92 protein-coding genes and 1 pseudogene (2 of these 93 running past the window's edge) are annotated in these 113,730 nt (G+C 73.1%); 40 read left to right on the top strand and 53 right to left on the bottom strand.

What is annotated here, in order from left to right:
- The 3 genes from efeU to efeO form a co-directional block, all read right to left on the bottom strand.
- On the bottom strand, positions 1-527 hold the 5' portion of the coding sequence (gene efeU / locus ACFYNS_RS06840; RefSeq protein ID WP_360293590.1) for an iron uptake transporter permease EfeU. Its footprint begins 310 nt before the window's first position; only the first 527 of its 837 coding nucleotides appear in the window; its start codon is at positions 525-527; its stop codon lies beyond the left edge, outside the window.
- Positions 528-588: 61 nt separating this feature from the next.
- The gene (gene efeB, locus ACFYNS_RS06835) at positions 589-1,977 is read right to left on the bottom strand and encodes an iron uptake transporter deferrochelatase/peroxidase subunit (protein ID WP_388601269.1); all 1,389 of its coding nucleotides are present in this window, start codon (positions 1,975-1,977) and stop codon (positions 589-591) included.
- A 66-nt stretch (positions 1,978-2,043) separates the two neighbouring features.
- A complete protein-coding gene (gene efeO, locus ACFYNS_RS06830; RefSeq protein ID WP_388601267.1) occupies positions 2,044-3,207 on the bottom strand; it encodes an iron uptake system protein EfeO in 1,164 nt (387 codons plus the stop codon).
- Between the two features lie 344 nt (positions 3,208-3,551).
- On the opposite strand from efeO, the gene ACFYNS_RS06825 reads away from it, so the two are divergent.
- On the top strand, positions 3,552-4,385 hold the full coding sequence (locus ACFYNS_RS06825; protein WP_360293581.1) for an SAM-dependent methyltransferase: 834 nt from the start codon (positions 3,552-3,554) through the stop codon (positions 4,383-4,385).
- A gap of 87 nt (positions 4,386-4,472) precedes the next feature.
- Here the strand turns inward: ACFYNS_RS06825 and ACFYNS_RS06820 are convergent, their stop codons facing one another.
- On the bottom strand, positions 4,473-4,829 hold the full coding sequence (locus ACFYNS_RS06820; RefSeq protein ID WP_019353960.1) for a hypothetical protein: 357 nt from the start codon (positions 4,827-4,829) through the stop codon (positions 4,473-4,475).
- 736 nt (positions 4,830-5,565) lie between these two features.
- On the opposite strand from ACFYNS_RS06820, the gene ACFYNS_RS06815 reads away from it, so the two are divergent.
- The 8 genes from ACFYNS_RS06815 (at position 5,566) to ACFYNS_RS06780 (ending at position 13,140) form a co-directional block, all read left to right on the top strand.
- The gene (locus ACFYNS_RS06815; RefSeq protein ID WP_388601440.1) at positions 5,566-6,456 is read left to right on the top strand and encodes a Rieske 2Fe-2S domain-containing protein; all 891 of its coding nucleotides are present in this window, start codon (positions 5,566-5,568) and stop codon (positions 6,454-6,456) included.
- A 224-nt stretch (positions 6,457-6,680) separates the two neighbouring features.
- Complete coding sequence (locus tag ACFYNS_RS06810) at positions 6,681-8,312, top strand: hypothetical protein (RefSeq protein ID WP_388601264.1); 1,632 nt, start codon at positions 6,681-6,683, stop codon at positions 8,310-8,312.
- A 148-nt stretch (positions 8,313-8,460) separates the two neighbouring features.
- Positions 8,461-9,546, top strand: coding sequence for a hydrogenase expression protein HypE (locus tag ACFYNS_RS06805; protein WP_388601262.1), 1,086 nt, complete (start codon positions 8,461-8,463; stop codon positions 9,544-9,546).
- 63 nt (positions 9,547-9,609) lie between these two features.
- Positions 9,610-11,424, top strand: coding sequence for a nickel-dependent hydrogenase large subunit (locus tag ACFYNS_RS06800; RefSeq protein WP_360293569.1), 1,815 nt, complete (start codon positions 9,610-9,612; stop codon positions 11,422-11,424).
- The gene (locus ACFYNS_RS06795; RefSeq protein WP_360293566.1) at positions 11,417-11,962 is read left to right on the top strand and encodes a NifU family protein; all 546 of its coding nucleotides are present in this window, start codon (positions 11,417-11,419) and stop codon (positions 11,960-11,962) included. The genes ACFYNS_RS06800 and ACFYNS_RS06795 overlap by 8 nt, the downstream gene beginning before the upstream one ends.
- Positions 11,959-12,567, top strand: coding sequence for a DUF5947 family protein (locus ACFYNS_RS06790; RefSeq protein WP_360293563.1), 609 nt, complete (start codon positions 11,959-11,961; stop codon positions 12,565-12,567). Before ACFYNS_RS06795 ends, ACFYNS_RS06790 begins: the two co-directional genes overlap by 4 nt.
- A gap of 134 nt (positions 12,568-12,701) precedes the next feature.
- A complete protein-coding gene (locus tag ACFYNS_RS06785) occupies positions 12,702-12,908 on the top strand; it encodes a hypothetical protein (RefSeq protein WP_360293560.1) in 207 nt (68 codons plus the stop codon).
- A gap of 10 nt (positions 12,909-12,918) precedes the next feature.
- Positions 12,919-13,140, top strand: coding sequence for a hypothetical protein (locus ACFYNS_RS06780; protein ID WP_360293558.1), 222 nt, complete (start codon positions 12,919-12,921; stop codon positions 13,138-13,140).
- 396 nt (positions 13,141-13,536) lie between these two features.
- Here ACFYNS_RS06780 and ACFYNS_RS06775 read toward each other — a convergent pair whose 3' ends face one another.
- Together ACFYNS_RS06775 and ACFYNS_RS06770 are read right to left on the bottom strand one after the other, a co-directional pair.
- Positions 13,537-14,235 carry a metal-dependent transcriptional regulator gene (locus tag ACFYNS_RS06775; protein WP_360299006.1) on the bottom strand — a complete coding sequence of 233 codons (699 nt, stop codon included), beginning with the start codon at positions 14,233-14,235 and terminating at the stop codon, positions 13,537-13,539.
- An 8-nt stretch (positions 14,236-14,243) separates the two neighbouring features.
- Entirely contained in the window at positions 14,244-14,777 is a 534-nt protein-coding gene (locus ACFYNS_RS06770) for a YbhB/YbcL family Raf kinase inhibitor-like protein (RefSeq protein ID WP_360299004.1), read from the bottom strand.
- A gap of 154 nt (positions 14,778-14,931) precedes the next feature.
- Here ACFYNS_RS06770 and ACFYNS_RS06765 point away from each other — a divergent pair, with 154 nt between their 5' ends.
- The 3 genes from ACFYNS_RS06765 to ACFYNS_RS06755 all read left to right on the top strand — a co-directional run bounded on the left by ACFYNS_RS06765 (position 14,932) and on the right by ACFYNS_RS06755 (position 17,427).
- Positions 14,932-15,624, top strand: coding sequence for a GntR family transcriptional regulator (locus ACFYNS_RS06765; protein WP_388601257.1), 693 nt, complete (start codon positions 14,932-14,934; stop codon positions 15,622-15,624).
- Positions 15,625-15,745: 121 nt separating this feature from the next.
- Positions 15,746-16,429 (top strand): HEAT repeat domain-containing protein, encoded by a 684-nt coding sequence (locus ACFYNS_RS06760; protein ID WP_388601255.1) that lies wholly within the window; start codon positions 15,746-15,748, stop codon positions 16,427-16,429.
- Positions 16,423-17,427: a MerR family transcriptional regulator gene (locus ACFYNS_RS06755; RefSeq protein ID WP_388601252.1), complete on the top strand. Its 1,005-nt coding sequence runs from the start codon at positions 16,423-16,425 to the stop codon at positions 17,425-17,427. The genes ACFYNS_RS06760 and ACFYNS_RS06755 overlap by 7 nt, the downstream gene beginning before the upstream one ends.
- A gap of 24 nt (positions 17,428-17,451) precedes the next feature.
- Here ACFYNS_RS06755 and ACFYNS_RS06750 read toward each other — a convergent pair whose 3' ends face one another.
- Entirely contained in the window at positions 17,452-18,585 is a 1,134-nt protein-coding gene (locus ACFYNS_RS06750) for a YihY/virulence factor BrkB family protein (RefSeq protein ID WP_360298993.1), read from the bottom strand.
- A gap of 457 nt (positions 18,586-19,042) precedes the next feature.
- A complete protein-coding gene (locus ACFYNS_RS06745) occupies positions 19,043-19,480 on the bottom strand; it encodes an SPW repeat protein (RefSeq protein ID WP_360298990.1) in 438 nt (145 codons plus the stop codon).
- Between the two features lie 1,250 nt (positions 19,481-20,730).
- Between ACFYNS_RS06745 and ACFYNS_RS06740 the strand changes: the two genes are divergently transcribed.
- Complete coding sequence (locus ACFYNS_RS06740) at positions 20,731-20,997, top strand: WXG100 family type VII secretion target (RefSeq protein ID WP_019354028.1); 267 nt, start codon at positions 20,731-20,733, stop codon at positions 20,995-20,997.
- Between the two features lie 223 nt (positions 20,998-21,220).
- Here the strand turns inward: ACFYNS_RS06740 and ACFYNS_RS06735 are convergent, their stop codons facing one another.
- Positions 21,221-25,651 (bottom strand): FtsK/SpoIIIE domain-containing protein, encoded by a 4,431-nt coding sequence (locus ACFYNS_RS06735; protein ID WP_388601248.1) that lies wholly within the window; start codon positions 25,649-25,651, stop codon positions 21,221-21,223.
- 305 nt (positions 25,652-25,956) lie between these two features.
- On the opposite strand from ACFYNS_RS06735, the gene ACFYNS_RS06730 reads away from it, so the two are divergent.
- Together ACFYNS_RS06730 and ACFYNS_RS06725 are read left to right on the top strand one after the other, a co-directional pair.
- Positions 25,957-26,265, top strand: coding sequence for a hypothetical protein (locus ACFYNS_RS06730; RefSeq protein WP_360298984.1), 309 nt, complete (start codon positions 25,957-25,959; stop codon positions 26,263-26,265).
- Between the two features lie 139 nt (positions 26,266-26,404).
- On the top strand, positions 26,405-28,336 hold the full coding sequence (locus tag ACFYNS_RS06725; protein WP_388601245.1) for a hypothetical protein: 1,932 nt from the start codon (positions 26,405-26,407) through the stop codon (positions 28,334-28,336).
- 88 nt (positions 28,337-28,424) lie between these two features.
- Here ACFYNS_RS06725 and ACFYNS_RS06720 read toward each other — a convergent pair whose 3' ends face one another.
- Genes ACFYNS_RS06720 through ACFYNS_RS06700 form a run of 5 tightly spaced genes read right to left on the bottom strand, consistent with a single transcriptional unit; the run spans position 28,425 to position 37,039 of the window.
- Positions 28,425-29,981, bottom strand: a complete 1,557-nt coding sequence (locus ACFYNS_RS06720; protein WP_388601242.1) for a serine/threonine-protein kinase — start codon at positions 29,979-29,981, stop codon at positions 28,425-28,427.
- A complete protein-coding gene (locus ACFYNS_RS06715) occupies positions 29,978-32,524 on the bottom strand; it encodes a DUF3488 and transglutaminase-like domain-containing protein (RefSeq protein ID WP_388601239.1) in 2,547 nt (848 codons plus the stop codon). Before ACFYNS_RS06715 ends, ACFYNS_RS06720 begins: the two co-directional genes overlap by 4 nt.
- Positions 32,521-33,696: a DUF58 domain-containing protein gene (locus ACFYNS_RS06710; protein WP_360290520.1), complete on the bottom strand. Its 1,176-nt coding sequence runs from the start codon at positions 33,694-33,696 to the stop codon at positions 32,521-32,523. The genes ACFYNS_RS06715 and ACFYNS_RS06710 overlap by 4 nt, the downstream gene beginning before the upstream one ends.
- The gene (locus ACFYNS_RS06705; protein ID WP_388601236.1) at positions 33,696-34,709 is read right to left on the bottom strand and encodes an AAA family ATPase; all 1,014 of its coding nucleotides are present in this window, start codon (positions 34,707-34,709) and stop codon (positions 33,696-33,698) included. Before ACFYNS_RS06705 ends, ACFYNS_RS06710 begins: the two co-directional genes overlap by 1 nt.
- Positions 34,700-37,039 (bottom strand): hypothetical protein, encoded by a 2,340-nt coding sequence (locus ACFYNS_RS06700; RefSeq protein WP_388601233.1) that lies wholly within the window; start codon positions 37,037-37,039, stop codon positions 34,700-34,702. The genes ACFYNS_RS06705 and ACFYNS_RS06700 overlap by 10 nt, the downstream gene beginning before the upstream one ends.
- Positions 37,040-37,311: 272 nt before the next feature.
- Between ACFYNS_RS06700 and ACFYNS_RS06695 the strand changes: the two genes are divergently transcribed.
- From ACFYNS_RS06695 to ACFYNS_RS06685, 3 genes are read left to right on the top strand one after another with little or no spacing between them, the layout of a single operon-like run.
- Positions 37,312-37,878 (top strand): GNAT family N-acetyltransferase, encoded by a 567-nt coding sequence (locus tag ACFYNS_RS06695; RefSeq protein ID WP_360290526.1) that lies wholly within the window; start codon positions 37,312-37,314, stop codon positions 37,876-37,878.
- Positions 37,875-38,597 (top strand): ABC transporter ATP-binding protein, encoded by a 723-nt coding sequence (locus tag ACFYNS_RS06690; RefSeq protein WP_360290528.1) that lies wholly within the window; start codon positions 37,875-37,877, stop codon positions 38,595-38,597. Before ACFYNS_RS06695 ends, ACFYNS_RS06690 begins: the two co-directional genes overlap by 4 nt.
- On the top strand, positions 38,594-40,315 hold the full coding sequence (locus ACFYNS_RS06685) for a hypothetical protein (protein WP_388601230.1): 1,722 nt from the start codon (positions 38,594-38,596) through the stop codon (positions 40,313-40,315). The genes ACFYNS_RS06690 and ACFYNS_RS06685 overlap by 4 nt, the downstream gene beginning before the upstream one ends.
- Before the next feature lie 9 nt (positions 40,316-40,324).
- Here ACFYNS_RS06685 and ACFYNS_RS06680 read toward each other — a convergent pair whose 3' ends face one another.
- From ACFYNS_RS06680 to ACFYNS_RS06670, 3 genes are all read right to left on the bottom strand, one after another.
- A complete protein-coding gene (locus ACFYNS_RS06680) occupies positions 40,325-41,173 on the bottom strand; it encodes a metallophosphoesterase (RefSeq protein ID WP_360290532.1) in 849 nt (282 codons plus the stop codon).
- A 147-nt stretch (positions 41,174-41,320) separates the two neighbouring features.
- The gene (locus tag ACFYNS_RS06675) at positions 41,321-42,565 is read right to left on the bottom strand and encodes a PP2C family protein-serine/threonine phosphatase (protein ID WP_388601227.1); all 1,245 of its coding nucleotides are present in this window, start codon (positions 42,563-42,565) and stop codon (positions 41,321-41,323) included.
- A 107-nt stretch (positions 42,566-42,672) separates the two neighbouring features.
- On the bottom strand, positions 42,673-43,173 hold the full coding sequence (locus ACFYNS_RS06670) for an STAS domain-containing protein (RefSeq protein ID WP_360290536.1): 501 nt from the start codon (positions 43,171-43,173) through the stop codon (positions 42,673-42,675).
- 521 nt (positions 43,174-43,694) lie between these two features.
- Between ACFYNS_RS06670 and ACFYNS_RS06665 the strand changes: the two genes are divergently transcribed.
- Entirely contained in the window at positions 43,695-44,117 is a 423-nt protein-coding gene (locus ACFYNS_RS06665) for an ATP-binding protein (RefSeq protein ID WP_360290538.1), read from the top strand.
- An 880-nt stretch (positions 44,118-44,997) separates the two neighbouring features.
- Complete coding sequence (locus ACFYNS_RS06660; RefSeq protein ID WP_360290540.1) at positions 44,998-46,164, top strand: polyprenyl synthetase family protein; 1,167 nt, start codon at positions 44,998-45,000, stop codon at positions 46,162-46,164.
- On the opposite strand, the gene ACFYNS_RS06655 is transcribed toward ACFYNS_RS06660, so the two are convergent.
- Positions 46,151-47,080: a hypothetical protein gene (locus ACFYNS_RS06655; protein ID WP_388601223.1), complete on the bottom strand. Its 930-nt coding sequence runs from the start codon at positions 47,078-47,080 to the stop codon at positions 46,151-46,153. The two genes, ACFYNS_RS06660 and ACFYNS_RS06655, sit on opposite strands and share 14 nt — an antisense overlap.
- Before the next feature lie 227 nt (positions 47,081-47,307).
- Here ACFYNS_RS06655 and ACFYNS_RS06650 point away from each other — a divergent pair, with 227 nt between their 5' ends.
- A complete protein-coding gene (locus ACFYNS_RS06650; protein WP_360290544.1) occupies positions 47,308-48,633 on the top strand; it encodes a CapA family protein in 1,326 nt (441 codons plus the stop codon).
- A 111-nt stretch (positions 48,634-48,744) separates the two neighbouring features.
- Here ACFYNS_RS06650 and ACFYNS_RS06645 read toward each other — a convergent pair whose 3' ends face one another.
- From ACFYNS_RS06645 to ACFYNS_RS06610, 8 genes are all read right to left on the bottom strand, one after another.
- On the bottom strand, positions 48,745-49,935 hold the full coding sequence (locus tag ACFYNS_RS06645) for a S8 family serine peptidase (RefSeq protein WP_388601219.1): 1,191 nt from the start codon (positions 49,933-49,935) through the stop codon (positions 48,745-48,747).
- Positions 49,932-50,720, bottom strand: coding sequence for a hypothetical protein (locus ACFYNS_RS06640; RefSeq protein WP_360290548.1), 789 nt, complete (start codon positions 50,718-50,720; stop codon positions 49,932-49,934). Before ACFYNS_RS06640 ends, ACFYNS_RS06645 begins: the two co-directional genes overlap by 4 nt.
- A 510-nt stretch (positions 50,721-51,230) precedes the next feature.
- On the bottom strand, positions 51,231-52,652 hold the full coding sequence (locus tag ACFYNS_RS06635) for an APC family permease (protein WP_388601217.1): 1,422 nt from the start codon (positions 52,650-52,652) through the stop codon (positions 51,231-51,233).
- Positions 52,653-53,206: 554 nt separating this feature from the next.
- Positions 53,207-54,202, bottom strand: coding sequence for a methylmalonyl Co-A mutase-associated GTPase MeaB (gene meaB, locus ACFYNS_RS06630; RefSeq protein WP_388601214.1), 996 nt, complete (start codon positions 54,200-54,202; stop codon positions 53,207-53,209).
- A 4-nt stretch (positions 54,203-54,206) separates the two neighbouring features.
- Positions 54,207-56,498, bottom strand: a complete 2,292-nt coding sequence (gene scpA, locus ACFYNS_RS06625) for a methylmalonyl-CoA mutase (protein WP_388601212.1) — start codon at positions 56,496-56,498, stop codon at positions 54,207-54,209.
- Entirely contained in the window at positions 56,495-58,378 is a 1,884-nt protein-coding gene (locus ACFYNS_RS06620) for a methylmalonyl-CoA mutase family protein (RefSeq protein ID WP_388601210.1), read from the bottom strand. Before ACFYNS_RS06620 ends, scpA begins: the two co-directional genes overlap by 4 nt.
- Positions 58,379-58,500: 122 nt before the next feature.
- Positions 58,501-59,223, bottom strand: a complete 723-nt coding sequence (locus ACFYNS_RS06615; RefSeq protein WP_388601208.1) for an endonuclease V — start codon at positions 59,221-59,223, stop codon at positions 58,501-58,503.
- A 58-nt stretch (positions 59,224-59,281) separates the two neighbouring features.
- Positions 59,282-59,839, bottom strand: a complete 558-nt coding sequence (locus ACFYNS_RS06610; RefSeq protein ID WP_388601206.1) for a hypothetical protein — start codon at positions 59,837-59,839, stop codon at positions 59,282-59,284.
- 294 nt (positions 59,840-60,133) lie between these two features.
- Here ACFYNS_RS06610 and ACFYNS_RS06605 point away from each other — a divergent pair, with 294 nt between their 5' ends.
- The 3 genes from ACFYNS_RS06605 to paaK all read left to right on the top strand — a co-directional run bounded on the left by ACFYNS_RS06605 (position 60,134) and on the right by paaK (position 63,226).
- Positions 60,134-60,961 carry a MerR family transcriptional regulator gene (locus tag ACFYNS_RS06605; protein WP_360290562.1) on the top strand — a complete coding sequence of 276 codons (828 nt, stop codon included), beginning with the start codon at positions 60,134-60,136 and terminating at the stop codon, positions 60,959-60,961.
- 563 nt (positions 60,962-61,524) lie between these two features.
- Complete coding sequence (gene paaI / locus ACFYNS_RS06600) at positions 61,525-61,899, top strand: hydroxyphenylacetyl-CoA thioesterase PaaI (RefSeq protein WP_360290594.1); 375 nt, start codon at positions 61,525-61,527, stop codon at positions 61,897-61,899.
- 13 nt (positions 61,900-61,912) lie between these two features.
- Positions 61,913-63,226, top strand: coding sequence for a phenylacetate--CoA ligase PaaK (gene paaK / locus ACFYNS_RS06595; protein WP_388601204.1), 1,314 nt, complete (start codon positions 61,913-61,915; stop codon positions 63,224-63,226).
- Positions 63,227-63,338: 112 nt separating this feature from the next.
- Here the strand turns inward: paaK and ACFYNS_RS06590 are convergent, their stop codons facing one another.
- The gene (locus tag ACFYNS_RS06590) at positions 63,339-64,529 is read right to left on the bottom strand and encodes an alcohol dehydrogenase catalytic domain-containing protein (protein WP_360290566.1); all 1,191 of its coding nucleotides are present in this window, start codon (positions 64,527-64,529) and stop codon (positions 63,339-63,341) included.
- 259 nt (positions 64,530-64,788) lie between these two features.
- On the opposite strand from ACFYNS_RS06590, the gene ACFYNS_RS06585 reads away from it, so the two are divergent.
- Positions 64,789-65,010, top strand: coding sequence for a hypothetical protein (locus tag ACFYNS_RS06585; protein WP_360290596.1), 222 nt, complete (start codon positions 64,789-64,791; stop codon positions 65,008-65,010).
- Positions 65,011-65,108: 98 nt separating this feature from the next.
- Positions 65,109-65,516: a RidA family protein gene (locus ACFYNS_RS06580; protein WP_360290568.1), complete on the top strand. Its 408-nt coding sequence runs from the start codon at positions 65,109-65,111 to the stop codon at positions 65,514-65,516.
- Positions 65,517-65,583: 67 nt separating this feature from the next.
- Here ACFYNS_RS06580 and ACFYNS_RS06575 read toward each other — a convergent pair whose 3' ends face one another.
- Together ACFYNS_RS06575 and ACFYNS_RS06570 are read right to left on the bottom strand one after the other, a co-directional pair.
- Positions 65,584-66,840: a DUF1266 domain-containing protein gene (locus tag ACFYNS_RS06575; protein WP_388601202.1), complete on the bottom strand. Its 1,257-nt coding sequence runs from the start codon at positions 66,838-66,840 to the stop codon at positions 65,584-65,586.
- A 163-nt stretch (positions 66,841-67,003) separates the two neighbouring features.
- A complete protein-coding gene (locus ACFYNS_RS06570; protein WP_388601200.1) occupies positions 67,004-68,362 on the bottom strand; it encodes an NAD(P)/FAD-dependent oxidoreductase in 1,359 nt (452 codons plus the stop codon).
- A 102-nt stretch (positions 68,363-68,464) separates the two neighbouring features.
- Here ACFYNS_RS06570 and ACFYNS_RS06565 point away from each other — a divergent pair, with 102 nt between their 5' ends.
- Complete coding sequence (locus ACFYNS_RS06565; protein WP_360290574.1) at positions 68,465-69,118, top strand: TetR/AcrR family transcriptional regulator; 654 nt, start codon at positions 68,465-68,467, stop codon at positions 69,116-69,118.
- An 87-nt stretch (positions 69,119-69,205) separates the two neighbouring features.
- On the top strand, positions 69,206-69,745 hold the full coding sequence (locus tag ACFYNS_RS06560; protein ID WP_019357890.1) for a TerD family protein: 540 nt from the start codon (positions 69,206-69,208) through the stop codon (positions 69,743-69,745).
- Positions 69,746-69,819: 74 nt separating this feature from the next.
- Here ACFYNS_RS06560 and ACFYNS_RS06555 read toward each other — a convergent pair whose 3' ends face one another.
- The gene (locus ACFYNS_RS06555) at positions 69,820-71,796 is read right to left on the bottom strand and encodes an OmpL47-type beta-barrel domain-containing protein (protein ID WP_360290576.1); all 1,977 of its coding nucleotides are present in this window, start codon (positions 71,794-71,796) and stop codon (positions 69,820-69,822) included.
- A complete protein-coding gene (locus ACFYNS_RS06550) occupies positions 71,793-74,282 on the bottom strand; it encodes a ThuA domain-containing protein (protein WP_388601197.1) in 2,490 nt (829 codons plus the stop codon). The genes ACFYNS_RS06555 and ACFYNS_RS06550 overlap by 4 nt, the downstream gene beginning before the upstream one ends.
- Positions 74,283-74,491: 209 nt before the next feature.
- Between ACFYNS_RS06550 and ACFYNS_RS06545 the strand changes: the two genes are divergently transcribed.
- The gene (locus ACFYNS_RS06545; protein WP_360290580.1) at positions 74,492-75,484 is read left to right on the top strand and encodes a multicopper oxidase domain-containing protein; all 993 of its coding nucleotides are present in this window, start codon (positions 74,492-74,494) and stop codon (positions 75,482-75,484) included.
- A gap of 180 nt (positions 75,485-75,664) precedes the next feature.
- Entirely contained in the window at positions 75,665-75,868 is a 204-nt protein-coding gene (locus ACFYNS_RS06540) for a cold-shock protein (protein WP_019357886.1), read from the top strand.
- A 150-nt stretch (positions 75,869-76,018) separates the two neighbouring features.
- On the opposite strand, the gene ACFYNS_RS06535 is transcribed toward ACFYNS_RS06540, so the two are convergent.
- Positions 76,019-77,704 (bottom strand): L-lactate permease, encoded by a 1,686-nt coding sequence (locus tag ACFYNS_RS06535; RefSeq protein ID WP_388601195.1) that lies wholly within the window; start codon positions 77,702-77,704, stop codon positions 76,019-76,021.
- Between the two features lie 121 nt (positions 77,705-77,825).
- On the opposite strand from ACFYNS_RS06535, the gene ACFYNS_RS06530 reads away from it, so the two are divergent.
- Positions 77,826-78,278, top strand: a complete 453-nt coding sequence (locus ACFYNS_RS06530; RefSeq protein WP_388601193.1) for a YchJ family protein — start codon at positions 77,826-77,828, stop codon at positions 78,276-78,278.
- A 95-nt stretch (positions 78,279-78,373) separates the two neighbouring features.
- Here ACFYNS_RS06530 and ACFYNS_RS06525 read toward each other — a convergent pair whose 3' ends face one another.
- The 4 genes from ACFYNS_RS06525 to ACFYNS_RS06510 are packed head-to-tail and all read right to left on the bottom strand — an operon-like array spanning position 78,374 to position 81,531.
- On the bottom strand, positions 78,374-78,796 hold the full coding sequence (locus ACFYNS_RS06525) for a VOC family protein (RefSeq protein ID WP_360290586.1): 423 nt from the start codon (positions 78,794-78,796) through the stop codon (positions 78,374-78,376).
- Positions 78,797-78,814: 18 nt separating this feature from the next.
- Positions 78,815-80,092, bottom strand: a complete 1,278-nt coding sequence (locus ACFYNS_RS06520; RefSeq protein WP_388601190.1) for a saccharopine dehydrogenase family protein — start codon at positions 80,090-80,092, stop codon at positions 78,815-78,817.
- 54 nt (positions 80,093-80,146) lie between these two features.
- Entirely contained in the window at positions 80,147-81,049 is a 903-nt protein-coding gene (locus ACFYNS_RS06515) for a DNA-formamidopyrimidine glycosylase family protein (RefSeq protein WP_360290590.1), read from the bottom strand.
- Positions 81,050-81,105: 56 nt separating this feature from the next.
- The gene (locus tag ACFYNS_RS06510; RefSeq protein WP_276476986.1) at positions 81,106-81,531 is read right to left on the bottom strand and encodes an OsmC family peroxiredoxin; all 426 of its coding nucleotides are present in this window, start codon (positions 81,529-81,531) and stop codon (positions 81,106-81,108) included.
- A 281-nt stretch (positions 81,532-81,812) separates the two neighbouring features.
- On the opposite strand from ACFYNS_RS06510, the gene ACFYNS_RS06505 reads away from it, so the two are divergent.
- Together ACFYNS_RS06505 and ACFYNS_RS06500 are read left to right on the top strand one after the other, a co-directional pair.
- On the top strand, positions 81,813-82,382 hold the full coding sequence (locus tag ACFYNS_RS06505) for a glycoside hydrolase family 25 protein (RefSeq protein WP_388601188.1): 570 nt from the start codon (positions 81,813-81,815) through the stop codon (positions 82,380-82,382).
- 70 nt (positions 82,383-82,452) lie between these two features.
- Positions 82,453-83,079, top strand: a complete 627-nt coding sequence (locus tag ACFYNS_RS06500; protein WP_388601186.1) for a hypothetical protein — start codon at positions 82,453-82,455, stop codon at positions 83,077-83,079.
- 113 nt (positions 83,080-83,192) lie between these two features.
- Here ACFYNS_RS06500 and ACFYNS_RS06495 read toward each other — a convergent pair whose 3' ends face one another.
- Positions 83,193-84,896, bottom strand: coding sequence for a CoA transferase (locus ACFYNS_RS06495; protein WP_388601184.1), 1,704 nt, complete (start codon positions 84,894-84,896; stop codon positions 83,193-83,195).
- Between the two features lie 152 nt (positions 84,897-85,048).
- Between ACFYNS_RS06495 and ACFYNS_RS06490 the strand changes: the two are divergent.
- A pseudogene (locus ACFYNS_RS06490) lies at positions 85,049-85,369 on the top strand (oxidoreductase); the annotation flags it as partial.
- 362 nt (positions 85,370-85,731) lie between these two features.
- On the opposite strand, the gene ACFYNS_RS06485 reads toward ACFYNS_RS06490, so the two are convergent.
- The 5 genes from ACFYNS_RS06485 to ACFYNS_RS06465 all read right to left on the bottom strand — a co-directional run bounded on the left by ACFYNS_RS06485 (position 85,732) and on the right by ACFYNS_RS06465 (position 91,233).
- The gene (locus ACFYNS_RS06485) at positions 85,732-87,408 is read right to left on the bottom strand and encodes an acyl-CoA synthetase (RefSeq protein ID WP_388601182.1); all 1,677 of its coding nucleotides are present in this window, start codon (positions 87,406-87,408) and stop codon (positions 85,732-85,734) included.
- Between the two features lie 204 nt (positions 87,409-87,612).
- Positions 87,613-88,416 (bottom strand): DeoR/GlpR family DNA-binding transcription regulator, encoded by an 804-nt coding sequence (locus ACFYNS_RS06480; protein ID WP_360301348.1) that lies wholly within the window; start codon positions 88,414-88,416, stop codon positions 87,613-87,615.
- Positions 88,403-89,275 (bottom strand): class II fructose-bisphosphate aldolase, encoded by an 873-nt coding sequence (locus tag ACFYNS_RS06475; RefSeq protein WP_388601179.1) that lies wholly within the window; start codon positions 89,273-89,275, stop codon positions 88,403-88,405. Before ACFYNS_RS06475 ends, ACFYNS_RS06480 begins: the two co-directional genes overlap by 14 nt.
- Before the next feature lie 225 nt (positions 89,276-89,500).
- The gene (locus ACFYNS_RS06470) at positions 89,501-90,394 is read right to left on the bottom strand and encodes an SIS domain-containing protein (RefSeq protein ID WP_388601177.1); all 894 of its coding nucleotides are present in this window, start codon (positions 90,392-90,394) and stop codon (positions 89,501-89,503) included.
- 281 nt (positions 90,395-90,675) lie between these two features.
- Complete coding sequence (locus ACFYNS_RS06465; protein ID WP_360301357.1) at positions 90,676-91,233, bottom strand: DUF1203 domain-containing protein; 558 nt, start codon at positions 91,231-91,233, stop codon at positions 90,676-90,678.
- A 291-nt stretch (positions 91,234-91,524) separates the two neighbouring features.
- On the opposite strand from ACFYNS_RS06465, the gene ACFYNS_RS06460 reads away from it, so the two are divergent.
- From ACFYNS_RS06460 to ACFYNS_RS06445, 4 genes are all read left to right on the top strand, one after another.
- Positions 91,525-92,694: a CaiB/BaiF CoA transferase family protein gene (locus ACFYNS_RS06460; RefSeq protein WP_388601174.1), complete on the top strand. Its 1,170-nt coding sequence runs from the start codon at positions 91,525-91,527 to the stop codon at positions 92,692-92,694.
- Positions 92,695-92,705: 11 nt separating this feature from the next.
- Positions 92,706-93,848: an acyl-CoA dehydrogenase family protein gene (locus tag ACFYNS_RS06455; RefSeq protein ID WP_388601436.1), complete on the top strand. Its 1,143-nt coding sequence runs from the start codon at positions 92,706-92,708 to the stop codon at positions 93,846-93,848.
- Positions 93,849-93,917: 69 nt separating this feature from the next.
- Positions 93,918-95,132 (top strand): acetyl-CoA C-acetyltransferase, encoded by a 1,215-nt coding sequence (locus tag ACFYNS_RS06450; protein ID WP_388601172.1) that lies wholly within the window; start codon positions 93,918-93,920, stop codon positions 95,130-95,132.
- 82 nt (positions 95,133-95,214) lie between these two features.
- Positions 95,215-97,395 carry a 3-hydroxyacyl-CoA dehydrogenase NAD-binding domain-containing protein gene (locus ACFYNS_RS06445; RefSeq protein ID WP_388601171.1) on the top strand — a complete coding sequence of 727 codons (2,181 nt, stop codon included), beginning with the start codon at positions 95,215-95,217 and terminating at the stop codon, positions 97,393-97,395.
- Between the two features lie 88 nt (positions 97,396-97,483).
- Here ACFYNS_RS06445 and ACFYNS_RS06440 read toward each other — a convergent pair whose 3' ends face one another.
- Positions 97,484-98,263: a MerR family transcriptional regulator gene (locus tag ACFYNS_RS06440; protein WP_360297430.1), complete on the bottom strand. Its 780-nt coding sequence runs from the start codon at positions 98,261-98,263 to the stop codon at positions 97,484-97,486.
- Positions 98,264-98,517: 254 nt separating this feature from the next.
- Between ACFYNS_RS06440 and ACFYNS_RS06435 the strand changes: the two genes are divergently transcribed.
- Positions 98,518-100,335 carry an AMP-dependent synthetase/ligase gene (locus ACFYNS_RS06435; RefSeq protein ID WP_388601169.1) on the top strand — a complete coding sequence of 606 codons (1,818 nt, stop codon included), beginning with the start codon at positions 98,518-98,520 and terminating at the stop codon, positions 100,333-100,335.
- A 350-nt stretch (positions 100,336-100,685) separates the two neighbouring features.
- Here the strand turns inward: ACFYNS_RS06435 and ACFYNS_RS06430 are convergent, their stop codons facing one another.
- The 6 genes from ACFYNS_RS06430 to ACFYNS_RS06405 are packed head-to-tail and all read right to left on the bottom strand — an operon-like array spanning position 100,686 to position 106,364.
- On the bottom strand, positions 100,686-101,960 hold the full coding sequence (locus tag ACFYNS_RS06430; RefSeq protein WP_360297424.1) for a cytochrome P450: 1,275 nt from the start codon (positions 101,958-101,960) through the stop codon (positions 100,686-100,688).
- Positions 101,957-103,249: a cytochrome P450 gene (locus ACFYNS_RS06425; protein ID WP_388601166.1), complete on the bottom strand. Its 1,293-nt coding sequence runs from the start codon at positions 103,247-103,249 to the stop codon at positions 101,957-101,959. Before ACFYNS_RS06425 ends, ACFYNS_RS06430 begins: the two co-directional genes overlap by 4 nt.
- Complete coding sequence (locus ACFYNS_RS06420) at positions 103,246-103,887, bottom strand: ATP/GTP-binding protein (RefSeq protein ID WP_360297421.1); 642 nt, start codon at positions 103,885-103,887, stop codon at positions 103,246-103,248. Before ACFYNS_RS06420 ends, ACFYNS_RS06425 begins: the two co-directional genes overlap by 4 nt.
- Positions 103,868-104,230 carry a DUF742 domain-containing protein gene (locus ACFYNS_RS06415; RefSeq protein WP_360297418.1) on the bottom strand — a complete coding sequence of 121 codons (363 nt, stop codon included), beginning with the start codon at positions 104,228-104,230 and terminating at the stop codon, positions 103,868-103,870. Before ACFYNS_RS06415 ends, ACFYNS_RS06420 begins: the two co-directional genes overlap by 20 nt.
- On the bottom strand, positions 104,227-104,658 hold the full coding sequence (locus ACFYNS_RS06410; RefSeq protein WP_360297415.1) for a roadblock/LC7 domain-containing protein: 432 nt from the start codon (positions 104,656-104,658) through the stop codon (positions 104,227-104,229). Before ACFYNS_RS06410 ends, ACFYNS_RS06415 begins: the two co-directional genes overlap by 4 nt.
- On the bottom strand, positions 104,655-106,364 hold the full coding sequence (locus tag ACFYNS_RS06405) for an ATP-binding protein (protein ID WP_388601163.1): 1,710 nt from the start codon (positions 106,362-106,364) through the stop codon (positions 104,655-104,657). The genes ACFYNS_RS06410 and ACFYNS_RS06405 overlap by 4 nt, the downstream gene beginning before the upstream one ends.
- Positions 106,365-106,598: 234 nt before the next feature.
- On the opposite strand from ACFYNS_RS06405, the gene ACFYNS_RS06400 reads away from it, so the two are divergent.
- On the top strand, positions 106,599-107,477 hold the full coding sequence (locus ACFYNS_RS06400) for an oxygenase MpaB family protein (RefSeq protein WP_360297410.1): 879 nt from the start codon (positions 106,599-106,601) through the stop codon (positions 107,475-107,477).
- A 156-nt stretch (positions 107,478-107,633) separates the two neighbouring features.
- On the opposite strand, the gene ACFYNS_RS06395 is transcribed toward ACFYNS_RS06400, so the two are convergent.
- The 4 genes from ACFYNS_RS06395 to ACFYNS_RS06380 all read right to left on the bottom strand — a co-directional run.
- Positions 107,634-109,112, bottom strand: a complete 1,479-nt coding sequence (locus tag ACFYNS_RS06395; RefSeq protein ID WP_360297407.1) for a M1 family metallopeptidase — start codon at positions 109,110-109,112, stop codon at positions 107,634-107,636.
- A 146-nt stretch (positions 109,113-109,258) separates the two neighbouring features.
- A complete protein-coding gene (locus ACFYNS_RS06390) occupies positions 109,259-110,221 on the bottom strand; it encodes an FAD-dependent oxidoreductase (RefSeq protein ID WP_360297404.1) in 963 nt (320 codons plus the stop codon).
- A 32-nt stretch (positions 110,222-110,253) separates the two neighbouring features.
- On the bottom strand, positions 110,254-112,311 hold the full coding sequence (locus ACFYNS_RS06385) for a glycogen debranching N-terminal domain-containing protein (RefSeq protein ID WP_388601160.1): 2,058 nt from the start codon (positions 112,309-112,311) through the stop codon (positions 110,254-110,256).
- A gap of 4 nt (positions 112,312-112,315) precedes the next feature.
- Positions 112,316-113,730: the 3' portion of a hypothetical protein gene (locus ACFYNS_RS06380; protein WP_388601157.1), read on the bottom strand. The gene runs 106 nt beyond the window's last position; only the last 1,415 of its 1,521 coding nucleotides appear in the window; the start codon falls outside the window, past its right edge; the stop codon is at positions 112,316-112,318.

The raw sequence follows: 113,730 nt of genomic DNA, 5'->3' as shown, positions 1-113,730 counted from the left end.
AGGTTGATCCGCAGGGCGCCGCGGTAGAAGAGCCAGCCGAGGACGACGGCGGTGGCGAGGCCGAGCAGGACACCGGCCAGGGGCGTCGCGCTGCCCTCGCCGCTGGCCCGGACCGATGCCCAGACGAACAGGGCCGTCTCCAGCCCCTCGCGGCCCACCGCCAGCAGCGCGGTGGCGACCAGCGCCCCGGTGCCCATCTGGAGGGCCGCGTCCAGCTTGCCGTGCAGCTCGCTCTTGAGGTGCCGGGCGGTGCGGCGCATCCAGAAGACCATCCAGGTCACCAGCCCGACGGCCAGGATGGACAGCGAGCCGCCGAGGGCTTCCTGGGCCTCGAACGTCAGCTCCTGGGAGCCGAACTCCAGAGCGGCGCCGAAGCCGAGGGAGATCGCGCAGGCCGCCGCGATACCCAGCCAGACCGGCCGCAGCGCGTCCCGCCGCCCGGTCTTGACCAGGTAGGCCACGAGAATGCAGACGACCAGGCTGGCCTCCAGGCCCTCCCGCAGGCCGATCAGATAGTTACCGAGCATGCCGGACCTTCCTCCACCTTCGCTGACACCGCCGCCGACCGGATCGCCTGTTCAGAACAGCTCACGAGAACAGCTCGCGTCCCCACCAGTCGTCCTTGCCGCGGACGCCCGGTGGGACGGCGAAGAGGGCCGAGCCGACGTGCTGGATGTACTCGTTGAGCGCGTCGTGCCGCGCCAGGCTGCGCTGGATCGGGATGAAGCCGCGGCGCACGTCCCGCTGGTAGGCAAGGAAGAACAGCCCCGCGTCCAGCCGCCCGAGTCCGTCCGTGCCGTCGGTGAAGGAGTAGCCGCGGCGCAGGATGCGGGCCCCGTTGTGCGCGTCGGGGTGTGCGAGGCGGACGTGCGAGGTGGGCAGCATCGCCTTGAGGAACGGCTCGTCGTGCTCCTTTGCCTTGCCGACTGGCGCGCCCTCGCGCTTGTCCCGGCCGAAGATCTCCTCCTGCTCCTTGAGCGAGGTGCGGTCCCAGGTCTCGATGTGCATCCGGATCCGCCGGGCCACCAGGTAGGAGCCGCCGGCCAGCCACGCCGGGCCGTCCTTCTCCGCCACCCAGACGTGCTCGTCCAGCGCCTTCTCGTCGCTGCCCGAGACGTTCCGGGTGCCGTCCTTGAAGCCGAACATGTTGCGCGGGGTCTGCGCGTCCGGCGTGGTGGAGGAGGTCTTGCCGAACCCGAGCTGCGACCAGCGGATGGCGGCCTTGCCGAAGGCGATACGGGCCAGGTTGCGGATCGCGTGCACCGCCACCTGCGGGTCGTCCGCACACGCCTGGACACACAGGTCGCCGCCGCTGCGCGCTTTCTCCAGCTTGTCGCCGGGGAAGGCGGGCAGCTCGACGAGCGCCTCGGGGCGCTGTTCCGCCAGCCCGAACCGGTCCTTGTCGAAGAGGGAGGGGCCGAAGCCGACGGTCAGGGTCAGCCGGGAGGGCTTGAGTCCCGACGCCTCGCCCGTGTCGTCCGGCGGCGACTCGGGAACCGGACCGAACGCGCCGTCACCGACCGCGTGGCCCGCCGTCATCCGGGCGGCTGCCGTCGTCCAGTCCTTGAGGAGCTGGATCAGCTCGTCCCGGTCCTCGGTCGTCACGTCGAAGGCGGCGAAGTGCAGCCGGTCGGGCACGGCGGTGGAGATCCCGGCCTGGTGGGTGCCGTGGAAGGGCACCGCCTGCCCGGCAGAGGCGGGATCGGCGTCTGCCTCGTCGTTGTGCAGCGCGGTGGCCGTTCCGCCGGCTGCCACGGCGCCCAGGGCCAGCCCGGCGCCGCCCCAGCCCAGCAGCGCGCGCCGCCCGACGGAGGACCGGGTGCGGTCGGCTTCGGCACGCGCGTCGTCCTGCGGGCGCGCCTCCGGGTCCGGCCCGGCGGCCGGTTCCGCCTCCTGCCGGGCGGCCGGCTCCGGAACGTCCCGGCTGTCCGCCTCCGGGAACCGCCCGGTGCTGTTGCTGTCTTCTTCCGCTGTCACGGTCGCGCTCCTCGTGCTTCCACCGTCCGGTTGCCGCCGGCGGGCCGGTGGCCCGGTTGCTCGTGGTTACTCGACGACGGCAGCGGCCAGCTTCGAGAGCGGCTCCGCCAGCGCGTTCACGCCGTCCGAGAGCTTCTTGCGCTCGTCCTTGCCGACCTTGTCGTACGAGGTGAACGCGTACTCGTCCGCGTCCTTGCCGTCGTCCTCGCGGTACTTGTCCAGCAGCTCGTCGAGTGCAGCGAACTGCGTGTCCAACTCCTTGACCAGGGCGGCGTCGTTCTTCTTCGCGACCGGCTCGAGCAGCTCGTAGGACTTGTGGGCGCCCTCCACGTTGGCCTTGAAGTCGACCAGGTCGGTGTGGCTGTAGCGCTCCTCCTCACCGGTGACCTTGCCGGTGGCGACCTCGTCGAGGAGCTCCTTGGCGCCGTTGGCCATGGAGGTGGGGGTGATCTCGGCCTTGCCGACCTTCTTCTGCCAGCTGGTGAGGTCCTTGGCGAGCTGGTCGGCCAGCTTCTTGTCGGTCGCGGTGATCTTCTCGTTCTTCCACAGCGACTTCTCCAGGCGGTGCCAGCCCGTCCAGTCCTTCTCCGGGTCCTGCCCGTCCTCCAGGCCGTCCTCGCGCAGGTCGACCTTGGGGTCGAGGGTGCCGAAGGACTCCGCCACCGGCTCGGTACGTTCCCAGCCGATGCGGGAGGGCGCGTAGAGCTTCTTCGCCTTCTCCAGTTCGCCGGCCTTGACGGCTTCCGCGAACTTCTCGGCCTTGGGCAGCGTCAGCTCCGCCTGCTCCAGGACGTAGTCCCGGTAGGCGGAGACGGCCGCGTCGAGCTTCGGGTCGCGCTTGGCGGACTTGCCGCCGCCGGTCGCCTCGACCTTCTGCCGGATGCCGTTGCCCTTCATGCCGGGCTTGCACGCGATCTCGTAGTCGCCCGCCTTGACCTCGGCGGTGATCTTGGCCTTCGTGCCCGCGCCGATGTTCTCCCGCTCGGTGACGATCCGGCCGTCCGGGTACAGGACGTAGACCTCGGTGACCTTGGAGCCCTTGTTCTCCACCGCGAGCTGGACATGCCCGGCGGGGAAGGTCTTGCGGGAGACCTCGCAGGAGTCGTCGGTGGCGGTCACCTCGATGGCGCCCTCGCCACCGGTGTCCGCCTTCTCGGCGCACCCGCTGACGGCGGCGACGGATATCGCGGCCAGGGCAGCACTGACGGCACAGAGACGGACGGGACGCATACGGACTCCAGCGGGGACGAGTGGTGCGAGCGGGCCTCCAAGGTGAGGCGGGCCTAACTTAGCCGGACCTTACCCCAGGGTCCAGCGAGCGAAGCCTCCGGTGACCGGGCTCACTGTCCCGGCCGCGCGCCCCCGTCCCCGGTCTCGCCCCGTCCCGGGTGCGGCTCGCGGAGCCGGCCGGGTCCGCCGAGGTCGGTCGGAAGGCTCCGGCGGTCTTCCGTGATCACCTCGTCATGGAGGCTCTCTGGATTTCAAACCCCGTCTGTACGACAGTAGTTGTCCGATCGGGCCGCACGTCAGCAGGCCGACGTCCGCCACCACACCCTGTCCTGGAGCCGCCGCCCATGAGCCACCAGATGCCCGAGACGACCGGAGCCAAGGCCCATTCGGCCCGGATGTACGACTATTTTCTCGGGGGCAAGACCAACTACGGTCCGGACCGGGAGGCCGCGGCGCAGTCGGTGGCCGCGTTCCCGAACGCTCTGACGGCGGCCCGCGAGAACCGCGAGTTCATGCACCGTGCCGTCCGATACCTGGCGCGCGAACAGGGCATCCGGCAGTTCCTGGACATCGGCACCGGCATCCCCAGCGCCCCCAACCTGCACCAGGTCGCCCAGCAGGAGGCCCCGGGATGCCGCGTCGTCTACGCCGACAACGACCCCATCGTCCTCACCTACGCCCGCGCCCTGATGAACGGCACACCCGAGGGTGCCACGGACTACATCGAAGCCGACGCGCGTGACCCCAAGCGCATCCTCGACCACGCGAACGCCACGCTGGACTTCGACCAGCCGGTCGCCCTCTCGCTCGTCGCGCTGCTCCACTTCATCGCCGACGAGGACGACCCGCACGGGATCGTCCGCACGCTCGTGGACAGGCTCGCTCCCGGCAGCGCCCTGATCCTCTCGCACGGCACCGACGAACTCGACATCACCCTCCGCAAGGTGTTGGAGATCTACCGGACGCAGGGCATCACCCTGCGGTTCCGGGACAAGGAAGCGGTACGCGAGTTCTTCTCCGCGAACGACTTCTCGCTCGTCGAGCCGGGCATCGTCGCCACCTGCGACTGGCACCCGGAGCTGGTCGACAGACTGGACGGCATCCGCCGCCCGGTGGGGTCGATCAGCCCCGAGGAGGTCGGCTGCTGGGCGGCTGTGGGGCTCAAGCCGACGGAGTAGGGGCGGGGCCGCGCGGGCGCCGTCCGCTGCGGCCACCGGAGCCGTACCCGCATGTCCGGGAGCGGGCATCCGCTCCCGGACCGGGCCTCACAGCAGGTCGACGACGCTCGGCGGCGCGAACAGATGGCGGGCGCGGTGCTCCAGCACGAAGCGGTGCGGCAGATGGACCATCTCCGGAGAGGTGCACTTGGCGCACTCCGGGTACGAGGCGGGGATGTCGTCCGTGTGCTCGGTCGCCAGATGTTCCGCCAGGCGGATCTGGCTGGTGAGGACGGTGTCGAACGGGTCGCAGTCGAATGTCGGCCCGTACTCCTCGCGCGCCGCGTTGGTCACGTCGAGGGCGTGCTTCATCGCCTTGTACAGCTCGGTGCACTTCTCGCACCCCCACATCCACACGGGAGGGAGCGGCCAGGCATCAGCGGGGTCGGCGTCCCTGTGGTCCATGCCGTTCACAGTAGCGAGGGGGGATGGAGCCGTCAGCGAGACGGCCGAATTGGTGCGCGATGCTTCCGGGTGGGACGGACGCGCAGCGGTACGCAGGTGGCCGCCGGGGTGAACCGGTCCGTCCCGCACGTCAGTTGAGCCCTCCCTCCGGGAAGCCGGTACGGGCCGCTGCCGCACGGCTCCCTCCCGGGGCCGGGGGAGCCGCTGCCGGGCGCCGGTCCTGGGCACGCGGCGGGGTTCGGGATCGCGAATGCCCGCACCCGCCCGCCCGCCCGTGCCGCCGGTCGTCCGCGCCTGGTACCGGCGGAGTCCGCCCTCCGCGGCCGCCCCTCCGTCCGCGACTGAGCCGCTCCGCCGCTCGCCCGCGTCGCCCCGTCCGGGCGGCTTGCGTTCCGTCATGGCGCATCCCGCTCGCCCGCGTCGCCCCGGCTGCCGCACAGGCCCGCCGTGCCGTGTCCGCGCTGCGTGCCGAGCCGCCATGGGCGCCGTCGGGTGCCGCCGGTACCCGGACCCCGGCCGCGCCGCCGGTGACGGTCACCGGCCGTACTGTCGGGCTCTGGCCACGCCGACCGCCATCCGCTCGGCCGTCCAGCGGCACGGGGGCGACCGGACGGTGCCGGACCGGCGGCCGACCGGGTGGTGCACGGCGCGGACTGTTTTGCGCGCAGGCGGGGGCGGCAACCGGAGCGGTATGTCGTCCGAGGTGTTCAGCAAGGGAACCCGACAGCGCCCCCGCCTGCTCCGTGCGGTCGAGAACGGGCCGGGGCGGCTGCCTCTCGCCGCGCCGCTCGACGCGCTGGGCAGGCTCCGCGTCCTCGATCCGGCGGTCGGCCCGCTCCGGGCTGCCGTCCGGAAGCTGCCGCTGAGCAGCCGGGCGCGGGATGTACTGCACGGCCGGTGGTTGGGACATCCGCTGCACCCGGCGCTGGTGCAGCTTCCGATGGGCGCGTGGATGTCGGCCGGACTGCTGGACCTGCTGCCCGGCACCCGCCGCGCTGCCCGGGTGCTGGTCGGCGTCGGGGTGCTCACCGCGCTCCCGGCCGCGGCCACGGGCGCCGCCGACTGGGCCCGGTTGCATCAGCCGCAGCTCCGCACCGGTCTGGTGCACGGGCTGGCCACCAGCGCGGCCCTGGGTCTGTACACGGCCTCGCTCGTGGCACGGCTGCGCGGCCGGGAGTGCAAGGGGCGGCTGCTGGGCTTCGGCGGGCTGACCGCTGCCGGTGCCGGTGCCATGATCGGCGGCCACCTGGCCTACCGGCAGGCGGCGGGAGCCAACAAGGCCGAACCGGTGCCCTACCTGGTGGGGCCGGGCTGGCACCGGGTGGGGAAGGTGGACGCCTTCCCCGTCGGACAGTCGGCGAGTGCCTCGCTGGGCGAGGTCGAGCTGCTGGTACACCGCGAGCACTCCGGTGCGGTGCGGGTGCTGGCGAACCGGTGCAGCCACGAGTCCGGACCGCTGTCGGAGGGAACGGTGGCCGACGGGTGTGTGACCTGCCCCTGGCACGGCAGCACCTTCCGGCTCTCCGACGGCTGGAACGTCGGCGGCCCGGCCACCGCGCCCCAGCCCGGTTTCGAGACGCGGGTGGGGGACGACGGGGTGCTGGAAGTCCGCCTCCGACAGCCGTGATTCCCCTCCCTGTACCTCGGAAGGCCCACCCCCGTGCGGGTGACACGACGGACGAGGCGGCGCCGCCCGCCCGTGCCTGCGTGGCCGTACCTCGGTGGCCGTCCGGGCGCCTCGCACGCCACACCGGGAGCAGCAAAATGCGCCAAGCAGAATAAATGGTGCAAATATAGACGTCGGTGTGGGCAAGGGCGCCGTGGGGCGCCGGTGGACCGGGAGGCGCGAGGGTGGACGATCCGGCGCAGACGACGTGCGGTACTCCTACGCCGCCCGCAGACGCTGACACAGCCGCGGAAACCGGCACCGGCACGCCCGCGGACGCCTGTCTGCCCGTTCCCCCGGACATCGGCCGGAACGCCTCCGGCGGGGGCCGCTCAGCGGGCCCCGGCGCGGGCTGCGGCAAAAGCTCGGGGGACGGCTCCGGTGACGGCTTCGCGCAGGTACGCGCCGTCGCGGACGCCATCTGCTACGAGGGATACCTGCTCTATCCGTACCGCCGCAGCTCCCCGAAGAACCGGGTGCGCTGGCAGTTCGGCGTCCTCGCCCCGCGTGCCTGGGCCGAGGTGCACAGCAGCGGACAGCCAGGCGTCTCCGGAGCCGCCGAGTCCTGGTACCAGCAGACCCACTGCCTCTGCGACGCGGCGCCGGACGCCGTCCTCCGCGTCCGGGTGCGCTACCTCCAGGCCCAGTACAAGAGCGTGCAGCGACGCACCGGCGCGGACGGCGCCTGGGAGCCGGTCGAAGCCCTGGACGTGGACGGCGAACTGCACCTCTCCTTCGAGGAGGCGGTACCGCGCGAGGCCGACATCGAAGTGCCCGTCGCCGACCTGCTGGCCGGTCAGCGCTCCTACCCGGTCGGCGCCCCCGGTGGCACGGACACGGCCCGGCTCGCCACCCGCACCGGTCCGGCGGCCCGCACCGAACGCCGCCGCCTTCCGGTACGGGCCCGCACCACCCTGCGGGCCGAACGGCCCGGCGGACCGGCCGGACCGCTGCGGCTGACCGTCCGCACCGAGAACACCGACGGCACCGTCCCCGCCTCGGCACCGCGCGAGGAGGCGCTGCGCAGCGCGCTGCTCGCCACCCACACGCTGCTCGGCGGCGACGGCCTGGAGTTCCACTCCCTGATCGACCCGTCCGCCCGGGCCCGGCCCCACGTAGCCGACTGCCGCAACGAGTTCACCTTCCCGGTGCTCGCCGGGGACGAGCGCGCGCGGTCGGTGATGTTCTCCTCGCCGATCCTGCTCGACGACCACCCCCGGATCGCCCCGGAGAGCCCCGGCGACCTGCACGACGCCGCGGAGATCGACGAGATCCTCTCGCTGCGCACCTTCTTGCTGACCGACGAGGAGAAACGGGAGGCGCGGGCCACCGACCCGCGCGCCGCCGCCATCCTCGACCAGGTCGAGAACATGCCCGAAGAGGTCCTCGCGGGGCTGCACGGCGCCATCCGCTCGCTGGAGCCCGCCGCACCCGGCCCCGCCGCGGTGCCTCCCGGGCCGGTGGCCTGGTGGCAGGAGGGCGGGGACGAGGGAGTGTCGCCGACCACGGACAGCGTCCTGGTCGACGGCGTGCCGGTACGGAGCGGGAACCGGGTCCGGCTGCGCCCGCGCCGCCGGGGCGCCGACGCGCACGACATGTTCCTGGCGGACCGCACCGCACACGTCGCGGCCGTCTTCCACGACGTGGACGGCAGCGTCCACCTCGCCGTCACGCTGGACGACGATCCGGCCGCGGAACTGCACGACTGGTACGGCCGCTACCACTACTTCCGTCCGGACGAGGTGCGGCCGCTGAGCGAGAGCCATCAGGAGGCGCGGCCGCCGACCGGGTCGCCGCCCGGGGCAGAGGCCGGATGAACCCCGTCCACGTGCCCGAGCACGACCACGCGGGCGCTGACCGGCGCTCCGGCGGCCACCGCGCCGCCGGGCCCGCACGTCCCGGGCCGCCGCCGGCGGCCACCGTCCACGACCGTATGCGGGACCGGTTGCAAGGGAGGCCGAGGAGATGACCACAGCGAGCGGCACCAGGCACACGAGCGAGGACCCCGCCGACGGGCGCGGCGGCATCGACGAGATCGACATCCTGTGGATCTCGGAGGGCATGAGCTGCGACGGCGACACGGTGTCGATGACGGCGGCGGACCAGCCCGCCATCGAGGACGTCGTCCAGGGCCTCATCCCCGGGCTCCCCAAGATCAACCTCTACAACAAGGTGCTCTCGCCCACCCTCGGCGGCGAGGAGTTCCTCGCTCCCTTCCGGGCCGCGGCGCGCGGCGCGTCGCAGAACCCGTTCATCCTCGTCATCGAGGGGTCGATCCCCAACCAGAACATCATCGAGGGCGACGGCTACTGGACCTCGTTCGGCAACGACGAGGACACCGGCGAGCCACTCACCCTCAACTGGTGGCTCGACCACCTCACCCCGCACGCCTGGGCCGTGATGGCGGTCGGCACCTGCGCCACCTACGGCGGCATCCACGCGATGGCGGGCAACCCCACCGGCTCCATGGGACTGGCCGACTACCTCGGCTGGGACTACACCTCGCAGGCCGGGCTGCCGATCGTGAACCTGCCGGGCTGCCCCATCCAGCCGGAGAACTTCATGGAGACCCTGACCTGGGTGCTCTACCACGCGGCCGGCGCCGCACCGCCGCCTCCGCTGGACGACAAGCTGCGGCCCCAGTGGCTGTTCGGCAAGACCGTGCACGAGGGCTGCGACCGGGCCGCATACTACGAACAGGGCGACTTCGCCAAGGACTACAACTCGCCCAAGTGCCAGGTCAAGGTGGGCTGCTGGGGCCCGGTGGTGAACTGCAACGTCCCCAAGCGCGGCTGGATGGCGGGGATCGGCGGCTGCCCGAACGTGGGCGGTATCTGCATCGGCTGCACCATGCCGGGCTTCCCGGACGCCTTCATGCCGTTCATGGACGAACCCACCGGCGGCAGCCTCTCCGCGACCCTGATCCGGCCCTACGGCGCGTTCATCCGGCGGATGCGCGGCATCACCAACTTCGCCGTGAACCAGGAGCCCAAGTGGCGCCACAACGAACCGGCGCTGACCAGTGGGTACGACCCGCACTGGCGCGCCTGACCCCCTGCACGGCAGCAGACAGACCGCGACGGGCCCCGGCCCGGTGACCAGGTAAGGACTGATATGACGGCAACCGCTGACCGGGCCGCTGCGGGGCGCAAGACCCCGCAGGTCGTGGACATGTCCTGGGACCCGATCACCCGGATCATCGGCAACCTCGGCATCTACACGAAGGTCGACTTCGCCAACCGCGAGGTGACCGAGTGCCGCAGCACCTCGTCGCTGTTCCGGGGCTACTCGGTGTTCATGCGGGGCAAGGACCCGCGGGATGCCGGATTCATCACCAGCCGCATCTGCGGAATCTGCGGCGACAACCACACCACCTGCTCCAACTACGCACAGCAGATGGCCTACGGCGTCAAACCCCCGCCGCTGGCCGAGCACATCACCAACCTCGGCGAGGCCGCGGAATACCTCTTCGACCACACCCTCTTCCAGGACAACCTGGTCTTCGTGGACTTCTGCGAGGCCATGGTCAAGGCCACCAACCCCGGTGTGCTGGCCAAGGCCGAGCGGACCGAGGCGCCCCACGCCCACGTCCACGGCTACCGCACCATCGCCGACCTCATGCGCGCCTTCAACCCCTTCGAAGGCGCCGTGTACAAGGAGGCGCTGCAGGTCAGCCGGATCACCCGGGAGATGTTCTGCCTCATGGAGGGGCGCCATGTGCACCCCTCCACGCTGTATCCGGGCGGGGTGGGGACGATGCCCTCGCCCACCACCTTCACCGATTACCTCTCCCGCCTGATGCGCACCCTCGACTTCGTCAAGAAGTCCGTCAGCATGAACGACGACGTCTTCGACTTCTTCTACGAGGCGCTGCCCGGCTACGAGGAGGTCGGCCGGCGCCGGATCATGCTCGGCTGCTGGGGCGCCTGGCAGGACCACCAGGCATGCGACTATCGCTACGAGAACATGAACGCCTGGGGCAAGAAGATGTTCGTCACCCCCGGCATCATCGTCGACGGGGAACTGGTCACCAACAACCTCGTCGACATCAACCTGGGCATGCGGATCCTGCTCGGCAGCTCGTACTACGAGGACTGGGTCAACGAGGAACCGTTCGTCACCCGCGACCCGCTCGGCAACCCCGTCGACATGCGCCACCCGTGGAACCAGACGACCGTCCCCGCGCCGCAGAAGCGGGACTTCGAGGGCAACTACAGCTGGGTGATGAGCCCCCGCTGGTACGACAGCGCCAGCGGGCAGCATCTGCCGCTGGACACCGGCGGCGGTCCGCTGGCAAGGCTCTGGTCCACGGCACTCAACGGGCTGGTGGAGACGCCGTACATCAAGGCGACCGGGCGCAGCGTGCGCATCTCGCTGCCCAAGAGCGAGAAGCTGCCCGAGATGACCTTCGAGTGGGAGATCCCGAAGTGGTCCAACACCCTTGAGCGCGACCGGGCCCGCCCCTACTTCGTCGCCTACTCGGCGGCCATGGCGCTGCAGTTCGCGGAGCAGGCGCTGGACCTGGTGCGGGCCGGCGACACCAAGATCTTCAACGACTACGAGCTGCCGGAGGAGGGGATCGGCTGCGGATTCCACGAGGCGGTGCGCGGCGTCCTCTCCCACCACCTGGTGATCAAGGACAAGAAGATCGCCAACTACCACCCCTATCCGCCCACCCCCTGGAACGCCAGCCCCCGGGACATCTACGGCAACCCCGGCCCCTACGAGGACGCGGTGCAGGGCCAGCCGATCTTCGAGGAGAACGGCCCGGACGACTTCAAGGGCATCGACATCATGCGCACCGTCCGCAGCTTCGACCCCTGCCTGCCCTGCGGCGTCCACATGTACCTCGGCAAGGGTAAGGAACTCCAGCAGACGCACTCGCCGATGTTCGGCGCGGGCAACGGGACCGGAGCCGGCCATGGCTGACACCCTCCGGCTGACCGACGAAGACGTCGAACAGCGGTTGGCGCACCTGGACGAACTCCTCGAACGCGTGGAGACGGTCGCCGGGCCGGCCGCCGACGCCGCCCTCGCCGCCGTGCGCGGACTCACCGAGATCTACGGCGAGGCGCTGGCCCGGGTCCGCGACCTCGCCGATCCCGAACTGGTCGAACGGCTGACGGGCGACCCGCTCCTCGGCCACCTCCTGGTGCTGCACGGGCTCCACCCCGACCCCGTCGAACAGCGCGTCGCCGCCGCCGTCGAGCACGCCGCGAAAGCACTGCGCCAGCGCGGTACCACCCTCGAACTGGTGGGCATCGACGAGGGCGTCGCCGCCGTCCGGCTCACCACCAAGGGGTGCGGCGGCTCCGCGTCCGGCGTCGAGGAAGCCGTACGCGACGCGCTGCTGGCCGCCGCGCCCGAACTCCTGGACGTCCGTCGGGTACCGGACGAACCGGCATCCGCATTCGTACCGCTGGAGACCCTGCTGCCCGCCGCCGCACCCGCCGCGGGGACGGCATGACCTCCGGAGCGCTCGCCCGTGTCATCCGCGACGCGCCGGACCCGGCCACCGGGCCGGCCGTCCGGCCGGACGCGGAGCGCTGCGACCTGTGCGGCGCCCCCGCCCCCGGCGACCACCGGCACCTGCTGGACACCGACGCGGAGCAGGTGCTGTGCGCCTGCCGGCCCTGCTCGGTGCTCTTCGTCCGGGAAGCCGCCAGCGAGGGGCACTACCGGCTGATCCCGCACCGGCGCACCCGGCTGGAGCCGGTACCGACCGCGCAGCTCGGCGTCCCGGTCGGCCTGGCCTTCTTCGTCCCCCGCGCGGACGGGAGCGTACGCGCGCACTACCCCAGTCCCGCGGGGGCGACCCAGTGGGAACTCGATCCCGAGGCGTGGCGCGGGGCCGTCGCAAGCTGCCCCGCGCTGGAAGATCTGGCCGTCGACGTGGAGGCGCTGCTCGTCAACACCGTCCAGGGCCGGGAGCAGCACTGGATCGTCCCGATCGACGACTGCTTCCGGATGGTGGCAGTCGTCCGGCGGGAGTGGCGGGGCCTGAGCGGCGGCAGCCGGGTGTGGCCCGAGATCGACCGGTTCTTCGCCGAGCTGACCGAACAGCGGGGGTGACCGGTCGACACCCCGAGCGCCCGGCCCGCGCACAGCGGCGCCGGGACCGGACAGACGGGCCGGACGACCCCGGGACCAACAACCCGGGACCGGACCGTCCGGGACCGGACACCACGGAAGGCAAGGAGGACGCCATGGGCCGTATCCGCGTCGGACAACCGCACGTCGAACCCGACACCCCCACCCACGTCCGGGGCATCCGCCAGGGCAACGAAGGCCCCGGCGACCGGCAGCCGGGTCACCACGAGGACGGCACCGCGGACGCGAGGCGGTCCACCGGCATCCAGGGGAAGAAGCACAACGCCATCATGAAGATCATGCCCAACATCTCGCCCGGCTGAGGAGCGGCACATGCAGCGACGTCCCACGTCCCAGACATCACGGTGCGCCTCCGCGCGCGGCCGGCGGTCCCGCTCGGGCCCGTGCGCGGCCAAGCGGGTACTGCTCGGCCAGGCCGCGGTCCTCGGAGCCGTCGTCCTGGTGATGCTGGTCCGCGAGTTCCCGGGCCTGGTGCGCGAAGTCCGGATCTGGCGCATGATCGGCTTCACCTCCGGAGCCCGGCCGCCGCAGTGAACGGGCCGCCGCGGTGGCCCGCTCCGCGGACCGGGCCCCGAGCCGCGCGGCGGTGCTGTGCCCGGTGGCGCCGGTGTGCCCTGGCCGCCGGCCGCCGGGCCCGGCGCCGCCGCGGGCAACAGGACCGCGAGTCCGGAGCGCACCGGCCGAGCGGCAGGACCTGCGCCGGTTGCCGACCCCGCCCGGGCGCCGTCTTCCCGAACCGCGCGGCTCTGCCCGGCCGAGGTGTCACGCTCTGCGGGCATGCCTGAGTCTCCAGCGTGCTCCCCCGGCAGGGGGAGGCGGATCGGTCCAGTGGTCGACGCCAGGCCGGCACCGCCGATGCGACATTCGGAACATGACCACCGATCCACGGATGACGAACACATCCTGGCGCACCTGGGGGCCCGGGCCCCGTCACGGCTCGGGCCTGGTCACGAAGATGTACTTGGCCCTCGATGCCGGGATCCGGGTGGTGGCCCGGCTGCTGCCGACGCTGACACCGTCGGGCGACGCCGTCACACTCACCACCGCTCCGGGCCGGATCCCCGCGTGCCGCAGGGTGTACATCAGCCCGGAGTCGTTCTGCACCGACTCCCCGATGCGGCGCAGGGTCGTGCGCACGCCGCCCCGCTCGGGCCGCAGGTCGCCCAGGCTGACGAGGGTGCCGTCGAGGAACGGTTCCGCCGCGCTCTCCGCGCCGAGTTCGGACAGGCCGGGGATCGGGTTGCCGTACGGCGAGTGCGTCGGATGCCGGAGGAGACCGAGCAGGCGGCGTTCGACGGCCTCGCTCATCACGTGCTCCCAACGGCACGCCTCGGCGTGGATCTGCTCCCACTCCAGGTCGATCATGTCGAAGAGCAGGCACTCCGTGAGCCGGTGCTTGCGCATGACACGCGTGGCCAGTGCGCGGCCCTCGGCGGTCAGTTCGAGGTGCCGGTCGTCGGCGAGGCGCAGCAGGCCGTCCCGCTCCATCCGGGCGACCGTCTGGCTGACCGTCGGGCCGCTGTGCTCCAGACGCTCGGCGATGCGGGCGCGGAGCGGGACGACTCCTTCCTCCTGGAGCTCCAGAACGGTGCGCAGATACATCTCGGTGGTGTCGATGAGGTGGGACACGCGGTGCGTCAGGCGGGTGTCTCGGCGGTGACGGTCAGCACCGCGCGGCCGAGGACGTGGCCGGCCATGGTGAAGCCGAGGACGGCGGGGGTGGCGTCGGCCGGGACGCCGATGGAGGCGACGTCGAGGGCGTGCACCACGATCACGTAGCGGTGCGGGCCGTGCCCGGCCGGCGGCGCGGCGCCCACGAAGCGGGCCGTGCGCATGTCGTTGGGCAGTTGGAAGGCGCCCTCGGGCAGGCCCGCGCCGCTGTCGCCGCCGGCGCCTTCGGGCAACTCGGTGACGGTGGCGGGGATGTCCGCGACCGCCCAGTGCCAGAACCCGGACCCGGTGGGGGCGTCGGGGTCGTAGACGGTGACGGCGTAGCTCCTGGTCTCCTCCGGGGCGCCGCTCCAGGAGAGCTGCGGGGAGATGTCCTTGCCGCCGGGGAGGGCGGAGGCATGTTGCTCGGCGGGCCAGGCGCCGCCGTCGGTGACGGTCGTGCTGACCACGGTGAAGGAAGGGGCCTCGGGGAGGCCGGCGAAGGGGTCGTTGGTGTTCATCGTGGTGTTCCTTCCAGCGGTGTCGGAGCTGTGGTGGCACACGCTCGGGTCTTGCGGGGTTACCGGAACCCGCCGTCGGCGGCTTCACGGCCAATCGCATAATCGACAGTATCAGAGATAATCGATTATTGACTGGGTCGCCTACACTGAGGCCATGACTGCCACGCCTGACACCCCGGATCCGTCGGGGAAGCGGATGCTTTCCGAGCAGGTCTACGCCCACCTGCGCGACGCGATCATGCGCGGCGACCATGCCCCCGGCGACGCCCTCAAGCCGCAGGACCTCGCCAAGGCACAGGGCGTCAGCCTGGTCGTCGTACGGGAGGCACTCGTGCGCATGGTGGGCGAGGGCCTGGCGGACCGGCTGCCCAACCGGGGCTTCGCCGTCCCGGCCTTCTCCGACCGGCGCTGGCAGGAGATCGTCGAGGCGCGCCAGGCCGTCGAGCCCGTCATGCTCCGGATGTCCGTCGAGCGCGGCGACCTCGACTGGGAGGTCCGCCTACGCGCCGCCCATCACCGCCTGGCCCGTACCCCCGAGTACATTCCCGACGAGGGCGCGCACTACAGCAGCGCGTGGGCCGAAGCGCATCGCGTCTTCCACCGCACCCTGCTGGAAGGCTGCGGCAACCCCGTGCTCCTGGAGACGTTCGACCGGATGTGGACCGCGAGCGAGCTGGCCCGCCGGTGGTCGGCACACCGCCGACCCGACCGGGACGGCCCCCTGGAGCACCGCCAACTGGAAGAAGCCGCTCTCACCCGGGACGGCGACACCGCGGCCGCACTCCTCGTCCAGCACCTCGCCCGGACCGCGAACGCACTGGTCGACCCCGCACCCTCGACTCCGTGAGGGCAGCCGGCCCCGCGTCCGTGACGGCAGCCCGCCCCCGAGCTGCACCGGCCGAGCCGCCGATCCCGATTGCCCTTGACACGGTGACAAGGTCTTCACTGCTTCCCGAGGAGGTGGTCCGATGACCACGGTGGGACAGGACAGGGACGCGGTACGAGTGCTCCGGGGACTGGAGGACAGGCGTTCGTCGGTACGACTGCGCACCGCGCTGGCAGCCGGAACGGCACCCGACCCGAGCTTCGTCGACAAGCTTCTCGAACGCTGCGCGATCGAGCCCGAGTTCTTCGTCCGCGACATGCTGACCTGGGCGCTCACCCGCCACCCGGCAGCCCTGACCCTCCCCGGGCTGCTCCGGGAAGTCCGCTCGGAGCATGCCCGGGCACGCAGTCAGGCACTGCACACCCTGTCCAAGATCGGAGACCGGCAGGCGTGGCCCGCGATCACACCGGCACTGCTGTCCGACGCCGACGACGAGGTGGCGCGAAGCGCCTGGCGGGCCGCGGTCGTACTCGCGCCGGAAGGCGACGAGTCCGCCCTGGCCGCGACACTGGTGACGCAGCTCGGGCGCGGTGAGCGGGAGACGCAGCTGAGTCTCAGCCAGGCACTGGTCGCGCTGGGCGAAGTGAGCGCGCCGGCCCTGGAGGAGGCGATGAGGGCGGACGACCCGGGCGTGCGCGCGCACGCGCTCGCCACCCAGCGGCTGCTGGACGATCCCGACGCCGGATTCGGGCCCGCGATCGAGGAGGCCAAGCGCATCGTGGCCCTCGCCGGGGCCCCTGTCGAGGGACGAGGAGGACCGTGCTGATCGGTGAGGTGGCCGACCGGTCCGGAGTGAGCGCCCGCATGCTGCGGCACTACGAATCGCTCGGCCTCGTCCGGCCGTCGGGCCGCACGGGCTCCGGCTACCGGGAGTACTCGGCGCAGGACGTCCGGCGGATCTTCCACATCGAGAGCCTGCGGTCACTGGGCCTTTCGCTGCGGGAGATCGGGCGCGCGCTCGACGACCCGGGGTTCACGCCCTCGGCCCTCGTCACCGACCTCATCAGCCGGACACGCGACCGCATCGCGGCCGAGACCGAACTGCTCACGCGGCTCCGCCGGATCGACGCCGCGGACCCCACCGGCTGGGAGGACGTCCTCCGGGTCGTCGCCCTCCTCCGAGCGCTGGGATCCCAGCACGCCGACGACCGCCAGCGCGCGGCCCTCTCCTCGGCCCGCGGGCTGCCCGTGCCGGTGGAAGCCCTGGTCGAGGCCGTGTTGCACGAGACGGACCCGAATGTCGCCGGCGCCCTTCGCTGGGCGCTGGCGCACTCGGGCAGCGGAGACCCGGAGCTGCTGGCCGACGGTCTCCGCGCACCGGTGGCCGGAGTGCGCAAGCGTGCCGTCCAGGCCCTCGCCGAGCTGCCCGGTGGCGCGGCGAACGCGCACCTGCGGGACGCTCTCGCGGACCCCGACCCCGGAGTCCGCAGCCACGCGGCCCTGGCGCTTGGACCACGCGGGGCGGCCGAAGCGGTGCCCACACTCGTCGACATGATCGTGGCGGGAACGAACGACACCGATGCAGCCGACGTACTGAGCGAGCTGGCGAGCGACACCGCCACGGCCGACCGGATCGCGGCCGGGCTCGTCGACCGCCTCACCCACGAGACGATCGAAGCGGACGCTCGGGGACGCCTGACCCAAGCCCTGGCGGGCATTCCGGGGGCGACGGCATCCCGCGCCCTCGAGGAGCTGTCCCACGACGAGGACCGGGCGGTGGCGCTGACCGCCGGGTATCTTCTGCACCTCCGCGAGGCACGCTGAGGGCCAGCCGTATCGGGACAGCCTTCAGCGGTCCGGCGGGTCCGGGGGCTCGTTCCCTGCCGGGCCCTCCGGGGGCCGGTGCCGCTGTGCCGGGTCCGCGTCCGGCGAGGGTGCCTCGGCCGGGTCCGCGCCCCACGGGTCGTCCGGAGAGCCCGCTGCCGGGCGGGGGCCCGGCGGCGGCCGCTGGTGGAACTCGACGGTGACGGTCTCGAAGCCCTTGAAGGTCTCCGTCGTCGCGTAGGAGGTGTACGCGCGGCGGTCGGCCCAGTTCAGCCACACCCGGTCGGTGAACGGGGTCAGCAGACTCCGGGGCCACAGTCGGTGGGCCCGCACCACACTCACCTCGGTCGCCACCACGAAGATCAACGCACCCAGGTAGATCCAGCCGAGCAGACCGAGCACGATGCCGAACATCCCGTAGGTCGCGCTCGCGCCGCGCAGCACATTGGTCGCGTAGTACCCGCCGGCCCACTGCAGCACCTGCCATGCGCAGGCGGCGCCGAGCGACTCCGCCCACAGCCTGCGCAGCGCCACCCGATGGTGGGTGAGGAAGCTGTAGGTGGCCAGCAGCAGCCCGGCGTTCACGGCCACCGCCACCAGCGTGATCGTCGCGCGGAGCCCGGTGCCCAGGTCGGTCCCGAACGCCTTGGACTCCGAGGCCGCCAGCGACAGCAGCAGTGTCACGGACAGCCCGCAGACCACCGTCGTCAGGAAGAGCATCCCCTTCAGCCGCGACCGGAAGGGGTCGTGCCGCTGGTAGCGCGGGACCGCCCAGATCTTGTTGAGGCTGTACTGCGCGGCCTGCGCCGCACCCAGGCTCCCGTACAGGCTGCCGAGGATGCCGATGGCGAGAGCGATGCCGTTGCTGCGGAAGGCGTGGATCCGCCCTCTGAGCTGCTCCCCGAGCACCGGGAACTCCCCGAGCACCGAGTTCAGCAGTTGCCGCTGGAGCTCCGGGTTGTCCTCCAGGAAGAAGCCGAGCCCGGAGACGAACAGCAGCAGCACAGGAAAGATCGACAGGAAGGTGTAGTACGTGAGGAGCGCGACGAGATAGAGGGCCTGGTCGTCGAAGACCTTGTAGACGACGGCCAGCGGCAGACCGGCCCAGCGGTGCCGCTGCTGGAAGGCGTCGATCCGCTGCGCCGTGCCCATGCCCATGGCCCGTCGGACGCCTCCTCGACCTGCCCGTCTGCCCGTGCGCCCGACCGATGCCTCGCGGTCGTCGCCCGCACGGGGAACCAGGTGCGGGGGTTCGTGCTGCCGGGGGCGGGAACCCCCGCCCGGCGCCGGTACCGTCCGCTCTCGCCCTCCCAGCCAATCTCAGCCCGTACCGGTGCGCACTCCCCGGAGAGCCATCCGGCGGGTCGCGCGCGGGACGGACCGGTGAGTGCGCGATCGTCCGGCGCGGGAGTGCCGGGCGGGTTCGGCGGGCGACGGGGGATTCGGAGGACCGGAGGCCGGTGCGCGGCGGGTGGCCGGGATCATCGCGCCGTGCGGGCCCGGAACCACGAGACGGGCGGCGCAGCCTCGCTGGGGCCGCTCCGCCCGTTCCGGACGCGCATCAGATACTGCGCGTCGTGTCTGATTCTGCTGTCCGCGGGTCAGCCGGCGGGCTTCACGTCTTCCGCTTGCCCATGAGGGCCAACCCCATGACCGCGAATCCGCAGAGTGCTGCCACACCTCCCGCGACCACATTGTTGACCACGATCTGCGCCGTGTCCGGAGCGCCGTTGATCACCCACTGCGAGATGATCACCCAGGCTCCGAGCAGCGGCGCGGTCCAGCCCAGCAGATGCGTCCGCTCGTAGGCGGACCCGAATCCGAAGGCCAGCACCGCGAACGCCAGCCCCACGATGAGGTTGCTCGCCGCGAGGGTCGTCGTCCCGTTGAAGCCGACCACCCACGGTGAGATCGCGATGTAGAGGCCGGAGAGAAAGGCCAGCCCTTCGACGATCTGCGCGGTCGGAGTGGATCCGGCCTTCTCGTACCGGGCCCGCATCTCCACGAGGTCAGGGTGGTGCTCGATGGTGCTGCCGGTAGTAGGCACTGCCATGGGTCCTCCTCCTTCCTTGGAGTGCCTTCGTGGTGAACGGCCAAACCGTCCACCACTCCTCTTGAGTGACCAGCAAACGGGGTAAATCACCCCATCCCATGTGATTTATATCATATTCTGGCTCATCGGTCACCCCTGGCTACTCTGTGTGGCCGGAGGGTCACGTTGACGTAGGGTTGCTCCTTCTCCGTCATGCATAGGGGAGGGCATGGAACGGCTGTGCCAGGACGATCCACGGCGGCCGGGGCCGTGCGCACTCGTCGGCCGACTGGACCGTGCGGGGAGCGAAGTCCGCCCCACCTCCCACCGCTTCTTCGGCCGCACCGCCGACGGTGCCCTGGAACGCGTCCCCGGACCGCCCCGCACTGCCGCTGCCGACGGTTGTCGAGACCTGCGGACCGTTGCCGCTCCGTACCGTGGACGCCCTCGGCGCCGCACTCGGAGAAGCGCTCGCCCGCCTGCACGCCGCCGGGCGGGCCCATGCGGGGGTCACGGCCGATGCGGTGCTGCTGACCGGAGAGGGGCCGCGCCTCGGTGGCTACGGCGCGGCCCGGATCTCCGCTCCGGACGACCAACCCCGCAGCGCCCACCCCTTTCCCGCTCCGGAACAGGTCGCGGGCGGGCGACCCCGCCCGCTGGGGGACACGTACGCGCTGGCGGCCGTCCTCCGCTACGCGGCGACGGGACGATTGAGCGCGATCGGGACGGCGCCGGAACCGGACACCTCCCATCTGGCCGGGCTGGCCGCCCTCCTCCACGCCTGCCTGGCGGACGACCCGACCGACCGACCGTCGGCGGCGGAGTTCCTCCGGCGGCTGTCGCACTGCGGCACGGGTGCGAGCGTCGAGGCGGAGGGCCGCTCTCCGCGGATGGCCGAACCGGCGAGGCCCGGAGAGCCTGGCAGGCCGCCTCAGCGGGAAACCGCGTCTTCCTGCTGCAGGGCGGTACCTTGGCGGCCATGCCGGTGTTCTGACCTTGGCGGGTTTGGCGGGTTTGGCGGCTGCTTCAGCCCGCGGCCCTGCGGACGGGGTCCGCTCCCTGGATTGCCGACGGGCGACTGAGCAACCACCGGCAGACACGGCTCAGTTGCGGTGGCTTCCGGGCCGCGGTGGGTCACGGCCAGCGGTGCGACACGGCCGTTGAGGGGCTGTGACACGAACCGGACCGTTACGGCGGGTGATTGCGCTACCGTGCTTCGAGACGTGCCGAAGTCGGACCACGTCGAAGCCGGAAGACGGGGAGGGTTCCAGATGGGAATGAACGGTGCCGACCTTGAGCGGCTGCGGGAGCTCGCGGGGAAGTTCGACGGCGACGCGACCCAGCTCCAGGGGCTGATCACCAGGCTGCAGTCGGCCTGCAACGACAGCGGCAGCTACTGGACCGGCGGCAAGGCGCAGCAGTTCCGCGGTGAGTGGGAGAGTCTGAAGCCGACGTTCGACAAGTTCGTGGAGACCCTGCGGGAAGCTGGGCGCGCCGCGCGGACCAACGCGGACAACATCGACCACGCCACCAACTGACCCACGGCGGGGCACCCGGCCCCGCGCAGCTGTTCGCGCACCGGCGGGCCGCAGCCGACCTGGCTGCGGCCCGCCATGCGTGTGCGGGCCGCCGGAGCCGGCCGCGGGTGTCCGCGCGCCTCGGCCGGGCACCGAGCAACACCCTTACCGGGGCACCGGACCTGCCCGCGAACACCTGATCGGCCCGGGGCGCCGACCAGGTTCGGGGCCCGCCCCGTCGACGTCATTCGTCCACAACCGCCTGGACGGCCGTCAGCTCGCCGCTGCACACCAGCAGTCCGCGCCCCAGCACCCCGGACGCGGCAGCACGGGGCAGCCGGACGGAGAACAGCTCGCCCTCCGCGTTGTTCTGCGGCGAGAGCAGCAGGCCGCTGCGCGCCCGCCGGGCCTCCTTGACGAAACCCCGGTACTGCGAGGTCAGCGCCTCCGTGGTGCCGGCGGCGATCAGGCCGTGTCCGCCGTCGACTCCGCTGCGCACCACTCCCTCCAGCACGGAGTCCAGCGGGGTGTCGTGGACGAGCTCGGCGTCGTCCACGACCACCGCGTACCGGCCGCCGTCGGCCGCGGCACGCTCCAGCAGCTCCTGGAGCGGCACCGCGTCCGCCATCTCCTGGACCACGCCCAGTACCCCCGGCTCGTCGGCCAGTTCGCGCAGCGGTGAGCGCTTGGGGGTGACGAGGACGAGCGGCAGATTGGAGCGCAGCAGCGAGCGTGCCGCCGCGCACACGGACGTCGAGCGGCCCGATTTCGGCGGCCCCGCGATGACGAACCCCGGACCCTCCTGGGCGAGGTCCACACCCGTCGGGGCCAGCTCGTCGCCGCCCACCCCCACCAGCATCCACAGCGGGGACGGCGGAGTGAACGCGGGATCCAGCGCCCAGGCCGCGGTGGCGGTGGCCCGGCCCGGGAGCGCGTCCACCCGCATGGGGCGCAGTCCGCGCGGCGGATCGCCGTGCTCGGCCGTGGCCCGCTCGGCGATCCGCCGGACGGCCGCCACCTGGGCCCGGCCCGACGGATCGCGGTCCAGCAGGGCGAGCTGGCTCTCCCGCACCCCGTCGTCACCGGGACGCAGGCAGCGGCCCGGCGGCAGCTGGGAGGGCACGTCCCGGGGCGTCATTCCGGCCGTGGAGTAGTCGTTGGGGTCGGCCAGCCGCAGCACGAGCCGGTCGCCGAACGCGGCGGAGACCGGGCCGGACAGTCCGCCGCGGCCCGCGGACATCACGACCCGCAGACCCACCGAAGGGCCCTCGCGGAACAGTTGGGTCATCCCGTCGACGAGCTTGCCGTAGTCGTAGGACTCGAAGGACGCGGTGTAGCTCTCCCAGTCGTCCAGCAGCAGCACCAGCCACGGCAGCCGCTCCTCGGGGGAGGCGGCGGACGCGCGCTGTTCCGCGACGTTGGCGGCACCCGCCCGGGCCAGGATCTGCTGGCGGCGGACGAGCTCCGCCTGGAGCCTGGCCAGCAGCCGGGTGAGCCGGTCGGTCTGGTCCCGGGTGACGACGGCGCCGCAGTGCGGGAGTACGGAGAGCGGGACCAGGGTGTTGGAGCCGCAGTCCACGCCGTACAGGTGGACCTCGGCGGGGGAGGCGCTGTCGGCCAGTGCGCCGGCGATCGTCCGCAGGGCTGTCGAACGCCCCGAGCGCGGCCCGCCGACCAGCAGCAGATGGTCGCCGTCGACCAGGTCCAGTGCCAGCGCTTCGCGGGCCTGCCGGGCCGGTACATCGGTGACGCCGAACACGACGGGTGCGATGTCGCCGCGGCGCCCGAGCACCGGACGGGGCGACTCGGCCACCGTCACCAGGTCGGCGAGCGGCTCCAGCCAGGGCCGGTACGGCTCCGGGCAGTCCAGCGTCGCGGCACTTGCGCGTACCGCCTCGACCAGCAGCGCCAGATCGGTGAGCGGGTCGTCCTCGGAGCGGCCCGGCGCCTCCGGGCGGGCGGGTGCGGGCAGGCCCAGATCCGCCCACCCCACCCGCACCGCCCACGGCTCGGTGGTGCGCTCGGCGGCCGTCTGCGGCCGGCGCCCGCCGACCCGGCCCGACTGGAACGGCAGCAGCTCGGAGGCTCCCAGCCGCACCAGCGCCCGCCCCGGGGTGTTCTTGGAGAGGGTGGCGGAGTCGGGCGAGTCGATGACGTCCTGGCTCTCGGAGCTGTCCGTCACCCGCAGCGCGATCCGCAGATTGGTGTTGGCGCGGATCTCGGGCGAGACCACGCCGCCGGGCCGCTGGGTGGCGAGGATGAGGTGGATGCCCAGGGAGCGGCCGCGCTGGGCGATGTTGACCAGTCCGGTGACGAAGTCCGGCAGCTCCCGGGCCATCGAGGCGAACTCGTCGACGACGATCAGCAACCGGGGCAGCGGGGCCAGCGAAGGGTCCCGGCGGGCGGCCCTCTCGTACGCCTCGATGTCCTTGGCACCCACCGGGTCCAGGATCCGCTCGCGGCGGCTCACCTCCGCGTCGAGCGAGACCAGCGCCCGCTTGACCAGATGGGAGTCGAGGTCGGTGACCATGCCGACGGTGTGCGGCAGTTGCTCGCAGCCTTTGAAAGCGGCGCCGCCCTTGTAGTCGACCAGGACGAAGTTCATCGCGTCCGGCCGGTTGGCCACCGCCAGCGAGGCCACCAGCGTCTGCAGCAGCTCCGACTTGCCGGACCCGGTGGTGCCCGCGACCAGCCCGTGCGGACCGTCGCGCACCAGGTCGATGGTGAACGGGCCGTCGAAGGAGGCGCCCACCACGGCGGCGGTCGAGCGGCCACCCGCCGCCCAGCGCGCCGAGATCGCCGCGGCGGACGGCGGCTCCAGATCGAGCAGATCCAGCAGTCGGCAGGCGTCCGGCAGCGCGCCGCTGTCCTTCTCGCTGACGTCGCGGACCGGCGCCACGGCGCGGGCCACGGACTCGCACCAGGCGGGTGGCACGCAGTCCGGCCGCACCGACTGCACCGGGCTCCCGCCGAACTGCGACACCTGCAGCAGCCCGAAGTGGTCCTCCTCCACCAGCGCCCGGCACTCCTCGGGCAGCAGCCCGCGGTCCGCGTCCAGGCAGACCAGATGGATGCCGAAGCGGGGGCCCTCACGGAGCAGCTGCGTCAGTCCGGGCAGCGCACGCAGCCGGCGGGAGCCGTCCAGGACGACCAGCACGGACGGGCCTCGCCACTGCTCGTCAGTATCCGGCCGCCGCTCGCCGGCCGCCTCCTGACGTGCGCCGAGCAGCGCCAGCAGTTCGCTGATCCGGCGGGCCACGCTCTCCGTCTCGGTGCCCAGGAGCGCCACCGCACCATGGCCCTCGCGGCCCCGGGCGTGCGGCAGCCACCGCACCCACTCCCAGCTCTCCCGGCCCGACGGGTCGGTCAGCACACAGACGGTGAGGTCCGCCGGGCTGTGCAGCACCGAGGCCTGGGCCACCAGCCAGCGACCGAGTGCGCGAGGCAGTTCGCCGCGGCCCGCGACACCGAGGATGCCGTGGGTCCGCAGCGGCACCGAGACCGGCACCTCGGCCAGCATCCGCGGCTCCGTACGCCGGTGCTCCTGCTGGTTGGGGTCGCTGACCTCCACCTCCGAGGGCAGTGTGCCGGTGCCGATCCGGAGCACGCCGTAGTCGTCGTCCTCCAGCCGCCGCTCCCACAGCCGCTGGCCGGGGCCGGTGGCCACGACGTACAGCTCCGCCGGGTCGGGGCAGGCCAGCCGCCGCGCCGCCGTCTCCTCGGCCATCGCCCGGCGCGCCTGGTATTCGATGGAGACCTTGTGCTGCTCGTACTCGCGGCGTTTGCGCCGGTGCGACCGGCGGCCGTGCCGCCGGTCGTAGAAGTGGTTGGCGACCAGGGTGACCGGCGTCAGAACCGCCATGATCAGGTAGATGGCGCTGCCCAGCAGGACCACCATCGCCACGGCGGCCAGCAGTGGCGCCAGCGCCACCGCCCACGGCAGCGGCCGCGACTCCGACTGCTTGGGCCTGGACGGCAGCTGGAACTGGGTCCTGCGCGCCGACGGCCTGATCCGCGGCGGGCGGTTGAAGTCGAGCCCTGTGCCGTCCTGCGAGGGGGTGAGCGCGGCGTCCGGGAAGGCGGGCTCACGCAGCTCGAACAGGGAGTGCCCGGCCGCGACGACGCCGCGCCGCCGCCAGGTCCCGCTCTCCTGGAGCCTGCTGCCGTCCATGGTGACGCTGCTGCCGAAAGCCGGTGCGACGGTCACCGAGCCGTCGAGGGCCACATCGATCTCGAAGGCGGTGCTGGGCAGTGTGCTGTCGGCCGGCCGCACCCATGCCTCGGGGCCGCTGCCGACGACAGCCACGCCCGGTCCCAGCCGGTACACGCGGCCCGCGTCCGGCCCGCCCACGACCCGGATCTCCACGGTGCCCTGGGCCTCCGGGCCGGGGCAGGCGTCGGGTGCTCCCACCGAGACCGTGGTGCCGTCCCGGACGGGGGAGCCGGCCACCGGGTCGGTGGGATCGAGAGGGCAGCCGTTGACATACAGGACGGGCGCACCGCTGTCCGTGCCCCTGCCTGTGCCCCCGTCCGGGGGGTCACCCGGTGCGACGGCGCCCAGTCGCCGGCCGACCTCCTGCGCGAGGGCCCCGACCGGGGCGTCGGGCTCGACGTCCACCAGCAGATCCGCCCGCCGCCCGCCCGCGGCGTCGGCGGCGGTAAGCCGCAATTCCATTGGAGCTCCCCCGTGGTCGGCCGGTGCCCGCTCCGCGGACCGGTGCGCGTTCGTCCACGTCCCAGACTCGTCGGCCCCTGCACCGGTGCGCTCTGCGCTGCGTAGCAATCATGCAACAGGGCGCCGGGGCCGGACAGCTCGTTCTGCGCCCGCATCACCAATCCCTGCACCAGGGTGTTCCGCGCTGCGTAGCAAGCCGGCAACAGCGCCCCTGAGCCTGCCCGTTCGTCCTAGGATCGAAGGTGCCGCACCCGGCCCCTCGGTCCGGGGCGGCGCCATCGGGAACGCGGCAGAACGGGGGCACGATGGGCGGGCACGACGACGAGGAACTGGTGGACAGCCCGCTGCACGCGGACCTGGTGCGACTGCGGCAGAGCGTGGCCGGACAGCAGAACCACATCGCCGCCACCCTGGACCGGGCGGCGTCCGACATGGGAGGCGGCGGAGTCTGGGAGGGACCGGTGGCCAAGACGTTCGCCTCCGAGATCGAGGGCCGCAAGGGCGAGGTGCACCGGCTGGCCCAGGAGATCGTCGACGCGGTGGACGCGGTGCTCAGCCGCACCCCGGAGCAGGTGCCGCTCAGTCAGGCGCAGCTCTACCGCAGGGCTGTGTGAACCGGCCCGTCGAGCGGGTCGTACGAGTCCTACGAGGGCGAGGGGGAGTCGGGGGATGAATGCCACGCCGCCGCCGGGAGGCGGAACGGGGCCCGGATCGGGAACGTTCAGCGGAATCGACCCGGGCCGGCTGAAGGGGATGATCGATGCGTTGGGCAGGGGCGCCCACGTGCTCAAGAGCGCCGACGGCTGGAGCCGGCAGTTCAGCAGCTTCGGCGCCGACACCACCGGCCTGAGCCGGCTGGTGGCCATCGGGAACTGGGCGGACCAGCAGCTGCCCTCCCTCAAGCGCCGCTTCGATCTGGCCGTTGCCATCGAACAGAACCATCCGGACGCCGGCCGGAAGCTGGTGCGGGTTCCGGACGACTTCCTCTCGCTCGAGGCGGCCCAGCGCAAGGGCAAGGAACTCGCCGACCGGATGAACCGGGTCAACCGGGTGGACGGTTCGGGCGCGGAGGAGATCCACCGGATCGCCGGCGAGCTGGCGCGCTTCCAGGACGACCCCGAGGTACTGGCCGCGTTCTACGCGCAACTGGGGCCCAACCGGCTCTCCACACTGCCGATGTTCCTCTACCAGTCGGGGAGCGGGACCGGGCAGGAGGACCTGAGGACCTTCAGCCGCGGCCTGGGCACAGCCAGCAGCGCCGCGTTCCTCGCCGCACCCGGCTTCGACAAGGTCACGCAGATGATGCTGCGCCCCTCGGAGAACCCCTCGGACGCCTGGGGCCGGCTGGCACTGATGCAGCACGGGCACTTTCCCACGGAGTACATCAGGAAGGCGGCGAAGAACCTCGCGCTGGACGGCTTCGTCAAGGACCCGGACGGCACCGACTGGCGCGGCACCTCGCTTCCGCAGGCAGCGGCACTGGGGCTCTCCGAGGACAATCTGGCGCTTGCCCTGAATCTGCTGGGCAAGGACGGTACGGCGGCCCGGGACGTGCTGCGCGGCATGCATCAGGGCGACCTCAAGAAGACCTACGACCTCCTGCTCGGCTACGCCAGGTCCCGCGGCTCGGGCGACGCCGTCGCCGCCGGGCTGGGCCGGGCCATGGAGGCGGGCTCCGGAGTCGGGACCGAGGAGCCGGGCCGGCACAGCCTGGCGGCCTCCCAGTTCGCCTTCCACGCCATGACATACATGGCGGGCCAGGGCAAGGACGGCACGCCGTGGTCCATGAAGGTTTCCATGGCGAATCTGGGGGCTTCCTACATCCACGAACTGACGACGGGAGCGCGCGACGACGACGCGCCCTATCGGCAGTCCGGCATGGCCCGGCCTGCCAACTGGACCGATCTGCCGGGCCTGAACCCCGCCTTCTATCTGAGCCCGCAGGACACGGACAAGTTCCTGACGACCTTCGCCGAGAGTCAGCCGGCGACGGACGCCTTCGATCGTGCTGCCGGGGAGTTCAGCGAGCAGGCCCTCCGAGGTGCCGCCAAGACCGACGCGGCGGCGGTGCGGGACGGCCAGGAAGATCCCCAGCAGATGTCCCGGATGGCCGGGGCGTTGGGCAAGCTGGCACGGGCGGAGTACCGGGCACAGGTCGCCGCCGGCAAGGACATGGACAAGCAGGCGGCGGCGGTCCGCGGCGTGCTGAAGGATGTGGCCACCGTCGGGCTGGGCGAGGTCCCGTTCGCCTCGAAGGCGGGGGAGTACCTCTGGAAGGGGGCCCAGTTCGCCATCGGCAAGCTGGGGCTGGATCCCTGGGCGCAGGGCGACAACCCGAACGAGAAGCGGGTCACCCAGGAGTACCAGAACTTCGATCGCATGCAGCGGTTCCGGATGACGAAGTACCTCTACGAGTCGGGCTACCCGGTGCAGCCGCCACCGCCGAAGGAAGTCGTCAACAGCGACGGCAGCCTCAAGTCGTTCGATCAACTGCGCCAGGAGGCACAGCAGGAGGGCGGCAAGGACCCCGGCGCGGCGTTCCAGCGGAAGTTGCAGATACTGACCGACTGGACGGACTCCACCGCGGGCCAGGACGGCGACAGGTTCGACCACAAGGTCGACGACGCGGCCGAGGCAGCCGGTGGCACCACCGGCGGTGCCACCCCACCGGTCGCCCCCAACTGAGCGCCTCCCGTTCCCCGGCCTCCTCGCCTTCCCCGGCCGCCTCCCGTTCCCCGGCCGCCTCCCGTTCCCCGGCCGCCTCGCCTGGCAGTCAGCCGGCCGGGGCGGCCGACTCTCCCCGGTCGCAGACCGACTCGGCCGAGGCCAGCCCCACGCTGCCGTCCGCGGTCTGCACCAGCGAGGTGACGACATAGCAGGAGCCGGGCTTCACGGGCGGGGAGGAGAAGACGACGCTCGGCTCGTCCGCATCGGTGTTCTTCACCTTCACCGTCTCCCCGTCGGCGGACTGGGCCGTGATGGCGTAGCCGTACACCGGCTGCGGCTTCTTCGGCTTGCTCCACACGACCTGGACCTGCCGCCCGACCCGGGTCACCTTCACCTCCTGGGCCTGAAAGTCCGGCACCTGGCCCTTGGGCAGCGGGTGCGCCGACTTGTCGGCCTTCTCCGGCGGCTCCGTCGCGCCGGCCGACCCGGCCTCGTCCGCGGCCCGTACCAGGAACAGGGCCAGCCCGGCCCCTCCCACCAGCACCATGGCGCCGCACGCTGCGAGCACCCGGTTGCGGGTCCTGCGGCGGCGCGCGACGGCCTCCGGCGCATCGGGATCGTCGTCCGTCTCCGGCGGCGGCTGGGTCAGCAGGTCGTCGGCCGGGTCCCAGCCCGGCAGCGGAACCTCCGGCTCGGCCTCCGGTTGCAGATCCGGCACCCGCGCGGCGCACGAGGGGGGCAGCAGCGTCCGCAGGACGTGGTGCACCTCCGTCAGCGGCGGCCGCTCCTCCGCATGCGGGGCCGTCATCCGGTGCAGCAGCGCGCACAGCGGCTCGGGCACGTCGCCGCGCGGCAGCCGGGGCACTCCGCCCGCCAGCACCGCCTCGTACACGGCCGAGCCGCCCCGGCGCACCGCCTCGGCGCGCGCGGGCTCACCCGCCAGCAGCGCGTACAGCGTCGCGCCCAGCGCGTACACGTCGGCGGCGGGACCGGGAGCCTCCCAGCCGAACAACTCCCGTGCCGCGTACGCCGGATCGAAGACGGCCCCGGCCGACGGTGCCGCCCGCTGCAGCACCCGCCCGAGGCCGTGCCCGGCCAGCAGCGGGGCGCCCTCGGCGTCGAAGAGGATGCTCGCCGGGCGCACGTCCAGGTGCAGTACGCCGCGGCGGTGCGCGGAGTGCAGCGCGAGGGCCAGCCGCACGCCGATCACCAGCACGTCCTCCACCGGGAACGGGCCGGCGGCGAGCCGTCTTTGGGCCGAGCCGCCCGGGCAGAACTCCTCCACCACGTAGAGCTGTTCTGCGGTGGTCGCTCCGGCGTCGGCGACCGCGACCGCGCACGGGTGCCGGGCCGCGGCCCCCGCGGCCAGCAGCTCTGAGTGCGCGGCCAGCCGGCGCCGCGGGTCAGCGACGCGCGGCGTCAGTACCCGGACGGCGACCTCCCGGCCGCTGGAGGTCTCCCGGCACAGTACGGCGGTGCTGGGCGCGCCCGTCGCGAGGAGGCGCTGGGGCTGGTAGCCGTCGGGCAGGGCGGGCACTTCGGCGGGAGCGCCGGCGGCGGGTGCACCTGTGCCGGGCGCGGCGCCCTGCGGGGCGGCAGCCGCGGCGGGGTGCGCGGGTGTGCCGAGAGTCTTGGCGCTGTCCCGGCTCGGGGTGGCGTTCACTGGCGCGCTCCTGATCTGCTGTGACGTAGCAGCGTGCTGGGCCGCAGTGCCCGTTTGACCCGCTCCCGGCGCGGTACCGTCCGCGCCACGACTCTCTCGATCGCGTCGCAGTGCCGCCAGGCGGTCTCCGCGGCCGCCTCGTCGGGTGCCCGGCCCCCGTAGCCCACCTCGTTCACCAGCCGGGCCAGCGTCGGCAGTTGCTCGCTGCCGCTGTCGCCGATCCGCGCGACACCGAAGGCCGCCACCTCGGTCGCGGTGTGCGCCGCGGTCGCCGGCAGCCCGACCTCGGTGAGCCGGTCGACGATCTGCTGCCACGCGCCCAGCACCCGCTGCCCGGGGTCACGGGCACGGCGGCGCCGACGGCGCACCCGGTAGGGGGCCCAGGCCGCACCGCCGCAGTACGCCAGGAGCAGCAGCACGACCGCCGCCGAGGCGTACACCCACACGGGCAGCCCGCCACCCCCGGCCGGTGCGGCCCTGTCCTGCTGCTTGCCGTCGTCCTGCCGGTCGGGCGCCGCGGAGGGGGGCGGTTGCTGCGTGATGGCCCGGTCGGTCTTCTCGCGCTCCTCGGGCTGCCCGGCCGGCGGGACGGACGAACCGTCCTTCGACGTCTGCCCCGGAGTCGGATAGAACGGCACCCAGCCGACGCCCTCGAACCGCACCTCCGGCCACGCCAGCGCGTCCCGCCCGGTGATCTGCGCCGTGCCGTTCCCGTCCCCGCTCCGGGCCCCGGCGCCGTCCGCGCGGAAGCCGACCGCGACCCGCGTCGGCAGACCCAGCGTCCGCGCCAGCACCGCGAACGACGCCGCGAACTGCTCCGAGGTGCCCTGCTTGCCGGTCGTGAGGAAGAACTCCAGGTTGCGGTAGGCGTGCCCGGGAAGCGACGCGGGGTCGTAGCGGTAGTTCTCGCGCAGCCAACCGGCGAGCCGATGCGCCTGCTGGTACGGGTAGCTGCTGCCTGCCGTGGCTTCGGCCGCCAGCTCGGTGAACGTCTCGACCGCCTCGATCGGCTTGCCTGCCGCGTCGGTGCGGGGCAGCGAGGTGACGGCCGCGTGTGCCGTGCCGTCCGGCACTGCCGCGTACTGGAGCCGCTTGGCGTCGAAGACCGGCACCTGCGAGACGGCGGTGTACGACAGACCGCGGTTGACCCGGACACCCGCACCGCCGCCCTCACCCAGTGCGAGCACGCCGCTGGCCGGGTCGACCGCGAGCTGCCGCTCAGTGTCGTCGGAGCGGTCCGAGCCTTGCCCCGCGGTCTCGGGGACATCGCCCCTGCCCCTGTGGGTGATCTTCACCGAGGCGGGGCGGTCGGCCGCGGGCAGCCAGATGCCGGGCAGGTTCTGGAGGGTCACCTGCTGCTCGACCCGCTCCCGGCCGCCCGGGTCGGTGCCCGGCTGCGGGGGCACCCGGCCGCCGGAGCGGGTCAGCTCGGCACCGGAGGTCCACTTCACGCCGTCGTAGCGGTCCAGCACGGCGAGCCGCCAGTTGTGGCTCCCCGCCGTGGTCCGGGCTCTGAACAGCCGCGTGTCCGGGTGCTGGAGCCAGGCGCCGACCTGGTCGAGCGGGCTGGTGGCCTGCGGGTGCACCGTCGGCGGGCGCACTTGGTGGCGCAGGTCGTACGGGTCGCGCGAGGAGAGCCCGGGCAGCCGCGGGCCGAGCAGTGCCGCGGCCAGCGCCAGCGCCGCGACGACCGGCAGACCGGTGCTCAGGGCGCGGACCGTACCGCGCCGGGCGGCCTGCGACCGCAGCAGCACCAGCAGTCCGGCGCCGGCTACCAGGCCCGCCGCGGTCGGCGTGTTCGAGCCCGGCCCGGAGACGCCCAGCACCAGCGGGACGCCGAACGCGAGCACCGGCGGCAGCGCGGGCAGCAGCGGGGAGCGGGTCCGCAGCGCCAGCTCCGTGGCGGCGAACGAGGCCGACCAGACCACCGCGTGCGGCAGTACGAGGAATCCGGGGCCTGTCGGTGCGGGCAGGATCGTGGTGAGGATCGTGTGGGGTGCGTCCAGCAGTGCGGCCCAGATCTCGCCCACGGCGCCGCCCGAGGCGAGCCCGCCCGCCGCGTCCCGGAACAGCGTCACGCGCACCGTCACCAGCCACACCACGGCCCCCAGCACCAGCGAGGGCCACAGCGGTGCCGACCGCCCCCTCCGGGCCTGGGCCAGGAACAGCCCCGCCGAGACCGCCATCGGCACCGGCACGGCGACCAGCAGCACGGGCAACAGCGGCCCCACCGGGAACACCCGGTGAAAGCCCAGGCCCGCAGCGGCCAGCAGCCCGGCGACCGGCAGCAGGGACCACAGGCGGCGGCGCAGGGAGATCCGGTGCGGCGCCGGTCGAGCCGACCTCACCCCTCCGCCGCCGGACCCGGCGCCGTACCCGCCACCGCCCGTTCCGCCTTCGGACGCGGAGGCCACGGGGTCCGGCACCGTCGCGCCCGGAGCCGCCGGACGCGGCGGCGCCCAGGACGGGCCGTCGTGCCCGGCGGGTCCCGTCGGCCGCACGCCCGGCAGCGCGGCGGCACGCGGGGAGGAGGCCGGGCTCATCGCACGGCCTCCCTGCGCCAGGCGGCCAACAGGGAGTCCAGCGCCGTCACCCGAAGCTGCGGAACATCGCTGCCGAGGGCGGACGGCTCGTACGGAGCGTCCTCCGCCCCACCGCCGGTCCGCAGCACCACCGTACGGTCGAACCGGCGCCGTACCCGTTCCAGGGCGCTCAGCCCGGTGGCATCGCCCGTACCGGTGATGACGGTGAGCGAGCCGCGGCGGCGTGACTGCTCCAGACCGTCGAAGGCGCCCGCTGCCGAGGCGCGTTCGGAGCGGCGCACCAGCGCGAGCCGGTCCAGCAGCGCTTCCGCGTCGTTGCCGCCCGCACCGTCCGTGCGCAGCACCGTCCCGGTCTCGCTCAGCACCTCGACGGGGAAGTGGGAGCGGGCCGCGGCGAAGGCCACCGAGGCGGCGCAGTCCACGGCCAGTTCGAAGTCGTCCTCGGTGCGGTAGGCAGCCGCACGGGTGTCCAGGACGAGAGTGGTGTGCGGCAGCGAGACGTCCACCAGCTGCTTGACCATCAGCGTCCCGGTGCGGGCCGTGGACCGCCAGTGCACCCGCCGCAGATCGTCGCCGAGCACGTACTCGCGCAACGCGTGGAAGGTCAGCGACCCCTCGTCCGCGGTGTCCGAGGTCGGACCCTCGACATGGTGCGCCGTGCCCGAAGGCAGCACGGGCAGCAGACACACCCGGGGCCGGACCAGCAGGGTGTCCGTACCGCCCTCGGCGGAACCGAACACCCGCACCCGGCGGGCGAGCCCGAGCGGGTCCGTACGCTCCAGCCGCAGCGGGCCCAGCGCGATCCGCCCGCGCCGCTCGGTGGGCAGCGCGTACCGCACGGTGTGCTCCGCGCCCGCCGCGAGCGGCGGAACCCGCAGGACGAGCGGCAGCTCGCCGCACCGGTCGACGACCTCCAGTCCGCGCCGGATACGGCGCCCGGTACTGGAGAGGGTGACCGATCCGTCCGCGCGGTCCCCGCGCGCCACCTTCCGCGGAGTGACCCGGCGGTCTGCCGCCAGCCGCGGCGAGCGCCCCGTCCACGCCAGCGCCGCGGCCACCGCGAGCAGACAGCCGAGCCCCAGGACCGCGGCTTCCGGGTAGCCGAACCCGTATCCGGCCCCCACGAGCCCCGCACCGCCGACCAGCGCTCCCCAACCCGTCGGCGACAGCATCAGCCCGCTGCCCCCGACTGCGGTACCGGAACCGTGGCCAGCGCCTCGGCGATCACGTCGGCGCCGCTCCGGCCGCTCAACTCCGCCTCCGGCGTGAGGATCAGCCGGTGCGCCAGCACCGGCCGCGCCAGCGCCTTGACGTCCTCGGGCAGCGCGTAGGTGCGCCCCTGCGAGGCGGCCCGCACCCGCACGGCGCGCAGCAGCGCCACCGACCCGCGCGGGCTGGCGCCCAGCCGCACCTCGGGCAGCTCACGGGTGGCCGCGACGACCCGTACCAGGTAGTCGTACAGCCGCGGCGCCACCTGGATCCGCCGGGCGAGCTGGACGAACTCGGCGATGTGCCGACTCGTTGCGATGGTGGGCAACTGCTCGACCCCCGACTGCGTGGCCGCGCCGGACAGCACCGCGACCTCCGAGGCGTGGTCCGGGTAGCCCAGCGTCACCTGCATCAGGAACCGGTCGAGCTGCGCCTCCGGCAGCGGATAGGTGCCGCCCATGTCCACCGGGTTCTGGGTGGCGATCACCATGAACGGGCGCGGCACCGCGTGGGTGCTGCCGTCCGCGGTGACCTGCCGCTCCTCCATCACCTCCAGCAGCGCCGACTGCGTCTTGGGAGAGGCCCGGTTGATCTCGTCGCCGAGTACGATGTTCGCGAAGACCGGGCCCGGCAGGAACTCGAACGCACCGGTGTTCTGCCGGTAGACGGTCACGCCCGTGATGTCCGAGGGCAGCAGGTCGGGCGTGAACTGCACCCGGTGCCAGTCGGCGTCCAGCGAGGCGGCAAGACACCGCGCCAGCGTCGTCTTGCCGGTCCCGGGCACGTCCTCGATCAGCAGATGCCCCTCCGAGAACAGGCACACCAGTGCCAGTTCGACGGTCTGCCGCTTGCCCTTGACGACCCGTTCGATGTTGTCGCCGAGCGCGTGGAAGCACTGGGCGAGCAGCGCGACGGACTCCTGGGAGGCCGCGGAATCGGGTCCGGTAGCGAGTGTTTGATGATGTTCTAGTCGCACGACCAGACCTCCGGCGAGAACTTGCCCTCTTTGTGCTTGGTGGTGCCGACCCACAGGTCGCTGATGTAGGCAGTCCCGCCCTTCCATTCGATGCGGTCCCAGACGTCGCTCTTCCACTTGTAGGTGTCGTGCGTCTCCATGGTGCCGTGGGTCTGGCAGATCACCTTCAGTTCGGGTGTCTGACCGGCCGGAATGCTTCCCCGGCGGGTACCGCTGCTGGTGCTGGGCTCGCTGCGGACACCGACGTCGTCCCCGTCGTCGACGTTGTTGGCGACGGGGATGGTCTTCGTGTTCGACAGGTTCACCTGGTGGGCCACGCTGCCGCCGGAGCCGGCCGCGTTCTTGGCGGTGACCGTGAGGGTGTAGGTCCTGAAGTTCGTCAGGTTCCGCAGCCGGGCAGCGGTGTTGCGCCTGCTCCCGTCGGTGTCGGCACCTCCGCCGGTCACGGTGTAGGTGGTGCCCTCACCCGCGTTGGCGGGTGCCCGCCACGTCAGATCGATGCCCTTGCCGCCCTGCGGGAACGCCTCGGTGACCTGCTGCGGTCGGCCGGGCGCGACACAGGGGCGGGCGGGACCGGAGCGGCCCGACTCGGCGGTCCGCCCGCCCGCGAACTCGGCCACCACGGTGAAGCGGTACTGCTTGTCGCAGGAGCCGCCCCGCACCTCGAAGGTGAACGGCCCGCTCGGGCCGACCTTCCCGGGCACGACCCGCGCACCGGCGGGTGCGCCCTTGAGCCGGTATCCGGTCGGCTTCGTCCCGGAGGACGGTGCGAAGGAGACGCGGATGCTGCCGGCGCCCGACTCCGCCTGCGGGACGCCGGGCGGCCGGGGTTCCGCGGGCTCGTCCTCGGCGTCGTCCGAGGGCGGGGACTTCTTCCCCGGGGTCGGACCACCACCGCGCTCGCGGCCCGCCGGCTTCCGCGCGGGCGGGTCGGTGTCCGCCTGCGTGTCGTCCCGGCCCGGCCGCGACGGTGTCTCCGGCAGCGGGTCCCGCGCCGGATCGCGGCCACCCCCGTCGCCGGTGCGGTCCTTCTCCCGGGGAGTGCGCCCCGAGGGCGCCCTGCTGTCGTACTTGTGCACCCGGTTGACGTGTCCGGAGGAGTTGATGACCACGGCGGTCGCGTTGTCCGCGTCGTTCACCCACAGCAGCCCGTCGCGGACGAACAGGCTCAGCTTCCCGGGCTTGCCGGTGACCTTGACCGGCTCGGTGATCGCTGCTGCCTCGGTGTCGTACACCTTCAGCGTCCCGTTGCTCCGGTCGGGCACGTACACCTTCGAGCCGAGTACCTGCGGCGTGCCGTACTGATGGTCCGAGGAGCCCAGGGACGCGGTCAGCAGCGAACCCGTACGGGTGTTGACGAGCGCCATCCGGCCCGACTTGCGGGCCAGCACCGGCACTACGTCACCGGCGGTCGCCGAGGGGACCAGCACCGAACCGGACGGCTCCTCGGCGACGCTGCCCGGCAGCTTGAACCGCATACCGCGCCCGGTCCGTTCGAGCAGCGTGACCGTCCCGTCTTTGGTGTCGGTCACCACGGGGCGGCCGTCGGCGAGGGTCATCAGCAGCGTGGCGGCCTTGCCGCTCCTGCCCGCCACCTTGATCGCGGGCGCCTTCCTGCCGTGCGGGAACGGTACGACCTCTCCCTTGCCGGGCACCGGCACCCACAGGGTGCCCTTCGGATCGGCCACCGCCTTGCCCAGCGGGCCCTTGCCCAGATCGACCGGGGCGCCGACCGGTGTGGTGCGCACCGGGTCGATGCGCTGCACCCGCGCCTCGACCGGGTCCACCAGATACGCGTACCGGCCGCCGGAGACCAGTTGCAGCCCCGCGCCGTAGCGCGCGGACTGCTCGACGGTGAGCTGCGAGGGGTCGATGCGGACGAGCTTGCCGGTCTTCTCGTCCAGCACCAGCACCGTCTTGCCGTCCTGCGAGATCGAGACCGGGTGGTCGCCCATGCCGGGCAGCTTCACCTTGCCGTCCACGTCTCCGGTGAGGCCGTTGGCGTGCGCAGCCTCGCCCGTGCGTGAACTGGTCAGCCAGGCACCGATGTCGGCCAGGTCGGGCACCGCTCCGGCCGAGCCCGAACCGACCACGACGGATGTGCCGACCAGTGCGCCCACCGAGCACAGCGCGATGTAGCCGGTCGTCCGGCGGCGGTCGGGGCGCACGGCCGCCCACGCGGCGGCCGCCAGCCCCCGGCACCGCCTGCGGAGCGCGGCGAGTCCACCGGTTCCGCGCGGCTCGCCGGTCCGCTCCGCCTCGTCGGTCAGCCGACGCGGACGAAGCCCCGGCCCACGGTCCTCTTCGGAGCTCCCCCGAGCATCCGGCATCGCATCCTCCCCCCGTCACCCCCACCCACTCCGAGTGGTGTGCCGCACTGTGCAGGTTAACCAACCGACGGGGCACGCGGTCAGCATCCGGCAGCGGGCTGTGACAGGAGTATGACCTCTCCGCCACGTAACCATCGCCTCCCGGTCGTCACCCTCTTTGTGCGGCAGTGCCGTCCGGGCAGGAGGCTGCCGCAACGGCCCGCGGGTGCCGGGCCCTCAGAACGGTCGGCCGAACGGAACTGTCGACGAGGCGGTTTGAGAGCATGACCGCCATGGGGCTGACAGAACACGCTTTCACCGTGCACGAAGGTGCCACAGGACCCGTCCTGGAGACCGAGCGGCTGCTGCTGCGCCCGCTGACGACGGACCATCTGGACTTCTTCGTCGAGCTGCACAGCGACCCCGAAGTCACCCGGTTCGTCCCGGCGTTCACCCGCGAACAGGCCCGCGAACGGCTCGCCGGGATCCAGCGGCAGTGGTCCGAGCGCGGCCACGGGCTGTGCGCGGTGGAATCGAAGGAGACCGGCGCGCTCCTCGGCCGCTGCGGCCTCAACCACTGGGAGGTCTTCGACGAGGTGGAGGCCGGGTGGACGTTCCGGCGGTCCTGCTGGGGGCGCGGATTCGCCACCGAGGCAGCCCGGGCCGTGGTGGAGTGGGGGCTGGAGACGCTGGACGTCCCCTACCTCACCGCCATGATCGCGCACGGCAACACCGCTTCGCGGGAGGTCGCCCGGCGGCTGGGCTTCACGCCCGGACGCGAGGACACCTTCCTGGGCCACCGCGTCACCGTCCATCTGCGGCACCGTTCCGGCGGCCTGCCCGGCCACCCGGCCGGATGACAGCGGGGCCCGCGGCGGACGCGCCGCTGCTGCGACTGACGGGAGTCAGCCGCAGCTACGGCGCGCGACAAGCCCTGCACCCGCTCGACCTGGAGGTGCGTGCGGGAACCTGCACCGCCCTGTTCGGCCACAACGGATCGGGCAAGTCCACCCTGCTGCGCCTCGCCTGCGGGCGGGACCGGCCGACCACCGGGACCGCCCTGTTCGACGGCGCACCGGTCGACGAGGACGACCCGCAGGTACGCGCCCGGGTGGCCGTCACGGGAGACACCGTCGCCTGCTATCCGGACCTGACCGTCCGCGACCACCTGGAACTGGTCGCCGTGGCACACGGAGTCGCCGACCCCCGTCCGTGGATCGACCAGGTGCTGGCCGACCGGCGGCTCACCGACCACGCCGACCAGCTCCCCTCCGCGCTCTCCTCCGGCCAGACCCAGGCACTGCACCTGGCCGCCGCGCTCGTCCGCCCGCGGGACCTGCTCGTCCTGGACGAGCCCGAGCAGCGCCTGGACCCGGCGTCCCGCACCCGCCTGGGGGCGCTGCTGCGCGGTGAGACCGACGACGGCGTCGCGGTGCTGCTCGCCACCCACCAGGCCGAACTCGTCCACGCCGTCGCCGATCACGTGGTCGTCCTCGAGGACGGCAGGGTCGTCGCCGAGGGCGGCCCCGAGGTGCTGGACGGGACGGGTGCGGAGCGCTCCCGCGGCGGCACCCTATGAGCACCTTCGCCCCGCGCGACCGGGCGGAGCCGGCCGGCGGGGGCGGCGACGGCTCCACCGGGGCTGAGTGGACAGCCGCCGACGACCGGACGTCGGAAACCCTGGGTCTGCTGCGCAGCAAGCGCCGGGCCCATCGCAACCGGCGCAACCGCGACCTGGCCGTCACCGGCTACGCCGTGCTGCTGATGGCCGTCGGGTACGGCGGCACCCTGGGGTACCGCCTGGTTCGGCGACTGGGACGGCTCGCCGCGCAGGACGCCACCGCCGAGGCGGTGCGCAGCGCCCTGCCCGCCGTGCTGGTGCTGGCCGCGTGCGCCCTCGCGCTGCTCGCCGTACGGGACGCGCTGTGGCGCGGCCCGGTGCTGGTGCCCCGCTGCGACCTGGACTGGCTGCTGGCCCAACCGGTGCGCCGCAGCCGGGTGCTGCTGCCCGCGTTCCGGCTCTCCGTGACCCTGATGGCCGCCGGGGGAGCGCTGTGCGCGATCGGCGGCGCCGTGCTGCTGCGGCTGAGCGGACTCGCCGAACTCGGGCCCGCGCTGGCGCTGTGCCTGCCCGGCGGGGTCTGCCTGCCGTTGCTTGCCTGCGCGCTCGCCCTCCGGGTGGAGCGCGACGACGGCGCGGCCCGCCGGGCTCGGGCGCTGACCCCGTACGCCGTGCTGCTGCTGCTCCTGCTCGTCCTGCAGGCCGCGTGCGCGGCGCGGGGCAGCCGGTCGGCCCTCCTGGAGACGGTCGAGCTGTGGTCCGGCCCCTGGGGCTGGGCCGCGCAACCGGTCCTGCACGCGGCGGGCGTGCGCGCCGCGGGGTGGCCCTGGGCGCTCGCGCTGCTGGCCGCCGGTACGGCCGTGGCCCTCGGCCACGCCCTCCGGTCGGTCGGCGCGCTCCCCACCCGGCGGCTGCGGGCGCGCGCCGCCACCGCGGCGACCGTCGCCTCGGTGCTGTGGTCGGCCGAACTGCGGGCGGCCAAGCTCGCCGTCGATGCAGCCCTCGCGGACGGCGCCTCCGGAAACCTGCGGCGGCTGCCCCTGCCACGCTCAGCCCGGTTCGCCGTCGTGCGGCGGGATGCGATGTCCCTGCTGCGCGCTCCCGGGCGGGTGGTGAGTGCCGCGCTGTGGACCGCGGCGGCGTCGGGTGCCGCGGGGCTCGCAGTGTCGTCGGCCGGCGCCGGGCGGGTCACCGCGCTCGCGGTGGCGCTGGCGCTCGGCTGGTTCGCGGTGGGACGGCTCGCGGAGACCGCGCGGCTGGAGGCGGACGACACCCGGCGCTCCTCCTGGTCGCCGTTCCGCCTCAGCAGCCTGATGCTGCAGCACGCGATCGTGCCTGCCGTGGTCGGCGCGGTGCTCGCCCTCGCGGCGGCGGTCCCGTTCGCACTGCGGGGCGGCGGATGGGCGCTGCTGCTGATGCCGCTGTGCGCCCCGCCGTTCGCCGCCGCCGCGGTGCTGTCCGCGGTGCGTGGTCCGGTGCGGACGGAACTGCTCTCCCTGGGGCTGGTGACGCCCGCGGGGGACGCCAGCGTCTTCGTCTTCCTCTTCTGGTACGCGACACCGTTCCTGGCGGCGGTCGCCCCGCTGGCCGCCGGACTCGCATCGAGCGGCGTCCTCGAACCGGGGGCGCAGGCGCTGGACTCGGTGCGTCCGGCGGCGACCGCGGTCGGGCTCAGCTGCGTCCTGCTGTTCGCCGCTGCGCGGGGTGCCGGGAAGCTGCGCCGCCCGGCGCCCTGAGCCGGTCGCTCACCCCTCCTCGGGCACGGGCAGGATCTGCCGCAGCAGCCCGCGCGGATGCCCGCGGCGGCGCCACTCCCGGGGATAGCCGATGGAGACCTCCTCGAAGCGGACTCCGTCGTGCCGGGTGGTCCGGGGGATGTGGAGGTGGCCGTAGACGGCGGCGGCCACGTTGTAGCGCGTGTGCCAGTCGGCGGTCAGCTCCGTGCCGCACCACTGCGCGAACTCCGGATACCACATCACGTCCGTCGGCTCCCGCACCAGCGGCCAGTGGCTGACCAGGATCAGCGGAGTGCCGGGGTCGAGGGCGTCCAGCCGCTTCTCCGTCGCGGCCACCCGGTCCCGGCACCAGTCGTCGACGGCCGGATACGGGTCCGGGTGCAGCAGGTACTCGTCCGTGCAGACGACGCCGGAGGCGTGCGCTGCGGCCAGCGACTCCTCCTTGGTGTGCGTCCCCGGGGCCCGGAAGGTGTAGTCGTACAACTGGAAGACCGGCGCGACCACCACCTCGCCCTCCGGACCGGCCCAGCGGGGGTAGGGGTCCTCGGGCGTCAGCACGCCCACCGCACGGCACATCTCGACCAGTTGCGCGTACCGTTCGGCACCCCTGGACTGCACGGGATCGCCGTGCGGAGTCCACAGCTCGTGGTTGCCCGGCGTCCACACCACGCGCGCGAACCGGCCGGCGAGCAGCCGCAGCGCCCACTCCACCTCGTCGAACCGCTCGGCCACGTCTCCGGCGACGATCAGCCAGTCCTCGTCGGTGTGCGGGCGCAGCGACTCGGTGACGGGCTTGTTGGCCGCCATCCCCACGTGCAGATCGCTGACTGCCAGCAGCCGGCCCCGGCCGGATGTCATGCGGCTCCCCTCCGTGTCCCCCTGGGCGCAGCGCCGCGCGCTGCCACCGCTCCGTCCGCACCGACCATAACCTCCGCCGCCGACGAGCGCTGCGAACGGGACGGCAACGGGCGGCGGACGACGGCCCGTCGGCGGGACTGCGCAGCCTCACCCCTCCGGGGGATCCTCGCGTGGGTCCGGACGGGCGGTGGCGGCACCGGGGCGGACCGCCCGGGCGCGGTCGGCCGGGGAGATCCGGCGCAGGGTGAGGACGGCGAGGTCGTCCTGCTGATAGGGGTGGGAGAACGCGCGCACGTCGTCGCGCAGCGCGCGGGCCAGCTCCCGGCCGGGCGCGCCGTCGGCGGCTCCCGCGGGCTCCACCAGGGCGGCGAGCCGCTCGGCCAGCGGATAGAAGGCACCGTGCCCGTCCCGGGCCTCGGACAGCCCGTCGGTGTACAGCAGCATGGTCGAGTCCGGCGGGAAGCAGACGCCCGCCGCGGAGCGCTCCTCGCGCACCAGCGACGCCAGCCCCAGCGGTACGCCCGTCGCACCGAGCCGCACGGTGTCGGGCGGCAGTGAGTCCCGGACCAGGAACGGTGACAGATGGCCGCAGTTGACCACCTGCGCCGTACCCCGGTCCAGCGGGTCGACCGAGACGACCAGGGCCGTGACGAACCGCTCGGGCTCACCCGAGTGGCGTGCGTAGGCGTTGTGCCGGACCACGGAGGTCTCCAGGGCACCGACCAGGCCGGTCAGCGTCGGCTCGCGGTGCGCGGCCTCCCGGAATCCGCCCAGCACGGCGAACGCCACGCCCACCGCCGAGAGCCCCTTGCCCTGCACGTCGCCGATCAGCACCCGGGTGCCGTAGGGCGTGTCGGCCACATCGTAGATGTCGCCGCCGAACAGCTTGTCCTCCTGCAGCGGCTCGAAGATCCCGTCCACCCGCACCTGGGACGTGAGTTCCGGCAGCGGGTGCAGGATGTGCTGCTGGATGACGGCGGCGGTCGAGCGCAGCCGCAGCAGCTCGGTGTCCCGCGCGATCCGCCAGCGCGCCCCGAAGACCGCCAGCACGGCGAACAGCAGGGTGAGCGCGAGCGTGATGGCGTCGTCCAGGTGGTAGCCCGGATCGCGGGCCACCGAGATGGCTCCCCCCGCCGTTGCCCAGACGGCGGCGGCCTGGGTCTGCCGTACGGTGCCCACGCTCGCCACGATGGCGGGGAGGAAGATCAACAGGCCGACCAGGCGCGTCTCGGATCCGGCCAGGTAGCTGAGCACGAAGATCAGCAGGGTGAGACCGAGGACCCAGGCCAGGAAGGCCGGGATGGAGAGCGCTTTGGGCTGCGGGTGCTCCAGGGCGCGCTGCGCCCGATCGGGGGACTGCTGCGGCCGCGCTCCGGTCTGCTGCTGCTCCATGGCCCGTTCCTAGGGTGCGATGTTGCGAGGGTCTGCTGTGCGACCCTCCATCCTCACCCGCGTACCGCCCGCTGTCCGTCGCGACACCGCGCGGGAGGCACTCGGGGTCAGGAGTCCCTGCCCTCGGGGTCCCGCGGGAAGTGCGGGTTGTGGTCCTTCTGCCAGGAGGTCTCCAGCGGCTCCGGACTGTGCAGCGGAATCTCCGGCCCCACGCCGCCGGTGGGAGGCCAGTCCGGGCGCTGGTCGGCGGGGAGGGAGCGGAGGGCCTCGCTGACGCTGGAGAACACCGGCAGCATCTCGGTGCTTCCGGTGAGCGCGAGCACCGCGGCGAGCCGCCGCCCCACGCAGGCCAGCAGCAGGCTGCCCTCCCGGCGATGCAGCAGCCAGCGCAGCGCGAGCAGGCAGTTGAGCCCCCGCGAGTCGCAGAAGACCAGCGCGGTGACGTCCAGCACCAGATGGCGGTAGCCGCTGGTGACCACGGCACCGATGCGGTCCAGATAGAACTCCTCGGACCCCCGGTCCAGTTCGCCGCTGAAGCGGAGCACCGCGCACTCGTCCCTGACGGTCAGCGGCGTGATGGCCAGACGGTCGTTCTCCCGCGACCTCATCGGCCTCCGTCCCCCGGCACGGAGCCGGTGCTCTGCGCGTCCGCCCTGGCGCGGATCCGCGGCCTCCGAGTATTCCAAAGCCGGTGCCCTGCGAGGCCGCCTGTGCCTCTCACCCGCCAGTGCCTCTTCTGCACCAGTGATCGTACGTGTTGCCACCGGGCGCGAGAGTCGCTTCGTGCGGGAGCGGCGGCCGTTTCCCCTGGTAACCCGCGGCGAGTTCCCCTGGTGACCCGTGGCGGGAGCGGTCGGCTCCGGCGGAGTTCTCGCCGATGAAAAGATCACCGACGGTCTCCCGTAATGGTCTGACCTTTCCTCGTCCGCGCTCTTCGCGCCGGATGATGCATGAAGACGAAGGCCCCGGGTAACTGACCCTGCAGCCGTTCGAGCGTTCACACGGGAGACCGTTCGGCGGCGGCGGGTATTCACGCAGAGCGCGGTACCCCGTTGGCAGAGGAAAGACCCCCACATTCGCGGGTCGGGCTGCTTTCGGCGGCAACACCCCGCGGAGACGGGAGACAGGCATGGAACAGGTAGCGGCCCTCCGGGACGAAGAGGGTGTGACAGCGGACACAGCGCGGACGCGGTATTTGCGCAGCAGTTTCCAGGCGCGCGGGATCACGCGCAATTTCCTGGCCACGGTCTCGCCCCCGCCCTCGTCCGACGCCGCGGAGACCGTCCTGCTGGTCGTGTCCGAGCTGGTGACCAACGCACTCCGGCACGGTCGGGGGGTCCGGGACTTCCGGCTGAGCGCCGGGCACGGCTCCGTCACGGTCGAAGTCGCCGATTCCAGTCCGGTGCTCCCCCGGGACCGCAGTCCGCAGGATTTCACCGAGGCGGAAGGCGGCGGTTTCGGCTGGCCCATCGTCTGCCGCCTGGCCCGCGACCTCACCATTCGACTGCACCCCGACACCGGAAAGATCATCTGTGCGGATATCCCCCTGTAGCGGTACGCCGAACGCTGCGGCAGACGGCGAACTCCGCGAGAGGAAAGGCGCGTTGCCGCCTCGACGGTGAGGAGGAATGGACGGTCCGCCGGGCCGGTCCGGATCCGGGAAATCGAGCGGTCCGGAAGCCGCATTGAACCGCGAATGCGGGGCCGTATCCCTGTCGCGGTGACGCCGAACGGAACATTCCGCGCATCGGATACCTCCCCGCGCCCGGGCTGTCGTGGGCGCGCCCCGGCGCATCCCGCTCGGTCCCCGGACTCGCACCCGGGGCGACGGTGCGGCGCGCACGCCGGAAGGCGGGACGGTTCGCGCGCCTGGGACCCGGGCGCCCGGTGCCGGAGCCGAGACCGCGTCCAGGAGCCCGCGGAGGCCCGCACGGCCGAGCCCCACACCGCCGAAGCCCCGGCCGCCTGTGCCGGTACCCGGCCGCCTGTGCCGGTACCCGCTGAACGGCCAGTACCGCCGCCGGCCCGTACCGCTCGGCTGCCTGCTCCGGCGGCACGTCTCCACCGGGCCCGCACCGCGGGGGGCCCGCGTGCCTCGGGCCTGCTCCGCCGAGGGGCGCGTCGCCGCGCCCCTCGGATTCCGCGCGCCCCCTTCCCCCGGGCGGTGCGCACGCGTGCCGGGCGCACCGGGTGCGCGCCTCCCCGCCCGTCGCGCGCACCGGCCCCGCTCCGTCCTGCCGTCCTGTGTCGTCTCGTGCCTCCCCCTGTCGCGCCCTGCCGCCCCTTGCGCCCCCGCGTGCTTCCCGCCGGGGCTGTCGAGTGGGAGTCACCGGAGCGGAGGGTGGGAAAGCCGATTACTGAGAGCGCACCATTCCTAAACGCTTCGCGCTGCATGGCGCGCCTGGGCCGGAGAAAGGAGAAGCCGCTCCGGTATGACGACTCACGACCTCTCTGACGTCCCCGCCGCCGCACCCTCCCTGCTGGCGTACGCGCACGAGCGGACCGAACCCGTACTCAGGGAGGCCGTCGCAGCCCTCCAACCCGAGCTGCGGCGGGTCTGCGGCTACCACTTCGGCTGGACCAGGCCGGACGGCAGTCCCACCTACGGCGTCACCCCGGGCCCGTATCCGCACGCGGCGCTCGCCCTGCACGCGGCGGCCGCGGGCGAGCCGGAACGGAACGGCGGAGCTCCGGAGACCTCCACGGCCGCGGCGCTGCCGGGGGCCGCGGCCGTGGAACTGGTCCACAACTGGGCCGTGCTGCACGACGACGTCATGGACGGGGAAGCGCTGCGGCGCGGCCGCTCAGCCGTGTGGGCCGTCTACGGCACCGGTTGGGCAGTACTGGCCGGGGACGCGCTGCTGGGCGCCGCCACCCGCTGTCTGCTGGCGTCCGGGGAGCCGGACGGCACACGCGCTGCCGAAGGGGCGCAGCTGTCCGCGGCCCGGGACGCGGCCGCTGAGGCGGAGATACTGGAGGACGACGAGGCGGTGGGGGAGGAGCGGGCCGCCGTACTGCGGTTGCTGTCCCGGACGACGTCCCGGCTGATCAGCGGCCGCTCGGCCGAACTGGCGCTGCGCCGCCGGGCCCCGGAGGGGATCAGCGTGGCCGAGTACGCGGCGGTCGCGGCGGCCCGCACCAGCTCGCTGCTGGAGTGCGCTCTGGCGGCGGGGGCACTGCTGGGCGGCGCGGAGGAGCGGGTCGTCGAGGCGTTGACCCGGGCCGGCCACCATCTGGGGGTGGCCGCACAGGCGGAGCGCGACATCGAGGACCTGTGGTCGGGTACCGCGCTGAGCGGCAGGCCGGTCATGAGCGGCTTACGCGAGGGCGGTCCGAGCCTTCCACTGATCACCGCGCTGCGTGCGGTCAACCCGGCCGCCCGCACCCTCGCCCGGTCGCTGGGCGGCGGCCCGGCCTGCCCGCCGCCCCCGGACGAGCTGGCCGACCTCATCGAGACCGCGGGTGGACGTGCCGCCGCGCACGAGATCTCCGCCTGGCAACTGGCCGAGGCGTACGCGCAGTTGGACAAGGCGTCGCTGCCTGCCGCCTCGCACACGGCGCTTCGTGCGCTCTTCCGGCGCACCGTCACCCGCGGCTGATCCGGGCCGCCATCCTGCCCAGCACGACGAAGGCCGCGGCCGCGACCGACAGGTAGAGAGGAACGAGCAGCGGAGCGGCCGCCGCCTGGTCCACGGCCGACCAGCCGGCGTCCCGGCTGTCGCCCTGCAACGCGACGCGGTTGACGGTGAGGACGGTCAGATGGGTGCCGATCGCGGTGCACAGCGGCGCGTCGGGCAGCGCTCTCCGGGCGGCGACCAGGGTGAGGCCGAAGACGGTCAGCAGGATCAGGTGGTCCGCCGGGGGCCGGCCCTCCGGGACGATCCCCACGGGTGCTCCCTCGGCGCCGAGCAGCCGTGCGGTGGTCGCCTGCACTGCGGTTGAGGCGCCGGGCACCAGCAGGAAGACCGCCGTCGTACCGAGTGCGCTGAGTGGTCCGCTGAAGGAGCCGCGCAGCGAGGTCCAGGTGTATCCCCGCAGCGTCGTCTCCTCGGGGAGCGCTTCGAGGAGCAGGGCGACCGCGGTGTTGGTGACGAGGAACCGGGCCAGGGTGCCCGGGTCCGGGGTGGACCAGCGCAGCAGACCCGCGGCGGTGCCCAGGCCGAATACGAGGCAGGCGGCGGTGCCGGGCACGGCGATTCCGACCAGCAGCGCCCGCAGGCTCGCCGCCGGCCCGCCGAAGCCGAGCCGTGCGACCCGGTGGCCGTCGTGGCGTACCGCGGCCCGTACCAGGGTCAGCGCCACCAGGCTCACCAGCACGGCGGGTATCAGCCGGGCCGCCGTCGAGGACGGGGCGAGCCCGAGGGCGCGGGCGAGCGAGGGCCCGGCGCCGGTGCCGATTCCCAGTGCCAGGGCCATGACCGCGCCCCCGGACAGGGCCCGGGGCACCGCCTGATGTCGCGCGCCCTGCGGCGCCTGTTCGCCGGTGTCCTGCCGTGCGGGGCGCAGGTAGGTCACGGAAGGCTCCTGTGGGCGACGGAGAGCGTCTGACCTGTGCATTGTCGATGGCGGCCAGGGCGGTGCGCCTCGTCGGCGATGAGGATCACCGACTACATCGAACGAGTGACCGGGTGGATCTTGTGGGCCGTTCGGCGGTAGGAGCGGTGTCGCTGCACAGGAGAGGGGACGAGTGAATAAGTCAGTTAATAGGACTTATATGACTTTCTCGTCCTGGAGGAGAGCTCATGTCCGCTGCCCACCCCGCTCCCGACCGCACTCCTCAACGCCCCCGGATTCGCGCCGCGACCCGCCGTCTCCGGCCACGCGCCGCGACCCGCCGTCTCCGGCCACGCGCCGCTCCCCGACGCCCCCGGACGCGTGGTGCCCTCCACCGGACCACGGCGGCGCTCGCCCTCGCAGCCCTCCTCGGCGGCGCGGCAGGGTGCGGGCAGACCGGAGGGGGCTCCGGACGGGACGAGGGACCGGCCGGTCACGACAGCGGAGAGCAGGCGGAGCAGGCGCGCGGCGGACGGGCCCGAGGCGGCTTCTCGCTGTTCGCCACCGGGGACCTGCTCGTCCACGACTCGCTCATCCGGCAGGCGCGTGCGGACGCGGGCGGCTCGGGGTACGACTTCGGCCGTATGCTCGCGGCCGCGAAACCCCTGGCCGACAGGGCCGACCTGGCGATCTGCCACATGGAGACCGTCTACGGCCCCGACGGCGGCCCCTTCACCGGCTATCCGCTCTTCCAGACGCCGCCGCAGCTCGCCCGCTCCGTCAAGGACGCGGGCTACGACTCCTGTTCGACCGGCTCCAATCACACCCTGGACGACAGCGCGGACGGGGTGAATCGCACCCTCGACGCCATGGACGGTGTCGGTCTCCGGCATGCGGGGTCGGCGCGGTCGGCCGGGGAACGCCATCGCCCCACCATGCTGCGGGCGGGCGGTGCGAAGGTGGCGCAGCTCTCCTACACGTACGGCACCAACGGCATCTCCCTGCCGGAGAACAAGCCGTGGCTCGTCAACCTCATCGACCCCGAGCGCATCGTCCGGGACGCCCGCGCAGCACGCCGCGCGGGCGCCGACGTGGTGGTGGCCAGCATGCACTGGGGCACCGAGTGGCAGCAGGAACCCGACGGCCTCCAGCGCTCCCTGGCCAGGAAGCTGACGGCCGCCCGCTCCGGCGGACGGCGGGACATCGACCTGATCCTGGGCACCCACGCGCACGTCCCCCAGGCGTACGAGAAGGTCAACGGGACGTGGGTCGTCTACGGCATGGGCGACCAGATCGCCGGCAAGATGAACGACCCGCGCGGCAGTATGGGCACGGCAGCGCGCTTCCGCTTCGTGCCGCCCGAGGACGACCGGGGCGCGGCCGCCTGGACCGTGGAGAAGGCCGAGTTCACCCCGTTCATGATGAAGACCTCGCCCCGCCACACCCTCGTCAACCTCGCTTCGAAGGCCAGCCGGAGTGCGGGCGACCCGGCGCAGGACGAGGCGTACGCGTCCATCCGCGAGGCGGTCTTCAGCCGGGGCGCCGAGAAGGACGGGCTGCGCATGGCCCCCTGACGGCGCGGCACGGCTCCGGGACGACGCGGCCCTGCCGGTGGGGGCGGGCGCGTGGACCGAGGGCGGGGGCGGGCGCCGGACGGCCCCGCGCCCCACCCACGGTTCGGGCGGCTACCGGCCGGGGAAGCCCCCGGGTCCTGCCGGTCCTGCCGGTCCTGCCGGGCCCGCCGCGGCAGTACGGCGCCGGCCTGTCCGGCTGATCACCACGGCACCGATGACCATCAGGAGGCCGACGCCCGCCACCGAGGAGCCGATGGCCAGCGGCGCCGTCTCCATGGGCGGGTGCTGGGTGGGCTTCACGCCGTTCGGCGGGGTCAGGAACTTCTTGCCCTTGTACCCGGTGGCGGCCGCGCCGTCGGCGGGCGGATCGGACGCGGCGCGTACGGCCGCGGCCGCGTCGATCACCCCGTGGCCCACCCTCGGGTCGTAGCCGCCCGGCGGGTGGTGCGCCGTGTCGGTGAGGATGGCCCGGACCTGGGAGGGCTTGAGCTCGTGGTCCTTGCCGAGCATCAGCGCCACCACACCGGAGGTGAGGGCCGCCGCGGGTGAGGTGCCGCTGACGGGCGCATAGCCGCCGGTGTTCTTCGCGCTGACGATGCCCACACCGGGTGCCGCGACGCTGTTGTAGGTCCGGACCGTGGAGAAGCCGGCCCGGCTGCCGCCCTCCGCGACGGCGGCCACCGCGATCACACCCGGGTAGCCGGCGGGATAGGACGACTCGTTGAAGATGTCGCCGTCGTTGCCCGCCGAGGCCACCACGGCCACCCCCTTGTAGGCGGCGTGCGCCAGCGCCTTGGTCTCCTCCTCGTCGAACGAGGACCCGAAGGTGTCGCCGCCCAGCGACATGGAGATGACGTCGGCGCCGTGGTCGACCGCGTAGGTGATGCCCTGGGCGACCGGGCTGGGGCCGGTCTTCCAGTCGTCGAGGTCGTGCTCCTTCTTGTCGTCGATCACCCGCACCGACAGGATGTCCGCCTTGGGGGCGACCTTGAGCACGTCGGAGGCCATGGCCGTGCCGTGGCCTCCCCAGCGCGGATCGCCGGAGTGGAGCCCGTCCTTGAGGAAGTCGGGCCCGGTGGTGACCTTTCCGGCCAGGGCCGGATGGTCCTTCTCGACGCCGCTGTCCAGCACGGCGACCTTCACGCCGTCGCCCTGCGAGGCGCGCTGGGCCGAGGACAGCCCGAGCGCCCCCGCTTCCCAGCTTGCAGGGGTGTCGGCCCGGGCGGGGGCCGCGGTGACCGCGCACAGCAGCGCGCCCAGCCCGGCAGCGGCGACCGCGGTGCCGATCCGCCGACGCGTCATGACGTCTCCTCCAGCAGCAGGTCACCGATGTGCACATCCAGGTCGTGGGCGAGTGTCGCGGCCCCTTCCCGCCAGGGCATCCGGTCGGACTTGGCGTCGAGTTCGGTGCGGCCCCACTGCCCGGGCAGCCGGCCCGCCTTGCGGCCGTCCGCCGAGCCGGCCGAGGCCGCGAGGGCGTACGGCAGATGCAGACCGGTGGCCTGCATTCCGTCCGTGCCGTTGCGTCGGGAGTCCTTCCAGCCGGCGGCCACCGTGTCGGGGACCGGGAGCGCCTTGACCCCGTGGCTCTCGGCGCGCTTGTCCCTCTCCGCGTCGAAGAAGGTGCCCATCCCCTCTTCGGGGTCCTCGACCTCGGGCAGGACGATCAGGGCCACGGTGGCGACGAAGTTGCCCGTGGGGTCGGCGTAGGTGGCGCGCAGCACTGCCTTGCAGCCGCGCTTCTCGGCCTCGGCCGCCAGCGCCCCGGTCAGCGCGTCGGCGCAGCCGGTCTTCTCGGATATGCCCAGCCGGTGCCATTCGGCGCTCTTGGGATCGTCCGCCTCCGACTGGGCGTCCGCCTTCGGCCCCAGCGTCTTGGGGAAGAGCTTGTCCACCGGCTCGTTGCGCCACATGGCCGGTCCATAGCCGGTGCGGTTGGAGACGTCCTGCTGCGCGTTGGAGACGGTGTGCGCCGCCAGTGCGCCGCCCGCGAGGAGTGCCAGGGCGCCGGCGACGCCGAGGAATGCGGTGAGGCAGGTGCGACCGGTGTTCTTCTTCGGCGGCGGCAGCGGCATGCCCGGCTGCACCCCGCCTCCTGGCGACCCGCCCCCGGGTATCCCCGTCGGCGGCATGCCCGGTTGCGGTCCCGGCATGCCCTGCGGGGGAGGGCCGCCCTGCGGGAAGGAGCCACCCTGGCCCGGAGGCATGCCGGGTGGCCCGGGCGGCCCGGGCGGTGGACCGGGTGGCATCGCGGGCGGCGGGCCCGGCTGCCGCCCGTAGCCCCCGGGGCTGCCCGGGGGCTCGGGTGGGCTCGGGTAGGACATGGCTCCCCTCCTCGGCGATCGGCACCCCTGAGCGCGGGTGCAGAGCAGCGGGGGAGACGCCTGCGCTCGGATCTAACGCGCGTGCCCCCGCGTTTGCGTAGCAGACCCTATCGGCCGATCCCGGACCGGAAGCTCCGTCTCCGGTCTCGTCTGTGTCACAGAACTGCAGGTCAGAACAGTTCGGGACATACCAGGCCGGAGACGCGGGACGCGGACCATGCCCTCACACGGATCGCATCGGAACGTCCGCTGCGGCGGCTCGGCTCCGTGGCCTCAGACCCGCTGGAGCGTCTCGGAGCCGCTGTCCTCGCGGGCCGCCGCCGGAGCCTGCTCGTCCTCGGGGACGGCGATGACCCAGCGGGTCTGCCGACGCGGGCGCAGATAGAGCGCCCAGTAGGCGACCGCGACGAGGACGATGCCGCCGGTGACGGCGAGGCTCTCCGGGCTCTGCCGGAACAGGACCCACAGCAGCACCGCCATCAGCAGTGCGGGGAGCACCGGCCACAGCGGCATGCGCCAGGCGGCCCGGTGCTTGAACTCCGCGCGCCGGGCCGCGAGAGCGCCGAGTGCGACGAAGACGTACATGCCGGCCACCGCGACGCCGGTGACCTCGCTCAGCATGTCCAGGTCGACGAAGCACAGCAGCGCGCCGGGTACGCCGACCACGAGCGTGGCCACCCAGGGGGAGCCGAAGCGCCTGCCGAGCCGGGAGAAGGCGCGGTTGACCGGCGCGGTCCAGGCGGAGTCCCGCGCTGAGGCGAAGACCACCCGCGAGTTCTGGATGACCATGACGATGGCGGCGTTGATGATCGCCAGCGCGATGCACAGGCTGATGAATGTCCCGACGGCCGAGTTGCTCCAGCCCTGGACCATGCCCGCGATGTCGCCACCGGCGAGGGCCTGCAGATCCGGTGCGCCCAGGGTGATGGCGACGACCGGGACGATGACCACCACGAAGCCGAGCGCGAGGGTCCACAGCACGGTGCGGGCCACGGTGCGCCGCGGGTTCTCCATCTCCTCGGCCAGGTACACGGCGGTCGAGAAGCCCTGCAGGATGAACAGCGCGGTGGCGAGCCCGGCGACGATCAGCCCGGCCGTGACCGGCGCCGTGTGGCCGTGCCCGCCGTCCATGACCGGGTGCACCAGTACCGAGGCGGAGCGCCGGGTGTGGGTGAAGCCCAGCACGGCGACGACGGCGGCGCCCACCACCTCCAGGGCGAGGAAGATGCCGGTGATCCAGGCGTTGGCCCGCAGGTCCAGCAGGCCCATGACGGTGGACAGCAGCATCACGGCAGCCGCGGCGAACCGTGGATCGAGGTGCACGAGGGGTGCGAGGTAGTCGGCGGTGCCCAGCGCGATGATCGGCGGCACGATCATGACGACGATCAACGACAGGACGAACACCAGCCAGCCCGCCAGCCTGCCCAGCAGGGTGCCGACCATCGCGTACTCGCCGCCCGAGCTGGGGATCAGGGTGCCCAGCTCGGAATAGGTGAAGGCGACGCCGACGCACAGCAGGGCGGCGACGGTGAGGGCGAGCGCGGTCCCGGTGCCCAGCGTGCCGAACGAGTCCGGCACGATCACGAACAGGGACGAGGCGGGGGTCAGGCAGGACAGGGTGAGCAGCGTGCCGCCCACGACGCCGATGGAGCGGGTGAGCCGTGGCCTGCTGTGCACTTCGCGCGTGTCGGTCATGCTGTTCCGTTCGTACCGTGCGTACTGGGCGGGGTGCGGTATCGCCTCCGGTGGCGCACCGAGCGGCGGTGCGGAATGTGCGGGTGCCGGAACGCGGTCCGGCACCCGCATACAAGCCCCTGCGGCAAACCGGAGTCAAGACCTCCACTCGACGGAATCCGTTGCCATCGCGGCCTTCTGACCCTCTTTACGGTTGCCGGATGTGTCCTACGCAGTCGATTCCGGTCAACAAGGAAATCGCAGCAACGATTCTCGAATTCTCTCGCCCCGCACCCGCGCACAGCCTGCACCGTCTCAGGATGCGGTCGGCCGCACCGGCGCTCTCGCCCACGGTCCGGCGCAGGCCGAGGTGATGGCGCCACACAGCCGCGGCCACGGCCGACGGCAGCCGGGGCACGCGGGAGCACCGGGGGAGGGAAGGGCACGCGGGAACCGCGGCCCCGGAAGGGCCGCGCCGAGGGGCAGCCGGCGCCAGGCCGGCAGGTGGCCCGCGCAAGGTGTGGGGTCAGTCCGTGCGAGGCCGGAGGAGGAGCACCGCGGGAGGCGGGAGGCGGTCAGTCCTCGCGCGGCAGGCCGAACGCCTCCACGATCCGCTGCGCCGCCAGCGTCGCGGTCAGCCCGCCCTCGCGGACCTGCTCCTCCAGCAGCGGTGCCAGCCGCCGCACCTCAGAGTGCTGTTCGAGACGGCTGAGCAGATCGTCGCGGACCATCGACCACACCCACTCGACCTGCTGGTCGCGGCGCTTGGCGGCCAGCTCCCCGGTCGACTCCAGCACCGCGCGGTGCCGCTCCAGCCGCTCCCACACCTCGGCCAGACCGGTGCCCTCGCGGCCGCTGCAGGTGAGGACCGGTGCGGTCCAGGCCGCGTCGGACGCCCGCATCAGCCGCAGCGCACCCGCCAGCTCGCGGGCCGCCGAGCGGGCGTCCCGCTCGTGCGGGCCGTCCGCCTTGTTGACGGCCAGTACGTCGGCGATCTCCAGGACGCCCTTCTTGATGCCCTGGAGCTGGTCGCCGGTGCGGGCCAGGGACAGCAGCAGGAAGGAGTCGACCATCTGCGCGACGGTCGCCTCCGACTGGCCGACGCCGACCGTCTCCACCAGCACGACGTCGTAGCCGGCGGCCTCCATCACCAGCATCGTCTCGCGGGTGGCCTTGGCGACCCCGCCCAGCGTCCCCGCGGTGGGGGAGGGGCGCACGAAGGCGTCGGGGTTGACCGCGAGACGTTCCATCCGGGTCTTGTCGCCCAGGATGGAGCCGCCCGTGCGGGTGGAGGAGGGGTCCACCGCCAGCACCGCCACCCGGTGGCCGCGCTCGGTCAGCAGAGTGCCCAGCGCGTCGATGAAGGTCGACTTGCCGACCCCGGGCACCCCGCTGATCCCCACCCGCCGGGCGCCGCCCGCGTGCGGCAGCAGCACCGTCAGCAACTGCTGGGCCAGCTCCCGGTGGTCGGCCCGCCGCGACTCCACCAGCGTGATCGCCCGGGCGACGTACGCGCGGGAGCCCGCCAGCACGCCCTCGGCATAGCTGTCGACGTCGATCGCCCGGGGCATCCGATCAGCCCTCACGGCCCTCGGCGGCCTCCCGGTCCGGTGCGCCCGCGCCCGGGGCCGCGGGATGGCCCAGCTCAGCGGCCAGCTTGCGCACCAGGTCGTAGGCCGCGTCCGGGATGACCGTGCCGGGCGGGAAGACGGCCGTCGCGCCCGCTTCGTGCAGCGCCTCCACGTCGGCGGGCGGGATCACCCCGCCGACGACGATCATGATGTCGTCCCGGCCCGCCGCCGCGAGCTCCTCGCGCAGCGCCGGGACCAGCGTGAGGTGACCGGCCGCCAGCGAGGAGACACCCACGATGTGCGCGTCCGCCTCGACCGCCTGCCGCGCCACCTCCGCCGGAGTCTGGAACAGCGGGCCGACGTCGACGTCGAACCCCAGGTCGGCGAAGGCGGTGGCGATCACCTTCTGCCCGCGGTCGTGGCCGTCCTGCCCCATCTTGGCCACCAGCAGCCGCGGCCTGCGGCCCTCCGCCTCCTCGAAGGCGTCCACCAGCTCGCGGGTGCGGGACAGGGACGACGACACTCCGGCCTCCTCGCGGTACACACCGGAGATCGTACGGATCTGGCCCGCGTGCCGCCCGTACACCTTCTCCAACGCGTCCGAGATCTCCCCGACGGTGGCCATGGCCCGCGCCGCGTCCACCGCGAGCGCCAGCAGGTTGTTCTCCAGTCCCGGCCCCGAAGCGGACCCGGCGGCCCGGGTGAGCGCCTCCAGAGCCGCGCCGCAGGCCGCCTCGTCCCGTTCGGCGCGCAGCCGCCGCAGCTTCTCGACCTGCTGGGCCCGCACCGCCGAGTTGTCGACCTTCAGCACGTCGATCTGCTCGTCGTCGGCCGCCCGGTACTTGTTGACCCCGATCACCGGCTGCCGACCGGAGTCGATCCGGGCCTGGGTGCGCGCCGCCGCCTCCTCGACGCGCAGCTTGGGGATGCCCGCGTCGATGGCCTTGGCCATCCCGCCCGCGGCCTCGACCTCCTCGATGTGCTGCCAGGCCCGCCGCGCCAGGTCGTGGGTGAGCCGCTCCACGTAGGCGCTGCCGCCCCACGGGTCGATCGCCCGGCAGGTGCCCGACTCCTGCTGCAGCAGGAGCTGCGTGTTGCGGGCGATCCGCGCGGAGAAGTCCGTGGGCAGCGCCAGCGCCTCGTCCAGCGCGTTGGTGTGCAGCGACTGGGTGTGGCCCTGGGTCGCCGCCATCGCCTCGACGCAGGTACGGGTGACGTTGTTGAACACGTCCTGCGCCGTCAGCGACCAGCCGGAGGTCTGCGAGTGGGTGCGCAACGAGAGCGACTTGGGGTTCTGCGGGCCGAACCGCGAGACGAGCTTCGCCCACAGCAGCCGCGCCGCGCGCAACTTGGCGACCTCCATGAAGAAGTTCATGCCGATCGCCCAGAAGAAGGACAGCCGCGGCGCGAACGCGTCCACGTCCATCCCCGCCGCCATCCCGGCGCGCAGATACTCCACCCCGTCCGCCAGGGTGTAGGCCAGCTCCAGATCCGCCGTCGCCCCGGCCTCCTGGATGTGGTAGCCGGAGATGGAGATGGAGTTGTACCGCGGCATCTTCTGCGAGGTGAACGCGAAGATGTCGGAGATGATCCGCATGGAGGGCTGCGGCGGGTAGATGTAGGTGTTGCGGACCATGAACTCCTTGAGGATGTCGTTCTGGATGGTCCCCGCCAGCTTCTCCGGCGGCACACCCTGCTCCTCGGCCGCGACGATGTAGAGCGCCAGCACCGGCAGCACCGCGCCGTTCATCGTCATCGAGACCGTCATCCGGTCCAGCGGGATGCCGTCGAAGAGCTGCCGCATGTCGTAGAGCGAGTCGATCGCCACGCCCGCCATCCCGACATCGCCCGTCACCCGCGGATGGTCGCTGTCGTAGCCCCGGTGGGTGGGCAGGTCGAACGCGACGGACAGGCCCTTCTGACCAGCCGCCAGATTGCGCCGGTAGAAGGCGTTGGACTCCTCCGCGGTGGAGAAACCTGCGTACTGACGGATCGTCCAGGGCTGGTTGACGTACATCGTCGGATACGGGCCCCGCAGATACGGGGCGATCCCCGGATAGGTCTCCAGGAAGTCGAGCCCCCGCAGATCCTCGTCCGTGTAGAGCGGCTTGACCGTGATGCCCTCGGGCGTGTTCCAGCCCAGCTCCGGGACCTCGCGCCCGGTCCGCTCCGCGACCGCCTCGCGCCACTGCCCGGCGGTGCCCTCGGACGGCTCCGGGCCGTCCAGGCCGACGGTCGTGAAGTCGGGCACCGGGCTTCCCGGTTCCGCGTCCGGTCCTGTCGTCCGGCGGCTCATGCTTCGACCCCCATGCAGTCGAGAAGGGAGGTGAGGAGGGCGACGGCATCGCCGCCCGCGTGGACGAACCCGTCGACGCCGTAGTCGGCTTCGCCGGCGCGGCCCGCCAGCAACACCCGGGTGGCACCCGCGGCCCGGAGCGCGGCGGTCACGTCCGCCGCCTCCTCGGCGTAGAGCGTGTCGCTGGAGCACAGGCAGGCCACCGAGGCGCCGCTGCCCTCGAACGCCCCGGCCGCGTTCCGCGCGTCCACCGTCACCGGGTCGTGCACCGGCTCGATGCCCCCGGCGCGGGCGAGGTTGGCGACGAAGGAGACCCGTGCGGTGTGCACGGCGGCCGGGCCCAGCGCCGCCAGGAACAGCTTCGGGCGGGCGCCGGTCGCCGCCAGGTGTGCGTCCGAGCGGGCCCGCAGCGCCTCGAACCGGTCGTCCCTGCGCACCCGCGGCAGCCCGCCGCCGGGCCGCTCGGGCGCCGGTTCGCGCTCCACGGGCCGTTCGTCCAGCAGCGGGAACTCGCTGACGCCGGTGATCGGTTCGCTCCGGTGTGCCAGCGCCCGGCCGCGCTCCGCCCAGCCCTCGCGCAGCCGTGCCTCCACCAGCCCGTCGCGCAGCGCGGCCGCCATACCGCCCGCGCCCTCGATCTCCTGGAACCAGGTCCAGGCCGCGCGGGCCAACTCGTCGGTGAGCGCCTCCACGTACCAGGAGCCGCCCGCCGGGTCGATCACCCCCGCCAGATGGGACTCCTCCAGCAGGATCGTGGAGGTGTTGCGGGCGATGCGGCGCGCGAACCCGTCCGGCAGGCCGAGCGCGTCGTCGAACGGCAGCACCGTGACGGCGTCCGCGCCCCCCGCCCCGGCCGCCAGCGTCGCCACCGTCGTACGGAGCATGTTCACCCACGGGTCGCGGCGGGTCATCATCACCGCCGAAGTCACCGCGTGCTGCCGCTGGGCGCCCGTACGGGAGGGGGCGCCGCACGCCTGTACGACACGTGACCACAGTCGGCGCGCCGCACGCAGCGCCGCCATGCTGGTGAACTGGTCCGCCGTCGCGGCGTACCGGAACTCGAGCTGCCCGCAGGCCGCCTCCACCGACATCCCGGCAGCCGTCATGTCCCGCAGGTAGGCCACTCCGGTCGCCAGGGCGCAGCCCAGCTCCCCTGCGGGTGTGCCCCCCGCCTCGTGGTACGGCAGCGTGTCGACCGCGTAGGTGCGCAGCCCCGGATCCCGCCGCCCGCACTCCTCCGCCAGCGCCGCTGCCTCGCGGCGCAGCTCCGGGACCGCCTCGTGCGCTCCGGTGCGTGCCGCGTACCCCAGCGGATCGGCCCCCAGCAGGCTGCCGGGGGCGGGCTCGATACCGTCCGTCAGACGCCCGCGCAGCCGCAGCAGCTCGGCGGCCGCCCGTCCGAAGTCTGCGCCCGCCTCCAGCACCACCGGCGCCAGGTCGAGATAGACGCCCTCCAGGGCGGGCTCCAGATCCTCGATCGGCAGCCCGCCCTCGCCCACCGCCAGCCAGACGGAAGTGACACCGTTCTCCAGGTCGCCGAGCACCGCTTCCCGGGTACCCGCGGCGTCGGCACGCGTGTGCCGCTGCCGTACGTCCCAGCCGTGCGCGGCGTTGCCCTCGGGACGGGCTCCCCTGGTGAAGGGCGCGAACCCGGGGAATCCCCGCGGGCCGCCCTCCCCCGTCACTTCCCTCGTGTACAGGGGGCGTACGTCGATGCCGTCGGTGAGCGTCGTGGTGAGGGCGGACTCGGGCTCGGAGGCGTCCGGGACCGTCGCTCCCGTCTTGCGCAGAACCCCGGATACGAGTTGCTGCCACTGCTCGTACGTGGCGTCCGGGAAGTCCTGCGCGAGGGAGAGCCCTTCTTCAGGCGGGACCGTCATGGCCGCAGATTAGGTGAGGTGACCGGCGAGTAGCAGCAACCCGAGGGTGTGACCTTGCACTCTCCCGCCGCGGGCGGCCTGCCTTCGCACGGTTTGCCGGGCGTGCCACGGCTCCCGCCGACTCATCCGGACCGCGTGGCGAGCTCCCGCCGGGCGAGTCGGTCGGCCCGGCGTGTCGTCTCCGGCTGGCGGTACGCGGGGGCCAGCCGGAGGACGAGGGCGCAGGCATTGTCCAGGCCGATGCCGCTGCCCACGGAGACGAACACCGGCTTGACCCCCTCCTGGGTGCGCAGTGCGCGGCCGACCCGCTCGCCGTCCATGGTCAGCGCCGACCATGCCCCCCGCTCCGGGGCCGGGGTCTCGTGGTCGAAGACGAACGGGGACTTGGCCACCCCGAAGCAGGGGAGGCCCGTCAGTACTCCCAGATGCACGGCGAGTCCCGCGCGCCGGGGGTGTGCGACGCCGTAGCCGTCGCACACCACCACATCCGGCTCCGGGTACCGGGACAGCCCGCGCAACGCGGCGGCGACCGACGGCAGTTCGCGGAACGCCAACAGCCCCGGGACGTACGGGAACGAGGTGTGTCCCACGTGCACCGACTCGTCCAGCACGGCCAGCGTCGCCGCGTCCAGCACGACCGCCGCCGCGACCAGGCCGCCGTCGTCGGCGTAGGCGACGTCGACCCCGGCTACCGTCCGCACCTCGTCCGGACCGGGACCGGGACCGACCGGATCGGCCGCCTCGCGCACCCGCTCCTGCGCCGCCACCGCCTCGGCCTCCGTGGTGGGCCACGCCTCCGGCCCCGCCGTCACCCCGCGGTGCGCTTCCGCCCCGACCGTCCCCACGTCACGCTCCCGTTCGTCCCGCTGATCTCAGGCGCGCGCGGTGGCACAGCCCGCCGCGTCACTGCGCGCAGACGACATCGTGCAGTTCGATCGGATGCGAGTCCAGCGCGACGTAGGCGGTCGAGGTGCTCGCCGTCCCGTCCGCCCAGTAGGCGGTCACCGTGGCCCAGCCGAACCCCGCCGACTGCGCGGTGGTCACCGGGCCGACCTCGATGTCCCGCGGCGTGTTCTGCGCGCACAGGATGACGTCGCGGTCGGGGTGCTGCGCCTGCTTCCGCTTCAGGAGGTCGGATACGAAGTACTGCCGCTGCCGGCGGTCGGGGCCGTGTGTCCCGTAGAACCAGGTCAGGAATCGATGGATCTCCGGACCGGTGTGGCGCCGCGCCGCGGTGTGCCCGCTCCCGGCCTGCGCGCCGGCCGGGGGCTCGTACACCTGGGGGGTGGGACGCGCCGGGGCCGTATGCGCACTCGGCGCGCCCTGCCCGGACGGCGCCGCCCAGGCGCTCGGCGCGACCAGCGCCAGGACCGCGGCACCGGAGGCGCACAGCGCGAGGACTCCGGCGCCATGGCACCGGGCGCGGCTCCGGCGGACGGCGGTGACGGCGGAACGGAACATGGGGTACCTCTTCTTGTCGGGCGCTGTCCCGGAGGGACTCGGTGACCGCATCGTCCGCCTCCCGGATACCGGCGGAGCGGCGACGCCGCAACGCGCCCCAGCAAACCCTCCTTCCGGGTGATGTAGGCCCCGTCCGCACCGCGCGCAGCGAGCCCGGACGGCCGGTGCGGGCGTTCGGGGAGCCGCGCGCCGGCCGCCGGGCCCGGGAGCTGCCGTACGCGAGACGGTGAGCGGGACGCCGCGGCGGCGCGTAGCCTGCGTCTCCCACCGATCCGGGCCAGGAGGGAGCGCCGCATGGGGGCCGAAACGCGGTCGGACCGGGTCCTGCGCTCGGTGGATCTCGCGCGCGTCGCCGGGATCTCCACGCAGCAGGTGCGCAACTACGAAGCGGCGGGCGTCCTGCCACCCGCCTCGCGCACCGAATCCGGGTACCGGGTCTTCACCCCGCGCCACCGCGCCGCACTTCTCGCCTTCCGCGGACTGGCGAAGGGCTACGGTCCCGGTCCCGCCCGGAGCATGCTGCACGCCGTGCACGAGGGCGACGTACCCGCCGCACTGGCGCTGGTGGACGAGTGCCATGCCACGCTCCACGAGCAGCGCCGTTCGCTTCAGGTGGCGAGCGAGGCGCTGACGGCCACGGCGGAGCGGGCGCCCGAGGAGGCGGCGCCGATCCGTGGGGTGCTGCGCATCGGCGAACTGGCGCACCAGCTCGGGCTGCGCCCCTCAGCGCTGCGGGTATGGGAAGCGGCAGGGCTGCTGACCCCGCACCGCGAACCGGGTACCGGCTACCGGGGGTTCGGCCCCGCGGAGATCCGCGACGCCCGTCTGATCGCCCTGCTCCGGCAGAGCCGCTACCCGCTGCCGCAGATCCGCACCGTCCTGGACGGCCTGCGCGAGACCGGCGGCACGGGAGAGCTGCGGGCCGCGCTCGCCCGCCGCGACGAGGAGCTGACCGCCCGCACCGCGGCCATGCTGGAAGGCGCCGGACTGCTGCACGCGTACCTGCGCGACCACGCCTCCGGCGCCCCTGCCCCCGCCCCCGGGGACCGCTCCGGGAGCGGGCCGGACCGTACGGGAGCGGACGGCTCCGGGGACGCGGGGGCTCCCGCACGAGAGGGCTGACTGACGCACCTCCGGCAGGCCGGACCTTCCCTGGTCCCGGCGCGGTGCGCTGCCCGGTCGCGGGGTAGCAGGGTCCGCTGCTCGCGCGCACCACCGTCCGGGCGCGCGGTTGCCTCAGCCGGAGCCCCGCTCCAGGACGCGGGATTCCTCCGGCTCCGCCTCCGAGAGAACGCGGACAGTGCCGCGGCGGTGTCGACGCTCTCCGGGGCCGGTCGCCTCGTCGGCGGCGACCCGGAAGTACCCCGGCATGGGTGCGTTCTCGACCTCGCGGTCATGTGGGACGTTCCGGTCGGCTCGACAGGAGTGCAGGGTTCGAATCGCCGCTGTCCGCCCTCTGCTGCGCCACGTCGTCGGTTCGGGCCGGCGTTCCGTTCTCGCGGACGGAGGGAAGCGGAATGCCGTCAAGCGGGATGCCGTCCGCGGGAGCCCGTGCCGTTTCTCTTGACAGCCCGGTCCCCGCACTGGATTACTGGGCACACCGAATGTTCGGTCGGTTTCCGGCCAGGAGCGGGAGGTCGCAGGTGGCGAACGGTGCGCGGGCGGAGAGCGGACCCGTGGAGGCGATGCTCGGCGCCGACCGGGCCTCCAGTGCCCTCGGGATCGAACTGGTGGAGGGCGGCGCGGGGTTCGCCACCGTGCGGATGCGGGTGACCGGCGACATGGTCAACGGGCACGGCACCGCGCACGGCGGCCACCTCTTCCTGCTCGCCGACACCGCGTTCGCCTGCGCGTGCAACAGCCACGGCCCGGTGACGGTGGCTGCCGGCGCGGACATCACCTTCGTGGCGCCCGCATGGGAGGGCGACGAACTGCTGGCCGTCGCCCGGGAGCGCACTCGCTACGGCCGCAGCGGGCTCTACGACGTGACCGTGCTGCGCGGTGAGCAGGTGGTCGCGGAGTTCAGAGGCCGCAGCCGCACCACCACGCCTGTGAAGTGAACGGGGAGCAGCGATGACGGACGAACTGCTGGACGCCGGGGAGCGGCTGAGCGCGGAGGAACTGCGGCAGGTGCAGTTGGAGCGCCTCCAGGCCACCCTCCGGCACGCCTACCAGGACGTGGAGCTGTACCGGAAGAAGTTCGACGAGGCCGGTGTGCGGCCCGCGGACTGCCGAACTCTGGAGGACCTGGCGAAGTTCCCCTTCACCACCAAGTCCGATCTGCGTGACACGTATCCGTTCGGCATGTTCGGTGTGCCGATGGAGGACGTGCGGCGCATCCACGCCTCCAGCGGTTCGACGGGCCGCCCGACCGTGGTCGGCTACACCGAGCGGGACCTCGACACCTGGGCCGACCTGGTGGCCCGCTGCATCCGGGCGGCGGGTGGCCGACCCGGGCACAAGGTGCATGTCTCCTACGGATACGGGTTGTTCACGGGCGGCCTGGGGGCACATTACGGTGCCGAGCGCGCCGGGTGCACCGTCGTCCCGGCCTCGGGCGGGATGACGGCACGGCAGGTGCAGCTCATCCAGGATTTCCGGCCCGAGATCATCATGGTCACGCCCACGTACATGCTCACGCTGCTGGACGAGTTCGAGCGCCAGGGCATCGATCCGCGCGGCACCTCGCTGCGCGTGGGCATCTTCGGCGCCGAGCCGTGGACGGAGGCGATGCGGCGGGAGATCGAGGAGCGGTTCGACCTGCATGCGGTCGACATCTACGGGCTCTCGGAGGTGATGGGGCCGGGCGTCGCCCAGGAGTGCGTGGAGACCAAGGACGGCCTCCATCTGTGGGAGGACCACATCTACCCGGAGATCGTCGACCCGCTGGGGGAGGAGCCGCAGCCCTCCGGGGAGCCGGGCGAACTCGTGCTGACGACGCTGACGAAGGAGGCACTGCCGGTCATCCGCTACCGCACCCGCGATCTGACCAGGTTGCTGCCCGGCACCGCGCGCCCCGCTTTCCGCCGCATCAAGAAGATCACCGGCCGCAGCGACGACATGATCATCCTGCGTGGGGTCAACGTCTTCCCCAGCCAGATCGAGGAGATCGTGCTGGACCTCCCCGCAGTGGCCCCGCACTTCCAGCTCCAGCTCACCAGGCAGGGGCGGCTGGACCACCTCAGCGTGCTCGTGGAGGCCCGGCCTGCGGCCTCCCCGGCCGACCGCGCCGCGGCCGAGGCCGCGCTCGTACGCCGCGTCAAGGACAGCATCGGGGTGGCGGTGGAGGCCCGCGTGGTCGACCCGGAGACCATCGAGCGCTCCGTCGGGAAGTTCCGCCGGATCCGGGACCTGCGCGCCGAAGCGGGCAGTACGGCTCCGGCGTAGCGGTCCGCGAATGGTCCGGCGGATCGGGCGGCGCGGCCGCACGGCTGTAGACGTCACCGGCCCCGCCTGGAGCAACAGCTCGTTCTGCCGGGGCGAGGGTGTCGGGCCCGCCTCACCTCGCCGGGGGCTTCAGCAGCGTCTTGACCATGCCGTCCTCCTTGCGCTGGAAGGTGCCGTACGCCTCCGGTGCCTTCTCCAGCGGCAGGGAGTGCGTGGCGAAGTGGTCCACCCCCAGGGGGTCCTCATCCGTCAGCAGCGGGAGGATCTCGTCCACCCAGTGGCGCACGTTCGCCTGACCCATCCGCAGCTGGATCTGCTTGTCGAACAGCTTCAGCATCGGCAGCGGGTCGGCGGCGCCGCCGTAGACGCCCACGACCGAGACGGTGCCGCCGCGCCGCACGACGTCGAACGCCGCGTTCAGCGCTGTCAGCCGATCGACCCCGGCGCGCTGCATCATCCTGGCGCCCAGGGACTCCGGCAGCAGTCCGACGGCCTGGTGCGCGGCCCTGGCGACGGGGGCGCCGTGCGCCTCCATGCCGACGGCGTCGATGGCCGCGTCCGTGCCCCGGCCCTGTGTCAGCTCCCGCACGGCTGCGCCGAGGTCGTGGTGCTCGCGCAGGTCCAGGGTGTGGACACCGTGTGCGCGGGCGCGCTCCAGCCGCTCGGTCACCAGATCCACGCCGATCACCAGTTCGGCGCCCTGGTGCTGGGCGATGCGCGTCGCCATGTCCCCGATCGGCCCCAGGCCCAGTACGGTGACGCTGCCGCCGTGGGGGATGTCCGCGTAGGACACCGCCTGCCAGGCTGTGGGCAGCACGTCCGAGAGGTACACGAAGCGTTCGTCCGGGGGCCCGTCCGGCACCTTCACCGGCAGGTGGTTGCCGAACGGGACGCGCAGGAACTCGGCCTGCCCTCCCGGCACCTGGCCGTAGAGCTTGCTGAAGCCGAACAGGGCGGCCCCGCTGTGGTAGTCGTGCACCTGAGTGGTCTCGCACTGCGAGTGGAGGCCCTGACGGCACATCCAGCAGGTGCCGCAACTGACGTTGAACGGCACCACCACCCGGTCGCCGGGGGTGACCGCGGCCACCTCCGGGCCGACCTCCACGACCACTCCCATCGGCTCGTGCCCGAGGATGTCGCCCTCGCCCATGAACGGCCCGAGTACCTCGTACAGGTGTAGATCGGACCCGCAGATCCCGCTCGTGGTGATCTGTACGACGATGTCGTCCGGCTCGGTGATCTCCGGATCAGGCACGGTCTCGACACTCACATCGCGCCTGCCGTGGTAGGTCAGAGCCCTCATCGCTTCCTCCAGGACGTCTCCGGTACCGACCGGTACCAGCACCGCATCCATCACCCGGTCGGCGCTGACGGGCCCTGCCGGGCCCCTGCCGCCGGCACCGACAGGTCCGGGAGTGCGTTCACGGCTGGTCTCCTCCGGACGGGGAATGCCGCTACCCGGCGGTTCCCCGGCTCCGCCGTGTCACACCCCGCGCGGAACGGCGGGGACGGGCGAGAGGAAGCGGACTCGCCCGAGGGGGAGCGACCGAGGAGCAGGGCAGATGCAGGGCGGCGACAGGCTCGCCCCCGAGCAGTACGGCCCCCGGGAACTGATCCTCCCCCCGGCCTCCGGCCGGGAGGTGCACCCAGCGATCGCCGCCGAGGCCGCCGGGTGCGACTTCGTGGAGTTGAGCGACCACTACCACCCGTGGGACCCCAGGGGCTTCCTCCACTTCTGCGACGCGGAGTCGATCGGCCGTCTCAAGCAGCTCGCGGCCGGCTGAGCGCCGCCTTCCGCGCGGCGCGGAAACCGGTTGCGCCGTTCTGCGCGTTGCGCTGGGGTACGGGGGGAGACCTGCCGCACCTGCCGAAGGGAACACCCGTGGCCCGAGCCGTGACCCTGATCCGCTCCCGGAGCCTCTCCGACGTGGCCGAGTACGCGTACGCGGCAGCGGCGCCGCCCGACGCGCGCCTGATCTTCCTCGCGGGGGCCTGCCCGCTGGCGGACGACGGCACCGTCACCCCCGTCGGCGACTACGCGGGCCAGGCCGCCCGCGCGGTCGGGAACCTGCGCACCGCGCTGCACGAGGCGGGTGCCGACCTGGGGGATCTGATCAGCACCCGGGTCCTGGTGGCCTCCAGCAGCCAGGCCGACCTGGTGGCGGCCTGGGAGGTGTACCGGGACGCCGTGGGCGACCACGACGTGCCCAGCACACTGCTGGGCGTCACCGTGCTGGGGTATTCCGACCAGCTGGTCGAGATCGAGGCGGTGGCGGCGGTCCGGGACTGACAGTGAGGATGTGTGGTGGCTTCTCCGGTGGGTCTGACTCATGGACTGACAGTGCATCCCGGCACGGTCAGTCCGGAAGCCGGAACGGCACCGTCCGCCAGGGGCTGCGCGGCGCCCGCAGCAGCGCCCGGTGCGCCTCCAGCACCTCGGTGTACCAGGCGCCGAACCGCTCCTCGTCGAAGTGCAGACAGCGGCCCATCACGTAGGCCGCCGAGAACTCCGCCCAGGAGCGGTAGGTGCTCCGCACGCCGGTGCTGACCCGCTCGATCGCGTCGTACATCTCGGCGCGGGTCGCGTAGCGGGCCCCCCGCCCCCAGCGGGCCATCTTGGAGGCGCGGCCCAAGTCCCAGGCGGCGACGGTGCGGATCACCTCGTCCGGGCCGATCAGCCCGTCGGCGCGGAAGCGCGCCTCGTACCGCAGGACCTTGCCCACCAGTCCACGCAGGTCCGCCAGGAAGGCGTCGAAGTCCGGACCCTCGGGGGCCTCGACGGCCCGGCGCAGTGTCCCCTCCACACAGTCCCGCCACTGCCCGGCGTCCACCGGGCCCCGGCCGTGGTGCTCCTTCTCCAGGGCGAGGCGGGCCCCGAGCACGAAATCCCAGTACCAGGGGCTGACTTCGCACTCCAGCAGCCGCTGTTCGGTCTCCAGCCAGTCCTCCCGGCTCTCGACCCCCCAGTATTCCGCCAGCCGTTCGACCTCGTTGCTGTAGCCGGCGCCGTGCCAGTCCAGGGTGTTCCAGGGGTCCCCGTTGCCGAAGCACAGATGGGCACCGCACGCCAGACCGTGCAGCAGGGGGCCGGACTCCGGGGCTCCGGTCCGCCGGGTGACGAGGCGGCCGGTGAGCGCGTGCGGATCGAACAGTTCCTCGTGCAGCTCCGACCAGACCTCCCGCTCCTCCTCGTCCACCCGGAACAGCTCCTGGCAGGGTGTCGCGCCATTGACGACGAGCACCTCGACCTCGGGCGGCAGGATGTCGGCGAGGGTGCCCAGCGTGATGAACTCGAAGACCACGTACGGGTGCGGCCGGGGCAGCAGGCCGTCGGTGTAGACCTGGGCGACGGTGCGGGTGACGCCGTCCGAGCCGGTGATCTCACTGGTGACCGGCCGCCGTCCGGCGGGGTCGCGGACGGTCTGCTCGATCGGCATCGGGTGGTAGACGCCGTTCTCGGCGAGGGTGCGCAGGTAGGTGTAGCTCTCGTCGACCTCGTGCAGCTTGTACAGCCGCCGCTCCAGCTCGCCCGGGGCCTCCCAGTGCTCCGCTCCGTCGTGCTCGACGACCGGGAAGACGTCGTCGTGATCGTCCTGCTCGCCTACCGCGTACACCCTCGTGCCCCGTTCCCGGCCCGCCGGCTGACCCGCCGGGACCGCTGGTCATGATCGAACGGTCACGCTACCGCTCCCGCGCGCCCGGCCGGGCCCGCGGGGAGGAACCGGCGTCCGTGTGCACGCGCGGCGGCGGCCGGGCGGGCAGGGCGCCACGCCGTGCTCAGCCGGCCTCGTACCGGGGACGGCGGGCCAGCGCGCGCCGCCGCCGGTCGTCGGCGGCCAGCCGGGCCGTCTCCCGCAGGACGCCCACCCGGCCCCGGGCCAGCAGCCGGCCCACCGCGCCGAGCAGCCGCGGACCGGTGAGGAGGTCGCTCGGCTTCGCGCGGTGGTTGACCAGTTCGAAGAGGCTGTCGGCCGTACCCGCGCGGTGCATCCCCCGCAGCACCTCGGGCAGTACGGCGGGCAGCGGCGCCAGGCTGCCGATGTCGGTCGCGAACCAGTACGGCTCCACGAACTCCGCGTCCCGCCAGGCTCCCCAGCGTTGCAGCGCCGCGTCCAGTTCTCCCGTGCTCCGCGCGAGGTGTGCGGCCACGGTGCGCGCCAGTTCGTCGGCCTGCAGGAAGGCGTCGCCGATTCCGCGTCCGGCGGTGGGGTCCTTGAAGTGCCCCGCGTCCCCGACCAGCACCCAGCCGGGCCCGGCCGGTTCGCGGAAGTAGCCCTTCCAGTGCGTCATCCCGCGCGGCTCGCCCACCGGCCGGGCGCCGGCCAGCGCCTCGGCGACGGGTTCGGCGGCTCGCGCGTACTCCAGCAGACTGCCGGGCAGCCCGGCGCGGAACGCGCGCAGCCGCGCCGGGTCCACGCCCACCTGCACCTGGTAGAGCCCGTCGTCGGTGGGGCAGCCGAGCACGACGCGGTCGGCCCAGCGGTGGAAGACGAAGGTCGGTTCCACACCGGCCGCCGCTCCGGTGAAGTAGCCCCAGAAGAGCGCGAACTGGTTGGGCGTCACGTGGTAGGGGCGGGCGCCGGCCCGCCGCGCGACCGTGGAGGACCGGCCGTCGGCGCCCACCACCAGCCGGGCCCGCAGCACCCGTTCGCGTGCCGTGCCGTCCCGGGTCTCCCCGCCCCCCGTGGCCGGGGAGACCCGCACGCCCGCCACCCTGCCGTCCTCGTCCCTGACCAGGTCGGTGACCGCTGTCCCGGTGGCCACTTCCGCCCCCGCGGTGCGGGCCGCGTCGACGAGCACGGGGTCGAGCCGGAAGCGGCGCACCGACATCACTCCGCCCGGGTCGCCCCGGCGCACCGGCCAGGTGGCGGGCCAGCGCAGGTCGCCCACGCGGGCGTCGGCCCGCGCGATCAACGGGGCGCCGGTGGCGCGCAGCTCCGCGAGGACACCGAGGTCCGCCAGGAAGGCCAGCGCGTCCGCCTCGAAGATGTGGGTCGAGGGTGTGTCACCGCCCGGCTCCGCCTTCTCCACCAGGCACACCTCGAACCCCCGCCGGGCGAGCAGCGCCGCCAGCGGCGCCCCCGCGCACCGTGCGCCGACCACGATCACGTCGTACCGCTCGTCACCGCTGCTCATCGCTGCCGCCGCCCCTTGTCGGAGTGCCAGGCAGGCCGTAGCCTGCGATAACCTAGTTCTTGCTAGGTTACCGGTCCCAGGCTAAACCTAAGGAACGCTAGGTTGTCAACAGCGCACCCCCGCAAGCGCATGAGCGCCCAGCAGCGCCGCACCGTCATCGAGGAGGCCGCAACCGAGGTCTTCGCCGCGCACGGCTACCAGCGGGCCTCCATGGACGAGATCGCCCGGCGCTCCGGCGTCTCGGTCCCCGTGGTCTACGACCACTTCCCCTCCAAGCGGGAACTCCACCGCCGCCTGTTGGAGCGGCACTTCGCCGAGCTCCGTGAGCTGTGGCGCGAGCGGCTGCCAGCCCCCGGCGGCGCCGCCGGTGAACTGGGCACCCAGGAGGTGGCGCGCGCCTTCGACGCCTGGTTCGGCTACATCGAGACCCACCCCTACGCCTGGCGGATGCTCTTCCGCGACACCACCGGGGACGAGGAAGTGCGCGCCGACCACCGGGCCGTCGTCGACGGCAGCCGCGAGGCCCTGCTTCCCTTCTTCGCCCGGCTCGTCGGCATCCCCCTCGACACCGCCCCCGGCGAGGACGCCCGTGTCGAGGCCGAACTGGCCTGGGAGGTGTGCCGCAGCGTGCTCCAGGGGCTGGCTCTGTGGTGGCTCGACCGGCCCGAGATCCCCCGTGCGCGGGTCGTGTCGGCGGCGGTGGACGCCGTGTGGACCGGTCTGGAGCGCTCCCGTCTCACCCGGATGCGCTCCTGAGCGTTCACCGTCCGGCGTGGCAGGATGGAACTGCCGTGCAGATCCGGTCGGTTGCGGCGGGCGCGCCGCACACGAGGAGGGGGCAGGATGAGCAGTCTCAACAAAGGGCTCGACAAGGTGGAGGTCACTCTCAAGTGGGACCCCAGTCCGCTGGGTGAGCCCGAGCACGACCTCGACATAGTGGCTGCCACCTACACCGCCGACGCACCCTACGGCGAGCCCGCCTACCTGGTGCACTTCGACAGCCGCGCCCCGGACGGCACCATCATCCTGAACCGGGACAGCAAGACCGGCCAGGGCTTCGGCTCCGACGAGGTGCTCACCCTCGAACTGGACCGGCTCTCCGAGGAGTACGTGCGGGTCGTGGTGGGTGTCGCCATCCAGCAGGGCGAGGGGCACAAGACGTTCGCGCAGGTCCCCAACACGGCCGTGCAGGTCAAGGAGGGCTACGAGGAGCTGTCCCAGGACGACTTCTCCGGCGTCCCGGACGCGACCGCGGCCACCGTCGCCGAGTTCGCCCGGGGCGGGACGGGGGAGTGGCACCACACGCCGGTGCTGCGCGGCTACCAGGGCGCCCCCGAGGAGTTCGCCTCCCGGATGGGCATCCCGGAGCAGCGCGGCTCCTGACAGCGGAGGCGGGCGGCGCCGGGGATCCCGGCACCGCCCGCCCGGCCGCTCGTGCCCCGGCCGTCGCGCTGCTGCTACAGCTCCTTGATCCGCACGTTCCGGTACGAGACCACGTCCGTCGTGCTGTGGACCTGGAGGCCCACATAGCCCGAGGCGTAGCGGCGCCCGTCGGTACCCGGGTCGTCGGAGCGCGGCGGTTCGAATACCTGTCCGCGGTCGTTGTCGAACTCGTTGATCAGCGTGCCGTTGCGGTAGATCTCGTAGTGCTGGCCCACCACCCGGATCTCGTAGTCGTTCCAGGTGCCCTTCGGGGTGACGCCCGCGCCCGCCAGGCCGACGCGGTCGAACCCGTAGACGGAGCCGGTCTTGTACATGTCCCCGTCGGGGCGGTCCAGGATCTGCAGCTCATGGCCGTACTTGATGGCCACCCACTCCGGCCGCGACTCCTCCGGGTGGTCGTGCACGTCGGGGAAGCGGGCGAAGACCCCGCTGTTGGCCCGGCCGTCCCCCGGCGCGTCGTCACGGAACTGGAGCTTCAGCGAGAAGTCGCCGTACTTGCGCTTCGGGTACCACAGCATTCCCATGCCCTCGACCGAGCTGTCGCTGGTCATGCTGCCGTCGTCGTTGAGCCCGAACTTTCCGCCGCCGACCTGCTCCCAGTCGGCGAAGGACTCCTCGCTGCCGTCGAACAGGTCGCGGTAGCCGGTCTCCTGACCCGGTGTCCCGATCCCGGAGCGCTTGGCGGCGCGGTTGATCAGCTTCTGCTCGCGGGGTACGAGCACCCCCTCCTTGACCAGCCCCTCGGTGACCCCGCGCACGTGCTTGAGGAACAGCGCCTGGGACGTCCACTCCTTCTCGTCCTCGATCAGCTCGTTGACGGTGCAGCGGCGCTTCGTCATGCGGTTGGGCACCCCGGTGTCCACGGTGCCGACGATCACCGTCTCCCGCTCGTCGTACTCCGGGCAGGCCGGCGCCGGAACCCCGCCGCCCGCCACGATCCGGAACGACAGCCGCTGCGGCTCCGAGACGTTGCCCGCCTTGTCGGCCGCGCGGTAGGTGACGGCGTGATACCCGGCCCGGTCGAGAACCAGCGGCTCGGCGTAGTCGACGTAGGGGGCGCCGTCCAGCGAGTACTCGATCCTCTCGACCCCGGACTTGTCGTCCGCGGCCGTCACGGTGACCGTCGCCCGGCCGATGAAGTGGCCGTCCGAGTTCTTGCTGCCCTCGGCGCTGCCCTGGGCTGTCGGCGGGGTGGTGTCCTCGTCCGGCGGTTCGACGACGGTGAAGTCGACCGACTTCTCCTCCGCCGGATTCCCGGCCTTGTCCTCGGCCCGGTAGCGGACGGTGTGCTCGCCGGCGTCGGCCACCGTCACCGGCGCCGTGTAGGGCTGGAAGCCGCCGCCGTCCAGGGCGTACTCGATGCTTTCGACGCCCGAGTCCGCGTCCGAGGCCGTGACCGTGACCGTCGCGCTGCCCAGGTAGTTGCCGTCCTCGTCCTGGTCGCCCTCGACCGCGGCGGAGGTCTCGGGCGGCGTGCTGTCCTCACCCGGATCGTCCCCGGTCACCACCAGGGTTCCGGTCATCTGCTGATGCCCGGGGATGGTGCAGTGGTACTTGTAGGTCCCCGGGGTCAGGGTGACCTCCGCGGTGTGCTTCCCGCCTTCGGAGTCGTTGGGCGAGGCCAGGATGTTGAGGTCCACGTCCTGGTTGTGGTCCGGGTCGGAGGTGACGAAGGTGAGGGTGTGCGACATACCGGTGGTGTTGCCGGTGGCCTCGCTGTTCTCGAAGACGATCGTCGCCTTGCCCGCCACCGCGGTCGAGGGCGCCGAGGCGTACTTCGTCATGTCGTCGTTCGCCGTCCAGGTCAGCACCTGCGCGTCGGCGGCCGGGCCGCTCTGCCCCGTGCTCCGGGCGCCGGCCAGGGCCGTGCCCTGTCCCCACGCCGTACCGGAGGTCAGGCCGAGCACCATCACCAGGGCTCCCAGCAGGGCCGTCACCAACCGGTGCCGCTCGCGTCTCCCGCGGCGCCCAGCTCGCACGCTCGCCCTCATCGGACCGTCTCCTTCCGCAGCGCCGGTTCGGCCATGTCCTCCGGGCTCGGTGTCGGCTCGCCGCCCTTGTACGTCACCCGCCACAGCGCGGACTTGTCGTCGGAGGTGAAGAACCCGCGCCCGTAGTCGAGGACGTACAGCGCACCGTCGGGTCCGAACTTCCAGTCCATGAGATTGCGGATGCCGCCCTTGCCGACGGGGACGATGCCGTCCAGGCTCTCGGCGTGGTCGGGCTGCGCGCCCACGGTGTCGCCCTTCGGCATCACCAGCGCGTGCCGCGGCTGGTCGCCGTCGTAGAAGTCGCCCACGAACCACTTGCCGTCCCAGTACGAGGGCCACTTGCCCTCCGCCGGGTTGTCCGCGTCGAACCGGTAGAGCGGTCCGTTCATCGCCGCCTGGCCGCCGCCCTTCAGCCAGGGGAGGGTGAGCTGCTGCTCGTCCTCCTGGTAGCTGGGGACGCCGTTCTCGTCGCGGGGGAAGTCCGGCCCGCCGCCCTGCGGCGCGTACCAGATGTTGTTCCCGCGGGCCGGCGGGATGTTGACCAGGCCGTCGTTGTTGGGCGACTCGTTCTTCAGATGGTCGCAGTCGTACCAGCCCAGCGGCTTGCTCGGGTCGGGCAGGTTGCGGTCCCGGTAGGGCTGCTCGTTGCCCATGCAGTACGGCCAGCCCTGGTTGCCCGCGCTGGTGATCCTGGCGAAGGTGTCGTACTTGGCCGGGCCCCAGGTCGGGCTCGGGGACTGCGCGTCGGGGCCGACCCAGCCCGCGTAGAGCGTGTCGGTCTCCTTGTCGACGGCGATCCGTGCCGGGTTGCGGACCCCCATCACATAGATCTCGCCCCGGGTCTTGCCGCCGCCCTCCTCGGTCTCCTCGCCGGTGAACAGGTTGTCCTCGGGGAGGGTGTAGGTGCCGTCGTCCTCGGGGTGGATGCGCAGGATCTTGCCGTTGAGGTTGTTGGTGTTGCCCGCCGTGCGGCGCGCGTCGGCGAACGAGACCCCCTTGAAGTTCGGCTCCGGGTTGTTCCCCGAGTAGCCGTCGCTGTACTGCGAGGAGTTGTTGTCACCCGTGGCGATGTAGAGGTTGTCCTCGGAGTCCCAGGCCATGCCGCCGCCCGCGTGGCAGCAGCTGTGGATCTGCACCGGCCACTCGAGCAGCACCTTCTCCGAGCCCAGGTCCAGTTTGCCGGTCCCCTGGTCCAGCGTGAAGCGGGAGACGCGCCGCTTCGCCATGTGCGTGTCGCGGTTGATCTCGCTGTGCGGCGTGTAGTGCAGGTAGACCCAGCCGTTGCGGGCGAAGTCCGGGTCCAGTTCGATGCCGAGCAGCCCCTCCTCGTTCTTGACCAGTTCGCCGCCGCCGCCCTTGTTGCCGAAGACCGTCAGTTCGCCCGCCAGGGTGACCTGTTCCGTCTTCGGGTCCCAGATGTGCACCTGGCCCTTGCCCTTGCCGATGTCGGGGTCGTCCCAGTCGGTGACCACCGGCTGGGAGGCGTCGCCGCCGCCGCGTCCGATGTAGAAGACCCGGCCGTCCTTCGCGGTGACCACGCCGTGCGGCTCGCCGATCTGGTCGGACTGCCCGGGCTGGTTGGGCTCGGTGAGCCGCTTCGCCTCGTAGTTGGCGGAGATGGCCGCCTGGCAGTCGGCGCGCGCCAGCCGCGTCGTCCACATCAGGGCGCCCCGCAGATGGGTGCGGAAGTCGGTCTCGGCGAAGCCGGCCGAGGTCCCGCCCATGGACGTGTAGAACGAGCGTCCGCCGTCGTAGTCGCGGCACCAGGAGACCGGGTGGTCCCAGCCGCCGGCGTCCGCGCCGCCGTCGTAGGTGGTGGTGCGCAGCCGTGCGACGGTGTGTACCTTCCCGGAGGGGTTCTCCCGCCAGTTGAGCCACCTGTCGGGACGCTTCCACTCGACGGGCAGATCCTTGGTCGCAGGGTGCTGCCGGTCGCCGACCTCGACGGTGGCCCGCTGCACCTTCGAGGGGCTGTGCTCGGCCGGGCGGGCGCCGATCAGCCCGGTGAACCACTCCGAGTACGGCTCGGCACGCGCGGCGTCGTGGACGCCGAGGAAGCCGCCGCCCGCCTCCATGAAGCTCTCCAGGCCGGCCTCCTGCGCCGGGTCGAGCACGTCGCCGTCGCCGGTCAGGAAGACCACGGCGTTGAAGCGGCCGAGCCGCGGCTTGGTGAAGATCGCCGGATCGTCGGTCGCGCGGATGGTGAAGTGCTCCTGGGCCGGGCCCTGCTGTCCGATCTTCTCGATGGCCTCGATCGCGGCGTCGACGGTGGGGGACTCCTCGCCCGTCGCGCCGTGGAAGACCAGGACCCGGACGTCCTCACCGCCCGGGGGGCTCGGCAGCGCCAGCTTGGGCGCGGGCGCTCCCGGCGGTGGTGCCGCCAGCGCGGGTGCGCCGAGCAGACCGGCGGCGAGCGCGCCCGCCAGCAGCGCGGCGATCCTCCTGCGTCGGGGTCTCGCCCGTTTTGGGTGCGGTTGGAGCCGCATGCGTGATCCACCCCTCTTCTGTCACCGAAACGTGGCAGAAGCTAGACCTCTTTCGGCGGTTCGCCAAGAGCTATGACCGTAATCCGACGAACTTTGTCCTGAGTGTGGATAAACGCTGTCTCCGGCGCTACCGTCCCCTGCAACTCGCATTGCGCGGCGCACCGTTCAACACTCCATTGGCCACACGCCCCCGGGGGAGACCGAGAACGATGACCCGAGAAACCCGAAGCTCCGGCACCCACACCCGCCGCACCTTCAGCAGAGGCCTGCTGGCCTCGGGCGCCGTCGCCGCGGTCGGCGGGAGCGCGCTGACCGCGGCCGCCCCCTCGGCGCAGGCGGCACCGGCCCGCTCCGCGGCGATCCGCCGCGCGGGCAAGGGCGGTGAGACCCGGCGGATGAAGATGTACGTGGAGAAGCTCCCCGACGGCAGGATGGGCTACGGCCTGGAGAAGGGGAAGGCCACCGTCCCCGGGCCGCTGATCGAACTCGTCGAAGGCGACACCCTGCACGTCGAGTTCGAGAACACCATGGACGTCGCGGCCAGCCTCCACCCGCACGGTGTGGACTACGACATCGCCAGCGACGGCACCAGGATGAACAAGAGCCATGTCGAGCCGGGGGGCAAGCGCACCTACACCTGGCGCACCCACGCGCCCGGCCGCCGCAAGGACGGCACCTGGCGTCCCGGCAGCGCCGGATACTGGCATTACCACGACCACGTCGTCGGCACCGACCACGGCACCGGGGGGATCCGCAACGGCCTCTACGGCCCGGTCGTCGTACGCCGCGAGGGCGACATACTGCCCGACCCCGACCGCCAGTTCACCATCGTCTTCAACGACATGACCATCAACAACCTCGACAAGGGCCCCGACTTCGAGGCCACCGTGGGAGACCGCGTCGAGATCATCATGATCACGCACGGTGAGTACTACCACACGTTCCACATGCACGCCCACCGCTGGGCCGACAACCGCACCGGCATGCTGGCGGGCCCGGACGACACCAGCCCGGTCGTCGACAACAAGATCACCGGCCCCGGGGACTCCTTCGGCTTCCAGATCCTGGCCGGGGAGGGCTCCGGAGCGGGCGCGTGGATGTACCACTGCCACGTCCAGAGCCACTCCGACATGGGGATGGCGGGGCTGCTGCTCGTCGCCAAACCCGACGGCACCGTGCCCGGCCACGACGGCCACGGCTGACAGCGCCCACCCCGGCCGTGGTATCGTGAAGACGTTGCAGTTTTGGTACCCATACGTGTGCGCGCCTGAGCTTTGTGGCTCGGGCGCGTTCTGTTTTCCGGAGCTTCTCTGGATGGGGGTCATTGCGGCGACGCGGAGCGCACGAGGTGTGCGCTCCCAGCCACCCTGAAGGAGAAGAAAATGGCATCCGGCACCGTGAAGTGGTTCAACTCGGAAAAGGGCTTCGGGTTCATCGAGCAGGACGGCGGCGGCGCCGACGTCTTCGCGCACTACTCGAACATCAACGCCCAGGGCTTCCGTGAGCTGCAGGAGGGCCAGAAGGTGAACTTCGACGTCACCCAGGGCCAGAAGGGCCCCCAGGCGGAGAACATCACCCCCGCCTGACACCTGCCGCGCAGGACGCTCGCAGGGCCCGCACCGACGAGGTGCGGGCCCTGCGCCGCTTCCGGCCCCGGGGCGCGTCCGCGAGTTGCTCCCGGGGCCGGCATGAGGCCACCGCACCGCCGGTTTCCGGCGGCCGCGGGCCGTATGGCGTCAGGGCAGCAGCCAGGCGGCGACGCCGGACTGGAGCAGCACCAGCAGGCAGACCGCCAGCAGGAGCAGCAGGCTCCAGGCCACGACCTTGCGGAAGAGGACGGCCTCCTTGCCGAGCAGCCCCACGGCGGTCGCCGCGATCGTCAGGTTCTGCGGGCTGATCATCTTGCCGACCACGCCGCCGGAGGTGTTCGCGGCGACCAGCAGCGTCGGATCCAGGCCCGCCCGCTCGGCCGCGGTCTGCTGAAGCGTGGCGAACAGGGCGTTGGCCGAGGTGTCCGAGCCCGTGACGGCCGTACCCAGCCAGCCCAGGAGCGGTGAGAGGAACGCGAAGGCGGCGCCCGCCCCCGCGATCCAGGTGCCGATGGTGATCGTCTGGCCGGAGAGGTTCATCACATACGCCAGGGCCAGCACCGACCCCACCGTGAGCAGCGCCCAGCGCAGCGTCACCACCGTCCGCACGAACTCGCGTACCGCGTCCCGCGCCCCCACCCGGTACACGGCGGCCACCAGTACCCCGCACAGCACGAGCAGTGAGCCGGGCGAGGAGAGCCAGGGGAAGACGTAGACGGTGGCCGAGGACTGCTCCCCGGAGGCCGTCAGCACCTCCCCGTCCAGCCCCGGCCACGGCACCCGCACATCGCTGCCCGCGAGGAACGTCTCGGCGGGGTCCCACAGCTTGGCGACGGAGAAGACCGCGATGACCACGAGGTAGGGCAGGAAGGCGAGCCCGATCCGGGCCCGGGACAGCTCCCCGTCGGGCCGTTCCGCCGCGCCGGGCCGTTCCGCCGCGCCGAGTGGCTGCTCCCCGCCCGCCTCTCGGTGCTCGCGAACGGCAGCCGACCGCAGGTCCTCCCGGACCCGTGCTCCCTCGACCGGACGCCAGAAGCGGAGGAAGGCGACCACGGCCCCCAGCGCCACCAGCGCGGCGACGATGTCCGTCAGCTCCACCGAGAGGTAGTTGGAGCTCGCGAACTGCGCCACGGCGAACGCGCCTCCGCACACCAGGGCGGCCGGCCAGGTCTGCCGCACCCCCCGCACCCCGTCCACCAGCGCCACCAGCAGCAGGGGCACGAACAGCGCCAGCAGCGGTGTCTGGCGGCCCACACAGGCCCCGATGTCGGCGGGGTCGATGCCGGTGAGGGACCCCGCCGTGATGATCGGCGTCCCGATCGCGCCGAACGCCACCGGCGCGGTGTTGGCCACCAGTACCGTGACGGCCGCCCGCACCGGCGAGAAACCCAGCGCCATCAGCATCACACCGGTGATCGCCACCGGCGCGCCGAACCCGGCCAGCGCCTCCAGCAGCGCGCCGAAGCAGAACGCGATGATGAGCGCCTGGACCCGCGGATCGTCACTGACCAGGTTGAACGCGCGGCGCAGATCCGCGAACCGGCCGCTGGTGACGGTGAGCTGGTGCACCCACAGGGCAGCCAGCACGATCCACATGATCGGGAACAGCCCGAAGGCGGCACCCTGGGTGCCCGCGAGCAACGCCAGATGCACCGGCATGCCGTAGGCCCACACGGCCACCACCAGCGACACGCCCAGCGCGGCCGGCCCCGACCAGTGGGCCTTCAGCCGCAGACCGCCCAGCAGGGCGAACAGGATGAGCAGGGGCAACGCTCCCACCAGTGCGGACAGCGCGAGGCTGTCGGCCACGGGGGAGAGATCGGGCCGGTACATCTCCCACCTTCGCCCTCGCAGGCATGCGTTCCGGAACCGCGGGTCAACCGTGTCGAACTGATCGTTCCGCAAGGTTGGTTCCGGAACAGGCCGCTGTCCAGAGGTCCGGCATGATGAACACATGCCCCGACGCAAACCCGCCCGTCCAGCACACCCCCCGGCTGCCATCGACCGCTCGGGTCCCGGCCGCCACGCGCCCGCCGTCTGCCCCTGCGGAGCGGCCCGCTACGCGGTGTGCTGCGGCCGCTTCCACCGCGGCGAGGCGGTGCCCGCCACCGCGGAGGAGCTGATGCGCTCCCGCTACGCCGCCTTCGCGCTGGCGGACACCGCCTACCTGCTGCGCACCTGGCACCCGGACACCCGTCCCGCGCACCTGGACCTGTCCGGCGCGCCGCGCTGGACGGGGCTGGAGATCCTCGCCGCCTCCGGGGGCAGCGCCTTCCACCGCGAGGGGACGGTCACCTTCCGCGCCCACCACCGCGGGGCCGACGGCGTTTCCGGAACGCAGCAGGAGCGCAGCCGGTTCGTGCGGGTGGACGGCGCCTGGCGCTATCTGGACGGCGCCGTGGACTGAACCCGGACGGTGCGGTGGGACCGGGCACCCGCCTCGCGGCCGGGGCGCCGAGGACGGACCCGGCCCGCGCTCCCGGCCCGCCGTGGGCCCCGGGTTCAGTCCTTCGCCCGGGCTCCCTCCTCGTCCTGCGGATACCAGCGCAGCTCGACCGTGTTGCCGTCCGGATCCCGCACGTAGATCGACTGCGCCGTGCCCCGGGCGCCGAAGCGGCTGACCGGGCCCTCCAGCACCTGGAAGGCGCCCGAGGCGAGCACTGCCCGCCAGTCCAACGGCTCGACGACCAGGCAGATGTGGTCGACGTTCGTCCCGTCCGCACCGCCCTCGGCGGCCTCCCCGGACCGGTCGAGCAGATCGATGATCGTGACGGGGCTGACCCGGACCGACGGGAACGGGACCGCACCCGCCCGCCACTCCTCGACCCGGACCGGTTCCAGGCCCAGCGGCCCGCAGTAGAACGCCAGCGCCCGCTCGACGTCCGCCACCTTGAGCACGAGATGGTCGAAATCCTTGACTCGCATGGAAAGCCTCCGGGCAGCTCAGTACGGTGCGTTTCCGGAGTCCTCGGAGTCCTCGGAGTCCTCGGAGTCCTCGGAGTCCTCCAGGACCCGGAACTCCACTCCGGCGCGGATCAGCCGCGCGGTCAGCGCCTCGCCCATCGCGACGGCGGTCGTCACCTGGCCCGAGGTGGGCGGCAGGTCGTCGTGGGCGAGGCAGAGCGCCGCCTCCGCGAACATCTTGGCCGTCTCGTCGTAGCCGGGGTCGCCGCCCGCGACCTCGGTGACCACCCGCCGTCCGCCGCCCCGGCCCAGGAAGCGCACCGAGAACCAGCTCCGTGCCCGGCGGTGCTCGTCCGGCCCCTCGCCCGAGGCAAGCCGGGAGGTCAGGAACCGCCGCAGCGGCGGCAGCTGCGCCGCGGCGAACAGGCCGCCCGCGCCCGCGATCCCGCCCAGCGCGACCGGCAGCCGCCGGACACCCGCGTAGTGGCGGTAGGTGAACGCCGGGCCGTACCGCTCCAGCGCGGCGGCCGAACGCCCCACGATCTGCCCGTCGATGGTCGGCAGCGGCACGGCCCACAGTCCCAGCTCGTCCTCGTGCCGTACCCGGCCCGTGGGCGTCCGGACCGAACGGTCCGCCGGGCGCGGATCGGCGGCCCGGCGGGCCTTGGCGGTCCGGGCCATCCGGTCGGCGCGCGAGAAGGACAGCAGCGCGCTGGCGAACGTGCCGCCGGAGATGGTCGCGTTGGAACGGACGAAGCCGTCGACGCTCAGCGGTACCCCCTCCGGGAGCTGCTGCACGGTGAAGCGGGCACCCAGGTCGTGCGGTACCGAGTCGAACCCGCAGGCGTGCACGAGGCGGGCGCCGGTCCGCCGTGCCCGGGAGTGGTGCCGCAGGTACATCAGGTCCACGAACTCCGGCTCGCCGGAGAGGTCGAGGTAGTCCGTCCCCGCGTCGGCGCACGCGGCCACCAGGCGGATGCCGTACCGCAGATAGGGCCCGACCGTGCTCGCCACCACACGGGAGCGCGCCGCGAGGTCGGCCGCCGCCCGCGGATCGCCGGCGTCGGCGGTGATCAGCGGCACCTCGGCCGCGCCCGGGTACGCGGCGGCCAGCCGCTCGCGCAGCTCCTTCAACTTCCGCTCGTTGCGCCCGGCCAGCGCCCAGCGGCAGCTTCCGGGCGCGTTGGCCGCCAGGTACCGTGCGGTCAGCTCGCCGACGAAGCCGGTCGCCCCGAACAGGACGATGTCGAACTCACGTGCCTGGCGCTCCGGCGCGGCGGTCTTCTCCGCCGCGGCTCCGATCTCTTCAGCGTCCACAGCAACCTCTCCGGGCCCGAAAGCCCTTACCGACGGGTAGTGCTGATGCCGCCCTCATTTCAGCAGACGCGACAGTCGCCGGTCCGCGAGGGGCTTACCGCCCGTCTGGCAGGTGGGGCAGTACTCCAGCGCGGAGTCGCTGAAGGCGACCGAGCGCAACGTGTCCCCGCACACCGGGCACGGCTCACCCGCGCGGCCGTGCACCCGCAACCCGAGCCGCTTGCCCGCCTTCAGCTCGGCGGCCGACAGCCCCCGGGCCCGCTCGACGGCAGTGGTGAGGACCTCGCGCAGCGCCGTGTGCAGCGAGCCGACCTCCTCCTCGGAGAGATCGGCGGCGAGCCGGAACGGCGACATCTTCGCCGCGTGCAGGATCTCGTCCGAATAGGCGTTCCCGATGCCGGAGACCACCGACTGGTCCCGCAACAGGCCCTTGACGCGGTGTCGCTGCCCCGCGAGCAGGGCGCCGAGGGCCGCGCGGTCGAAGGAGGGGGAGAGCGGGTCGGGCCCGAGCCGTGCGACTCCCGGTACCTGGTCCGGGGCCCGCACCAGGTACACGGCGAGCCGCTTGTGGGTGCCCGCCTCGGTAAGGTCGAATCCCTCGGCCGGCTCGCCCGCCAGCACCACCCGCAGTGCCAGCGGACCCTTGCCCGGGCGGGGCGGAGCGGCGGGCAGCGTGTCCTGCCACCGCAGCCACCCGGCCCTGGCGAGATGGACGACCAGGTGCAGGTCCTCCCCGTCCGGCGGGCGGCCCTCCCCGCGCGTTCCGCCCAGTGCCAGGTCGAGGAACTTGCCGTGCCGGTCGACGTCGGTGAAGGCCCGGCCCTCCAGCGCGTCCAGCGGCGGATCGTAGGTCTTGAGCACGCTGATCGCGACCGGCAGCACGCGCCGGACGGTGCGCCCGGTCAGCCGCTCGGCCAGGAAGTCCCGCAGCGCCTCGACTTCGGGAAGTTCCGGCATGTTCCTCCTCTCCAGGGGGCGGGCCGCGCGACGGGGCGGGCGGGGACCGCGGCCGTTCAGGCCAGTTCGGCCTCGTGGGTGATCGGAGTGGCCTGCAGCGCCTGGCTGACGGGGCAGTTCCGGGCGGCCTCCGCCGCCGCTGCGGCGAACGCGGCCTGATCGATGCCGGGCACCTCACCCCGCACGGTCAGATGGATCCCTGTGATGCCCGTGCCCGGCTGGAAGTCGACGGCCGCCTTCGTGGTGAGCGTGGTGGGCGGGGTGCCCGCGCTGTTGAGACCGTTGGAGAGCGCCATCGAGAAGCAACTGGAGTGCGCGGCGGCGATGAGCTCCTCGGGGCTGGTCCTGCCGCCGGGCTCCTCCGCGCGCGACGCCCAGGAGACCGGGTACTGGCCGATACCGGAGGAGTCGAGGCTGACGGTGCCCGACCCTTCGGTGAGGTTCCCGTTCCAGACGGTGTGAGCGGTCCGTGTCGTGGCCATGATGCTCTCTCTCCGTAACGTTTCGCCGTGCGCAGGGCGGGTGGCCGCGGCCGCGCAGCGGCCCGAGCGGCGTACCCGGGGGCAAGTGTCGCAGTACCCGATCGTGCGCCCTTGTCACGCGCGCCGCACTCCATGACGCGCCGGGCGCGGGCATGCCGGGGCGCGTGCGGCGAATGCCGACAGGAGACGGGACCGCGCGCGGTACGGTGTGACGCTCAACGGGTATCGAAGAGTAATCAACCTCGTGCGCAGAGTGAAAAGAGAGTGGGTGGCGCACAGTTATGATCAAAGGGATCGATGTCGCCTCGTACCAGCCCGAGGACTACGGCACCCGGGGGGTCGAGTTCGTCTTCATCAAGCTCACCGAGGGGACGTCCTACACCAACCCCAAGTGGGTCGAGCAACGCCGGACCGGCCGGGACGCCGGGCTGGTCACCGGCTTCTACCACTTCGTCAGGCCGGGCAGCGTGAAGACCCAGGCCGACTACTTCCTCTCGAAGATCGACCTCGTCGCCGGCGACATGCTGGCGCTCGACTGGGAGGATTCCGCGGTCGGCAACGACGAGAAGGACGAGTGGATCAAGTACGTGCAGGACAAGGCGTCCGGTCACAAGGTCCTGCTCTACTGCAACGTCGACTTCTGGCTGAACCGCGACAAGACCTCGTTCGCGGGCGACGGCCTGTGGATCGCGCACTACAACGGCAAACCGGGAGCACCCGGTGTCAAGCATCGCTGGCGCTTCCACCAGTACACCAGCGATCCGATCGACACCAACCTCGGCGAGTTCGACAGCCGTGACGCGCTGCGCGCCTGGGCGGGCGGCACGAAGGGCGCCCCGGACGAGCAATGAGGTATCCGCGGCGGGCACGGCCGTGGGCCGAGGGTCCCACCCGGTGGCCGGGAGGGATACGCTCCCGTGCATGTCGGAAGCCAATTCCCCCTCCTCCTCAGCCCGCGTCCGCACCGAAGACCGAGCCCCCGCCGACGACCGTGATCGCGCCGACGACCGCGACCCTGCGGGTGCCGACCCCGGGTCCGCAGCCGGCGGTGAGCGCGCCGGGTCCCCCGGGCGCGGGGGCGCGGCGGACGTGCCGGAGGCGGCGCACACCCCGGACGGGCCCACCGGGGCCGGGGAACGGCCCGCGCCCGAGAGCCCGTCCGCGGCCACCGAGCGGGACGGCCGGTCCGGACCCGTCGGTCCGGCGGGTGAGTCGCTGCGGGACGGGCAACCGGAGGCGCGCGAGCCGGGAGAGCCGGAGGGAGCCACGGTGGACCGGCCCGCGCTGACGCCGCGCCAGGCGCGGCGCATACGCATAGCCCTGTCCGCTGTCGTCATGCTCGCGGTGGCCGTCGCGCTGGTCGTCCGGCTGCGTTCGGCGCCCTCGGTGCTCACCGTCGGCTTCTACGGTCTGGCCCTGATCCTCTCCGGTACCGCCATCGTGCTCAGCCGCCGGGGCCGGACCCGAGTGGCCACGGCGGTCCTCGGACTCGGCTTCGTCCTCGTCGTGTTCGGCGAGTGGCTGCTCGGCGCTTCCGGCAGCCCCTGACCCGCGCCCCGGCAGCCCGCGGTCCCCGGCCGGCGGCGGGGCAGGCGCAGTCCCGGGACGGCGGACTCCGGAACAGCCCTTCGTCCGGCTTCAGGGCAGTCGCGCGCCCGGCTTCAGGACAGCCACGCTGCCGGGTCACCGCCCACCTGGCCGGTGGCCCGTGCCCAGTCGCGGGGGCTGCGCGCGGCGTCGAGCGGGTCCTCCTCGTCCCTGGAGCCGGTCGCCGCGGGGCCGGTGGAGTCCGCCGGACCGAAGCCGACCGGGGAGAGCGCGTAGCGCAACCGCCCCAGCGGAGTGTCCGCCGTCGTCAGCCAGGGCGTGTCATCGGATGCCTCCCGATCGGCACCCGATGCCTTGCGTGTCCCGCCGCCCGGGTCCGCGGGCAGGTCGTGCAGCAGCCAGTGCGCGGTACGGGCGAGGGAGAGCCGTACCAGCCGGGATCCTGCGGCGCCGGTGCGCTGCTCGGTGAGGGCCCGGAGCAGCCCCGCGGCCAGCAGGTAGCCGGTGCCGTGGTCGAGCGCCTGGGTGGGCAGTGCGCCGGGTGCCAGGTCCGCCGAACCGGTCCCCGCGTCCGTTCGGCCGGCGGCGCCCGCAGCCTCCAGGAAGCCGATGCCGGTCGCTGCCTGCACCAGACTGTCGAAACCGCGCCTGCGCTGCCACGGCCCGGCCGCGCCCCACGCGCTGAGCTGGCCCACCACCAGGCCCGGCCGACGGCCCATCAGGGACTCCGGGGCCAGCCCGAACCGGTCCAGCGCACCCGGCCGGTACCCGGTCACCACCACATGCGCCGATGCCAGCAACTCCTCGAAGACGGTCTGCCCGGCCCGGCTGGAGAGGTCCAGCAGCGTCGAGCGCTTGCCGAGACCGGTGTCCGCATGGGTGTCCAGGAACTCCGGCCGTTCCGGCGCGTCGATCCGCAGCACGTCCGCGCCGAGCAGCGCGAGTGTGCGGGTGGCGACCGGGCCCGCCAGCACGCGGGTGAGGTCCAGCACCCGCAGGCCGCGCAGTCCTCCCGGGCCCGGCGGCCCCTCCAGCGGCAGCGTCGGTGCCCCGTCCAGCCTGCTGAGGGCGACCAGCGGGGTGGGTGCGACCACCGCGCGCTGCGGATGGGCCGCCCACTCCTGGGGGGTGCGGGCGGCAACGGCCGCGCCTCCTTCGCCGTACACCGCCTCCTCCACGTCCCGGGCCTGACGTCCCGCCAGCTCGGTGGCGATCCGGCCCGCCGCCGCCTCGTCCTCCGCCGGGCCGTGGTCGGGCATGCCCAGCGCCGACAGCAGCCGGGTGCGGTGGTGGGGGTAGTTGGCGTGGGTGCGCACCCAGCCGTCCGCGGTGCGCCAGAAGCGGGACAGCGGCGCGAAGGTGACCGGCGCCCGCCCCTCGATCCGCACCAGCCGGTCGCTTCGGAAAGCGGTGGCCACGGCGCCGTCGTCCACCCGGACGGGGGGCAGCAGCGCACTGCGGGCGCGTACGCAGGAGAACTCGGCCGCCGCCAGCGAGCAGGCCGTCACCGCGGCCGAGGCGAGTTCCTGGACCGGCAGCGCGGACGGCAGCAGGCCCGGGCGGTGTTCGCGGGTGACGCGGGCCAGCAGCGCCGGATCCCCGCCGAGCGTGGCCCAGGCCTGCGCCGTACCCGACTGGGGGACGGCGCGCCCGGCGGCGGCCGAGCCCTCGGGCCCCCGGGGTTCGTCCCCGGCGGCGCCGGCCGCCGCCGGCCCGGTGGAACGGGCAGCTCCGCCGGACGTGCCGTCGCGCTCGAACTCGCCGGGTACGAACTCGGTGTCGAACTTCGATGTGCCGACGGAGTCGCGGGCGGTCACGTCCCGAGCCTCTGGGGGCTTGCCAGCCGCAGAAAACTGATCCATATCGATCATTTTGGCACTCGGGGCCGTGAGAGCGGGTGACGGCAGGGCGGTGGTGGGCTTAGGTTACGGCGGCCGATATGCGGATCGCCGGACCGATGGGAGTGGTCGGGCTGGCGGTGGGCGGCGACTACCGCCCCGGAGCGGACTCCCCGCGCGCCTCCGCCGTGACGGGGAAGGGCGGTACGAACTGGCGGACGAGCACACACCCCGTGCCGGGGTACCGCTCGGGCGTCGCCTGGCTGCCGCACTCCCGCCGGGCCGCACTCGCCGTCGGCCCCACGGGCTCGGATCTCACTCTCGACGGCGGCCGCACCTGGCGCACGTTCGACAGCGGCTCCTACGACACCGTCGACTGCGCCCCGGACCTCGGCTGCTGGGCGGCAGGCGAACAGGGACGTGTGGCCCGGCTCCGGACGGCACGCCGGTAGCCGCCGCGGTGTGGCCTCGGCGCTCCGCGGGGCGCGGCGTGCGGGCGTCGGGGTGTGCTGCCCGGGCGGTGCGGGCGGTCGGGCTGTGCGGACGTGGTGACGTCGAGCGCGGCGGAAGCCGCCACGGGGCCGTGCCGGGACAGCCGGGGCTCTCCCGCCCGCGGGACAGCCGGGGCTCTCCCGCCGGCGGTGGCGGTCTCCCGTGGCGGTCACGGTGTCCGCCGGGGTGTCCGGGGCGGTTGCCGGGGTACGTGCGGCGGCTCTGACCACGGTGTCCCGTGGCGGTCCGGACCGCGGCCCGGACCGGACCGCGTTGCGGACCACCCCGGCGCGACCCCGCCCGCCCGGCCGCGGCGGGCTCGTCACGGACCGGCAGCAGCACCGCGGTGCTTCAGCACACCCTTGGCGAGCTTCCCCGTCGGCGTGCGCGGCAGCCGGTCGGTGAACTCCACGGTGCGCGGCACCTTGTATCCGGCCAGGTGTTCACGCACATAGGCCAGCAGTTCCTCTCCCAGCTCCGCCCCGGGCGCGGGCACGGTGTCCGCCGCGGCCTGCACGACGGCGTGCACCGATTCGCCCATCTCCGTGTCCGGGACGCCGAGGACGGCGACATCGGCGACCTTCGGGTGCAGCGTCAGGCAGTCCTCGATCTCCTGCGGATAGATGTTCACCCCGCCGGAGATGACGGTGAAGGCCTTCCGGTCGGTGAGGAAGAGGTAGCCGTCCTCGTCGACATGGCCGATGTCGCCGGTCGTCGTCCACGTCGGGTGCCGCGGGTGCTGCGCCTCGGCGGTCCGTCCGGGGTCGTTGTGGTAGGTGAAGGGCAGTTCGTCCCGCGCGAAGTACACGGTCCCGGTCGCCCCGGCCGGAACCCCGGTGCCGTCGTCCGCGCACACCCGGACCTCGCCCAGCGGGCCCGACCGGCCGACCGAGCCCGGCTTGCGCAGCCACTCCTGCGGGGTGATGGCGGTCAGCCCGTTGCCCTCCGTCGACGCGTAGTACTCGTACAGCACCGGCCCCCACCACTCCATCATCCGGCGCTTCACCTCGACCGGACACGGCGCCGCCGCATGGATCGCCACCCGCAGCGAGGGCCGGCCGTACCGGGTCCGGACCTCCTCGGGCAGCTTGAGCATGCGGACGAACATCGTCGGCACCCACTGGCTGTGCGTCACCTCGTGGCGCTCGAGCAACTCCAGCGCCCGGACCGGCTCGAACCCGTCCATCAGGACGACGGTGCCGCCCGTCGCGGTGACCACGGCGCAGAAGCGCAGCGGCGCCGCGTGGTACAGGGGAGCGGGGGAGAGGTAGACGGTCGAGGTGTCGAACCCGTAGAGCGCGGTGAACAGCGTGACCAGTGGAGAGGCCGACGCGGTGAGATCGTCACCCGGCAGCGGGGGCTGGATGCCCTTGGGGCGCCCCGTGGTGCCGGACGAGTAGAGCATGTCCGCTCCGCGGGGCTGATGTGCGGGCGGCCGGGCAGAGGCGTCTGCCAGCGCCTGCTCGTAGTCGCCGTGTTCCGCGAGGCCGCTCCGCTCCCCGGCGCCTGCCTTCCCGCCGTGCTGCCCTTCACCGCCGTCCCGCTCCCGGCCGCCGCATGCCGTGCCGTATCGCCGATCGCTGCCCCACGGGCGTTCCCGCCGCGGGCCGCCGCGGCTCCCGTACGCCAGGCGCACCGTGATCTGCGGAGTGCGCGGCACCAGGGCCGTCGCCAACTCCTCCAGCGCAGCGGAGACGACCAGCGCCCGGGCCCCGCAGTCCCGCACGATGTAGGCGGCTTCATCGGGCGTCAGATGGCTGTTGACGGCCGTGAGGTAGAGGCCGGAGCGCAGCGCGGCCCAGTACACCTCCAGGCAGCGCGGATCGTTGTCGGACAGCAGCGCGAGATGATCGCCGGGGCGCAGCCCGGCTGCGTGCAGTCGGTTCGCCAGCCGTACGGAGCGCTCCTCCAGCTGTCCGTACGTGAGCACCTCCCCGGTGCGGTCGGCGAGGACGGCGGGCTTGTCGGGGTCTGCTGACGCGTGGACTCCGGGGTACACGGGAACGTCCCTCCCACGGGCTGCTGACGGCAGGTCAGTCCAGTGTCGCTGCCGCCCGGTCCCGCGTACATGGCGCCTGCGCGGGCAGCTCGCACCGCCGCGTGTACGCCGGGAGGCCGCCGCCGTCCCCCTGGGAGCCAGGGACAACGGCCAGTGGCCCCCCCTGAGCGGATGTGGCGGAGGGTCGGCCGCCGTGTACGGCGGTCAATCTTCCGGATCCGGCTCCGCCACCACCGTGCGCAGTCCCCGCTCCTCGAACTCGCGGCGCGCGGAGTCCGGGATACCGCTGTCGGTGAGGAAGGTGTGGAAGAGGCCGGGGCCGCCGATCCTGGCGAAGCAGCGCACGCCGACCTTCGAGGAGTCGGTGACCACGACGGCCCGTTCCGCGCGGCGGGCCATCAGCCCGTTGATGCGCCCCTCCGACTCGTCGTGCACGGTGGCCCCCTCCGCGGGATCCATGCCGTTGGCGCCGATGAAGGCGATGTCGACCCGGAGTTCGTCCAGTACCAGTTCGCTGTAGGGCCCGGTCAGCTCGAAAGTGCGGGAGTGCGCCACACCCCCCGTCAGCACGGTCTTGATCTGCGGCCGCACTGCCAGTTCATAGGCGATGTTCAGGGCGTTCGTGACGATCGTCAGGTGCTGCTGCGGGCCCGACTCGGCCAGGTCGGGGCGGGTGGCAAGGGCGCGGGCGATCTCCGTGGTCGTCGTCCCGCCGCTCAGCCCGACGACGTCGCCGCGCTCCACCATCGCGGCGGCGGCCCGGGCCAGCGACTGCTTCGTCCCCACATGGTGTCCGCGCTTGTAGCGGATCGGCAGGTCGTAGGTGACCGCGCTGAGCACCGCACCGCCCCTGGTGCGGGTGAGCAACTGCTGCTCGGCCAGTGCGTCCATGTCGCGCCGCATCGTCGCCGCGGAGACCTCCAGTGTGGTGGCGGCCTCCTCGACCTCCATGCTGCCGCGCTCACCCAGCAGTTCGAGCAGCGCGTTCATCCGCTCATGGCGCTTCACCTGAGGTCTTCTCCTTCATCCGCCCCGTGTCCCCGAGTACGTGCAGAAGCCGTGCCGCCTCGCTCCGGACCGCCTCCCGCGCCGGGGCTACATACTTGCGCGAGTCGATGAGCGCGGGGTCGCTCTCCAGTACCTTACGCACGCGCCCAGTGAAGACCGAGACGAGATGCGTCGATATATTGATCTTGGTCATCCCCGTGCCGATCGCCGCGCGCAGCTCTTCGTCGGGGACACCGGAGGAGCCGTGCAGCACCAGCGGTACCGCCAGCTTCTCCCGCAGCCGGGCGATCAATTCCAGATCCAGCTTCGCGGTGCGTTCCCGCATGGCGTGGGAGGAGCCCACCGCGACCGCCAGCGCGTCCACTCCGGTGGCCGCCACGAACGCCAGCGCCTCCTCGGGGTCGGTCCGCACCCCCGGCGCGTGCACCCCGTCCTTGCCGCCCACCTCGCCCAGCTCCGCCTCGACGAACACGTCCCGCTCGTGGCACCAGGAGGTCAGCCGCGCGGTCGTCGCCACGTTCTGCGTGTACGGCAGGGTGGAGGCGTCGATCATCACCGAGCCGACCCCGGCCTCGACGCCCTGGCGGATCAGATCCGGGTCGGTGATGTGGTCCAGATGCACCGAGACATCGGTCCGTGCGGCCTCGGCGAGCGCGAGGGCGGCACGGGTGATCGGCAGCAGGCTGCCGTGGTAGCGCACACAGTTCTCACTGATCTGCAGGACGAGCGGCAGGCCGGTCTCGTCGGCAGCCGCCACCAGCGCTTCGGCGGTCTCCAGATGGATGGCGTTGAACGCGGCCGCACCGGTACCCGCCGCCCTGGCGGCGGCGAGGATCGAGGCGGTGGGAACAAGAGGCATCGGGGACTCCTGGTGCGGGTGAAGCGGGCTGGTGCGGGAGTTCATCGGCCGCTCCGCGTGGGCCGGGGCGCGGCCGGGTGTGCGGAGCGGCGTACGGCGGGAGCAGGACTCGTTGTCCGCCCCGACTGTGTGCGGGCCGGCACGGAGGCCGAGGTGGGGCACGGGCGTCGGAGACTCGGTACGGCGCCGGAGGACCGCGCCCGTCCGGTCATCGGCGGCCGCCGATCAGCCCTCCAGCATCACCGAGCGGGTGAGACTGCGCGGGTTGTCCGGGTCGAGGCCCCGCACCCGGGCCCGTTCCAGCGCGACGCGGTGGACGAGGACCAGGTCCGCGAGCGGATCCCGGCCGTGGCACACGAACCGGGCACCCGTCGCGCGTACTTCGCTCTTCAGCCCTTCCGGCGCCTGGCCGAAGAGCCAGGTGACCCGTCCGGGCGCGGCGATGGCTATCGGCCCGTGCCGGTATTCCATGGCGGGATAGGACTCCGTCCAGCTCTGGGACGCCTCCCGCATCTTGAGAGCCGCCTCGTTGGCCAGGCCGAAGGTCCAGCCCCGGCCGAGAAAGGTGAACTGCTCGGCATCCAGCCACTCCTGCTCCACCGGGCAGCTGAGAGCCTCCTCGGCGTCGGCGACGGGCCCCGCCATGTCCTCGCCCAGATGAGCCCGCAGCAAGGTCAGCGCCGAGGTGGCGAATCGGGTCTGCACCACGGACCTCTCATCCGCGAACGGCAGCGCGACCGTCTCGTCCGACAGCGCCGTCGCCGGGGTGTCCGGGTCGCCCAGCACCGTCACGGTGGGGATCCGGCCGCGCACCGCGTCCAGCACGCGCAGCACTTCCGTCGTGGTGCCGGAGCGGGTGAGGGCGACCACCGCGTCATACCCCCGGGCCGCGCCGAGGAAGGCCTCGGAGGCGGCGAAAGCGTCCGTCACCCCCAGACCGGCCGCTTCGCGCAGCGAAGCGTAGGACTGCGCCATGAACCAGGAGGTACCGCAGCCGATCACCGCGACCCGGGCCCCCGCAGCCGGAAGGGGGGTGTCACCGGAACCGATCCTCGCCGCTGCCCGCCAGGTCTCCGGCTGGCTGTGCAGTTCCTGCTCCATGTATGCCGACTCGCCCATGTGCGGGCCCCCTCCTGGCCCGGATCCCTCCCGGCCGATGCGTGAAGCTGCGTGAAACCTTTGACTTTTCTGCAACTTTACGCAGTCTCTCCTCGGCTGTCCATCCCACTCCCGGGTGACCGGGCGAGCCCTCCAGGGGCCGGAAGCCGGGATCCGGGCACCTCTGCCGAGGTCCGAGGCCGCTCTCCGGCGCCCCGCGAGCGCGGAGCGCCGGAGAGCGGCCTCGGGGGTGCCGGTCCGCCGCCCCCGCCGTTCACCCCCCGCCGTTCACCTCCCGCCACTCACTCCGTGCCGCACCTCCGCGTCTCCACCTGGAAGCAGCCGAACTCGACCGCGCGCACGTGCACCGCCGCCACGAGGGGGTCTGCGTAGAGCTGCGCCAGTCCCTCCTCCACGGTCGGCGTTCCCTCCCGGGTGCGGTCGAGCAGCAGGCCGCCGAGGATGCTGCCCTGCGCCGAGTAGGCCCGCAGCGTGCGCCGTTCGCCGCGCATGGCGTCCGGGAAGCCGCCGTCCGGGGCGCCCGCCCAGCCGCCGCAGTCGTGCGGATGGATGAAGACCGGCCCGACCTCGTCGTACGCGCCCGGGTCAGCGTTCGTCTCGCGTGCCCAGCGGCGCAACGGCGCGTAGGAGACGAGGGCGAGGGTCTCGCCGGGCCTGCTCCGCTCCAGGCAGCAGCGGAGCGGGTTGCCGCCCTCCTCGTCCACCACTGTGCGCGGCGGAGCGCCCGCGTCGTCGCGTGCGCGCAGTTCCTGCAGCGTTCCGGGCGGAATCGCCCGGACCTCGTATCCCGTGTGTCCCGTTCGGCGGCCCGTCTGCGTGCGTCCGGCTCTGGTGTCCATGCGTCCAGGCTGCGTTCGCGCGCACCCGGCTGCTGGCGGGATTCGGCCGTGGCGCTCGCCGGTGCCCCGTGTGGCGCGAGAGGCCCGCCGAGCCCCGGGTCCGCCGAGCGGGAGGTCCCGTCTGTCGAGGGCCCCGCCGAACTCGAGGGCTGCCGTGCACGCGGGCGCCGAGCGCGCGGTCCGGTGCCGGGGCCACTGGCGGCCGAGTGGCTCGGTGGGGCTTGTGGATTGCCGGTGCTGTCCATAGCATCATCGGTGTTACATCAGTTGTGTCACAGTGCTGGGGGCCCGATGGCAGCAGCGGAGGAACGCGAGCGAGCCACCGTCCGGGGCCCGCTGGCCGGAGTGCGGGTGGTCGAGCTGGCCGGGATCGGGCCGGGGCCGTTCGCCGCCATGACGCTGGCCGACCTCGGGGCCGACGTTGTCCGCGTGGACCGGCCGGGGGGCGGCGCCCTCGGGGTCGCGCCCGAGTACGACGTCACCAACCGCAACAAGCGCTCGGTGCTGCTGGACCTCAAACAGCAGGCCGGAGCCGCCGCCGCGCTCGCGCTGATCGAGCGCGCCGACGTGCTCGTGGAGGGGTTCCGGCCCGGAGTCGTCGAACGCCTCGGTGTCGGCCCGGACGTCTGCCTCGCCCGCAACCCGCGCCTGGTCTACGGCCGGATGACCGGCTGGGGCCAGGACGGACCGCTGGCCGCGCGGGCCGGGCACGACCTCGGCTACATCGCCGTCACCGGAGCCCTCGGGATGACCGGGCCGGCCGAGGGGCCGCCGGTCGCGCCCGCCAACCTGCTGGGCGACTACGCGGGAGGCTCCCTCTACCTCGTCGTCGGTGTCCTGGCCGCGCTGCACCACGCGCGCGGACCGCAGGGCGCCGGGCAGGTGGTGGACGCGGCGATCGTGGACGGAACGAGCCACCTCACGGCCATGATCCAGGGCCTGCTCGCGGCGGGCAGCTGGCAGGACCGCCGCGCCGCGAACCTGCTGGACGGCGGCTGCCCCTTCTACGGCACCTATGCCACCGCCGACGGCGGCTTCATGGCCGTCGGCGCCCTGGAGCCCGTGTTCTACGCGGAGTTCACCGGCCTCCTCGGAATCGCCGAGGAGGCACCGCCCCGCGAGGACCTCACCGCGTGGGAAGAGCTGCGGGAGCTGATCGCCGCCCGGTTCGCCTCCCGTACCCGCGCGGAGTGGACGGAGGTCTTCGAGGACAGCGACGCCTGTGTGGCCCCGGTGCTCTCGCTGACCGAGGCGCCGTCCCACCCGCACCTGGCCGCCCGGGGCACCTATCTGGAGCACTCCGGCATCACCCAGCCCGCGCCCGCCCCCCGGTTCTCCGCGACACCCACCCGCGTCGCCTCCGCGCCGGCGCGGCCCGGTGCGCACACCGCACAGGTGGCCCGCGACTGGAACGTCCCGGCCCTGACCGCACCCGCAGCGGCGGGTGGAGGAGACGCATGAAGCAGCAGCAGATGCCGCGGCAGATCTTCACCGCGGACCACGAAGCGTTCCGGCAGACCGTACGCACCTTCCTGGCCAAGGAGGTGACGCCGCACTACGCGCAGTGGGAGCAGGACGGCGTCGTCTCCCGGGAGGTGTGGCGGGCCGCCGGCCGGCAGGGGCTGCTCGGACTCGCGGTGCCCGAGGAGTACGGCGGCGGGGGAGAGCCGGACTTCCGCTACGCGGCGGTACTCGCCGAGGAGTTCACCCGGGCGGGCGCGCCCGGCCTGGCGGTCGGGCTGCACAACGACATCGTCGGCCCCTACCTCACCGAGCTGGCGACCTCGGAGCAGAAGCGCCGCTGGCTGCCCGGCTTCTGCACCGGCGAGACCATCACCGCCATCGCCATGACCGAGCCCGGCGCGGGCTCCGATCTGCAGGGCATCCGCACCACGGCTCAGGACCGGGGCGACCACTGGCTGCTGAACGGCTCGAAGACGTTCATCTCCAACGGCATCCTCGCCGACCTGGTCGTCGTCGTGGCCCGGACGACACCCGAGGGCGGCGCGCACGGACTGAGCCTGCTCGTCGTCGAGCGCGGTGCCGAGGGCTTCGAGCGGGGCCGCAACCTGGACAAGATCGGCCAGAAGGCGCAGGACACCGCCGAGCTGTTCTTCACCGATGTGCGCGTCCCCAAGGAGAACCTGCTCGGGGAGCTCAACGGCGCCTTCCTGCACCTGATGACCAACCTGGCGCAGGAGCGGATGGCCATCGCCGTCGCGGGTATCGCCGCCGCCGAGCATCTGCTGGAGCTGACCACCACGTACGTGAAGGAGCGCACCGCGTTCGGCCGGCCGCTGGCCAAACTGCAGCACATCCGCTTCGAGATCGCCGAGCTGGCCACCGAGTGCGCCGTCACCCGGGCCTTCCTGGACCGCTGCATCGAGGACCACGCCGCGGGCCGGCTGGACGCGGTGCACGCCTCCATGGCGAAGTGGTGGGCCACCGAGCTGCAGAAGCGCGCCGCCGACCGCTGTCTGCAACTGCACGGCGGTTACGGGTACATGACCGAGTACCCGGTCGCCAAGGCTTTCACCGACGGCCGCATCCAGACCATCTACGGCGGGACCACCGAGATCATGAAGGAGATCATCGGACGGTCGCTGCTGAACTGACCCCCGCGCCGGACCCGCCCGGCCGTCTCCTCCCGGCTCCCCTCCGCCCCTGTACGAAAGGCACCCCTCGTGAGCTCAGAAGCGTTCGTGTACGAGGCAATCCGCACCCCGCGCGGCCGCGGCAAGGCCGACGGCGCCCTGCACGGCACCAAGCCCGTCGACCTGGTCGTCGGGCTGATCGACGAGCTGCGCCGCCGCATGCCCGACCTGGACCCGCAGGCGGTCGACGACATCGTGCTCGGCGTCGTCAGCCCGGTCGGCGACCAGGGCTCGGACATCGCCAAGATCGCCGCCATCGCCGCTGGGCTGCCCGACACCGTCGCCGGCGTCCAGGAGAACCGCTTCTGCGCCTCCGGTCTGGAAGCGGTCAACATGGCCGCCGCCAAGGTCCGCTCCGGCTGGGAGGACCTCGTCCTGGCGGGCGGGGTGGAGTCCATGTCCCGGGTGAAGATGGGCTCGGACGGCGGCGCCTGGTTCAACGACCCGCTGACCAGCTTCGAGACCGGCTTCGTGCCCCAGGGCATCGGCGCGGACCTGATCGCCACCCTGGAGGGCTTCAGCCGCCGGGACGTGGACGAGTACGCCGCCCGCTCCCAGGAACTGGCCGCGCACGCCTGGAAGGACGGCCGGTTCGCGCGCTCGGTGGTACCGGTACGGGACCGCAACGGGCTCACCGTCCTCGACCACGACGAGCACATCCGTCCCGGCACCACCGCCGACACCCTCGCGGGTCTCAAGCCGTCGTTCGCGGCCATCGGGGAGATGGGCGGGTTCGATGCCGTCGCGCTGCAGAAGTATCACGCGGTCGAAGCGATCGACCACGTGCACCACGCGGGCAACTCCTCCGGCATCGTGGACGGTTCGGCGCTGGTCGCCGTCGGGAACCAGGAGGTCGGAGAGCGCTACGGGCTGCGCCCCCGGGCGCGGATCGTCTCGGCCGCCGTCTCCGGAGCCGACCCCACCATCATGCTGACGGGGCCCGCCCCCGCGTGCCGCAAGGCCCTGGCCAAAGCCGGGCTGACGGTGGAGGACATCGCCGTCGCCGAGATGAACGAGGCGTTCGCCGCGGTGGTGCTGCGGTTCGCCAAGGACATGGGGCTCCCCCTGGAGAAGGTGAACGTCAACGGCGGTGCCATCGCCATGGGGCACCCGCTGGGGGCCACCGGCGCGATGCTGCTCGGGACGTGCATCGACGAACTGGAGCGCACGGACCAGCGCTACGGACTGGTGACGCTGTGCGTGGGAGGCGGAATGGGGGTCGCCACCGTGGTCGAGCGCCTGTAGCCGCGAGCGCAGACCGTCCGCCCGATCCTTCCCCCTCGCCGACGCCGGGGGCACCGCACCGCTCGCTCAGGGAGTCCGAACCATGCCCGAACCCACCGCCACCACGATCCGCTGGGACCAGGACAGCACCGGGATCGTCACACTGACCTTCGACGACCCGGACCAGTCCGCGAACACCATGAACGCGGCCTTCCAGACGTCCCTCACCGCGGTCGCCGACCGGCTCGAGGCCGAACGGGACAGCGTGCGCGGCGTCATCATGACCTCCGCCAAGAAGACCTTCTTCGCCGGCGGCGACCTGCGGCTGCTCATCCGGGCGCGGCCCGAGAACGCCCAGGAGGTCTTCGACAACGGCATGCGTATCAAGCGCGACCTGCGCCGTATCGAGACCCTGGGCATCCCGGTCGTGGCCGCGCTCAACGGCGCAGCGCTCGGCGGCGGCCTGGAGATCGCGCTGGCCTGCCACCATCGCGTCGCCCTCGACACCCGCGGCTCGAAGATCGGCTGCCCGGAGGCCACCTTGGGGCTGCTCCCGGCGGGCGGCGGCGTCACCCGTGCGGTGCGGCTGCTGGGCATCACCGACGCGCTGCTGAACGTGCTCCTCCAAGGCCAGCAGTACCGTCCCGCCAAGGCCGAGGAGGTCGGTCTGGTCCACGAGGTCGTCGGGACGCCGCAGGAGATGCTGGCCGCCGCCCGCGCCTTCATCGAGGCCAACCCCGCCGCGCAGCAGCCCTGGGATGTCAAGGGGTACAGGATCCCCGGCGGGACGCCCGCGCATCCGAAGTTCGCGGAGAACCTGCCGGCCTTCCCCGCCAACCTCAAGAAGCAGACCGGCGGCGCGCCCTATCCGGCGCAGCGCAACATCCTCGCCGCCGCCGTCGAGGGTGCCCAGGTGGACTTCGAGACCGCGCAGGTCATCGAGGCCCGCTACTTCGTGGAGCTGGCCTGCGGGCAGATCTCCACCAACATGATCCAGGCGTTCTTCTTCGACCTCCAGGCCGTCAACGCCGGCCGCAGCAGGCCCCAGGGGATCGCCGAGCGCGAGGTCGCCAAGGTGGCCGTGCTGGGCGCGGGGATGATGGGCGCCGGAATCGCGTACTCCTGTGCCAGGGCGGGCATCGAGGTCGTGCTCAAGGACGTCACCCCGGAGGCGGCCGAGAAGGGCAAGGCGTACTCGGCGGGGCTGCTGGAGAAGGCGCTCTCCCGCGGGAAGACCACCGAGGCCGACCGCGACGCGCTGCTGGCACGGATCACCCCCACAGCGGATCCGCAGGCGGTGGCGGGCTGCGACGTCGTGATCGAGGCGGTGTTCGAGGACCCCGCGCTCAAGCACAAGGTGTTCCAGGAGGTCGAGCACCTCGTCGCCCCGGACGCGCTGCTGTGCTCCAACACCTCCACGCTGCCGATCACCTCGCTCGCCGAAGGCGTCGAGCGCCGCGCGGACTTCATCGGGCTGCACTTCTTCTCTCCGGTGGACAAGATGCCGCTGGTCGAGATCATCAAGGGGCGCGAGACCGGGGACGAGGCGCTGGCCCGCGCGTTCGACCTCGTACGGCGGATCCGCAAGACCCCGATCGTGGTCAACGACTCGCGCGGCTTCTTCACCTCGCGCGTCATCGGCCACTTCATCAACGAGGGCGTCGCCCTGCTGGCCGAGGGCGTCGACCCGGCCACCGTGGAGCAGGCCGCAGCGCAGGCGGGCTACCCGGCCAAGGTGCTCTCCCTGATGGACGAACTTACCCTCACCCTGCCGCGCCGGATCCGGGACGAGACCCGGCAGGCGCTGCGGGCCGAGGGCGGGGAACTGCCCGCCCACCCGGCCGACGCCGTACTCGACCGGATGGTCGAGGAGTTCGGCCGCACCGGCCGCAGCGGCGGTGCGGGCTTCTACGACTACGACGAGAACGGCAAGCGGGCCGGGCTGTGGCCGGGCCTGCGGAAGCACTTCGCCGCCGAGGGGGAGCCCGGGATCCCGTTCGAGGACATGAAGGAGCGCATGCTCTTCTCCGAGGCGCTGGACACCGTGCGGCTGTTCGAGGAAGGCGTGCTCACCACGGTCGCCGACGCCAACATCGGATCCATCATGGGCATCGGCTTCCCCGCCTGGACGGGCGGCGTGATCCAGTACATCAACGGATACGAGGGCGGCCCGGCCGGCTTCGTGGCCCGCGCCCGGGAACTGGGCGAGCGCTACGGCGAGCGGTTCGCGGTCCCCGCGCTGCTGGCGGAGAAGGCCGCGCGGGGCGAGACCTTCACCGACTGACCTGCGCACGACCGGTCCGGCTGCCCCGAACCGACCCGGCTGACCGACCCGGCTGACCGGCCCCGGCTGACCGGCCCCGGCTGCCGGGTCACTCGGGTGCCGGGCCGGAGGCCGTGCGCGGGGCGCTCTCCAGCGGGAAGACCTCCCGCAGCTCCTCCTTCATGGACCGCTGGAAGGCCGTCACCAGGGCCTGCACCACCATCGGTTGCATATGCGCGGAGAGCGACTTCATCCGCTCCAGCCGTTCGGGGTCCGGCTCCAGCTCCCGGTAGGGGTCCCACACCTCCTGTTTGAAGAGCCGGCTCAGCTCCCGTGCCGCGGAGCGGGCGTGCTCCAGCATCACCGAGCGGGCGGCCAGGATCGCCTCCTGCGAGATCGGGACGTCCAGCAGCCGCACCCCGAGCTGCACGAGCGCGGGATCGACGCGGAAGACGTCCGGGTCGTCCGTAGGGGCCAGCACGCTCATCGCCGCGAGGCGTTCGAGGTCGTCGTCGGTCAGCTCCCGGCCGACCCGGCCCTCCAGTTGGGAACGCGTCGTCTCGTCCACGGTGTCCGGCAGCCAGGAGGCCACGACCGCGCGGTGGATGGCCAGATCGTGGGCGCTGATGTCGTCGGGGAGCCGCTGCAGATAGCGTTCGATGGCCGCCAGGGTCATGCCCTGGTGCTGCAGTTCCTCGATGAGCGCCAGCCGGGAGAGGTGCTCGGGGCCGTAGCGGCCCACCCGGCGGGGTCCGATGGTGGGCGGGGGCAGCAGGCCGCGGGTGCTGTAGAAACGGAGCGTGCGCACCGTCACGCCCGCCCGGGCCGCGAGCTGGTCGACGGTGAGCTGGTCGAGGGGCTCGCCCGTCGTCCCGTTCTGCCGCTCCATCTGCCGCGCCCCTCTCACCGCGGCACCACTGGGGTGCCGTGCGTACCGATCGTGTTCAACAGTATTGCTGTCTCACCACTTATGTGAAACCTCGCCGGGCCGTACCGCTCCGCTCTCGCGGCGCCGTCGACGCGGCCGGGGCGCCGCGCTAGGCTCGCGGCAGGACGGCGGGGGCGTACCGGCTGCCCGCGGCGCGGGAGCCCCGGCGGCCGCGGTCGGCACCACTCATCGGCCACCTCACCTCCGGAGGCGCCATGACGACGATCCTGAGACTCCCCGGCGACGCGTCCGAACTGACCGTCCCCGACCTGTTATTGCGCAACGAGCGCGACCACGGGGACCTCCCGGCGCTCTCCTGGGGCACCGGCCGGGGCGGCCGCACCACGCTCAGCTGGGCCGAGGTCCGCCACCGCGTCGCCGAGACGGCCGCCGGACTCGGCGCGCTGGGCGTCACCCCCGGCGAGCACGTCCTGCTGATGATGGGAAACCGCCCCGAGCACTGGCTCACCGATCTGGCCCTGATGCACCTGGGCGCGGTGCCCGTCTCCGTCTACGGCACCGCCTCGCCCGAGCAGATCGCTCATATCGTCCGGCACTCGCGGGCCCGCCTGGCCGTCCTCGGGGGAGCGGAGGAGCGTTCCCGCTGGGAACAGCTGCCGGCCTGCGGGCAGCAGGGTTCCGGACGGCTCCGGCTCGTGGTGGCCGACACGGACGCGGCGGGCCCGCACACCGCCTGGAGCACCCTGCCGCAGTTGCACGACTCCGCCGCCTTCGAACGGACATGGCGCGGAGTGCGCCCCGAGGACCCGGTGACCGTCGTCTACACCTCCGGCACCACCGGCGACCCCAAGGGCGTGGTGATCAGCCACCGGAACGTGATCCTCAACGGCATCGCACTCGACGGGATCGCCGAACTGCCCGACCACGTCGACCACATCTGCTACCTGCCCTTCGCGCACATCGCCGAGCGGATGCTCGGCATCTACCTGCCGGTGCTGCGCGCCGGACACGTCCACCTGTGCCCCGACCCCGACCGGGTCGCCGCCCTGGTACGGGAGTTGCGACCGGCGCAGTTCTTCGGGGTGCCGCGGGTGTGGGAGAAGCTGGCCGCGGCCGTCCGCGCGGCGCTGGAGGCGCTGCCCGCGGAGCGGCGGGCCGCGGTTCAGGACGCCGCACGGGTGGCCCGCGCCCAGGTGCGCTGCCGTGAGCGGGGCCACGACCCCGACCCGCAGCTGGCGGCGGCCTACGAGAAGGCCCGGCACGAGGTCCTGCGGCCGCTGCTGGCGCCGGTGGGTTTCGACCGGCTGGTCTGGACGGCCAGCGCCTCCGCCCCGCTGCCGCCGGACCTGCAGGACTTCTGGGCGGGCCTGGGAGTGGTGATCATGGACGCCTGGGGGCTGACGGAGACCACCGGGGCGCTCACTCTCAACGGGCCCGCGGCCTTCCGCCTCGGCTCGGTGGGCCGCCCGCTGGGCGGCACGGAGGTCCGCACCGCCGGGGACGGTGAGATCCTGGTGCGCGGCAGCACCCTCTTCGCGGGCTATCTGCGCCCCGACGGTTCGGTCCGGCCCGATACCGACGCGGACGGCTGGTTCGCCACCGGGGACGTCGGGCGCGTCGACGAGGACGGCTTCCTGTGGCTGACCGACCGCAAGAAGGAGATGATCGTCACCTCCACGGGCAAGAACGTCTCCCCGACCCTGGTGGAGAACGCGCTCAAGGAGCACCCGCTGGTGGGCCAGGCGATGGTGCACGGGGACGGCCGCTCCTATCTGGTCGCCCTCCTGGTGCTGGACGCCGAGGAGCTCCCCGCCTGGGCGGCCCGCAACGGTGTCGAGGTGCCGCCGGGCCGGGCTGCTGCACTCCCCGCCGTCCGCGCCGAGATCGACCGTGCCGTGGCCGCCGCCAACGCCCGGCTCAACCGCACCGAACAGGTCAAGCGCCACCACCTGCTGGAGCGGGAGTGGACCCCGCAGACCGGGGAGCTGACCCCCTCGCTCAAGCTGCGGCGGCAGGTCGTACGCGACCGTTTCCGGCAGGTCATCGACGGGCTGTACGAAGATCAGGTGTGAGAACCCCCCAGGTGTGGCGTGCCTCACCGGGTAGCCGGGTCCGCCAGGAGGTCGGGTGTTGTCCGCGATGACCTCGCCGGGTCGGCGACGGGGCCGCCCGACTCCGGCGCGGGGCGCTCTCAAGCAGTCCATGAGCTCGTCGAAGACGGTGGAGCCGTCGACGTTGCCGGGCGGACGGCGACGGTCGGGGACAGTCCCCGGCCGTCGGCGGCGAGACGGGCCTTGGTCGTCGGTCCGCCACAGGAGCGCCGAGGCCCCGGCGAGCCGCCTCTTGCCGGCGCGCCGGGCGCGGGTGGGCCGGACCGCGGTTGCCCGGCGCGGTGCGGGGACGCCTCTTGGCGCAGCCTGCTTCAGCCCAGCCGCACCGGCAGCTCGTGGAGTTCGTTCTGGGTGATCGCGGGTTTGTTGCGCAGCTCCGCCGGGTCGACGGCCAGCCGCAGTCCGGGGAAACGCTCGAAGAGGGCGGGAAGGGCGACGAGCGCCTCCAGCCGGGACAGCGGCGCGCCGGGGCAGACATGGGGCCCGTGCCCGAAAGAGAGGTGGCGTGCGGGCGTGCGGGTGAGGTCGAACCGCTCCGCGTCCGGCCCGTGCTGCTCCTCGTCCCGTCCGATGGCGCCGTAGGAGATGATCACTGCATCGCCCCGCGCCACCGTGGCGCCGCCGACCTCCAGGTCCTCGGTGGCGAAGCGGATCAGCACATGTGTGGTGGGCGCGTCCCAGCGCAGGGTCTCCTCGACGGCGGCCTCCCAGCCGACCTCGCCCGACCGGAGCAGGGCGAGCTGTTCCGGACGGGTGAGCAGCGCCCGTACCGCGCTCACCAGCAGGCTGATCGTGGTCTCGTGTCCGGCGGTGATCAGCACCTGCACGGTGGCGACCACCTCCTCGTCGCTGAGCGAGTCGCCTTCCTCCGCGGCCGCCAGCAGCGCGCTCGTCAGATCGTCGCCGGGCGACTCCCGCTTCCGGGCGACCTCGGCGCCGAAGAGCGCACCCAGCTCGGCGATGATGGCCGGGACTTGCTCGGCCGGGGTGACGCTGCTGAAGAAGCCGTCGAACAGCGTGCGCAGCCGCGGGATCCGCGTGGTGTCGATGCCCAGCAGATCGCCGATCACCGCCATCGGCAGCGGGTAGGCGAAGGCGGACTTGAGATCGACCCGGCCCTCCGCGTCGGCCGCCGCCTCCAGACCGTCCAGCAGCGTGCGGGTGATCTGCTCGATACGGGGCCGCAGCGCCGCAACCCGGCGCGGAGTGAGCGCCTGCGCGGTCAGCGCGCGCAGCCTGCGGTGTTCGGGCCCGTCGAAGGTGAGCATGCTGGGGCCCGGGTCGGCCAGCCCGATCAGCGGCCAGGTCGGTGGGATCTCCCCGCGCCGGTAGGCGGCCCAGTGGTCGATGTTCTTCACCAGCCTGCTGTCCGTCAGCAGCTTGCGGGCCTCCGCGTGCCGGGTCACCGCCCACACCCGTACCCCGCCGGGCAGCTCGACGGGAGCCAGCGGCCCCGCGGCGCGGAGCCGGGCGCCCTCGCCGGCCAGGTCGCCGACCAGCGGATCGAGCACGATCACCGGGTCGGTGGCATCCGCACGGTCGGCGCCTGGGTCCGAACCGGTTCCGGTGACGGGGCACGAAGTCATCCATGGCCTCCTGCGGCGCTGGTGGGAGTCGGGGTGAAGCGGGCCGGCAGCGCTGCCAGCCCGCGCAGGAACGGCGAAGCACGCCAGACCAAGGCCTGCGGGCTGACCGCCAGGTCCAGGTCGGGCAGCCGGTCCAGCAGCACCTCGATCCCGGTGCGCGCGATGCCCTCGGCGAGGTCCTGGGCCGGATAGGGGCAGCGGTGCTCGCCGTGCCCGAAGGAGAGGAAGGCGCTGTTGCCGCCGGTGAAGACCGTGCGGTCCGGGCGGATCTGGGGGTCGCCGTTGGCGGCGGCGAAACTGAGCATCAGCAGATCGCCCGCCGGGATGTGCCGGCCGGCCAGCCGGGTGTCGCGGGTGGTCCAGCGGCCCGCGATGTTCTGGGTGGGGGTGTCCTCCCACAGCACCTCGTTCATGGCCTCGGCGACGCTGTGCCGGCCGCCGGAGAGCGAGGCGGCGAACCGCTCGTCGGTGAGCATCAGCCGCAGGGAGTTGCCGATCCAGTCCGCGGTCGGCTGGTGGCCCGCGACGATGTTCACCATCATGTCCTCGAGGAGCTCCTCGAAGGTGAACTCGGGCGCGTGGTCGTGGTGCAGCATCCGGGAGGCGACCCCGGCGCCCGGTGCGGAGCGCCGGGCGGCCAGCAGGGAGTGCATGGCCGCCTGCACCCGGTCCCGGCCGCGCAGCGCCTCCGGCCCGCCGTCGACCAGCGCGTTGATGCTGGGCACCAGTTCGGCTCCGGCCTCGTCGGAGAAGCCGTAGAGCCGGGCGAGCACCAGCGCGGGCAGCACCTTGGCGTACTCGGCGATCAGGTCGGCCGAGCCGCGTGCGCAGATGCCGTCGATCAGCCGGTCGGCGAACCGCTCGGCGTGGTTGCGCAGTTCGAACGGGTCGACCGCGGCCAGCGCGTCGCCGACCAGGGCCGCGCGGCGCCGGTGCCGCTCGCCGACGGTGTAGAGGATCGACGGCTGCTTGCCGACCATCGGCAGCAGCGGCCAGTCCGGGGGAATGTTCGGCCACTGGTTCCACAGCCCGGAGTCCCGGCTGAAGAGGGCCGGTTCGGAGGTGACCCGGTGCAGTTCACGGTAGCCGAGCACCAGCCAGCAGGGGACATCTCCCGGCAGCAGGACCGGGGCGAGGGGCCCGTGCTGCTCGTACATCTCGCGGTAGAGCCGCGCCCGGTCCTCGTTCTGGAAGCGCTGCCCCAGCAGCGGGACGGCGCCGGAGTCCGGATGGGCGGGACAGCCGGGCGGGGGCGCGGAGGCGGCGCCGGGGGGCTGGGGCGGTGTCACGGGGTGTTCTCCGGGGCGGAACGCGCGGTGGACAGGTCGTAGAGGTGGTTCACGAGAGCGAGCAGCACGTTCTTGCTGGATTCGCGGGACCGCGCGTCGCAGTCGAGGAGCGGGATCCCGGCGGGCAGGTCGAGAGCCTCGCGTACCTGATCGGTCGTGTGCGGGGGACCGCCGAAGTCGTTCCGCGCGACGATGAACGGGGTGCCGTGCGCCTCCAGCCGGTCGATGGCGTACCAGGAGTCCTCCAGTCGCCGGGTGTCCACCAGGACGACGGCGCCCAGGGTGCCGGCGAAGAGGCGGTCCCACAGGAACCAGAACCGCTCCTGCCCCGGCGCTCCGAACAGGTAGAGCACCGTCTCGTCGTCCAGGCTGATACGGCCGAAGTCGAAGGCGATCGTGGTGGTCGTCTTGCCCCGGACGGCGGCGAGGTCGTCGACGCCCTCCCCGGCGCGGGTCATGGTCTCCTCGGTGTTCAGCGGCCGGATGTCGCTGACGGCTCGCACCATGGTGGTCTTGCCCACGCCGAAGCCGCCGACGACCACGATCTTCAGGCCCTGGGCCGCGGTGCTGAGCAGCGGCGGGCGGGCCTCGGCGCCCGCTGCCGGCGCGGGGTTCGCTTCAGATGTTGCGGAGTCCAACGAGCACCTGCTTCAGAATGTCGGGGTCGGGCAGTGCGTCAGCGGTGCGGGCGCGCCGCGGATGGCGCGCGGTGATCCTCCCCTGGGAGAGGAGGTCGCCCAGCAGGATGCGGACGACACTCACCGGCAGGCCCAGATCGGCGGCCAGTTCCACGACTGCCGTGGGGAAGCGGCAGATGCGCAGGATCGCGGCGTGCTCCGACTGCATGCCGCGCGCCGGAGCGCACTCGCTGACCACGAGCGTCACCAGGTCGAAGGTCTCGGCTCCGGCCGCCGAGCGGCTGCGCCCGGCGGTCACGGTGTACAGCCGGTCCGGGTCCTCGTCCCGGCCCGGCCGGGTCATACGTCTCCGCCTCCGCGGCCGTCGTCCTCCCCGTCCGGCCGGCGCGGCGGAGCACTGAGGTGTTCGCTGAGCTGTTCGATCAGTTCGTTCATGTTGTGGCCGATGAGGCCGACATCGGAGTCCTCCTCGGCGACGACCGCCAGATGGGCGCCGTCGCCCGCCTCCACGACGAACAGGATGCCGCCGTAGAACTCGGCCATCGCCTGCCGGACTCCGCCGCGGCCGTCGCCGAACTCCACGGAGGCACCGTGCGACAGGCTCTGGATGCCGGCCGAGATGGCCGCGAGCTGGTCGGCCTGGTCGACGGAGAGCTCGGGTGTGCGGCACAGCTTGAGTCCGTCGCGGGAGAGCACGAGGGCGTGCCGGGCGCCCGGTGTGCGCTCCAGGAGGCTTTCCAGCAGCCAGTCGAGCTTGTCGTCAGTGATCATTCGGTGTCGTCCTCCGAGAGGGAAGAGGAGCGGGTGGGGGAGGAGTCGGACGGCCGGGAGCGCCGGCCGGTGTCTTCGGTGCCGGTGCCCTGGACGGCTCGCCGGAAGTCGCCGAACCGGGCGCCGGAGGGGCGTCTGGTGCCATGGGCCGCAGCGGGGCCGTCCGCGGTCTCCCCGGCGGTGGTCGTCTCCCGCTGTTCCGCGCCGGGTGCGGGTTCCGGGAGTCGCGAGGAGGTGGCCGAGGCACGGGCGACGGCGGCCAGGGTCTGCCCGCGCCGCCGCTTGGGCAGTCCGCTCTCGCCGAACTCCTGGGGCGGCGGTGCCGGAGTCGTCGGGGCGGCGTCCTCCCGCCGGTCGTGGCCCGGGGAGCGCCGCACGTCCGAGCCGGCCGGCTCCGGTGGGCGGGAGTGGACCGCCGCCGTGCCGTTCTGACGCCGGGCCGTAGGGCGTGCGGGGCTCCGCTCCGCGTGGGGCACGGGCGGGACCGCGGCGGCCGGGGCCGGCACCTCGGGGGGCTCCTCGTGGCGCGGTTCGGTCACCAACTCGTGCGGGACGCGCAGGAGTACGCCCGTGCCGCCGTGCGCGGAGGGGCGGAAGGAGACCTGCAGGCCGTGCTTGCGCGCCAGCCGCCCGACCACGGCCAGACCGAGCCGGGTGCCGGAGAGCGTGGTCAGGTCGCCGTGCTCGCCGGAGACGGCCTGCTCGGCCCGGCGCAGCGCGACGTCGCCCATCACCAGCCCGCCGTCCTCGACGGTGATGACGATTCCGGCGGCCACCTCCTCGACGTAGACGTGCACTTCGGAGGTGGGTGGTGAGAAGTTGGCCGCGTTGTCCATCAGTTCGGCCAGCGCGTGCATCACGCCTTCGGCCGCGTGACCCGCGACTGCGGCCTCGCTCGTGGAGTGCAGCCGCACCCGCTGGTAGCCGCTGATCCGGCCCATCGCGCCGCGCAGCACGGACTCCATCACGATCGGTTTGGCCCAGCGGCGGCCGGAGCGCGCGCCGGTCAATACGGCGAGCGAGTCGGCGATCCGGCCCGTCTGCGCGTTCCGGTGGTCGAGGTGCAGCAGATCGCCCAGCACGTCCTCGTCCGCGTGCCGGTGCTCCATCTCCCGCAGGTCGGCGGCCATGCTGGTGGCCAGTGCCTGTACCCGGCCCGCGGCGTTGGCGCAGGCCGACATCGCCGCTGCCCGCAGGGTCTCGCCCCGGTGGACCTCGTGCGCCAGGGCTGCCAGTACCCGGCGCTGCGCTTCGGAGGCCACCGGGGGCGTCTCGGCCAGCGCGGTCTCTGCCGAGGCGCCGCGGCGCAGCCGCTGCACGACGCCGGGGACCGTCGTGTCCGCGAAGCGGGCCTCGGCCGCGTCCCGTTCGGCCGCCTCGGCCCGAGCGGCTGCCACCTGGGCGCGCAGCGAGCGGCTGGTGAGCCGGGCGTGCACCGCGACCGCGACCGCCGTGCACAGCACAGCCCCCGCCGCGCCGGTGCCCCAGGCGACCGCGGTACGCGCGGTGTCGGCGCAGGTCTGGACGGTGATCAGGCAGGCGGCGCCGACGACCGCGACGGAGACCAGCAGGGCCAGTGCCGTGCCTTTGGCGGCCCCGCGACCGGCCGGGACCGTCGGGGCGCCGCCGGCGGTCGGCCCGGATGGGTCGACCGCCGTTCCGTCCGCGGCGGAGGCCGGAGGCGGTGGTATCTCGGGGGAGGTCATCAATCAGGTCCTAGGGAACGGAACCGGGCAGAGGCGAGAGCTTAGCCGCAGCCCTCCGATCAACGTCGCACCAATATAAGTCAGTTAGTGATCAGTAGGTAACACTGGGGTGTTCTGCCGCGGGGCATCCGCGACCGGTTCCGGCCCGCCGTACCGTTCGCCGCGCCGGGTTCCGCACCCCGCGCCGCGCCGGAACCGGAGGCCGCAGAGCGTCGTGCGGGCCCCGGAGGCATCATGAGAAGCGTGCAGACGAGCGAGGAACGACAGCCAGTGCGCACCGGGCCGGAGCCTCCGCCCCCGGACGGCATCCTGTGGGACGTGGTCGGCGAGGTCCGCCAGCTCCTGATGCTGCCCGCCGCGCTCACCCTGCAGGTCGCCCACCCCGCCGTGGGCGCCGGAGTGGACGAGCACTCCGTCTTCCGCACCGATCCCTGGGGCCGCGGGGAGCGCTCGCTGGGCAGCTTCCTGCTGTGGGTCTACGGCGGCGAGGAGGGGCTCGCGGAAGGACGCAGACTGCGTGAGCTGCACAAACACATCCAGGGCGTCGACGCGCACGGCCGCCCCTACCACGCGCTGACCCCCGCCTACTACGCGTGGGTGCACGCCACCGGCTTCCCCACCTACCGGCACGCGCAGCGCTACCTCGGCCGCCGCCCCTACACCGACGCCGAGGAGCGGCAGCTGTACGCCGAGTGGCTCCAGGTCGGCCGGGTGCTGGGGATCCACGAGCGGGACATGCCGCAGACGCGGGAGGAGTTCTGGCCCTACTGGCACCGAATGCTGGCCGAGGAGATCGAACCCACCCGGGTGGTCCGCGAGCTCACCTCGCTGAACACCGACATCCCGCCGCCGCCCTGGGGGCCGCGGCCCGTGCGGTGGACCGTCCGTGCGGTGTGGCCGCTGGTCGTTCCCGGGTTCGCCCGGCTCCGCCGCTTCCTGACCGTGGGACTGATGCCGCCCGAGGCACGCCAGGTCCTGGGGCTGCCCTGGACCTCGCGGCAGGAGCGGCGGCTGCGCCGCCTGGGCCGGGTGCTCGCCCGGACGCTTCCGCTCCTCCCGGAGCGCCTCCGCTACCTGCCCTACGCCCGCCGTGCCCGCGCGCAGCGCCGCTGACCTCGTGCCGGGGCGGCCCGGCTGCGAGGCGGCCCGGCCGGAGGACGGCCCGCACAGGCAGCGCCCGGCCCTCCCGCCCGCGGTGGCGCGGACGAGGGGCCGGGCGCTCCGTCGGGGACCGTCCCGCCGGGCGGAGCACCGGAGGAGTGCGCCGGGTCAGCGGCGCGGATGGTCCGCCGTGTGGATCTGCTTCCAGGAGCGGGGGCGCTCCGGAGCGCGGCCGGCGGTGAAGGCCGACGCGGGTGCGGCAGGCTTCGAGGGCTGGTACAGCCAGGTGTCGAAGAGTCCGGCCAGCGGCTTGCCGGACACCTTCTCCGCGTAGGCGACGAAGTCGCCCACCTCGGCGTTGCCGCCCCGGTGCGCCTTCGGCCAGCCCTTCAGCAGGGCGAGGAAGTCCTTGTCGCCGATCCTGTTGCGCAGCGCCTGCAGGGCCATGGCGCCGCGGTCGTAGACCGCCCGGTGGAACTGGTTGTCGGGGCCGGGGTCGCCCGGCGCGACCTTCCAGAAGGGGTCGTCCGCGGGGTGCGAGGCGTAGGCGTAGTCGGCCAACTCCTGTGCGGTGCCCTCACCCTGGTCCTCGGACCAGAGCCACTGCGCATACCGCGCGAACCCCTCGTTGAGCCAGATGTCCTTCCAGCCCTTCACCGAGACGCTGTCCCCGTACCACTGGTGGGCCATCTCGTGCACGACCACGGAGGTGTTGGAGCCGTCCGCGAAGTCGTCGGGGCTGTAGAAGGGGCGGGTCTGGGTCTCCAGCGCGAAGGTCGTGTCCGTGTTGGGCACATAGCCGCCCAGCGCGTCGAACGGGTAACTGCCGAAGTAGCCCTCCAGCCACTCGGTCAGCTCGGCCGTCCGCTCGACGCTGGCCCGTGCCGCGCCCTCGTGCTCGCCCAGGTCCTTGCTGTAGGCGTTGATGACGGGCAGCCCGGAGTCGGTCTCGGACGTCGTGATGTCGAACCTGCCGACCGCCAGAGTGGCCAGATAGGTGGCCTGCGGGGCGCGGGAGCGCCAGTTGAAGCGCGTCCAGCCGGCCCGGGTGCGCTGCGACTGGAGGGTGCCGTTGCTGAGGGCCTGGGTGCCTTCGGGGACGGCGACGCTGACGTCGTAGCTCGCCTTGTCGGTCGGATGGTCGTTGCTGGGGAACCACCACCACGCGGACTCGGGCTCGTTGGCCGCGACTCCGCCGTCCGGGGTGCGGTGCCAGGAGGTGAAACCGTCCACCTTCACCTTGGAGGGCGTCCCGTGGTAGCGGACCACGACGGTCGCCTTCTCGCCCTCGGTGAGCGGCTCGGCCGGGGTGATGCGCAGCTCGTGCGCCCCGGCGGTGCCGAAACGGGCCTTCTTCCCGTTCACCCGCACCTCGGTGACGTCCAGCGCGAAGTCCAGGTTGAACCGGGACAGGTCCTGCCGGGCGGTGGCCAGCAGGGTGGCGGTGCCCGCCAGTTCGTCCGTCTTCGGCCGGTAGGTGAGCCGAAGGTCGTAGTGGGAGACGTCGTAGCCGCCGTTCCCGTAGTCCGGGTAGTAGGGGTCGCCCGCGCCCGGTGCTCCCGGAGTCGGTTCGGCCGCCGAGGCCGGGGCCGCGAGCAGCAGCAGGGCCGCCGCTGCCGCACCCGGGACGATCAGTCTGTGGCGCACGAGTCCTCCAACTCATATGCGACAGGGGTCACTTCTTCCGAAACGTGTGTACTCCCGTGTCACATTGCATGTCCACAGCAACCAGCGTCATCCAGCCGCACCCGAGAACACCGTCCCCGCGCGGTCGCCGTTCCGGTGCGCGTACGTCATCCGCCCGCTTCGGGCGGCCCCACCAGCCGGGCGGCGTCCACCGCGCACCCCCACGAGACGGTGACACCAGCGCCGCCGTGCCCGTAGTTGTGCACGCACAGCGCGGTGCCGCCCCGCCCGTCGGAAATCCGCTCCGCCTCCAGCCGGACCCGGGGCCGGAACGGCCGCAGCCCCACCCGGTGTTCGAGCACCCTGGCCTGCGCCACCTCCGGGTGGACGGTGGCGCACCGGCGTACGATCTCCGCCGCCGTCGCCGGATCCGGCTCCCGCTCCTCGGCACCGTCCTCGGCCGTGCCGCCGAGTACCAGGCCGTAGGGCTGCGGCAGGAGGTACGTCGTCTCCCGGGCGCCGGCGCCCGCGGCGACATACCACTCCGCGACACCCGGGTTCTCCACCACGAGGATCTGGCCGCGCACCGGCCGCACCTGGGGGTCGGGCACCAGCTCGCGGGCGCCGAGCCCACTGCAGTTCACCACCGCGGGAGCTTCGGCCGCCGCCTCGGCGAGCGAACCGGCCGCACGCTGCTCCCAGCGCCCGCCCGCCGCCTCCAGACGGCCCCTCAGAAAACGGAGATAGCTGCCCATGTCGACCAGCGGAGCGCGGGGCGGCGTACCGGTCAGCGCGCTCCACTCCGCGGGCGGCGTGCTGTCCGGCATGCGCCCCCGGACCAGCCGCACCCCGGTGGCCGGCGGCTGCTCGGCGAGCCAGGAGAAGTGCCGGAAGGAGCGGACCGCCCAGTCCAGGGCCTGCCGCTCCGGTGCGATCCGGTACGGCCAGATCAGGCCGCCGGCCACCGCCGAGGTCGTCCCCTCCGGCGGGCTCGGACTCCACACGCGCACATCCGATCCACGCTCAGCCAGGACCACCGCCGTGGTCAGCCCGATGACTCCGCCGCCGAGGACGACCACGCCCCCGGTCCGTCGTGTGCTGCCCGCTGCCGTCCCCGTCACCCCGGTCATGCCGCGACACTACGGTGCCGGACACCGGCAGGTCACCGGCTCAGCGCCGTCAGCAGGGCCAGCGGGGCGGCCGCCGCCCAGGCACGCGGCGCACCTCCGTGCGGCGAGGGCACCGGCTCCGGCACGTCCTCGCGGGCGTAGCCGGCCAGCACCTGCGGCAACCGGTGGCCGCTCCGCTCGGCGGCGGCCAGCAGCCCGTCCGCGAGGCGCGCCGCCTCGGCCCGCAGGCTGTAGCGGGCCAGACCGAGTGCGATCAGCGCGTTGTCCTGCGGCTGGATGCCGCCGCGATGGCAGGAGAGCGGATGGTAGGCGGCCTGTCCGGCGGCCAGGGTGCGTACCCCCCACCCGGAGAAGAAGTCCGCCTCCAGCAGTCGCCGCCCCACCGTCTCGCCCCGGCGCTGCCCCAGGATGCCCGACCAGAGCAGATGCCCCGCGTCGGAGGCGAGCGCATCCACTTTCCGGCCCGACTCCTCCAGCGCGAGCGGCGGGAAGCCGCGCTCGGGCAGCCAGAAGTCGGCGCCGAAGCGCTCCCGCAGCCCCGCGGCGGCCCGCTCCAGCGAGCCGGCGAAGCCCGGGTCGCCCCAGACCGTACGGGCGAGCTCGGCGGTGCGGCACAGCGCGTCGTACGCGTACCCCTGCACCTCGGCCACCAGCACGGCACCGGTCGGCAGGGTGCCGTCGGCCGCGCAGATCGCGCCGGGCGAGTCCTTCCAGCTCCGGTCGCCCCCTCCGCCCTCGCCGGGCCGGCAGGCCAGATAGCCCAGGTCCGCCAGCCCGCCCCGGTCGAACATCCACCGCACCGCGGCCCGCGCCTGCGGCTCCAGCCGGCGGGCGAGTTCCGCTCCCGCGGCCCCCCGCTGCTCCGCGTAGGCGCCGAGGAGGACGAGGAAGAGCGGGGTGGAGTCGACGGAGCCGTAGGAACGCTCGTGCGGCAGCTGCCCGAAGGCGGTCAGCTCACCGTGCCGCAGCTCGTGGAGGATCTTCCCCGGCTCGGCGATCCGCCCCGGCTCCGCCTCGCCGTCCTGGGTGGCCGCCAGCGCGAGCAGCGTGGCCTCGGCGAGCAACGGGCGGTAGGGCAGTGTGAAGAAGGACGTCAGGAGCGAGTCACGGCCGAACAGGGTCAGATACCAGGGTGCTCCGGCACCCGGCACGCGCAGCGGGGCACCGTCCGACCCGGGGACGGTGACGCAGAGTCCGGCCAGGTCCGCGAGCCCCTGTTCGCAGGCGCGGGCCAGCTCCGGCCGACCGGTACGCAGACCGGGACGGGGCTCGGCGGTGGCGAACGCGTGCCGTGCGGCGGCCAGTTCGGACCGCACGGTGGCCGGGTCCGGTGCCTCGGCCGGGCCGGGGGCTGTCGCGTCCGGAGCACCGTGCGGCAGTGTCCGTACGCACAGCCGCAGCTCGACCGCCGCGTGCGGGGCCGGTTCCAGGAGCCAGCTCAGCCTGCGGGCCGTTCCGTCGGGCCCGGCGCCGTCCGTGCCCTCGGCGCCTGCCGCGGCGGCGGTCTCGGCGGGCGCGGGATCGGCGGTGACGACCGTACGGGTGTGCCAGTTCGTGCCCCGCCGGTAGTGGAACTCGACGCCGTCGGGGCGGGCGACGGTGCTCCGCGCCCGGTGCGGCTTGGTGAACTCCTGCCGCGACGAGCGCAGCTCCCTCTGGTCGGCGAAGTCGGCGTCCACGGTCAGGCTCACCCGTATCGGGGCGGCCGTGCCCTGATTGCTGACGACGCGTATCCGCTCGGTCAGCGCACCGTCCACCACGGCCTGCTCACGGAAGACCGTGCAGGCGGGCGGGGCCTCGCGGGTTCCGTGCGGGGTGAGGACGACCGCACCGCCATCGGCGCTCCCTTCCGGTTCCGCGAGTCCGTCCGCCGCGGCGGTCGGGAGGCGGTGGCCGTCGTCCCGCGCCGGCACGAGCACGGTGGGGGCGGCGCCGTCCAGCGTCAGCTGCCAGCGGCTCAGATGGCGGGTGTCCCGGCGGAAGAGCCCGTCCGCCGGCAGCGCTCCCATGGGCCCGGCGATGTCCCCGGAAGCGGCCAGTACCGCGAAGGTCCCGTCGTGCACGAGCAGCCGGTGCTCGATCGCCGTCATGGGGTCACGGTCCCTTCTCGGACGGGGGAACGGGCGAGGGCGCGGGTACGGGCGCGCGGGCCGCGGCGCCCTGTCCCGGGGCGGTGCCCTGGGCATTCGCGGCGTCCGCGGCGTCCGCGTCCCCTCCGAGCAGGTCCAGGGCGAGTGCGGCCGTCCAGCTGAAGTCACGGGCGCCGTGCCCCTGCCCGGTGTACGGGTCGAGGTACTCCGCGAAGCCACTGGCCGCCGCGGCGTGCAGCACCTCTGCGCGCAGCACGTCGGCCCGCGCGTGCTCACCGTGCTCCCGGAGCCCGCGCTCCAGCAGCCAGTTGACGTTGAACCAGGCCGGGCCCCGCCAGTAGCGGTTCCGGTCGAAGGACGCACCGCGCAGGTCGTAGCTGGGCAGCAGCCGCACCCGGGTGCCCAGTCCGAAGTGGTCGCCCTCGGCGGTGCTCAGCAGTGTCTCGACCAGAGGCCGGGGCAGGCCGGGCGCCACCAGCGGCAGCAGCCCCGCGGCACTGCGCTCGGGCACCAGCGCGCCGCCGTGCCCGTCGCGGCCCGAAGCCGCCCCGGCCCGCAGATCGCGGCAGTGGAACTGTCCGGTCCGGGGCGACCACAGCCGCTCCACCAGCGCCTCCGTGCGGGCCGCGGCGCGCCTGCGGTGGAGCGCGGCGTCGCCGTGCAGCTCCTCCGCGATCCGGGCCAGCGCGTACTCGGAGGCGATGAGCAGGGCGTTGAACCCCGGGTCCTCCACGGCGAAGGGGTGGGCAGCCGCCGCGTCGCGGTAGCCGTGCTCGCGGTACTCGGCGGCCAGCCGGACATAGCGTCCGTAGTCCAGGTCGGTGGGCCGGTCTCCCGCCGCGCCGTGCGCCAGGTCGGCGCGGCGGAACGACGCCGGGTCCGCCGGCTCGATCCGGGCCAGCGGCCCGTCCCAGCACGGGCTGTTGTCCATGCCCGGTTCCCAGGGGTGCACCGCGGCGGCCAGCCCGCCTCCGCCCAGATCCCGGTGCTCGGCGAGGTAGCGGTGCCAGGCCGCGAGCCGCGGGTACACCCCGGCCAGGAAGCCGCGCCGGGCCGAGGCGCACGGGTCGGTGCGGTGCACCAGCCAGGCGGCCAGCGCGTGCACGGGCGGCTGCACCACACCGGAGGTCTCGACCGCACGCGGCGCCCCGGCGGCGGCACCCGCCGAGGAGGAGCGCCAGAAGTCGGGGCTGGGGAAGTAGGCGTCGAGCGGCACCGCGGGATGGAAGACGATGTGCGGGACGCGTCCGTCACCCCACTGCGCGGCCAGCAGTGTCTCCAGTTCCTGCTGCGCCCGCACCGGGGAGAGGTGGCGCAGCCCGATGGCGATGAACGCCGAGTCCCAGCTCCACTGGTGCGGATACAGCGCGCGGGAGGGCACGGTGGAGGTGCCGTTCCGGTTGGCGAGCAGTACCCGGC

Source organism: Streptomyces sp. NPDC006925 (genome assembly GCF_042869575.1).
Lineage (GTDB): Bacteria > Actinomycetota > Actinomycetes > Streptomycetales > Streptomycetaceae > Streptomyces.
This window is presented reverse-complemented; position numbering and strand designations above follow the sequence as displayed.

Excerpts from the sequence above, each read along its gene's own strand:
- ACFYNS_RS06435 (WP_388601169.1), top strand. The coding sequence starts at position 98,518 with ATGACGACGATCCTGAGACTCCCCGGCGACGCGTCCGAACTGACCGTC.
- scpA (WP_388601212.1), bottom strand. The coding sequence starts at position 56,498 with ATGAGCCGCCGGACGACAGGACCGGACGCGGAACCGGGAAGCCCGGTG.
- ACFYNS_RS06770 (WP_360299004.1), bottom strand. The coding sequence starts at position 14,777 with ATGAACACCAACGACCCCTTCGCCGGCCTCCCCGAGGCCCCTTCCTTC.
- ACFYNS_RS06685 (WP_388601230.1), top strand. The coding sequence starts at position 38,594 with ATGAGCACCTTCGCCCCGCGCGACCGGGCGGAGCCGGCCGGCGGGGGC.
- ACFYNS_RS06590 (WP_360290566.1), bottom strand. The coding sequence starts at position 64,529 with ATGAGGGCTCTGACCTACCACGGCAGGCGCGATGTGAGTGTCGAGACC.
- ACFYNS_RS06765 (WP_388601257.1), top strand. The coding sequence starts at position 14,932 with ATGACTGCCACGCCTGACACCCCGGATCCGTCGGGGAAGCGGATGCTT.
- ACFYNS_RS06515 (WP_360290590.1), bottom strand. The coding sequence starts at position 81,049 with ATGCCGGAACTTCCCGAAGTCGAGGCGCTGCGGGACTTCCTGGCCGAG.
- ACFYNS_RS06665 (WP_360290538.1), top strand. The coding sequence starts at position 43,695 with ATGGAACAGGTAGCGGCCCTCCGGGACGAAGAGGGTGTGACAGCGGAC.
- ACFYNS_RS06560 (WP_019357890.1), top strand. The coding sequence starts at position 69,206 with ATGAGCAGTCTCAACAAAGGGCTCGACAAGGTGGAGGTCACTCTCAAG.
- ACFYNS_RS06730 (WP_360298984.1), top strand. The coding sequence starts at position 25,957 with ATGGGCGGGCACGACGACGAGGAACTGGTGGACAGCCCGCTGCACGCG.
- ACFYNS_RS06690 (WP_360290528.1), top strand. The coding sequence starts at position 37,875 with ATGACAGCGGGGCCCGCGGCGGACGCGCCGCTGCTGCGACTGACGGGA.
- ACFYNS_RS06400 (WP_360297410.1), top strand. The coding sequence starts at position 106,599 with ATGAGAAGCGTGCAGACGAGCGAGGAACGACAGCCAGTGCGCACCGGG.
- ACFYNS_RS06650 (WP_360290544.1), top strand. The coding sequence starts at position 47,308 with ATGTCCGCTGCCCACCCCGCTCCCGACCGCACTCCTCAACGCCCCCGG.
- ACFYNS_RS06475 (WP_388601179.1), bottom strand. The coding sequence starts at position 89,275 with ATGCCTCTTGTTCCCACCGCCTCGATCCTCGCCGCCGCCAGGGCGGCG.
- ACFYNS_RS06525 (WP_360290586.1), bottom strand. The coding sequence starts at position 78,796 with ATGCGAGTCAAGGATTTCGACCATCTCGTGCTCAAGGTGGCGGACGTC.
- ACFYNS_RS06620 (WP_388601210.1), bottom strand. The coding sequence starts at position 58,378 with ATGACGGTCCCGCCTGAAGAAGGGCTCTCCCTCGCGCAGGACTTCCCG.
- ACFYNS_RS06410 (WP_360297415.1), bottom strand. The coding sequence starts at position 104,658 with ATGATCACTGACGACAAGCTCGACTGGCTGCTGGAAAGCCTCCTGGAG.
- ACFYNS_RS06570 (WP_388601200.1), bottom strand. The coding sequence starts at position 68,362 with ATGAGCAGCGGTGACGAGCGGTACGACGTGATCGTGGTCGGCGCACGG.
- meaB (WP_388601214.1), bottom strand. The coding sequence starts at position 54,202 with ATGCCCCGGGCGATCGACGTCGACAGCTATGCCGAGGGCGTGCTGGCG.
- ACFYNS_RS06785 (WP_360293560.1), top strand. The coding sequence starts at position 12,702 with ATGGGCCGTATCCGCGTCGGACAACCGCACGTCGAACCCGACACCCCC.
- ACFYNS_RS06780 (WP_360293558.1), top strand. The coding sequence starts at position 12,919 with ATGCAGCGACGTCCCACGTCCCAGACATCACGGTGCGCCTCCGCGCGC.
- ACFYNS_RS06715 (WP_388601239.1), bottom strand. The coding sequence starts at position 32,524 with ATGAGCCCGGCCTCCTCCCCGCGTGCCGCCGCGCTGCCGGGCGTGCGG.
- paaK (WP_388601204.1), top strand. The coding sequence starts at position 61,913 with ATGACGGACGAACTGCTGGACGCCGGGGAGCGGCTGAGCGCGGAGGAA.
- ACFYNS_RS06750 (WP_360298993.1), bottom strand. The coding sequence starts at position 18,585 with ATGGGCATGGGCACGGCGCAGCGGATCGACGCCTTCCAGCAGCGGCAC.
- ACFYNS_RS06455 (WP_388601436.1), top strand. The coding sequence starts at position 92,706 with ATGCCGCGGCAGATCTTCACCGCGGACCACGAAGCGTTCCGGCAGACC.
- ACFYNS_RS06405 (WP_388601163.1), bottom strand. The coding sequence starts at position 106,364 with ATGACCTCCCCCGAGATACCACCGCCTCCGGCCTCCGCCGCGGACGGA.
- ACFYNS_RS06700 (WP_388601233.1), bottom strand. The coding sequence starts at position 37,039 with ATGCCGGATGCTCGGGGGAGCTCCGAAGAGGACCGTGGGCCGGGGCTT.
- ACFYNS_RS06550 (WP_388601197.1), bottom strand. The coding sequence starts at position 74,282 with ATGCGGCTCCAACCGCACCCAAAACGGGCGAGACCCCGACGCAGGAGG.
- ACFYNS_RS06825 (WP_360293581.1), top strand. The coding sequence starts at position 3,552 with ATGAGCCACCAGATGCCCGAGACGACCGGAGCCAAGGCCCATTCGGCC.
- ACFYNS_RS06460 (WP_388601174.1), top strand. The coding sequence starts at position 91,525 with ATGGCAGCAGCGGAGGAACGCGAGCGAGCCACCGTCCGGGGCCCGCTG.
- ACFYNS_RS06385 (WP_388601160.1), bottom strand. The coding sequence starts at position 112,311 with ATGACGGCGATCGAGCACCGGCTGCTCGTGCACGACGGGACCTTCGCG.
- ACFYNS_RS06545 (WP_360290580.1), top strand. The coding sequence starts at position 74,492 with ATGACCCGAGAAACCCGAAGCTCCGGCACCCACACCCGCCGCACCTTC.
- ACFYNS_RS06660 (WP_360290540.1), top strand. The coding sequence starts at position 44,998 with ATGACGACTCACGACCTCTCTGACGTCCCCGCCGCCGCACCCTCCCTG.
- ACFYNS_RS06465 (WP_360301357.1), bottom strand. The coding sequence starts at position 91,233 with ATGGACACCAGAGCCGGACGCACGCAGACGGGCCGCCGAACGGGACAC.
- ACFYNS_RS06645 (WP_388601219.1), bottom strand. The coding sequence starts at position 49,935 with ATGACGCGTCGGCGGATCGGCACCGCGGTCGCCGCTGCCGGGCTGGGC.
- ACFYNS_RS06725 (WP_388601245.1), top strand. The coding sequence starts at position 26,405 with ATGATCGATGCGTTGGGCAGGGGCGCCCACGTGCTCAAGAGCGCCGAC.
- ACFYNS_RS06610 (WP_388601206.1), bottom strand. The coding sequence starts at position 59,839 with ATGTTCCGTTCCGCCGTCACCGCCGTCCGCCGGAGCCGCGCCCGGTGC.
- ACFYNS_RS06800 (WP_360293569.1), top strand. The coding sequence starts at position 9,610 with ATGACGGCAACCGCTGACCGGGCCGCTGCGGGGCGCAAGACCCCGCAG.
- ACFYNS_RS06415 (WP_360297418.1), bottom strand. The coding sequence starts at position 104,230 with ATGACCCGGCCGGGCCGGGACGAGGACCCGGACCGGCTGTACACCGTG.
- ACFYNS_RS06430 (WP_360297424.1), bottom strand. The coding sequence starts at position 101,960 with ATGACTTCGTGCCCCGTCACCGGAACCGGTTCGGACCCAGGCGCCGAC.
- paaI (WP_360290594.1), top strand. The coding sequence starts at position 61,525 with ATGCTCGGCGCCGACCGGGCCTCCAGTGCCCTCGGGATCGAACTGGTG.
- ACFYNS_RS06740 (WP_019354028.1), top strand. The coding sequence starts at position 20,731 with ATGGGAATGAACGGTGCCGACCTTGAGCGGCTGCGGGAGCTCGCGGGG.
- ACFYNS_RS06585 (WP_360290596.1), top strand. The coding sequence starts at position 64,789 with ATGCAGGGCGGCGACAGGCTCGCCCCCGAGCAGTACGGCCCCCGGGAA.
- ACFYNS_RS06535 (WP_388601195.1), bottom strand. The coding sequence starts at position 77,704 with ATGTACCGGCCCGATCTCTCCCCCGTGGCCGACAGCCTCGCGCTGTCC.
- ACFYNS_RS06760 (WP_388601255.1), top strand. The coding sequence starts at position 15,746 with ATGACCACGGTGGGACAGGACAGGGACGCGGTACGAGTGCTCCGGGGA.
- ACFYNS_RS06675 (WP_388601227.1), bottom strand. The coding sequence starts at position 42,565 with ATGGAGCAGCAGCAGACCGGAGCGCGGCCGCAGCAGTCCCCCGATCGG.
- ACFYNS_RS06635 (WP_388601217.1), bottom strand. The coding sequence starts at position 52,652 with ATGACCGACACGCGCGAAGTGCACAGCAGGCCACGGCTCACCCGCTCC.
- ACFYNS_RS06500 (WP_388601186.1), top strand. The coding sequence starts at position 82,453 with ATGTCGGAAGCCAATTCCCCCTCCTCCTCAGCCCGCGTCCGCACCGAA.
- ACFYNS_RS06505 (WP_388601188.1), top strand. The coding sequence starts at position 81,813 with ATGATCAAAGGGATCGATGTCGCCTCGTACCAGCCCGAGGACTACGGC.
- ACFYNS_RS06510 (WP_276476986.1), bottom strand. The coding sequence starts at position 81,531 with ATGGCCACGACACGGACCGCTCACACCGTCTGGAACGGGAACCTCACC.
- ACFYNS_RS06470 (WP_388601177.1), bottom strand. The coding sequence starts at position 90,394 with ATGGGCGAGTCGGCATACATGGAGCAGGAACTGCACAGCCAGCCGGAG.
- ACFYNS_RS06530 (WP_388601193.1), top strand. The coding sequence starts at position 77,826 with ATGCCCCGACGCAAACCCGCCCGTCCAGCACACCCCCCGGCTGCCATC.
- ACFYNS_RS06390 (WP_360297404.1), bottom strand. The coding sequence starts at position 110,221 with ATGACCGGGGTGACGGGGACGGCAGCGGGCAGCACACGACGGACCGGG.
- efeO (WP_388601267.1), bottom strand. The coding sequence starts at position 3,207 with ATGCGTCCCGTCCGTCTCTGTGCCGTCAGTGCTGCCCTGGCCGCGATA.
- ACFYNS_RS06710 (WP_360290520.1), bottom strand. The coding sequence starts at position 33,696 with ATGCTGTCGCCGACGGGTTGGGGAGCGCTGGTCGGCGGTGCGGGGCTC.
- ACFYNS_RS06795 (WP_360293566.1), top strand. The coding sequence starts at position 11,417 with ATGGCTGACACCCTCCGGCTGACCGACGAAGACGTCGAACAGCGGTTG.
- ACFYNS_RS06605 (WP_360290562.1), top strand. The coding sequence starts at position 60,134 with ATGGGGGCCGAAACGCGGTCGGACCGGGTCCTGCGCTCGGTGGATCTC.
- ACFYNS_RS06555 (WP_360290576.1), bottom strand. The coding sequence starts at position 71,796 with ATGAGGGCGAGCGTGCGAGCTGGGCGCCGCGGGAGACGCGAGCGGCAC.
- ACFYNS_RS06695 (WP_360290526.1), top strand. The coding sequence starts at position 37,312 with ATGGGGCTGACAGAACACGCTTTCACCGTGCACGAAGGTGCCACAGGA.
- ACFYNS_RS06745 (WP_360298990.1), bottom strand. The coding sequence starts at position 19,480 with ATGGCAGTGCCTACTACCGGCAGCACCATCGAGCACCACCCTGACCTC.
- ACFYNS_RS06540 (WP_019357886.1), top strand. The coding sequence starts at position 75,665 with ATGGCATCCGGCACCGTGAAGTGGTTCAACTCGGAAAAGGGCTTCGGG.
- ACFYNS_RS06735 (WP_388601248.1), bottom strand. The coding sequence starts at position 25,651 with ATGGAATTGCGGCTTACCGCCGCCGACGCCGCGGGCGGGCGGCGGGCG.
- ACFYNS_RS06805 (WP_388601262.1), top strand. The coding sequence starts at position 8,461 with ATGACCACAGCGAGCGGCACCAGGCACACGAGCGAGGACCCCGCCGAC.
- ACFYNS_RS06790 (WP_360293563.1), top strand. The coding sequence starts at position 11,959 with ATGACCTCCGGAGCGCTCGCCCGTGTCATCCGCGACGCGCCGGACCCG.
- ACFYNS_RS06680 (WP_360290532.1), bottom strand. The coding sequence starts at position 41,173 with ATGACATCCGGCCGGGGCCGGCTGCTGGCAGTCAGCGATCTGCACGTG.
- ACFYNS_RS06440 (WP_360297430.1), bottom strand. The coding sequence starts at position 98,263 with ATGGAGCGGCAGAACGGGACGACGGGCGAGCCCCTCGACCAGCTCACC.
- ACFYNS_RS06445 (WP_388601171.1), top strand. The coding sequence starts at position 95,215 with ATGCCCGAACCCACCGCCACCACGATCCGCTGGGACCAGGACAGCACC.
- ACFYNS_RS06670 (WP_360290536.1), bottom strand. The coding sequence starts at position 43,173 with ATGAGGTCGCGGGAGAACGACCGTCTGGCCATCACGCCGCTGACCGTC.
- ACFYNS_RS06820 (WP_019353960.1), bottom strand. The coding sequence starts at position 4,829 with ATGGACCACAGGGACGCCGACCCCGCTGATGCCTGGCCGCTCCCTCCC.